Raw genomic sequence first — 99,422 nt, 5'->3', positions numbered from 1 at the left:
CAAGCGTGTTGTATTTTAGGTGCAGTAAGTAGGCACAAATAAACCTGACTGTGTAATATAGAATGTGCATTGCTGTCAGAATCTCTGCGATTGCTTCGCTAAGAGCTCGCAATGACATACATACATATTCGCTTATTTGGCATTGAGGCAGAGCCTCTGGATCTGCGTTACCAGGCTGTTCGTGGTAACGAGCCGAATCTCAACATCTTAATGACTTCCAGTATTTTTGAATCAGCGGATACCGAAATTGATATCTGCCATCTTTCTTATAAATATAGTAATCTTGCTCCATAAATCTTAAAACTTTCCGCGCCATTTCCTTATCCTGAGTTTCCGACTCTTGCTTAATACCAGCAAACAACTCATCAAAAGACAAAGAATCGCCCGCAGCCAAAACATCAAGCAAAATCAGGGCATAAGGACGCTGTTTTTCATCGTAGTAAGTATCAACTCGCTCCCGATAATGTTCCATTTTCCAAGGATTCAGCGGATCATCCAAACAATCAGCAATGACTTCCTCAATACCTGCCTTGTCCGCTGCACCACCGCGCAATTTTAGCTTAACAATTAAATGGTGAATGTAAAACGGAATATTACTTAATTCATCGGCGATTAAAACCGCACTTCCTTGAATATCTGGTGTAGCAATATTTTCGCCATCAAGCAATTTGCGAGCTAAATTAGTTGCATCTTTATCGGATAGCGGCGGCACGTCTTGGACGTACATATCATTAATCGGGTCGTTTGTATAACCCGCTTTTCTGAGAACATTCAGGACGTGATGCAAGCCAATTGAACCTGTATAAACCATTCTGACAGCCGGGTATGTCTGGCGGATGTATCGCAAAGTATCGAGCAAGTCCATCGCCGCTTTATCGCCGATATTACCGAGCATATACGGCATTTCATCCCAAAAGAAGATGACTGTACGGTCTTGATTCTCGACCAAATCTGCTATGGTTTGAGTCAGCAAATCTTGCCAATGGGTATTCGCAATGCTGGGTAACTTGACACCGCTAAATTCTGTACCTCCCAGTTGAGTTAGGAATGCGCGAGCCTTCTTAGCATTGCGATTCAAACCTGTTAAATATTTTTCGACATCCTCAAAGACTTTCTCGACAAATCCTAATGGCGATTTAATACCTTCCAAATCACGATAAATCGGCAATTTATCTGCGGTAGCTTCGGCTTGCATTTTCTTAATTACCGAAGTTTTCCCCATCCGGCGCTCAGCACTCAATATGACACTTTGCTGCTCTAAAATCCCCCACAAATCTACAATCAGCTTGTCTCTACCCATGACTTCTGCTGGGGCAATTGTTCCACCGGGATTTGCTTTCATATTCTCTCCTTAATTATATTCGTAAAATCTACGTTGTTTTCATTGTACGTCAATCTTAACGTATATTGCAACTCAACTTGACTGGTTCCCGGCTCTGCCTCACTTGTTGCGAATCGAGGCAGAGCCTCCGGATATACCTCCCCAGGCAGAGCCAGGGAACTAAAAAAAAGGATATAAAAATCTGCAAAATATTCGTGTAGTTTTGTTACAATACGCAAAACTTGATATTTTAAACTATACGGAATGACCTTCTTCAACCCCTGTGAACCCCCGATCCGCTGCAAACAAGAACATCTCGACGTACAAGACCTCGCAGGCCTCTTGCGCCTCCGCTGGAAAGTCGGAAATATTACTCTTTTCTCAGGATTTTATACCCGGATTGACCAAACTTTTCTGCTTTGGGGTTTGGTGACGGCGGGGATTTTTTTTACGGCTCAGTTTGTCCCCCTCAGTTGGAGCTTTCAGGCGATTCTTTGGTCAACTGTGACTCTAATTGGCACTGCGATCATGGCGGTTTTGACTTTGTTTTGGGTAAAAGTTGAGCGGGTTAGCTGGATTCTTTACTCTTGGGCGATTTTGATGATTTCTGGTTTGGTGCTGACTGATTGCAGCATTTTTGCTGGTTGGGGAGGTTTGTTGCTCCACCTTTGCGATTTGTGGTTGGGGTTGAGCGCGATCGGCTATTTTTGTACTGGACTCGGTTTGCGATCGCGTACTTTTATCGCGATCGGGCTAACTCATCTATTTGCGATCGGATTATTGCCCTTTGTCGCGCCTTGGCAGTATTTGACAACCGGAATTGTGATCGCAGGCTGTCTAATTTTACTGTCAGAATTGCAGTGGGATATGCGATCGCCGATCGACAATACCTTGCTCACAGAAGAAGAAAAAGAATTCAACCGAATTCAACAGCAACTGCGGCAAATCAGCGCCACAGTAGGTAAATAGCTCAATAAATTGTAAAGAATTCTGTACAACAGCTAACACTTTCTAGAAATCGCACAAAATAGAAAGATACAGCATAAGTAAAAAATAAACTTTAACCAGAACAGGTGTTTTGTTATTTGACCTGTGAATCGCCAACCTAAGGAGAACGGTGTCCGGGAGGCGACTGGCTAACAATGCTGTACTTGGGACAATAAAAGTTAATTCCGGTTGACAGTAGTTGTTAAAACAAAAAGTGGTGCAGGGTTTTTACCGTTTCCCCTGCTTTGCAGTCTCCGAGGAGAGGCTAAACCCTCTACTAGAACAGCCTGAGGAGATTGGCACAGCATTTGACAGTTGCTCGGGCGGATGTTTGACTCAGCTTGTTTAATAAAATTGAGGCAATGCTCGCTTAGCAGCCTCGCAGGACTTAGGATTAAATAAGTCCTGCTTTATCATGGGAAATAGGTTCGTAGTAAGGACTTCAGTCCTCGGTTTCGAGTTGAGCAAGAAAGGACTGAAGTCCTGACTACAAACTTGTAAGTTCTGTTTTACTCGGGCGTGCCTTTTCGCAAAATATCTCGCACTTCCATTAAAATCTGTCCCAACATATTTTTGCCGCTGCCATCTTTTCCGCAACCCCAATAATAATCAGTAGGGGAATTTTCGACTATTTCCTCATCGCCAGTAGCGAGTAAAATTTCGCGGATATCGGCATGAGTTTCAAATTTGCGGAGTACGGCTTTTCGCATGATATCATCTTTGACTTGTTCCCAATCTTGGCGCAGGGGACGAGAGCGATCGCGCCCCATGTTTGCTGCATCTTTCGGCGTTTTTGCTTGGCGAATTTGGTCGCAGTGCTCTGTTTGGGGAAACTTTTGTGCTTGAAAATAATGTTCGGTAGTCGGCCAGTATTCTCCGTCTAACTCGAATCCATGACGGGAAAAATTAGAGAAACTGCCGTATTCACTGCGAGTGCTGTAAAAGTAAATTGGCATGATATTTCGTTGCTAATTTAGATCGAAATGTACACCTCCCTTACCTATAATTATGGCATAGTTTACAATTAGCACTTGGCTTTATTACAGATGTTTAGTAAAATATTAAAACAAAGATTATGCTTTTAAACCCTGCAATCCATAGGTTATAACTAATCATGCAGCTTCAAATAGAAACCTTCACTGTCCGCAAGCGGTTTGCGCTTACCATCAGCCGCGGTACAACAGCCAAAACTACGAATTTGTGGGTAAAATTAACCGACGAAGGCATCGAAGGCTGGGGAGAAGCATCGCCCTTTTCCACAGGTTCGAGTCCCCAAACTACCGAGAGTCTGCTAGCAGCATTGCAGGAAGTTGTACCCCTGTTAGAAAAGTTTACTCCGTGCGATCGCCAAAAAGTCGAACAAATCTTCGCAGAAGTCGAGTTACCCTCCGCCGCCCGCGCCGGCATCGACATGGCAATGCACGACTGGCTGGGCAAAAAAGTAGGCTTGCCGCTGTGGAAAATGTGGGGATTAGATCGATCGCGCATTGTCCCCACATCCGTCACCATCGGCATAAATTCGCCGAGGAGTGCCAGAGACAGAGTGCGCGATTGGTTTGGCAAAGATGCGACAGATCCCGCAAGCATCAAATACCGCGCTGTCAAAATCAAGTTGGGAAATCCCGAAGGAATTGAAGCCGACAAAGCTATGTTAATCGCAGTGATGGAGGAAGCACCAGCTAATATTCAAATCAGTGTTGATGCTAACGGCGGTTGGAGTTTAAAAGATGCAGCAGAGATGTGTCACTGGCTGGAAAAATATAACATAAATTATGTCGAACAGCCGCTTTCACCAGTCGCGGATCTAGCTGAATTCTCTGAACTGTACCGTCAATCGCCGCTGCCAATTTTTGCTGATGAAAGTTGCTTTAATAGTTCGGATATACCCAAGTTAGCACAGTGCGTCCACGGCATCAATATCAAAATGATGAAGTCAGGCGGATTGAGCGAAGCTATGCGGATGATTCACATCGCAAAAGCCTGCAATTTGCAAGTGATGTTCGGCTGCTATTCCGATAGTGCGATCGCCAATACCGCAGCCGCCCAGCTTTCGCCCCTAGCTGACTATTTGGATTTGGACAGTCACTTAAATTTAATCGACGATCCTTTCACAGGTGCGATCGTCGAAAATGGGTGTTTGCTGCCAAATGGGCGATCGGGATTGGGAGTGCGGCGAATTGACATTGTAGAATAGAAGTATCGCTCAAAACTAATCTGGAGATGCCATGATGCCAGTGCAATCAATTGCAGAGGAAACTGATAGAGAAGCAGAGATTTTCTTTGAAGCACACAAGCCGCCGACTGATTTAATTTTTGATGATGGTGCAGAAATGGAAAGCAACCGCCACCGCATAGCCATGAACGTTTTAATTCGTTCCGTAGAACAAGGTTTAGCTAACCGAAACGATTTTTTTGTCGGTGGCAATATGTTTATTTATTACAGCGCTAAACAGATTCGCAATCAGGATTTCCGAGGCCCGGATTTTTTCGCTGTGTTGGGTGTTGACAGCAATACTTCCCGACAAGGTTGGGTAGTTTGGAATGAAGACGGACGTTACCCAGATATCATTGTGGAACTGCTGTCGCCCTCAACTGGTAATGAGGATACAGGCAAAAAAAAGGATATTTACGAGCAGGTTTTTAGAACGCCTGATTACTTTGTTTTCGATCCTTTCGAGCCGAATTCTTTGCGGGGATGGCGTTTAGATAACAATCAACGCTATCAGCCGTTAGTACCCAACGAGCAGGGTTGGCTGTGGAGTCAAACTTTAGGCTTTTGGTTGGGGACTTGGGACGGAATTGTCGATCGAGAAACAGCAGTCTGGGCGCGTTTCTACGATGAGTCTGGCAATCTAATTCTGTTACCTGAGGAAGCTGCTCAACAGCAAGCGGAAGCTGCTCAACAGCAAGCGGAAGTTGCTCAACAGCAAGCGGAAGTTGCTCAACAGCAAGCAGAAGTTGCTCAACAGCAAGCGGAACAGGAACGCCAGCGAGCCTCGCGACTAGAGGCCAGATTGCGAGAATTGGGAGAAGATCCGAACGATCTTACCCTGAACCCAAATCACAGCTAACAGCCCATCGATTTTAGATTTTAGCTCCAATCTAAAATCTAAAATCGCCAATCTAAAAAGTGAACCAATGACTAAAAACTATCCCATCAAAACTGGCAAATTTGCTATCTTGCTGCACGAGGGAATTCTCGGTACTTCCGGCAAAACTGGCTTAGCGTTTTTACGCTACAGCGAAGCACAAATTGTAGCAGTAATTGACCGCCAATGTACAGGAAAATCTTTGGCTGAATTAACGGGCATTCCTCAACAAGTACCGATAGTTGCTTCGGTTGCAGAAGCGCTGCAATTTGCGCCGGATATTCTGCTAATTGGCATCGCTCCTTCGGGCGGTGTTTTGCCCCCGGAATGGCTGCCAGAAATTAATCAAGCGGTAGCAGCAGGTTTGTCGGTTGTCAATGGTTTGCACGCGAAACTTGCACCTTTGATAACGGTTCCGTTAACCGAAAATCAATGGATTTGGGATGTGCGTCAGGAACCGAAATCTGTCGGGGCGATCGCCTCTGCCGCCGCCGCTAAATTAAGCTGTCGCCGCGTGTTAACCGTCGGCACAGATATGAGTATCGGCAAAATGTCAACCAGTTTGGAACTCAATCGCACTTGCTTGCAGCGGGGTTTGCGTTCCAAATTTTTAGCAACCGGACAAACGGGTTTAATGATTGGAAATGAAGGCATTGCTTTAGATGCAGTGCGTGTTGATTTTGCCGCTGGTGCTGTCGAACAAGCGGTGCTAAAAATGGGTGCTGAATGCGATATTCTGCACGTAGAAGGGCAAGGTTCGCTATTGCATCCGGGTTCGACAGCAACTTTGCCACTGTTGCGGGGCGCGCAGCCAACTCACTTAATTTTAGCGCACAGAGCCGGACAAACTTGCATTCGCAATCACCCGCACGTAGCAATTCCCAGTTTGTCGAAAGTAGTTGAATTGTACGAAATGGTGGCTGCTGCTGCGGGTGCTTTTGTCGGGGGGAAAGTGAGCGCGATCGCTCTCAATACTCATCACTTAAATGAAGCAGAAGCGCTGTTAGCAATAGCTGAAGTTCAAGCAGAGACGGGATTGCCTTGTACCGATTCGGTACGGTTTGGCGCGGATGTGTTGTTAAGGGCGATCGACAATTGATCTGCTACAATAAATTACAACTAGCTAAGAGCTACAGAAAATTATGACACAAAGCATTCAAGCAAAAACACTGACACTGCGCGATGTCAAAACAAAATTTAATCTACAGTTGTCTGAAGACGAGCAATTTTTCCGAGAATGGATTGACGATTTACCAGAAATTACTGATGAAGAAAAGCGATATCTAGATAAAGTAAAATCGGGCTATACTAACAGTGCCGAGTACCCCATGATAGAAGATACCGTAAAAATGGTGGTACTTGCTCCTTTGCTATTTTTAGCAGATTTTTTCCTAACTCCGTTTCACATAGAGTCCGAAAAATCGGTGGAACTTGTTACAGTTGATGAAGGTATACTTGTCAGAGGAAGTATTGATATTCTGCTTTTAATTGAATCTTTTTGGGTTGTGGCGATCGAAGCCAAGCGAGCTCAATATTCCCTTGAAGCAGGACTTCCACAGCTACTCTTTTATATGCTGAGTAACCCCAATCCTGACAGACCAACTTTTGGGCTTCTGACAAATGGCAGCAACTTCAGATTCATTAAATTGGTTAAACAAGACACTCCACAGTACGCTTTATCTTATGAGTTCGTAATCGACCGCGCCCAGGATTTTTACGAAGTTTTTCGCATTTTCAAACGAATTGCTGCTGTAGTTTCCAACTATAACTAATGACTGAAAGTTCTTTTTCCTTGCCCCCAGAATGCGTTTTACGCCCCGCCTCAGCTCAAGATCTCAAATCAATTAGAAAGTTAGTTTGGAGCGCTAAACTCGATCCGACTCAGTTGCGCTGGGAGCAATTTTGGGTGATTGAATGCGGTGGAAAGTTGGCGGCTTGCGGACAGTTGCGGAACTTTACGGGCGCGCAAGAGTTGGGTAGTTTGGTGGTGGCGAAGGATTGGCGCGATCGCGGTTTGGGCATTTATCTCACAAAACATTTAATTCAACAGGCTACAGAACCGCTATACTTAGAATGTTTGGGAAAGCGACTCGCATCATTTTATACTCGCTTTGGCTTCGTAGAAGTTTCCGTGCAAGAATTGCCGCAGTCGCTTAAATTCAAGTTCGGTTTGTCTAAGTTAGCTAAAATTTTATTTAGAGTTCCTGTAACAATTATGCAGTATCGAGAAAGTTTTTGATAAGTATGACTTTTATGAATTTAAGATTGTGAATTTATGAATTGATTTTAAGTTCGACTTGTTGAATAATTGTGATTACAGGGCTAAGGCCAAACAGTGGTTTTACACGCTACCGATAGGGTTCGCGGTGCGGTGTGCATCGCCCTACATATAGAGATTATGCGTCTCAGACTCGATTGCAGGGTGCGATCGACCTGCATTCATCAAAAACTTCTACCTCATCAGACTCGATCGCACTTGCATTCCGAACGATCGAACCTATAACGGGTATTTTACCGGAGATGGTGTAAGTCACTGACTGGATATATAAGGATATTCCGGATTGGGCTAGAGACACTGCGTAAGCTCAGAATTCACAGCCTGCGGTAGTCCACTTTGCTAAATTGGCACAGCTAACAGCCCGATTTTTAGGCTGAAACTATTGATAAATCGTTGATTGCAGGTGTGCAAGTGTCCTGTGCCAGTACCAGGGTGGGAAAGTGGACTGGCGATCGCACCAAAGACATTCGACTTCTGGCAAATTAGTAAGTGTCAAGCAAACGAGTCACAACCCAATCAAAAAATCAAACCCAAACATCACCACCCAAAAATAAAACATTTTTACAGTAGCAGTAATGCGGAATCAATCAATCTCTAATGTAGCTGACAACATCTACCCTTGAGGCAAAACCCACCAACGGCTCAACCACTAAATCCTTAATTCAATACCTCGGAATTACCGAATTTAGACCGCCCGCAACCGCTGCTCAAATCCCTTCAATATTTCAAAAATTCTTTACCTTTAATCCGGGTAGAGCCAGACAAGACAAGAACAATGAAATATCAGGGGAATCAATCTCAAAGAAAGGAAATGCAGCCTCTCAAATAGCACAAACAGACAATTACACATCCATATATTTTAACACAACAGGAGTAAATATCATGTTCAACGTAGTAAAAGCTTTCGGTTCTATTTTTTCCTCTCAAACCTACAGCACACAAAAGAATATGTTAATCGACAACTATATCAACACCAACTTTAACTATTTCAACGAAGAAGCCGTCGTCGATGAATCGATTTACCCGAATCAAACAGGTCGCGTCCGCTTCCAAGGTAGCTGGTGGCCCGCACGGTGCGATCGCCAAATCACTCTCACACCCGGAGACACCGTTTATGTGATCGGCGTTGACAGCATCACTCTGTTAGTTTCCCTCACTCCCGCAGACTAAATCAGCAGAGGATGAACAACCAGGAAATGCGACCTTTCAAATAGCATAAATAGGCGATTAAACTTCCATATATATTAACACAACAGGAGTCAGGGAAATGTTCAACTTAGCAAAAGCTTTCGGTTCTATTTTTTCTATTCACACCTACAGCACAGAAAACAATATGTTAATAGACAACTACATCAACACCAATTTTCACTATTTCAACGAAGAAGCCGTCGTCGATGAATCGATTTACCCGAATCAAACAGGTCGCGTCCGCTTCCAAGGTAGCTGGTGGCCCGCACGGTGCGATCGCCAAATGACTCTCACACCCGGAGACACCGTTTATGTGATCGGCGTTGACAACATCACTCTGTTAGTTTCCCTCACTCCGGCAGACTAAACGAGAACTCGATCCAAACTGCCTAATTTTTCACACCACACATGATTTCGGCAGGGTTTATGCAAATAAACCCTGCCTTTTTTATGCTTAAATAAGTTGAGACACATCCTAGCCATATTTAAACCAGTGAACTTTCAATCAGTCATTGCAACACTGAATCAATTCTGGAGCGATCGAGGCTGCCTGATCGCCCAATCCTACGACACAGAAAAAGGTGCAGGAACCATGAATCCTCACACCTTTCTCAGAGCAATTGGCCCCGAACCTTGGTCTGTCGCCTACGTCGAACCCTGTCGCCGCCCCACCGACGGACGCTACGGCGAAAATCCTAACCGCTTCCAACATTACTATCAATATCAAGTCCTGATTAAACCATCTCCTCCCAATATCCAAGAAGTTTATTTGGACTCCCTCAGAGCATTAGGAATTCGCCCAGAAGACCATGACATTCGCTTCGTAGAAGACAACTGGGAATCGCCCACCCTCGGAGCTTGGGGTGTTGGTTGGGAAGTTTGGCTTGATGGGATGGAAATTACCCAATTTACCTACTTTCAACAGTGTGGCAGCATTGATTGCCGCCCCGTTTCGATTGAGATTACCTACGGGCTAGAACGCCTCGCAATGTATCTCCAAGAAGTCGATGCGATGACGAAAATTCAGTGGAAAGATGGCATAACTTACGGCGATGTTTTCCTGCAAGGGGAAATAGAACAGTGTACTTATAACTTTGAAGCTTCTAATCCTGAATTGCTGTTTACTTTGTTTGGATTGTACGAGCAAGAAGCGGAACAATTGACACAAAAAGGTTTGGTTTTGCCGAGTCTTGATTATGTCTTAAAATGTTCTCACACTTTTAATTTGCTGGATGCTAGAGGTGTGATTTCGGTAACGGAAAGAACTCGCTACATTACTAAGATTCGGAACTTGGCGCGGCGTGTGGCTCAGCTTTATTTGGAACAGCGCGAACATCTGGGTTTTCCTTTGGACAAAGCTGTCAAGGTTTGAGGAAGAAGTTCGGCAACGAGCAATGTACGGGATTTAACGGATGTAATGGATGCAGTTCGGCAACGAGCAATGTACGGGATTTAACGGATGTAATGGATGCAGTTCGGCAACGAGCAATGTACGGGATTTAACGGATGTAATGGATGTCAGGAAGCATGAAAAAGGAATAAGTAAGTCAGCCTAGTTAAATGTAAAATTCTCTTCTGTTAGATAGCTGACTTCTTTAAGAAGTTGGCTATCTGGGTATTATGTTTTTTGAGGTTTTCTGACTTATTCGCTAATACCATATTTTAAATTAATTCAATGCCTAATTTTTCAGAAAATAATACAGATACAATTGCTCAATTGCGAGTTGAGGGTGTCAGTTTGAAAGCACCGATCGCCTCCAGCTACTTATTGGACAATATCTCGTTTCAGGTGCACAAGGGCGATCGCGTGGCAATTGTGGGCCCTTCGGGGGCTGGGAAGACTACGCTGTTGCGGTTGTTAAACCGACTCAGCAGCCCCACCAGTGGCTCGATTTATCTTGAAAATACGGAATATCGGCAAATTCCGGCGATCGAACTTCGGCGACAAATCACCCTGATCATGCAGGAATCTAAGCTTTTGGGGATGTCGGTGCGGGAAGCGTTGGCTTATCCTTTGAAGCTGCGGGGTGTGACTTCTTCACACATTGCTGAGAGAATTAGCGGGGCGATCGCACAACTGCACATACCCCAAGAATTACTCGATCGCACGGAATTGCAACTTTCCACGGGCCAAAAGCAGTTAGTGGCGATCGCCCGCGGCATCATCCTCCAACCAAAAATCTTGCTTTTAGACGAACCAACATCCGCCCTAGATGCCGGAAAATCCGCCCACCTGTTGCAAGTATTGACACAGCTAACTAACGGCGAAACCACCATTTTAATGGTCAACCACCAATTAGAATTATCCGAACAATTTAGCACCAGAATTCTGCATTTACAGCGCGGAAAACTCATCGAAGACTTGCCCTCTGAGCAAATAGATTGGGTGCAACTGCGGCAAAATTTAATTCGAGCCGAAGCAGAAGCCCAACAAGAATGGTGAATCAGCTAGAAAACATTAGACCTCTTCCAAAAATAATTCGGACGGGCTAGAAGCCCATCCCACAATTTTTTTTTCTTGTGGGATGGGCTTCTAGCCCGTCCGAAAATTTGACTAACAAAACTTTTGCAAGATATCTATTTAATTTGCATTTTACAAACTTTTATAACTCTTTTGGGGTGGGTCGGAGATCCCGCCCAAAACAAACTCAATGAGCTCCCCCACCACCAGCACCAGCTTTCACCTTTTTAAAACCCAAAATAGCAAGACCACTTAACAGCAAAGCAATTCCCACAAAGTAAAAACAATCATTAAAAGCCATCACATAAGCTTCCCGGCGCACAAGATTATCAATTGCCTTAATTGCCTGTTCTTGCGCCACACTCAAATCAGCACCGCGACTCACAAAATACTGAGTCATTTGATTAAGTCGCTCCTGCGTTGCCGGATTGTACAAAGAAACAGATTCCCCCAATCGATTCGAGTGAAATTGCTCCCGCTGCGTCACCAAAGTTGCTAGCGCCGCAATCCCCATCGAACCTCCCAGATTTCGCATCATATTAAACAAACCCGAAGCAGAACCAGCCTCGTGTCTCTCCATACCAGCAGTGGCAATAGTTGACAGTGGCACCATAATTAAAGGTTGTCCCATTGCTCGCACTAATTGCGACCAACGCAACTGATCGATACCTGTCTCATGAGTCATACTAGCATTCATAAAACAACTCACCGCAAACAAACTCACACCTATGCCGATGAGCAGCCGCATATCGATACGCTGCATCAATTTCGGCACCATCGGCACGATGAATAACTGCGGTACGCCAGCCCACATAATCACCTCGCCAATTTGCATGGCATTGTACTGCTGGATCTGACCTAAATACAGGGGCAGAATGAACACCGAACCGTACAATCCCACTCCCAACGAAACATTCACAATAGTTGCTAAGCCAAAATTGCGGCGAGTCAGCAATCGCAGGTTAATAAACGGGTTTTTTCGAGTTAGTTCAATCCAGAAAAAAGCGCTGAGAAATATGACAGCAATTATGCTTAAACGCAAAACAAAATCAGAACTAAACCAGTCTTTGCGACTGCCTTCTTCTAACACAACTTGCAGGGAACCCAAGCCGATCGCCATTGAGAGAATTCCCCACCAGTCGCCCCCTTTCAGGAGTCCAAGCTGCATCGGCGCAGGGGCGACTGCGTACCACACAGCAGCTAGCAGCAGCAGCCCCGGAACCAAATTTAAATAAAAGACATATTGCCAGCCGTAATTCTCAGTCAGCCAACCTCCCACTGTGGGGCCGATGGATGGTGCAAAAGTAGCTGTCAGTGCAAACATCGCCATGCCAATCGGCTGCTTTTTGGGTGGCAAATTTGTCAGCAAAAACGTAAAAGCCATCGGAATTAAAATCCCACCACTCAATCCCTGCAAAGCTCGAAAAACAATCATTGAATTCAAATTCCACGCCCAAGCGCAGCACATGGAAAAGAATACAAAGAAAGCGGCATTTACCAAGATATAGCGGCGGACTGAAAACACCTGCGACAGCCAACCCGTCAGCGGAATTACTACAATTTCTGCGACTAGATAAGAGGTGGAAATCCAAGAACCTTCTTCTAAAGTTGCGCCTAAAGCTGCTTGAATATCCTTGAGAGAAGCGTTGGTGATTTGGATGTCCAAAACTGCCATGAAAGCGCCGAGAATTGTTCCCATGACGCCGATCCAGGTTTTTAAGGGAACGCGATCGTCGCTCTGCTGCTGGGGTATTGCACTGGTATTTGCCATTGGTTTAACCTCTGGTGTAATTAATTTGGATTTTTTCACCGCAGAGGGCGCAGAGAACACAGAGAAAGAGCAGAGAAAGAGGTTAACAAATTGTTGAAAATTGCTAAAAACCAGTTATATTTTAGCTTTAGCAATCTTGTTTAATTTTGGTGTTTGTGCTTCGGTACTAAATCACTACTGCGGAATTAAACCCATTTTTTGATAAATTGGTCTGACTAAGTTTTTTAAAGCGGGAAGCTGTTTGGTAAAAAACATTGAACCTAAAATACAAATTATACCACCAATTATGACTGTATTGGGAGCGCCGATATAATTTGCCAAGCCGCCTCCTACTAAGTTCCCAAACGGTGTGACTCCAAAAAATGCCATTGTGTAGATGCTCATCACTCTGCCGCGTTTGTCGTCTTCCACAATTGTTTGCAAAAATGTGTTTCCTCCGGCAAATTGGATAATGAAACCAAATCCCACAAACAGCATCATGATTAATGACAACCACAAGACTTGGGATAAACCAAAACCGATCAGTCCAAATCCCATGATGGCCGGGGAAATCGCAATCAATTTGCCGAGGCCAACGACACTTTTGCGTCCAATCAAATAAATCGCGCCGGCAAAGGCTCCGACTCCTGAAGCTGCCATCAAAAATCCGAGGGTTTGCGCGCCGCCGTGCAGGATTTGGGTGGCAAAAATGGGAACTAATACTGTGTGCGACATTCCGGCGAAGCTGACTAATGCTAATAGCAGTAAGATTGCTCTAATCGGGGGAAATCCGAAGGCATAAACGAATCCTTCTTTTAATCTTTGTAAGGGCTTTGTATTGGTTGCTGCAATTTTCCTAGGCTTGATTTGCATTGCTAATAAGCCTGCAATTACAGCAATATAGCTGATTCCGTCAATAAGAAAGCAATAACTTGGGCCGACTGTAGCTATCAGCAAACCTGCAATTGCTGGGCCGATTAGTCGGGCTCCGTTGAACATGGAAGCGTTGAGGGCGATCGCATTTGCTAAGTCTTCTCTCTTTTCTACGAGCTCGGGCACAAATGCTTGTCGTGCGGGCGCGTCAAAGGCGTTAATTGCCCCTTGACAAAAACTCAGGATCAGGATCTGCCAAATATTGATGACTCCTGTTAGAGCTAAAAATGCTAGGGCTAAGGATTGAACCATCGCTAATATTTGAGTGACAACTATCACTCGGTGCCGATTCCAGCGATCGATTAAAACTCCGGCAAAAGGCAGTAAAATTAATGTGGGGATTTGACTGGTAAATCCCACTACGCCCAGCATCCAAGGTGAATCGCTTAAATTGTAGACAAGCCAAATAGTAGCGACTTGCGTCATCCAACTGCCAATGAGTGAGATGCCTTGTCCTGCAAAAAATAGGCGATAATTTTGCGATCGCAGTGCTGGAGGAAGTTTGATTGTTTTAATTTTTGCTAGTAGATTCATGCGAGAGTATGGCTTGAGCAATCCGATGTGATTGGTAAACATTTTTTAGGTAGCGCCCTAAGCTTACGCCTAATTAGCGAGGGGCAAACATCGGGGGATTACACCTAGATTAATTTTACGAATTATTTAAAATTAGGATATAAGCCGGAGGTTCTATTTTTGGACTTCCGAACTCCAAAATTTGAGTATTCAGGGTTTATGCACTGCAAGCAAAGAAACCGGGTTTTTTGCGTATTCTAGGGCTGCAACCGAGTATTTTGGAGCAAAAACCCGGTTTCTGGCCACCCGTGCGTAAATCCTATTTGTTACATTTTTGCCCAACAGCAAAACGATCGCCACAGTGATATCTTTCTGTCGCGATCGCTTGAATGACGAAAAATTCTTTCCTCAAACTTTACTCAATGCTCAACAGCCAAGTACCTAAATAACGCAGCAAGGGAACATCCCCTGGGGTGCGGATGCGGACGTTGAAATGGTACATTCCCCCGGGACTTGGATTTCTGACGTTGGAGAGTACAACCTCAACGTTGTTACCGGCAGGAATTGGATCTTTGGGATAAATTTCTATGAATCGATTTTCTTTGTCCCAGATGACTTCTTGCAATTCTATTGTTTTGTTTTTGACGCGGACTTTAATGTCTTTTTGGTCGAATTCGCCTTTGTAGTAGTCTGGATAGGAGATGTTGAGTTGCGCGATCGCCAAACTTACTTTTTTGGAAGGAATTCGCAGCCGGTATCTGTCGCCACTCATCCCGGCTTTGCCGTAATCCAAGCGGTAGTTTAATTGATTCGCGCGATCGGGGCCGCCGAAAATCGTGAATCCAGGCATTCCTTGGGCTAAACTGATGGCGGGTAACGCAGCAACCAAGCAACCTGTAACTGCTAGTGCTGAAAATAATCGTCTCATAATCACTCCTCTAATCAAAATGCTGGTGAAGCTTAAATATCGATCGCCCTAAATTTGCGATCGTGCCTACAATATACCGAATGTCTCAAGAATTCTATCAGCCGGATCGATCGCGCTCAGTCAATTATTTTTTGCGTAATACTGACAACTGACATTTAAACTACAGAATTAGGCAGCGCTTTATTGTATCATGCTCGGCTGCAAATTTAACAGTTTAGCGAAATTGAATCTATAAGACAAGTTAAAGAAGCGAGTGTAATTTTGGCGATCGGCTTTACTATCAACGTGAGAAGCCAGCCAGCGATTGAAATCGCGCCTACACAAACGATGTCCGCCTCCGCGGATGAGGAAAGCCAGCGATTGAAATCGCGCCTACACAAACGATGTCCGCCGGACGCCGACTGGGAAATTTGAATTTCAACCTGCGGAGGCAGGTTTTGTCTGTGTAGACGCGGTTTCAACCGCCCTGTCTGTGTCTTCAGCGGAGGCAGGTTTTGTCTGTGTAGACGCGGTTTCAACCGCCCTGTCTGTGTCTAGAGTATAAGGAGAGTCCATGAAATTAGCGATCGCCAAAGAATTTGAAGCAGAGGAACGCCGGGTAGCCTTAGTACCCGACGCTGTAGCCCGATTAGTCAAACAAGGCGTCGAAGTTTGGGTTGAGGCCGGTGCCGGCGCAAAATCCTTTTTCTCGGATATTGCTTACGAAGAAGCCGGAGCTCGTGTTGTCGCCGATACCGCTACGCTGTGGGGCGAAGCCGATGTCGTCGTCAAAATCGGGGAGCTCAAAGAATCAGAAGTTCATCAACTTCGCGAAGGTGGAGTTTTCATCGGATTTTTGAATCCTTTGGGAAATCCGGCTTTAGTGCAGCGGTTGGCCGATCGCAAAGTAACAGCATTCAGCATGGAAATGATTCCGCGTACCAGCAGGGCTCAAAGCATGGATGCACTGTCATCCCAGGCCAACGTCGCCGGTTATAAAGCCGTACTGATCGCAGCAGCGGCTTTACCGAAGTATTTCCCAATGCTGACAACGGCGGCGGGTACGATTCGCCCCGCGAAAGTGTTGGTAATGGGTGTGGGCGTTGCGGGCTTACAGGCGATCGCCACAGCACGCCGTTTAGGCGCAGTAGTCGAAGCCTTCGACATTCGCCCGGAAACAAAAGAACAAGTGCAAAGTTTGGGTGCTAAATTTATTGATGTTGAACTCAAGGAAGAAACTGTAGCAGCAGGCGGCTATGCTAAAGAATTATCAGAAGCAGCTAAAGAACACACCCGCCAAGTGCTCACCCAGCACGTCGGCGCTTCCGATGCGGTAATTACAACCGCTCAAGTTCCTGGTAGAAAAGCCCCGATTTTAGTTACTAGAGAAATGGTGGCTCAAATGAAACCGGGAGCAGTAATTGTTGACCTCGCGGCCGAACAAGGCGGCAATTGCGAGTGCACGGAAGCGGGTAAAGATGTTGAATGGAATGGTGTTAATGTGATTGGGCCGATTAATTTGCCTGGTTCAATGCCTGTTCATGCTAGCGAAACTTACTCGAAGAATGTCTCGTCTTTACTTCAGTTAATGCTGAAAGATCAGGAACTAATTTTGAATTTTGAAGATGATATCATCGCTGGTTCCTGTGTGGCTCGCGATGGCGAAATTAGTAACCAGCGCGTGCGAGATGCTTTGACGGCTCAAGCTTCAGTAGTCAATTAACAGGTTTGTAGTAAGGACTTCAGTCCTCTCTCGTTACAATGCTCTACAACGAGTCATTACTGATTACCCATTGGTGTCAACAAACACGTCAAATGTGGTCAGATACTGTTGTTTGGCGACCAGGCCCAGATCCCCCCTAGCCCCCCTTAAGAAGGGGGGGACAAGAAGCATTCAAAGTCCCCCTTTTTAAAGGGGATTTAGGGGGATAGAGACTAGGCAAGAAACGAGAGATAAAAAGGACTTTAGCGTTAAATTGACACCAATTACCCATTACCAAATTACAAATTGTCATGGCAGAAGGATTGATTGCAGGTTTAGTAGTGTTTACGCTAGCGTCGTTTGTGGGATTTGAAGTAATCAATAAAGTCCCGCCGACGCTGCACACACCTTTGATGTCGGGTTCCAATGCGATTTCAGGAATTGCGGTTTTAGGTGCAATTCTGATTTCTGGCCAAGGTAATGTGACTGTTACTTCGATTTTGGGGACGATCGCGATCGCCCTAGCCACAATTAACGTAGTCGCCGGTTTCTTAGTAACCGATCGAATGCTGCAAATGTTCAAGAAAAAAGAGGTTAAAGCGTGAGCGATTTTCTGCCCAGTGGCATTCAGCTAGGCTATCTAGTGGCCGCATCTTTATTTATCGTCGGTTTGAAACAATTGGGTTCCCCGGCTACTGCGCGTCAAGGAAACGTGTTAGCTGCGATCGGGATGTTTATTGCGATCGTCGGTACTTTACTCGAAAAGCAAGTAGTCAGCTACGAGCTCATTACAGTGGGAATTATCATCGGTTCCATTTTGGGAACAATTATGGCGAAAACCGTCGCGATGACGGATATGCCGCAGATGGTGGGTTTGCTTAACGGTTTCGGGGGCGCGGCTTCTGCACTCGTTGCTGTGGGTGAATTCTGGCGCTATCTCAGCATCCCGCAATCGCCAACTCCCGACGCGACGATTACAATCCTTTTGGGCGTTTTAATCGGCGGAATTACCTTTACTGGTAGCCTTGTGGCGTTTGCAAAACTGCAAGAATTGCTGCCGGGTGCTCCGATTTCGTTTCCGCTACAACAGCCGTTTAATGCTTTACTGGCGATCGCGCTTTTAGTCGGTAGCGGTTATATGCTGTTTCACCCGGAGGATGTACCGGTATTCCTGGCTTTGGTGGCGATTTCTAATATTTTGGGCATCATGTTTGTGCTGCCGATTGGCGGTGGTGATATGCCGGTGGTGGTGTCGCTGCTTAACTCCTATTCGGGGATTGCGGCGAGTGTGGCTGGGTTCATTTTGATGAACAATATGCTAATCATTGCTGGGGCACTTGTGGGCGCGTCGGGAATCATTTTGACGCAGATCATGTGTAAGGCGATGAATCGATCGATCTCTAGTGTGCTGTTTGGCGCATTTGGAGGCGGTGGCGGTAGTGCGGCTGCTGCGGGTGCGGTTGCGGGCGCTACTGACAAAACTGTTCGCAGCATCAATCTGGAAGAAAGTGCGATGATGTTAGGCTATGCGCGATCGGTGGTAATTATTCCCGGTTACGGGATGGCTGTAGCGCAAGCGCAGCACGCGGTACGCGAGTTAGCCGACGGTTTGGAAAAAATGGGTGTTGACGTGAAATACGCGATTCACCCGGTGGCTGGGCGGATGCCTGGGCACATGAATGTGTTGCTGGCGGAAGCAAACGTGCCTTATCCGCAGTTGTACGATATGGACGATATCAACCCGCAATTTGAGGAAACCGATGTTGCTTTGGTAATTGGGGCGAATGATGTGGTGAATCCGGCGGCGCGTCACGATACGGCGAGCCCGATTTATGGGATGCCGATTTTGGAGGTTGATAAGGCCAAGCATACGATCGTGATTAAGCGCGGGATGAGTGCTGGTTTTTCTGGTGTTGACAATGAGTTGTTTTATAAGGATAAGACGATGATGTTGTTTGGTAGCGCTAAGGATGTGGTTGCAAAATTGGTTGCTGAGGTGAAGCAGTTGTAGGATTTTTGCGATCGTACATTAACGGGAATTAACGCAGATAATTAAACCCGGTTTATCCAATAAACCGGGTTTTTGTTGCGATTTAGTTTTGATATCAATACTCTTCAGTCGGCGGAGGCCGACTTCGTTTGTGTAGTCGCGATTTCAATCGCCGAGTCTTTCTGTGAGATAAATTACATCAGTGGGATAAATTCAATCCGATCTTGATACTCATTTTCAAAAGATGCGCCGGCAATTTCAATTAACTCATCAATCACTTTGCCCATATCTGCATTCAATCGGATTGTGAGAATTCCTAGAACGTGACGACCTTGGGCTGTATGATCTGACAAATGAACTGGCATTGAACGTCGGTTATTAGTAACGAGGATAAAGTTATTCTCCTCGCACCAACACAAGATTTCTGGATCTTTCGTTCCTTTCGGCGGCACACCTTCATCGCCAACCATCAAAACGACGATATCGGATTGATGATACAAAAGCTGCACCCGATAGTCAGGGTCTATATTTTCGTCTAGCAGGTATTTGACAGTCATTAATGAACTCGATCCAGTTGTTTAGATGTATTTTTTTGTTCCTTAATTTTACGCATTTTTAAGACAAAAGGTGATGGATTGCGATCGTATTCAGCTTCAGCTTTGAGGCAGTATTCTAACCAATCTCCTACATATTTACCTACAGTTTCTTGATTTTCCAGATAGTAGAGAATTGTGGCATAAACTTGAGCCATAGTCACTGTCCGAAATTTTTGAGCTATGGCTTCTGGAGTTTTGCCGCAGTGGATGTATTCGTAGAGAACGTGTTCGATACCTACGCGGGTTCCTTTGATGCGGATATCTTCAAGGGTTAAAAAGTCAAAGTAATCTTCTAATTGCATGATTTTTTATCATTTTTCCTAAATTCACTATGCAGCCGATTCTGGACTTCAGAAGGATCTGCTGTCTCAAAAAATAGTTCTAGCGCCTCGATCAGATTCCGTCGAGCTTCTTCTATATTGTCACCTTGGCTGGCAATATCAAGTTCTGGGCAAAGGGATACATATCCGTCGCCTTCTCGTTCAATGATTGCTGTAAACTGTTGTGTTGACTTCATAATTTGAAGTGGCGGACTGCCAAGCTCAAACAATTATAGTTTTACTTGATATTATATCGCATCTTTTGCTCTTTTGTGCAGATGGGCGATCGTTTTATGCGATGATAGCTTGGTTCAAGTAGTCGCTGGAGATTGGTGTATGTGGAAAGCCTTGTTCTCTGGCTTTTTGAAACCAGTGATCTGCTTGAGTGCGATCGGCTGCTACGCCGTCTGCACCGCACAGATAAATTCCTGCTAAGTTGTTGGAAGCAACACCATAGCCTTGTTCAGCGGATTTGATGTACCATTGAATAGCTTTAATGGTACTTGTTTCTACACCTAATCCTAAATGGTACATACTGGCAATGATGCACTGGGATTCAGCATTTCCCTGTTCTGCTAGCGGTTTTAACAAGCTAAACGCTTGGGTGTAATTTTGAGTATTAAAAGCGGCTAGACCTTTTGCTAAATCAGACATTTTCTTAAGACAATAATTCTTCACAATACTCGCATCTTTTGCGCGGCGGTTCGGGGGTAGATTCACTGCTATCGCAGTTATTGGGTTGCATTGTCGCAAATGGCGATCGCTGACAAGCTGGAGTTGCTATCATAGTAGCATTAAACCAATTCATGAAGCATACCCATGAACCGACAAAAAATCCTCCTAGATCCGGTTTTTCCGACAGAGGAAGAAACAAAAGTTATTAAATTGTTAGATCAAGTGCTAGAGAACGAGATAGAAAATGGTGATTCTGAGAGATTAAAAGTAAAATTTGTGCAAGTTGGCGGCGAGCAGATCGCACTTCCTGAATCCCTCCATCAATTGCTGCGTCAAGCTGCACATTTAATGGCTGCTGGTCAAGCCGTGTCTTTAGTGCCTATCGAGCAAGATATGACTGTTGAAGAAGCTGCTATTTTGCTGAATGTATCGCAACCATTTTTGATAAAACTCTTAGCAGAAGGGGCAATTAAGTATGTGAAGGTAGGGTCTGAGCGGCGGATTTGTTTAGCAGATTTAATGGCATATAAAAAGCAGCGCACTGTTAAACGCCGCGAGATTTTGAGAGAATTAGCTGAGTTTAGCCAAGAAGAGGAACTCAATGAGAATAGAGTATACAGCTAGCAGGCTGACTCCCTATCCTGTTGTCTTGGATTCCTGTGTGATTTTTCCTATGTACTTGCGCGACACGCTATTTCGCGCTGCCGAAGATGGGCTGTACGATCTATATTGGTCACAAGAAATTTTAGCTGGTGCAACTCGCAATCTTGTTAATACTGGAAGGATGACGATTCAGAAGGCGGCGCGTTTTGAGGCTGCACTTAAGGAAGCTTTTCCCAATGCAATGGTTGAAGTCCCGGAGGATTTGATTCAGCAGATGACTAACGATCCGGGCGATCGCCATGTGGCGGCGGCTGCGGTAATTGCGAAAGCTCAAGTTATTGTTACGTCTAACCTCCGAGATTTTCCCCCGGATTCTCTCAATGCTTGGGGTATTGTGGCGCTGCACCCTGATGTTTTTCTGAATCGACTTTATGAGGTTGCGCCGGATTTGATGGCTAATTTGGTTTCGCAGCAAGCTGAGGATTTGAAAAATCCACCCCTGACTGTTGATGAATTACTTGTCAGGTTGAGGGAGGAAGTTCCGGTTTTTGCTGATAGGATTCAACGTTATTATGAGAATATTTTGTAGATGGATGATGAAAGGGCGATCGGCTAATTATCCCATTTCTTAAAACCCGTAGATTCGGGTAAGGACACGGCAGTGCCGTTTCCCTACGGATGTAGATCCGGGCAAAGACACGGCAGTGCCGTTTCCCTACGAATGTAGATCCGGGCAAGGACACGGCAGTGCCGTTTCCCTACGAATATCGCGTACAATCTATATCTAGCATTGATTTTCGGAATTGGTATGAGTACCATTCAAAAACACGTAAGTTTTTCGGGAATGTGTTACTTTGCTGATGTAGAATTTCTGAAGCTATTATCGCTTGTTTTTTTAGTCTATCCTAACTTTTTGGAGGATTATGTACCGTGACTAATGGGGGAAAGTTTTGGAACGTCACAAACCTGACTGTGGGTCTACTATCTTTGTTTGCGGGTATTGCCGGTGCAGCAATTGCTTATGCTCAAGGTTGGCAACCCTTGCTGTTTGAAAAAAACGCCAATTTTTTCTGCGAACTTCGCCCAGATACTCAGCGGGGAGGTGATGTTTGGACTGTGATGTATCGTCACGAGAAAGGATCGCAACCTTGGCTAAAAATGGTGACAACTTTAGGCGGTGATTATACACCGGCAAAACGCTGCGACAAAATTGCTGAACGCTTGGAAACTTATCGCAAAGATGGTTTGAGTAACTTAGCTTATCGAGACGATCCTAATACGCCGAATCAATATGTTATCTGCGCTAAAACTAAGTTGAGTGGCGATAATTGTCCGCTGGTGGTGACGTTGAAGCCCGGTAGCGAAACGGAGGCTTATAAAGCAGTGCAAGATATGACTGAAAATTTGTGGAAAGGTACTGGTGTTTATCAAAATAGCGAGGGTAAGTTGGCAAAGTCTAATTTTTCTGATAAGTCGCCAGTGATTGATTTAACTCCTTTTTTGACAGAGGCGGATCGGCTTGCTGGATCTAATTCTGCTAAGTGATATTAAACTTATAGGAATTACCCATGGGGTTCAGAAACCGGGTTTTTTGCGAAAATACTTCGTTACATCCCGCAGATTCGGAAAAAAACCCGGTTTCTTTGGTGGGAGTGCGTAAGTCCTGATTCACTGAAAAGTTTATTTTGGCTATAGGTTACAATTTATAATTCTCGGCATTATAGCAGCCGAGGAAGACGTCAACCAAAAATACCAGGGGAGGTGACCTTCGGGTGCATTGATATTATAAGTAGCCTTTATTTCATTAGCAGTCACGAAGCTGGTCTTATCGATGTAAGCTAACCATACCTCTCGATTATACTCTTTAGTGCCGCCAAGACTTTGGTAAATGCGCTTCTGCACAGAAAAGCCAAAGCGCCCATTACTGTATTTTACCCAAAGTCGATCCATCGCCCGCAAATCAGGACACGAAAAATTTTCCATATCTTCCTGGGTTAGCATACGTTCTTTTTGCCTCACCGCCACCTCTACCATTTTACTAGCAGTTTCCTCATCTGCTGCTTTCCACTGGCCAGCCGCCAATAACTGTTCTAGTTTAGAATACTCTGCTTTAGCAATCGGTTGATTCACCCAATTAGACTGATTTGCCAGATAAGTTTTAATAGGAATTCCCCACCGAAAACCATTAATAGAGACCCCGTGAACTGCTACTACTTTACCGTTAACATCTAAAACGGGACTGCCACTCATACCGGAAAAAGTAGAAGCGTCATAGGAAATCCCATAACCCTCTGACCTCACATCCAACTTGGATACAAAACCGATAACAGATTGTTGCTCTAATTTGCCACCTTCAGCCCCCCCTAGAAACCCAGAAATATAAATTTTATCATAGACTTTTACGCTATCTGAATCGCCTAATTTTAAACTTGGATAAGGACAAGTTTCCCCTACTGACGGAAACGTTACCACCGCTAAATCCAGATTAGGACTTGTTTGGATGCTGTCAGTTTTATGAAGTTTTTGGTCGTCAGTTTGCAGGTTCAAACTACGCCCTTCAACCACATGACGTGCCGTGAGAACCGTGCAAACTCCTTTTGGGCCAGGTACAATAAAGCCCGTACCGTGTCCGCCTTCATTTTGGGAGGAAATCAGCACGATACTATTTTTAACTGTTTCGGCAATTTCTTGAGATGACTTCTGCTGTCCGCAGCTTGTTAAGGAGAGTGCGAGAAGGGTAAGAATTAGCAAGCAAAGCCGAGATTTCATTGCTTTTACTGGTAGTTTTAGGGAGAAATGGAATCAAGGACACATTTTTATACAACAGTGATGTGTTGCTTTCCAGGTAGGAGATGAACACGACATTGCTTGAAAAAATTATACTTTAATTTGAAACTGTAGTGCTGTATTGGCATCGAGAAACACGATCGCGCTAGCCGCAAGCATCGCACTTCCATACCGCAGGCGAAAAAGCAATGGTTTTTGATTTGGTGCAGCCCGACTGCTACCCCAGATGAAAGTCAGCCCCCGACTCCTGACATCCGGCGCGACAAGCATCTAGCCAAGATTGAAACGATCGCGAAATTGAGGCAGTTTGGCTTGAGTGACGAGCAAATTGCAGAGTCGCTAGGGCTAACATTGGAGGAGGTTAAGCAGGTGGACTCGAAGGGGTGAGTTTGCTAGAATATGATGGAGAACACAAATATTACTTCGATCAAAATGGAATAGTAAACAATGACACTGAAAGAATTAGAAAAACAACTACTCGCCTTAACTCCCACTGAAAAAACTCAGGCAATACAGCTATTAGTCCAAAGTTTAAGCAATAGTTCCCTAGGAATTGAAAAAACTCCGGGCGTGTGTGGCGGTGATGCTTGTGTTGGCAATACTCGGATACAAGTTTGGGTACTTGTCGGGTATCGCCGTCTCGGATGCAGTGATGCTGAACTCTTTAAGTGTTATCCCCATTTAACTGCGACTGACTTAGTAAATGCTTGGGCTTATGCTGATGCTTACCCAGAAGAAATTGAAACAGCAATCAGAGAAAATGAAGAAGCATAAAACATGGCACGAATTTGCTATAATCTAACTAATATCAGAGCCAAACGATCGCACTTATGACTATACAAGAATTAGAAACTCAAGTCTTAACCTTAAATCCGGTTGATAAAGCTAAACTCATCAGCATCCTAACTCAAACTTTAACCAACGGTTCCCTCGGAATTAAAAAAACTCCCGGCGTGTGCGGCGGTGATGCTTGTGTTGGCAATACTCGCATACCCGTTTGGTCGCTGGTGTGCGATCGCCGTTTAGGTGCTTCCGATGGTATCATCCTAGAATCATTTCCCGATTTAACCGCCGCTGACTTGGTAAATGCGTGGGCTTATGCTGATGCTTACCCAGAAGAAATTGAACAAGCAATCAAAGAAAATGATGAAGTTATGGAAGAAAGTGAGGTTTATTAAAATTTGGCACGTTTTTACACAGATGAAAACTTTCCGCTAGCAGTGGTGGAATTACTGCGGGCTTTGGGTCATGATGTATTAACAGCAAGGGAAGCGGGGAATGCAAATCTTCAAATTCCTGACGAAGATGTGTTAGCTTTTGCTGCGAGCAATTACCGAACAGTTTTGACGCGCAATCGCCGTCATTTTATGCGATTGCATATTCAAAACTCTGATCATAGTGGTATTGTTGTTTGCACGGAAGACCCAAATTTTGAGAGGTTAGCGACGCGAATTAATGATGCTATTTCCGCCGCAGAAACATTGACTGGTAAATTAATTCGAGTCAACCGCCCGTCACAGTGAAAAAAAGCTGGTCGCCCAAACCATCCTAAAATCTTACTAAATGCACCAAAATTAGGTAGAATCATCTGGGTGTCTGAGGATTAACTATATGCGCTGGGTTCGATATGTGGCGATCGCGATCGTCAATGCTTTCGGTGTCGTCATCGGTATAATTTGGGTTGCAATCCCCGCAACAGTGGCTCAACCTTCCCTAAACTACCAACTCGCACTCTCCCCGCGACAACCCGACGGCGACACTCCCCAATCGCTGCCGGAACTCTACAAATTGCGCGATCGCCTCAAAGTACAATTAGATAACGTCCCGCCAACTCCCGATACCAGTCTGTTTTCCCCAGAACATTGGAAACCGGAAACCAACCGCCAGCAATCCCAAAATCTGACGCAGCAACTCCAAAACCTTCAAAGTCAGATTGAACTCGAAGAAAGAGCCAAAAATAACTGGGACTATGCTGCTAAAATAGCCTCCGAAGCCGTCGTCATTGGACGCACTTCTAAAGCCGATCCCGCTACTTGGGAACAGTCACAACGCCTGTGGCAGATTGCTATCAATAGCCTGCGGCTCATTCCCCACGGTTCTTTGTTGGCTGAACGGGCGATCGACAAAACCATCGAATATCAAGGAAACCTCACTGTCGCTACCTACGAATGGCAAGTAGCACGGTCTACACAGAAAATTAGAGCCGAGGAAGAACAGGTAAGAGAAATCGCCCGAAAAGAGCAAGAGAAAATAGAATTTGCTCGCCGCGAAATAGAGAGACAAGAACAAGAGAAAAAAGAACAAGCCCGCAGAGAAATAGAAAAACAAGAATTTGCAAGGCAAGAATTAGTCCGCAAAGAACAAGAAAAACAAGAACTCGCCCGCCAAGCAAAAGAAAGGCAAGAATTAGCACTAAAAGAATTCACCAGACAAGAATTAGAAAAGCAAGAACTAGCCCTAAAAGAACAACAAAGACAACAATTAGAACTAAATCAACCAGCAAGTCCTCAACCAACTCCCGAATCAACCGCAACACCAACTCCCGCCCCAGTAACGCCCGCTGCCTCGCCGACCAACTTCTTCTTTGCGGGAGATACTAACAGAGACGGCGAAATTAATCAGCAAGACGAAGCCGGAAAAGAACAATGGTCATTGTCTAGCGGCGCACTCGTTCTATTTAGCGATCGCAATAACGATCGCCGCAGCAAAATACCGACTTGGCAAGAAACCAAAGTCAGCGTCCCCCGCCGCGCAGCCATGCTTTCTCAAGTTAACTTAATCCTGTCTGAAAACTTCAAAACCTCTCAATTATTCATCACTGCTGATAGCATTGCCAGCCCTCACATCAGCGTTTTTCAGAAAACTGCCGACGGCTGGAAACCCGTCGATATATCCGGTGCTAAACCCCTGGTTTTCAGCACGAATATTGTATTAGGTGTGGAAGCAAAACAATTTGCCGATCGCAATTGGAACGGCACTGTGAATCTCAAAGCAACGGCCCAAAACAACGGTCAACAAATCGCCGCCACAACCATCCAAATGGGCGTTAGTCCTTGGATGATAGCGTCAAATACCGCACCAGTTACAGAAGTTCAGGTCAGCGACAGAGGCGCGGCAAACAGTGAATTTATCTCCCAACTCAAACAAGCTGTAGAGTCCACGGGCGCTCAAGTTAAAATTATCCAGGGCGATAATGCTTGGATGCAAGACAGTCAGAAAAATGGCTACGTTCAACTTCCAGGAAAATCAGATTTGCGTCAAGTTAATGTCGCCATTAAAAGCAATCGCGAATCCGATAAAAAGCCGCCTGCTAAATCAACTCAAGAGCGAGATTTGAGAGTATTTGAAATTGGCAAGCCTCGCTCTTTAGACCCAGTAAATCAGTGGTCTGATGGCTACGGAAATTTGCAGGTGACGCCACCGATTCCCGGACATCCAATGGGTCGAGTTTATTACGGGAATTCGGGGAATGCTGGTTTTAATCCAGAGGTACTTGATTTTATTCAAGCTCAGAGAATTCAAGGGCCGGCGGTGGATATTGATACTTCTTGGCTTTTGACTCGCCAAGTCGATGAAATTATCAATTTTATTCCCAGTCAAACTCCCGGAAAATATATAATGGCGATCGCCAGTCCAGAAGCCGGAGTTAAGTTATTGGAAGAATTGGCGGAAAAAGGGTACGGCGATGTTACAATCAATCGCGGCTTGAGCACTGAAACTACAGTCAGGGCTGCTTTGACAAATCCAGCTTTAATTCAACACAATCTCAATTTGCAACAGCAAAAACTTAATCCGATTTTAGAGAAGTTGAAAAGAGAGTTTTCCCTCGCCGACGACCAAATTATTCAAGTTCCGGTGATGTTTGGCTACAGCGGTTATGCTTGGTGGCCGAATATGGTAAACTCGGTGCCAGTTAACGGCAAGTTGTTAGTTTCAAATCCGCGCGGGGCAATGGTTGATGGTCTAGATTACACTCAAGAAAGATTGCGCCAATTGCTGCTTCCTGCTGGCGTTAGCGTGAGTTTTCTGGATGATAGGTATTATCAAGAATTGAAAGGAAACGTGCAGTCGGCGACGAATACTGTGAGGAAGCCAGAACCTATTCCTTTTTGGCAGTCTTTGCCTAATAATTGAGGTCTGTAGAAAGTTGCGATCGCAATTTGTGCTCAATATTTACCAGGTTTGTAGTAAGGACTTTAGTCCTCAGTGCGAGCCTCCCGCTCTCACCCTCAGTATCATTGGCCCATCACCGGATTTGATATAACTAGGACTTACGCACGGGTGGTCAGAAACCGGGTTTTTTACCTAATCTCTGCACTATAACGAAGGATTTTCGTGAAAAACCCGGTTTCTTTGCCCTGAATGCGCAAGTCCTGATAACGTAAAATATTTAAAAGCAGTATTTGTACAAGAAATTTAGCCCTATGAGTAACGAACAGGAAAAAAATCAAATTTTGACTCAGCAACCGGAAACAATTTCCCCTGCCAGCGATGAGTTCGCGAACACTGCAATTGCCAGTGTCGATTCAACTTCCGAACCAGCAGAAACTCCTACAGAAAATCCCCAGAGTGAAGCTGCTTTAACAGCAACTTCCGAAGCCGCAGAAACTCCCGCTCTACTTGCGCCGACTGAAAATATTTCAACAGCAATTGACGAAGCAGAAACACTCCCCCTGACCGCCGAAAATGCGCCGGAAACCAGTCACATCGTCGGTTATTCTCAACCCACAACTTACACCGCCAATCCCGATCCGAAACAACCTAGAATCTGGCAAATATTGGCAGTTTTTCTCAGCGGAATGTTAGTCGGTTCCGTGCTCAGTCTGGGCGCTTTGCTGGGGTGGAGAATGTATCAAGAAAGAGCAAACATTCAAATCAAACTGCACTCCGACGTACCCCTGCCGGAAAGCCCTCCGCCTGTCCCAGCAGCGCCCGCCAACCGCCGGCCAGGACTCCCCCCAGCACCCCAGCAGGCACTGCCCCCCACAATTGCTCCGTCGCCGGGCCAGACTCAAATACCATCCCTGTCTGGCGTTCCGCAACTTGCGCCGTCGCCGTCGCCGGAGCCTGCTGCTTCTGGCGCTGCGATTGAAACCCCTGTAACCGAACGAGTTAGCTTTGGGGCCGGTGCTACGGGAACTACTCTCAGCAATAGTTTGCGGGCCAACAAATCCAAACGCTACTTGCTCGACTGCAATAGCGGCCAAAGCATGACAGTCAAGGTTCAAGAAGGTCAAGTTAGTGCCGACATTATTGCTCCTAACGGTGAAAAAGTAGGTACTGTTGATAGCACAGGTCAGTGGCAAGGTCAACTAGCCAGCAGCGGCGATTATATTATTGAAATTTCGGGCGATCGCCAAGCAAACTACGGTGTTAAAATTGAAGTCAAATAGCAAGTATAATCGTATCAGGGGGTAGTTGCAAAATACATCAACCCGCCCTGGTTGCCAATTACCAATTACCAATTACTAATTACCAATGGTCGCACAAATATCTCCAAGCATCTACGAAGCCAAGACTCAGGAAATAGCTAAAGAAATCCTGAAGGCAACTCAAGACAAAAAGCGATCGTTTTTCGGCCAACTGCAAGACCAAATGCGCTGGGACGACAAACTGATGGATTGGGCAATGGCCAGTCCCGGACTGCGGGTGCAATTGTTTCGATTTATTGACTGTTTGCCCGCCCTCCGCAGCAAGCCGGAAATTGCCCGCCACTTGCAAGAATACCTGACTGTGGAAGAGGTAGAATTGCCGGAAGCATTGAAGAGATTGCTCAACTTTGCTAATGCTGATTCTGTCCCCGGCCAATTGGCTGCGACTACGGTGGCGCCTGCGGTGGAAACTTTGGCGCACAAGTATATTTCTGGGGAAAATATCAAGCAGGTAATTAAAACCTTAGAACGACTTCGCAAAGATAAAATGGGTTTTACAGTTGACCTTTTGGGGGAAGCTGTGATTACTGAAACTGAGGCGGAAGTTTATCTGAACCGCTATTTGGAATTGATGACGGAATTGAGCAATGCAGCTAAGAATTGGTCGCAGGTAGATGCCATTGACAAAGCTGACGGCGAAACTCTGCCGCGAGTGCAAGTATCTGTGAAGTTAACGGCTTTTTATTCTCAGTTTGATCCGCTGGATGCTAAAGGCAGCGAGGAGAAAGTCAGCGAGAGAATTCGCCTGTTATTGCGCCGCGCCAAAGAGTTGGGGGCTGCCGTTCACTTTGACATGGAACAGTACGCCTACAAGAGTTTAACTCTCAGCATTCTCAAAGACTTATTGTTAGAGGAAGAGTTCCGCAGCCGCACGGATGTCGGAATTACAATGCAGGCATATTTGCGGGACAGCAAACAAGATTTGCAAGGCATTATTGCTTGGGCGAAAAAACGCGGGAATCCGCTAACAGTGCGTCTGGTGAAAGGCGCTTACTGGGATCAGGAAACTATCAAGGCGATGCAGAAAGATTGGCCGCAGCCTGTCTACAACGATAAAGTTGCTACGGATGCAAATTTTGAAGCAATGACTCAGTTGTTGCTGGAAAATCACGAATATTTGTATGCTGCGATCGCAAGTCACAACGTCCGATCGCAAGCCAGGGCGATCGCGATTGCCGAAACTCTCAATATACCGCGCCGCCGCTTTGAAATGCAAGTGCTGTATGGCATGGGCGACAAATTGGCTAAGCTTTTGGTCGATCGCGGTTATCGCGTCCGAGTCTACTGTCCCTACGGCGATTTGCTGCCAGGAATGGCCTATTTGATCCGCCGCTTGCTGGAAAATACCGCCAACAGTTCGTTTATTCGGCAAAGTTCCGAAGAAATGCCGATCGAACAATTATTAGCCGCCCCAGTAGCCAATGGCAACGACCAGATAGCTTACAGCAAAGTATTTCCCAACGTCGCCGATACCGACTACGCCAATACCAAATTGCGGCAACAAGCAGAAGCAGCCATCAAATCAGTGCGGGCTAGCTTAGGTAAAACGTATTTGCCGCTAATCGACGGCGAGTACCAAAACACCGAAACAACAGTTAACTCTCTCAACCCTTCCAATCCCGCAGAAGTAGTCGGCAAAATCGGATTAATGTCCGAAGCACAAGCCAAACAAGCCCTAGAAGCAGCCAAAGCAGCCTCCACCAGTTGGCGGAAAACCCCCGTCCGCCAGCGCGCCGGAGTCCTCCGCAAAGCAGCAGAATTGATGGAACAACGGCGCCACGAACTATCAGCTTGGATGGTATTTGAAGTCGGTAAACCAGTCAGAGAATGCGATGCCGAAGTCTCCGAAGCCATTGATTTCTGTCGCTACTACGCCGACGAAATGGAACGGTTAGAACAAGGAAAAAATTACGATATAGCTGGAGAAAACAACCGCTATACTTATCAGCCACGCGGCATTTCTCTGATTATTTCTCCTTGGAATTTTCCCCTAGCAATTCCCGTCGGGATGACAGTTGCATCGCTGGTTGCAGGTAACTGTACTTTGCTGAAGCCTGCGGAATTCTCCACAGTAATTGCTGCCAAGATAGCTGAAATTTTGTTAGAAGCCGGGATTCCTAAAGGCGTATTTCAATACGTGCCTTGCAAAGGTTCAACCGTCGGCGCTTACATGGTGAAACATCCCGATGTTCACATGATTACTTTCACCGGTTCTCAGGAAGTTGGCTGTCAAATTTATGCCGAAGCTGCGATTTTGCAGCCTGGACAAAAACACCTGAAGCGAGTAATTGCGGAAATGGGCGGCAAGAATGCAATTATTGTCGATGAAAGTGCGGATTTAGACCAAGCAGTTGCAGGCGTAGTTTATTCGGCCTTTGGATACAGCGGCCAAAAATGTTCCGCTTGTTCGCGAGTAATTGTGGTCGAATCGGTGTACGATGCTTTTGTGGAAAGATTGGTAGAAGCCACGCGATCGCTCAATGTCGGCCCTGCTGAAAATCCCGGTACTCAAGTCGGCCCTGTGATTGATGCCACCGCCCAGTCGCGCATCCGCGAATACATCGAAACAGGTCGCGCTGAAGCTAAGATAGCCTTAGAAATGTCCGCACCGGAAACAGGTTATTTCGTCGGCCCAGTCATTGTTACGGAAGTATCGCCGACTGCAACTCTCGCCCAAGAAGAAATTTTTGGCCCGGTATTGTCGGTGATTCGGGCAAAGAATTTTAGTGAAGCGATTACGATTGCTAACGGCACGAATTTTGCTTTAACTGGCGGATTGTATTCTCGCACGCCTTCGCATATCGATCGCGCCCAAGCCGATTTTGAAGTCGGAAACCTGTACATCAATCGCGGAATTACTGGCGCAGTGGTATCGCGCCAACCCTTCGGAGGATTCAAACTTTCGGGTGTTGGTTCCAAAGCTGGCGGCCCGGATTATTTGCTGCAATTCCTCGAACCGCGCACCATCACGGAAAATATTCAGCGGCAAGGTTTTGCGCCGATTGAAGGAGTAGACGATTAGTCATTGGTGTCAACTTAACGTCAAACGTAGTCAGAGACTGCTGTTTACCGCCGAGGCCAGATCCCCCCTAGCCCCCCTTCACAAGGGGGGGACAAGATTCTTCTCAAAGTCCCCCTTGCTTTCGGGGGATTTAGGGGGATCTCGCAAGAGGATAAAAGCGAGATTTTTCAATGGTTTCAGTTTTTTTAGGGTGCTCTTCGGCGCACCTTACGGCTAGGGTGATATCAAAAAACTTCTGCGAGATTAGCTAGTTATAAAATGGAATCTACTAAAAATCGCGATCGACTAAATTCTCACAACCCTCCACTTGAGAAGTGGTTGCGATTTTTAATTATAGCCGTATTAGCGATCGGCATTTTATTTCGATTTGTCAATCTCGATCGCAAATTTTACTGGATCGACGAAACATATACTTCTTTGAGAGTTTCCGGCTACACCGAAGCCGAAATTATCAAAAAAACTTCGTACCAAAAAATAACCTCACCCTCGGATTTACAAAAATACCAGCAAATTAATTCGGAAAAAACTTTAAGCGACACCCTGAATTCATTAGCAACCGAAGACCCCCAACACCCGCCGCTGTATTACGTACTAGCCAGATTTTGGGCGCAGTTGTTCGGCACTTCCGTTGCAGCAATGAGAAGCTTGGCAGCAGTGATTAGCTTGCTAGTATTTCCGGCCGTTTATTGGCTGGCTTGGGAGTTATTTGAATCTGCCGCTGTGCCGTGGATGGCGATCGCAATTTTCGCAATTTCTCCCTACCACATCTTGTTTGCCCAAGAAGCAAGGCAGTACAGTTTGTGGACATTAACTACTATTTTATCCAGTGCAGCATTGCTGCGAGCAATGCGCCCTGAGTCTACTCAAAATAATCTCGCCCTGATTCTTTCCTGGGCGCTTTACGCAGGCACAGCAACACTAGGATTGTACACCCACTTGTTATTTGTCTGGGTAGCCGCAGCCCATGCAATCTACGTCGCAGTTATTGCCAACTGGCGGGATGTTAAAACATTTATTGCCTATTATGCAGCAGGAATGTTCGCCTTAATCGGCTTCATGCCTTCCCTCATAAATACTGTAGAAAACTTCAATCAAATTAAAAGTACAACAGCATGGGCAGAACAGACAAGTCTTTTAAGATTAGTTAGCAGGTGGGTGGGCGCCGTCAGCATAGCATTTTTTGATATTGGCATTGATGGCAGTGCCAGCGCCACAGAATTAGCCTTGGTAATTCCTGTTGGCATCATGATTCTAGCTTTAGTCGGCATAGCCCTTTATTTTCTGTGCCGGCAAACACCAAAACGGGTTTGGTTGTTGATATTGTTATTAATTGCCACAACCGCTTTATTTTTGGCAGTGCCCGATATACTTAAAGGTGGCAGGCGATCGGCCAATCCGCGATATTTAGTTCCTTGTTATGTGGGAATTAAGCTAGCAGTTGCTTACCTGCTGTCTGCGAAAATCAGCAACAATTTCGAGAAATTAAAACAGCAAAAATTGTGGAAAATATTAATAGTTACACTGTTTTGTGCAGGCATCATCTCCGGTGGAGTTAGTTCTCAAGCCGATAGTTGGTGGAATAAAGGCAGCGGTTGGTTGCGCGCGGAATTAGAAGTCGCTGCGACTGTCAATCAAGCCCGCAATCCCCTAATCGTCAGCGATGCGAATATAGCATACATTATGCCTTTAAGTTATCGCCTGCAACCACAAGTCAAACTGCTAATCGAACCACGCTGTTATACTTCTTGTTACAAAAATCGAGAGTTGGTACGGAAAAAACCACAACCCCCGAAAATTCCCGGCGGTTTCGGCGAGTTGTTTTTATACAGACCGTCCTCAACTTTGCGATCGGCAATTGAACAGCAAAACTATCAAATAGATCCGGCGGTTGGTAATGTCGAGCTCAATCTGTGGAAAATTACCAAAAAATAACCAGACAGGATTAAGGCAAAAAACTGGTTAATTTCCAAAAATGTCTGGTTCACCGCGACAGACTGCCAAGAAACTGAATTTTTGGAAGTATGTCTAGAGTAGAGTTCAATATGGCTGCGTTTAGCGGTAAGCTAGAAATTAAGAATAACAAAAATAACATCAAAAATCTCAAATGACAGTCACTGAAACCTCCAATATTCGCAGACTGCTGTGCGATCCCGACTTAGGGCTGATTCCTCATCTAGAAAAGTCCCTGAAAGACTTGCACTCGTCTGCGATCGCCAACGGAGAGAAATTTAAGGTAGAACCTTACGATATCGAACTCAAAAGCTGCCACACTCAGAAGCATCCCAACGACCAAAAACCCCTTGTCACTCAGTCAGTGTTAATGAAAATTCCCCTGACTGGGAAAGTTCAAGATAAGATGCACTTATATCTGATCGCAACTGAGTTGCAGAATCAAATCGACATCAAAATTATCGACTGGAGTGCCTTAGAACGCCGCCAATACGACATTCAGGGCATCCCCTTAAAACAGCCGATTACCAAAATTGAGGGCGAGATGAATTACGAGTTAGTATTCGATCGACCAAATTACTGCTGCATCACCCTGTGCCGCCAATTTGACTTGACTTACGCCGCCAATTATTAAGAGCGGAGTCGGTGGTTGATGCCGCAACTACAGAAGATGAGGACTTTAGTCCTCACTACGAACCGATGATAAAGTTTAAACCTCTTGCAAAAATAGCTAGGAACGGGCTCTTCGGCCCGTTCCACAAAAATAATTTTTTCTCTGGAACGGGCCGAAGAGCCCGTTCCCAAATTTAATTAAAAGGACTTTTGTAAGAGATATTTTGATCGTTCGGACTTTAGTCCTTCCTCATAAAACTGTAAGGAAGGACTGAAGTCCGAATGATCGAACCGGATCGAATTTAAACCGACCGATTTGCTGTTTCCGCAAGAATCTGCTTAATTTGAGCCGGAGTCAGACTCGGATTGGCCTGCAACATCAAAGCAATCACCCCAGATACGTGCGGCACTCCCATGGAAGTACCCGCAAAATATCGATAGGGAGTCCCCGGTTGAGAAAGCGGTACAGTTGAATAAACGTCCCCAGCATCCGCCCTCCCGCCGTCGCCGCCCGGAGCAACAAAATAACTAATCGCCTCAGCTCCCGCCCGGTTAGAATAATCGGCAAACAAGCCGTTGCGGTTAACACCACCGACAGCAATTCCTACCTCATTCGCAAACTTAGCCGGATAATCCACATCCGGGCGAGCATCATTTCCTGCCGCCGAAATCACCACCACGCCCTTAGCTTCGGCGGCTCGAATTGCATTCAATTCCCGATCGTTGATCTGTTGACCACCAAAACTCACATTAATGATTTTTGCACCATTTGCCACCGCGTAATTGATCGCGTTAATTTCATCTGTAATTTTGCCTACTCCTGTGCTATTGAGTATTTTCAAAGGCATAATCTTCGCAGTCGGAGCCGTTCCAGTGATGCCCACTCCATCTCTTTTTGCAGCAAGTAAACCAGAGATATGAGTACCGTGGCTGTTATCATCCATCGGATCGTTATCATTGTTGGCAAAATCCCATCCCCGGAAATCATCAACAAAGCCATTGCCATCATCATCTACGCCGTTGCTAGCTTTATTTCTACCAGTCGTATCTACGCCATTTTCCCCCGCATTGCTCCAAATATTCCCCGTTAAATCTGGGTGATTGTAGTCAACTCCGCTGTCGATAACTGCTACGACAATGCCATCTCCAGTTAAGCCCTTTGCCCAAACTTCTGGAGCCTTAATTAAGTCTCTGCCCCACTCGTCGCCGCCCAAGTCGGGAACATCAGGAAAAGTTGCAACACCTTGAGCTTTAGCAACTGCCGCCGCCGCATTCACCAAACCGAACCCAAAACGAGAGTCAAAACCCGGTGAGTTGCTGGGATTTTCAGGAACAATATTGGCAGGAGTTGCAGATAAATTTAGGGTAAAATTTGTATTACCTTGGTTTTGATAAACTCGGACAAAGTATGTTCCGGGTGCCAAATTTTTGAGATCGATCGACTCTGGCGATAAACCCGATTCTTTAGCAGAAGCAATAATATCGGTAAAGTCAATAGAATTGTCGCCATTAATATCTTTAATCACAGCCACGTCAACATCGGCACTAAAACCGCTGACAGTTAATTTAAAGTCGTTAGTTGCAGGCAAAGTAAAGCGGTAAAGGTTGTCTGGGCGAGCATTGCTAACCGAGTCGGCGATGGTTTGAGTGCTGCTCAAAACGCCTAAATCGCGGGCTTGACTGAGTTGGTTGCTCAATACGGTAGTTGCAGAGATGAATTTACCGCTGAGGTTTTGTGGAGATGTGTTGGCGACTTCGCCTAAAATAGCACCGGATTGACGAATTTTAATTACTGTATTGGGAGTGTCGGCAACTGCTTCCAAAGTGAGGTCTGCTTCGGTAAGATTGTCGGTTAGCCCGATCGCATCCTCAAAACTGTTAAAGTCAGTAATTATGTCAGCAACCGCCGGATTGGAAACAGCAGAGTTGCTGCGCAGGACAAAGGTATCTGCGCCCAAACCCCCCGTGAGCGTATCTTTGCCACCATCGCCCACTAAAACGTCGCTACCGCTGCCGCCGTTGAGGCTATCATCTCCCCTACCTCCCTCCAAGGTATCGCTGCCCTTGCCGCCAAACAGGAAGTCGTTGCCGGCACCGCCGTTAAGCAAGTCATTCCCGGCACCGCCGAAGAGTGTATCGGAATTGCCGCCGCCGAGGAGTCTGTCGTTACCATTATCACCGCTGAGGCGATCGGCATCCGAGGAACCGACAATAAAATCGTTACCACCGAGGGCAAAAAGTCCGTTAGGATAGGGAGTCAAAAAGCCCGGAGTCAAGGCGAAACTGTTGGCGCTATCATCTAAAAGATAGGAAAATCCGTCAGGGCTCGGGCCGGCCATAGAAATGTACTCCTTAAGTGCGATCGATCTAAATTTTAAATAAAAAACATGAAATTCAGGTTAAGAAATCTACCATCCCAAATTCACTAATCAGGATCGGAAAATGGGAAAACCACACTTGCATCGAATTCAGAATTTTTTCAACCTCGCAAAATCGCGTTTAAAGCCTTATTTGCGCTACGTGATTTTGGGCGGGACGTTTTTATTTATTGCCCAAGCTTTTTTAACTCACTGGCGAGAAGTCGCGAATATCCAAATTAGAGCCGAAAGTTTTCCGTTGCTGGCGATCGCCCTCGGCGTCACTTTACTGTCTCTAATTTTTGTCGGCTGGGTGTGGATGTTAATTTTGCGGGAATTCCGCCAACCTGTAAATGCCGCGTGGGCGATTCAAGTTTTTCTCAAGACTAATATTGCCAAGTATTTACCGGGGAATATTTGGCATTTTTGGGGTCGAATCTTGGAAGCCAAAAAAGCCGGGATTTTCCCCAAAGCTGCTACTCTCAGCGTGCTGCTAGAACCCTTGCTGATGGCTTCTGCGGGCGTGCTGATTGGGTTGATTTGTTTTGACAAAATCAATTGGTTGTTGCGGATTTTCGGTTTGGCTGCTATTTTGACGGCGATTCATCCCCGAATTTTAAATCCGATCGTCCTTTTTGTAGAGCGGTTGAAGTTATCCAAGAACAAGGGGGAAAATTCAGAGGTTGGGGAGGCTGCGGGCGATCGACTGATTTCGCGTTTAGGGTCTAGCTCCAGTATAGCGAAAAAAACATCGAGTGTCAAGTCTAATCGCCAAATTAATTTACCAATTAAACGCTATCCTTTAGTGCCGTTAATCGGACAAATGTGTTTTATCGGATTGCGGGGCTGCGGATTTTTGCTAACGGTAATGGCTTTAACTCCGGTGAATCTTAACGATATTCCTAACTTGTTCGGTGCTTTTTGTTTTGCGTTTGTGGTGGGTTTAGTTGTACCGGGTGCGCCGGGGGGAATGGGAGTATTTGAAGCAACGGCGATCGCCCTGCTGTCCGATCGCTTTTCTACGGGTATAATTCTGAGTGCGGTGGCTTTGTATCGGATAATTAGTATTCTGGCGGATGTTGCGGGTGCTGGTTTGGCAAAGATCGATCGCCAGCGCGGGCACAGTTAAAAAAAGAAGACCGGGCGGTTGAAACCGCGTCTATACAGACAAAACCCGAGCTCAGAGGGGTTGAAGATTACGTTGTTTTCTTAAGTCCGCGGAGGCGGACATCGTTTGTTTAGACGCGGTTTCAACCGTACGTCCCATCTACAAACCTGTTTATTTGCGGATACGATATGGGATTAAAGCATTTTTTCGAGAAATTGCTTGGCCCGATCGCATTTCGGGTTACTAAAAAACTCCTGCGGCGGCACATCTTCCGCCACCTTTCCGCCATCGAGAAACAAAATCCGGTGGGCGACTTCCCGCGCAAAACCCATCTCGTGAGTCACAATTGCCATCGTAATCCCCGTCTGCGTCAAAGCTTTCATCACCTCTAACACTTCTTTAACCATTTCAGGATCGAGTGCAGAAGTCGGTTCATCCATCAGCAAAATTTCCGGTTCCATCGCCAAGCAGCGGGCGATCGCCACCCGCTGTTTTTGACCCCCCGAAAGCTTAGAAGGATAAACATCTGCCTTATCCGACAAACCGACTTTTTCCAGCAATTCTAAGCCCTTCAGACGCGCTTCATCCTTAGCAACGTGCTTCACCTTGAGAGGCGCATAGGTAACATTTTGCAGCACAGTCATGTGCGGGAACAAGTTAAATTGCTGAAACACCATCCCCACTTTCTGCCGTATTTTCATAATATCCGCCTTCGGCAAAGTGATATCTACGCCGTCAATGTAAATCTGTCCTGAAGTCGGAACTTCCAGGAGATTCAAACAGCGTAAAAAAGTAGACTTACCGCACCCCGAAGGGCCGATAATCGCGATCACTTCTCCTTTCTGAATCTCCGTGGTGATCTCGCGCAAAACCTTAAGATTGCCAAAAGATTTATAAAGGCGATCGACCTTAACTGCTAGTTTGGAGTCTGCGTTCGAGTACATTGGCCCCCCAAGTTAAACTAAGCACCATCAAATAATAAATTGCGCCGACAAATATCAAAGGTTCAAAGTAAATATACTTTTCTGCTCCCACAATTGTAGCGCGGCGCAGCAAATCTTCTACGCCGATTACCGAAACCAAAGCTGAATCCTTCAACAAAGCAATACTTTCATTCACCAATGCAGGCAAGATATTTTTCAATGCTTGCGGCAAGATAATATCGCCCATCATCTGTTTGTAGGGAACCCCAAGGGATTCTGCGGCTTCTTTTTGACCTTTATCTACGGCTTGAATTCCCGCGCGGATGGTTTCGGAAATATAAGCCCCAGAATTCAGCGAAAAAGTAATCACGCCAGCTTGCAGCGCAGATATATTATAGCCCGTAAGCTGCGCCGTTGCAAAATAAACTAAAGTCAATTGCAAAATTAGCGGCGTTCCTCTAAAAATTGAGGTGTAAGCAGTGCCGAACCAAGCCAGCGGTTTAATGCTAGAAATCTTAAACAGAGACAGCACGATTCCCCAGAGAAATCCCAGAAAAGCCGACAGCAAGGTAAAGGTGAGCGTTACCCAAATGCCGGACAAAATATAAGGCAAACTCGGCACGATTTTGCCAAAATCTAACTTGAATTTTGGCGCTACCGCCGGCTGATTTGCTGGAGTCGGTTCTGCTTGCGCGATCGGGCGAGAGAACCATTTAGTAGCTAGTTCCTTAATTTGACCGCTGGCTTTCATTTGCTGGAGGACTCGGTTGAATTCGGGAACTAATGTCGAACCTTTGGGAAAGGCGATCGCCGAACCGCTTTCTTCAGTATTCGGAATTGTATTAAATTCCAAGTCAGGGTTGGCTGCTGCATAACCTGTAGCGACAGTATCTTCAATTACTCCCGCCGCGAGTCGGTTCGCTTTAATTTCTTGGATGATGTCAGGAATCTTGTTCAGAGGAGCGAGTTGCACCCCTGCCATTTTTTTCACAGCTTCTTGCTGAATGCTTCCGAGTTGAACCCCTACTTTTTTCCCAGTTAAATCTTCAGGTTTGGTCAAATTGCTGCCTTTTTTGGCGACAATTGTATTTTGAGCTTCGTAGTAAAGGTCAGAAAAATCTACATTTTTTTTCCTTTCGGCTGTGGGAGTCATTCCCGCCATGACTAAATCGGCTCTTTTTGCCTGCAAAGCCGGAATTAAGCCGTTAAAATCCATGCCAATTACTTTCAGCTCGTAGCCCAATTCTTTAGTAATATATTTGGCAATATCGATGTCAAAACCGATGATTTCGTTGCCGCTAACCGCTGTATCTTTAAATTCATAGGGCGGGTAGTCTGGGGAAGTCGCTAGGGTTAAAGTTTTGTTGGCTTGGGCGTAACTGGCGATCGCAATTAAGCTAAAGGCGATCGCGATCGCGATCGCCACCATCGATCGCAATTTAAAACGTTTCATATCCAGCATTTTCCTCACAAATCCCCTTGCAAATAAAATATTCTAAAAGTTGCAATGAAGTCACCATTCTAAAGATAGAGAATTGCACAGCAAACCTACCTAAAAAATGTTCGCAGCGCACAGTTATTAATATTATACCTCTACTAAAAGTCCTTTTAATCAAATTTTTGGACGGGCAAGATGCCCGTTCCACACAAGAAAAAAAATTTGTGTGGGACGGGCATCTTGCCCGTCCTAGCTATTTTCGGACGGGCAAGATGCCCATTCCACACAAGAAAAAAATTTGTGTGGGACGGGCATCTTGCCCGTCCTAGCTATTTTTGCAACAGCTCTATTTTAGAAATTAAAGCTAGTGCGTAAAACTCCCACCCATGTTGTACCGTTGTCCTTATTGTGATCCGTATTTGTAATCAGATAAACTCCGGGCGTAACGCTGATAAAATCGCTGACTTGGATGCGGTAAAGAGCTTCTACGTGGACAGAAGTAGCATTGTCTTTGTTATATTTAATATCGTTGCGAGTCACCTTGGGCGGGACACCAACAATCAAGCCGCCGACATTACCTTCTCCGAACAAATCTGGGAAGGCAAAAGTTACCCCACTGTTCCAAATTCCCGCCTTCGCATCGCCGTCAGACAACTGTTGAGCGTCTACGTATCCCGCCCAGCCGGAAAGCGTAAATCGAGACGAAGGCCGCCAGCTTGCTTGAAGGCCGAAATGGTTCCCTCTGGTAGCACTTTGATTGAATGGTTGATTGGCGTTATTGCTGCCGGTACCGAGGGAAAGATCGACATCATTTTTGCGGGAGTAACTTCGCACGTAACTTAGGGCTAAATCGAGATTGGAACTTGGGGAATATGTTAATTGAGCGATCGCCCCGTAGCTGCTATTAAAAATTCCGTTACCCTGTGTAGAGTCAGCCGCGTTATTTGCCAGATAGCTCAAAGTTAGATTCAGCCGATCGCTCAATTGGTGATTGATGGCAATTCCCGTTTCTCCGGGAGTGTTGTAAATAGCGGGGTTGAAGGCTGCGAACCGAGAAAGGGCGCCTTGAGCCGCACTATCAAAATAAGGGTTGATTAACGGAGCAACGTCATCCGAAGTAAGTCCAGTTGCTCCTATTTCGACAGTGGTGCGGCTCCCGATGAGGAACTGATAGCTGAGTTTATCGAGGACGATTTGAGAGCCGCGATCCCCGTCGAAGTTGGTGCGAGTCATGGGAGTGCCGGTAGTGCGATCGTACCGAGCATTATTTCTCGCTTGCAACCGCGTTCTCAAACGGTCAGTTCCCGTAAAGCTAGTATCGAAATTCAAGCGCACCCGGTAGCCAAGATTTGCAGTAGTTTTGTCATCACCCACAGCACCTTTTCCGAAGGTATCGCTCACCGCAAAAATGGTTTCTGCATTCAATTTAGTAGTTGTCGAAAACTGATTTGCTTCGAGTTCGCTAGTCCGCGCTTCTAAGGCATCAACTCGACCGCGCAAGCTAGCTAATTCGGCGGCAAATTCTTCTTGCAAGCGTTGAAGTATTGCCAAATCTTCTTTGGTGACAAAATTAGCGGTTGACGAGCCAATTAGTTTGGTAACTTGGTCTAAACAAGCGTTTACACCTGCGGCAAATTCGTATCGAGTTAAAGCTCGGTTGCCGCGATAGGTTCCGTCTGGATATCCCGCGATGCAGCCGTAGCGTTCCACCAGGGATTGTAGGGCTTGGAAAGCCCAATCTGTGGGTCGCACGTCGGACAGTTGAGATACTGATGTCACTTGCTCCATCGAGGTGGAATCGGGCGATCGAGCGGCAGGTTTTTCTTGCTCAACCGCTGGGGTTTCAGATTGCTTTAACTCGCTGGCAATGACTGGCGCAGTCGAGGGATTTGATGTTGCGGTTAATTCGCTTTCTGAGGTGTCTGCTGTCTCGCTAGAGGCCTCTGTTTCTGTGGACGCGGGAAGTTTTGCGGCTGGATTCGGCGCACCTGTTTCTGCGGCAAACTGCTGCGGGTTTTCCCCAAGGGCGATCGGCTCTTGTGCATCAGGAATTTGCAGCGGTGCGGCAGTTGTTTCTGCTGCAAAGACTGTGTTTTCTACCAACAACAGGTTACTAAAGAAAGCTAGGCAAAACCATAAACTTTTCCCAAAAAGTTTTGACATTGTGGCTCCTGCTATATAAATAGTGAAAAATCTTGTTTCTTGTCACCGCAGCGAGAACGGGTTTTACTTAACGCAAACCCTGGCTCGGCAACAATTATTTCACAACCCAACTTTTGAATATAATTGAGCTGGCGTTGAAATTACTAAAATCCACAATCCGCACTCTTCAGGATGGGCGGATATCTGTGTTTTGCTCTTTTCTCGTTCCTGGGCGCCCTCTGAACCCTAGAAGAGTTGGTTGAGAATAATTTTCAACCGCAGAGGGAGGCAGGTAGATATTTTATCTTAGTGCAGAAAATCGATCGCTGTCAAGTCTGTGCGATCGCCGATCGCAGTAAACCATGACAATTGATAGCTGTGCCAGTACAAACGATATTTAGCTACTACCAATTATTAATTCTGATTACCGTCACTCAATGAGACTCCAATTGCATTCAGGCGATCGCTCTGCTTAAAATTATCTGCGTCTATCTGTGTTCATCTGCCTGAAATCTGCGATCGCTCTATCAATCAAAAATTTATCTGGTGAAATCAACAAAGTTTCTTCCAATTTTGTTGAAAAATTTGTCAGAAAAAAGAGCTATTACCTATTGACTTTCCTAGGATTCTTGTGGTATATTTTAGATAATGGGAGTGGTGACTACGATTTTAAAATTGCCACCACTCCCATTATTTAATAATACATTATTGAATGGTCAAAGTCAAGCGTTTGACCCGAAAAAAAAAGGCGATTTTTTTTAATTTACTTAAAAAAAATCAATCGAAGCTCATTACCAATTCGCCGTTACCTTCAATCACTTCGCCGATCGCGAAGGCACCAATTCCCTGAGACTGAAACCACTTCACAGCCTGTTCAACTTCCCGGCGATCGAGCAACAGGACAAATCCAATCCCCATATTAAAAGTATGGAACATATCGGCAGTCGCAACTGAACCAGCTTCAGCAATCCAGTCAAAGATCGGCAAACTCGGCCAGCTATTACCATCAATTTTCACAGATTGATTTTCTCCCAAACAGCGCGGCAAATTTTCCGGCAAACCGCCGCCAGTAATGTGAGCCATACCGTGAATTTCCAAACCGCTCTTAATTGCTTCGAGGACTGGTTTCACATAAATTGTAGTCGGAGTCAGCAGCACTTCTCCTAAAGTTTGACCGCCCAATTTTTCCGGTTGGGAATGCCAATCAAAACCTAAATCGCCCGCAATTTTTCTCACCAAACTAAAACCGTTGCTGTGCACGCCGGAACTAGCCAGCCCGACAGCCACATCTCCCACCCGTACCTGGGAAGCGTCCAATAATTTGCTCTTTTCGACAATTCCCACGCAAAACCCAGCCAAATCGTACTCGCCCGCTTGGTAAAAACCGGGCATTTCTGCCGTTTCCCCTCCGAGCAAAGCACAGCCCGCTTGCTTGCAACCCTCAGCAATCCCCGTCACCACCGCAGCTAATTGTTCTGGATTTAACTTTCCCGTCGCTAAATAATCGAGAAAAAAGAGCGGTTCCGCCCCGGATGTCAGCACGTCGTTGACGCACATCGCCACCAAGTCGATACCTACCGTGTCGTGGCGATCGAGATCGTGGGCCAATCTCAACTTAGTCCCAACGCCGTCAGTGCCCGAAACCATCACCGGCTCTTTTAAACCCTCCGGGACGCTGAAAAACCCGCTAAATCCACCGAATCCACCCAAAACTCCCGATCGGTGGGTACTTTTGACTGTATTCTTGATGCGATCGACAAAAGCTCTGCCCGCCTCAACATCTACACCTGCTGCTCGATAATCCATAAGTCCGCCACATCGATTTGTAAGTTTTAGTTTATTCCCATAGTGGTTAACAGATGAATCAAACGAGCCGGAACTCCGGTCAAAAATTTGGGGCGGCCCGCGACGAGTGTCGCAAAATTGTATCAATTTTGGGAGCGGGGTCAACCGTCAACACTTGACAAACAACTTTTTTTAGGCTAGCGATTCGGCAGTCCACAAAATACCCAAAAAGATTGTAAATTTTTGTAAAGTTTTCAGGAATTGTGAAAACGGCTGTAAGCACTGCAATTAAAGGATTTTATGAGACCGAGTTCCGAGAAGATTTGATGCAGATTCGGTGCAATGTGCCGGCACAGCGATCCCCAAGCGCAAAAGTATGTGGTAGTCTGTTGCAGTTCGTGAACAACACACAAATTGCGGATCGAGTATGAGTTGTCAAATATCAGGGAAGTTTCAGCCAAATTTTTTTGGGGCTGAAGCATTAAAGCCAAAACGCACCCCGATACTTTGCTTTGACTCACGGGGGAATGGCGAAGGAATCAAGAAAAATTCTTGACGCCTGCCGCCAAATGGCCAATCCTCCAATCTCGGTTGGCAATGGCTATTCACAAAAATGGACGTATGAAGGAAAAATTTGTTGGTGGTTTACTCGCTGTCCTGTTAGTTCCTGTGGTAGGAACGGCATCGTCTTGTCACGCACAAGCAACAGATGTCGTCAAGCACAACTCTCAAGGTTCCAAGCAAGTAATTGCCACCCAACCGTCCCCGCCGTTAAACGCGACTCGGGTCGAAGCACAGAAAGTGGGACAGTATCAGTACCAAGCAAGAGCTGACATTGACCGAGACTCGATCGCCAAAATTCAGCCCCACGACTTGGGCGGGCGACAAGCAGCGACAGTCTACGTGCGAAACATTCCAGTCATCACCTTTCTCAACACCAGTCCGGAAACAAATACCAAAATCGGAGAAACTGGGGACAGCCAAGCCGGTACTCGCAGTCAGTTGAAAGTAGCGGCCCAGAAAGACAATTCCAAAGTCGGAAACATTGCCAGCAACGAAAGCAACCAAGAACCAGATCCAGTGTGGCGGGCATCCAGCCTAGCAGCAAGACTCAACCAGCTAGCCCGCAACAACATCGATCCGAACAGCATTACCGTTAAGTGGGAAAAAGGCGATCGCTACCTGATCCAGGCAAACGGCGAGGACTTGGTAAACATCAACGCCGAAACCATCCTCCCCGACACCACCAGCGACTTTAGCCGAGACGCCCTGCAAGTAACCAATCGCCTCCGCCGACTGCTGGGCAACGCCCCACCCCTGCAAGCAGTCGCAGACCAACCGCAACCAGAAGCCCCCGTGCTGTCTCTGGGCCCAGTTCAAGTGCGGCTCAGCGGCTGGGCTTCCTGGTACGGCCCGGGATTTGACGGCAACCTCAGCGCCAGCGGCGAGCGTTTCAACCAAAATGATTTGACAGCAGCCCACCGCCAATTGCCCTTCGGCACTAGAGTCATGGTGCGAAATCTCGACAACGGCCGCTCCGTCATCGTCCGGATTAACGATCGCGGCCCCTACGTGGGCGATCGGCTGATTGACTTGTCGGCCGGCGCAGCCAACGTGCTGGGAATGATGAGCAGCGGCGTTGCGAGAGTGGAAATCGAAGTAATCGAACCCAAGCAACAAACAACTGTGGGACGTTGACAGTTGACAGTTGACAGTTGACAGTTGACAGTTGGCAGTTGACAGTTGACAGTTGACAGTTGGCAGTTGACAGTTGACAGTTGGCAGTTGACAGTTGACAGTTGACAGTTGACAGTTGATAGTTGGCAGTTGACAGTTGACAGTTGGCAGTTGACAGTTGACAGTTGACAGTTGACAGTTGACAGTTGATAGTTGGCAGTTGACAGTTGACAGTTGGCGGTTGACAGTTGACAGTTGGCAGTTGACAGTTTGCCCGAAAAGCCGCTCGTTGGGTTGACAGCAATTGACAAAAGAAGGCCGAGGATTGGAGTAATGAATAGTCTTGTTTTAATTTCTCCCTACAAGGGTTCCGGCTTTAAACCAATTCTTTCTGGTAAGGCAGAATAAATAAGTTATCCGAAGTGTAGAAGGCAGAAAGTAGAATAAAAATGACATCTTGGACTCGTCGAGTCCCGATGCGGGCGGGCGAGTTTGTTGCTAACATCGCCACAAGATGTCAGATTGAAAAAATTCTCAATCAAAAATTCTGCATTCTGCCGAATGCCTTCAGGAGATTCTACCGGTGCGCCTGTTTACGACAATTGCAGCACTTCGCTGCTACTTAAATTTACAAAAGTCTGCTGTACCTGATTTGACAGTCGGTTTAGTGCCGACAATGGGAGCTTTGCACAGCGGACATCTCAGCTTGATCCAGCGAGCAAGACAAGAAAATGCGATCGCCCTGGTCAGCATTTTTGTCAACCCGCTGCAATTTGGGCCAACAGAAGATTTTCAAGATTATCCTCGGAATTTGGAGCGAGACCGGCTGCTGTGCGAACAAGCTGGGGTTGATGCAGTTTTTGCTCCCCCAGCAACAGAAATGTTCGGCAACCAAAAGGTCGATTCCCTAGGGGATAGCTTCGCTTCACGTACAGAAACACCCAAAACCGCCCAAACACAAATTCACCTTTCATCCTTAACTCAAGTAGTGCCGCCGCCGGCGATGACATCAGTGTTGTGCGGCAAGTCGAGGCCCGGTCATTTTCAGGGCGTGGCGGCAATTGTGACCAAACTTTTGAGTTTAGTGCAGCCGACAAAAGCTTATTTCGGGCAGAAAGACGCGCAGCAACTAGCAATTATTCGCAAGCTGGCTGTAGATTTTAACTTGCCTGTAGAGATTGTTGCTTGCCCGATCGCCCGCGAAGAATCTGGACTGGCAATGAGTTCTCGAAATCAGTATTTAACAACAGAGCAAAAACAGCAAGCCTGCGTACTCTACCGCGCGCTGCAACAAGCCTCAAAAACTTTTGCCTCAGGCGACCGCACCTCCACCGCTGCACTTGCTGCTGCGCGCGCAGAAGTCGCAGCAGAACCCGCAGTCAAGCTGGAATACGCCGAACTCGTCGATCCCGACACTTTGATGCCGTTGCAGGTTGTGGAAACAGCGGGACTTTTGGCAGTAGCAGCCAGAGTCGGTTCTACTCGGTTGATTGACAATATAATTCTCAGGAACCGGCGACCAATTGTGGCGATCGACGGCCCGGCGGGCGCTGGGAAATCCACCGTAACTCGCCAAGTAGCCACAACTCTGTCGCTGTTTTATCTGGATACTGGGGCGATGTATCGGGCGCTGACTTGGCTGGCTTTGAAAACAGACACGCCGATTTCTGACGAATGTGCGATCGCCGAATTAATCAGTTGCAGCTATTTAGAATACAACCTCGATCCCGGATCTTTGAGGCTGAAGATTAACGGCGAAGACGTAACCGAGGCAATTCGCAGTTTGGAAGTGACATCCCGCGTCTCAGAAATGGCGGCGATTCGGGCCGTGCGGGAGTTTCTGGTGGAGGAACAGCGGCGCTGCGGCAAATCCGGCGGAATTGTGGCAGAAGGCCGGGATATCGGCACTAACGTGTTTCCCGATGCGGAATTGAAGATTTTTTTGACGGCTTCGGTACAAGAGCGAGCGCGCAGGCGGTTGTTACAACTTAAAGAGACCGATCGGGCTAGTATTAGCTTGGCACAGTTGGAACAAGACATCGCTCTGCGGGACGAAAAGGACAGCACTCGCAAGATTGCACCTTTGCTCCAAGCAGCCGATGCTGTAGAAATTCAAACAGATAATCTGACTGTTGACGAAGCGATCGATCGGATTGTCGGCTTGTACCAAGAGAGAATCGGCCCGAAAAGTTAATTTTAGGGCTGGTGGGGCGGGCGATCGATCGCCCACTGTCTCAAATCCGGTGCAATCAACTTATAGTGTCAGGTAGGGACGCTGGCGCCAGTCTGAGTCTCTAGGAATATAGCGTGTGATTAACAGGATTTGAGCAGCATCCCCGTTGGAAAAAGTTTACTCATTCCCGGTTTTCATGGGGAGACGAGGGTTTCTTGTACACAAGTCTTAAATTTTTTTATCCTGATGGACTTCCCTGCGATCGGTTATTTGCAGTAGCATTTTTAGGAGCCATCCGATTTAAGATTATCGTCTTAACTGGATTAACTTAATATCAACATAAAATCTACAATTAACTTTGCAAGGTGTGAAAGGAGAGAATGACGTGACAAAAATTAAACGGCTGTTGAGGCGGCGAAAAAAATTAATCGTTGCTTTTATAGCCGCAGTAGGCAGTTTTTTGCTGGGTGTGACGTTGCCGATGAACTTGCGGGCAAGTGCACCAGCGACACCAATGCAGCCCCAGGTATTGGCTGTATCCCAGTCACAAAAACCAAAGCCGATCGCCAATGTTAATGGTATCAGAGGGGCGATCGCCCATCGAGTTGAATTTTCCCAACAGGCTCTAGCCTCTTTGGAGGAAACCCGCTTTAAAACAGACCTACCGTCCCAGTTTAAAGGTACAATGCTCCGTCAGGCGAAACTCGACTCGCAGCACAAGGCGATCGCCCTGACATTTGACGATGGCCCCTGGCCGACAACAACTAGACAAATCCTAGATATTCTCAAGAAAAACAATATTAAGGGTACATTTTTTTGGGTAGGAAGATACCTGCAAACATATCCCGAACTTGGCAAACAAGTGGCGGCGGCTGGTCACGCGATCGGCAACCACACTTGGAATCACCAATACATTAAATATAACGAAGACGGTGCCGCTCGGGAGATCGATCGCACCTCAGCCTTAATCGAAGAAGTAACAGGGGTAAAAACATCAATGTTCCGCCCGCCGGGAGGAATTTTAAACAATGGATTGGCAGCTTACGCACAGAAAAAAAATTATGCAGTTATCATGTGGTCTGCGGATTCTTTAGATTGGCGGACTGCGACGCAATCGTTGATGGATAACGTGATGCGGCAAGCAAATTCCGGCGGCATTGTGCTGATGCACGACGGCGGAGGCAATCGAGCGAGGACTGTACAAGCTTTGCCGGATATTATTGCTAAATTGAGAAAGGAGGGGTACAAATTCGTAACAGTTCCAGAGTTGTTGCAAATGCAAGAACAAGATTTGAAAAAGCAGGAAACAGCACAAAAATAAAAAAATGGGAGAGTGGAATTAATCGCCATTTTCCCATTTTTTTTAGGGAGTTCGATAGATTCTGAGAACTAGAGCTGAAGGAATAAGGAAGAAGTGGCAACCGCAGTCGGTTCCACCGGAAGTTCTTAATTGCGGAAATGATTGCTTTAATTGCATTTCCCTTCTTCCTTCTTCCTTCTTCTTTCTTCCTGGTTCCTTCTTCCTGGTTCCTTCTTCCTGTGCACAAATTGATCGACAATCGCTAAGCTGTCGCGCATTTAAATTGTATACTCAGGGCGGACTACAAGAGCCCACCCCACTCATTGTTTGATTGTTTTCTGATCTACAATTTAAATGCAGAACAGCTTATGCTGTTGTAAGAGAGCATCAGTCCGATCGCTAGGTCGATCGCGTACCAGCCATGACCCAAAGTCTCAGTGCGACAGGCTTGCCCCCAGCCTTCCCAGATCACACGCAACTCCCAGAATCCGACGGTACTTTTGTGAAAAATTTCCAAGAGCATCCCCAGAGCATCCTGCTCACAGACTCCCTAGAAAGCACGCTGCAAACGCTTCACCCCGACGGACAATATGCGATCGGGCAAGATAGTGGCATCTACTGGCGCGAAACCGACCCTCCAGAAAAGGGAGCCGAAGCCCCTGACTGGTTCTACGTCCCCAACGTTCCGCCCATGTTAGACGGCGAAATTCGTCGCTCTTACGTGATTTGGCGCGAGTATATGGTGCCAATAATTGCGATCGAGTTTGCCAGTGGGAATGGTTCCGAAGAGCGAGACAACACGCCTTTATCTCGTTTACCAGAAGGTACTACTCAGAAACCAGGGAAGTTTTGGGTATACGAACAGATTATCCGCATTCCCTACTACGCCATATATGTAATTAAAACCAGCCAACTGGAAGTCTACAACTGGGTGAATGCTTGCTATTGCCGATTGGAACCGAACGATCGCGGACATTACCCGATAGACCGCATGGGCATAGAATTGGGCGTATGGGAAGGCAGCTATCAAAATCAGACACAGCGGTGGTTGCGCTGGTGGGATAACGAAGGAAATTTGTTGCTGACCGGAAGCGAGCAAGCTCGACTCGAATGCCTCTACGCCGAACAGGAACGACAGCGAGCTGAAGCTGAGAGTCAGCGAGCCGATCGCGCAGAGCAAACACAAAAAGATGCGATTCCGCAACTCCTGGCAATGGGTTTGACTGTCGAACAAGTCGCTCAGGCGCTTTCGCTGTCGGTGGAAGAGGTGCAGCGCTTGGGATAAAGGGCGATCGAGCTAACCACTGGAGACATCTGAATAATCCAGACAAATCCTTTAAATTCAGCAACTTGACAGGGTTATCACCGCATCAATTGAATATTTGAAGTTGTGAAGGATTTTTAGGATTTACGCAAAAAACCCGGTTTATCCGAAAAATTGTGCATCGAACCGAGAGGTATTGATGCAGAAACTGGTTTTTTCCCCGCGTGCGTAAGTCCTGTTTTCATAAAGATAGAGTATATCATGTTTTTTGTGTAAGCTCAACTTCTTGCCTGAAAAATGCAGAATGCTTCGTGGCAAATTGATTATCTTCTTTTTACAAATCTGCTCTCAATATTGCCAGGAGTTGTTCTTTTGTAAGTTCTGAATCAATTCTATACATCTTTCTAGCTTTTGCAAGTATCTTGCGCATATCTTGCGATCCTGCTGCAATACCAAACTCTGACATAATATCATCCGACATTAATGGCATTAACTTTTCCTGATCATCTAAGAGTGTATCAAGAATAAGCTTCTTAAGTTCAAATGTAAAATTTGCATCTATTGATAAGTTTTTTAAGAACTTATTCCATTTAGTTTGATATCTATTCCTGAGTTGTACTACATCTTTTGTCACACCAATATCACCCATTACCTCTCGAATTAAATTGTCATAATCCCAAGGTGAGAAGTAGCGTTTTCGGCGCATATTCCACTGATAGATAAGTTCATCCTTTGACTCATTGCTTTCTATTAATTGTATGCACTTTAGAATCGCTTCTAGAAAGCTCTGAGATTCATCAATTAGCTTAAGCAAACACTTTTCCCAATGAAAATCATTTTCTGGTTGAGAAACTTCACAAATAGATTCAAACCACTCTGAGCAATTTCTCTGAATCTTACTATTGTGAGCATCTTCATTAGCAATGTTATGCTGAAGAAGAGTACGCAATGATTGCACAAGATAAAAGTGGCTACTTAAATTTCTACCTGCGTCTAGACTAAACTTATCGAATAGTTCTACTAAAAATTTAATATCAGACTTTTTACCTGCTTCCCAATATAAGGTATATAACCAAGATGTTACTCGCTGAAAGCGGCACTCAGGTATGCCATCAGAAGTGAACTGAATACTAATTGAACCAAATAATTGATCACCTTCAATAATTTGAGAAACTATGGAATCGATCTCTTGTTTACAGGCTGAAAGCTTATCAAAAGATTTCAGCACTTCTTCCGAGGAATTCATAGTTATTTCTTCTTTTGCGATGGTTGAGAGTAATATGTTATCGGATCTGCAATAGGACCAAGAAAATTGAAAGCTATGTGAAACTCATTTAGAGACTCACCTTTAAGGATGTCCGGGTTGCCAAATAGCTGTGGAACAAAAGGAATGTGCTTACGTTCCAATTGTGACACGTATACAGCTCCGCGTTCATTAGGTTTTTCAGACCTCCACGCTACTTCTCCCGTAAATTTTTTTGGGCTTCCATCAGGATTACTCGCAAGATAGCTACGGAGAATTCGTTTACGTCCTATTGATGAACTTTCATTTTCAAGCTCTTTGAATATATCTAAAGAAATCTGAATTCTATCTAGATGGAAGTTGGCCAAGCCTTTCAAATAAGTTAGAGATAGATTCTCGTAAAACTCTCGTGTCTTCATTAAAGCTTCTACAATTTGTAGGCAATATTGCCAATCTCTTTGATTAAATGAAACAGTTCTCCTCTCTCCAGAAAATAGATATTCTTTGGCTTTACTTAACCACCAAACTTTAAGAAGTAAATACAGTGAGTGTGAATCTTGATTTATTTTATCCCAATGTTCCTTCAAGTAATGAACTGCTCTTTCACAAGCATGAATATTATCATCTGTTAAGGAAGATTTGAATGGTATATTCTTAACAATGGCATAGGCTCTTAGATAATAACCATCACTAGATCCCATAGCTTCAAGAGCCTGAAATGCTTCTTCAGAAATATCATTTCTTCCCACTAATTCACCTATCTCCTGACGACGTGATTGCAAACGTTCTTCCTGTTCAGGAGGATACTCTTCAGATTCTGATAAAGTCAATACATGAAATACGTTTGCTTCTATTTCAGCACGAATTGTTGGAGCAATACTTTCATCCGAAAGAATGTCTCTACTTGTCCAAAGTAAAACATCTATCGGATAGTAGTTTTCTGAATTTAATGAGAGTGCATCAAAAGCTGCTTCTTGTGCTTGCTTAAGAAAAAACAGTGATTTTTCATGATTTTGATTTCCTTTTAGTATATTAAATTTTGTTCCTAAAACAGAAGCTTTCTCGACTAACAAACGACCACGCAATCCCCTATTTCTCTTGTCAAAACCCACTTGATCAAGAGCAATACAAAGCACTTCTTCTGCTCTATTTAAAAGCTCAATACGCTCCTGTTCAGATAATACTAAACTCGAAGGATATCGTTGTCTTTGAACTGTTTCTGTTAAAAGAGTAGCTTCTTGTAGCATTAATCTAGAATTTTTGACGTTATAATCTTCTCGTAACTGACGAAGAATTTCAGCAATTTCTGAAAAATGGGGTGCAAAATAATTTGCATCAAGTCCTTTAGGACCCATACTTCTAATTAAGGAAACTGCAAATGAAATCTCAGTTTCACCGTTGAAGTTACCTTTTTCACGAACACTTAATAAAATATCCTTAGCACAATCAACTTCTGCTTTTGCACAACCCAAAAGAGATCGGGAGATTAGTTCAGCTTCAATTCGATGTCGAGCACCAATTTCAAAATTACCACGATCATCTTCGTACCACTGCACAACATCAGTTTTAAGTTTTTTAATTAAACTGACAAAATCTGTAATTGCTCCTGCATTAATTGCTCGAATCAGAATTTCCAATGGAAGATTAATTCCCAAACGTCCAGGAACCATTACTAATCGAATTAATTTCTGAAGTAATGTTACCTCCTCTCCATCTATCACCAAATCTTCTGAGGATAAAAGTTGGTTTTCAGTGATCAAACCCGCTTGTAAAAAAGCAGTTGCAAATGTAGTTTTTGAGACTAAAATTTGCTCAGAATGTTTAGATGAGTCTTGTTCCGCATATTGTACTTCTTTCGCCAATCCTGAGCGAATTTGACTTTTAGTAGGTGGTAAAAGCCTATACAGGGCGACTAAGAACCTATCACCACCTTTTTCACTGAGCTTTCTAAGGTTTTCACTAGATGATGGTGCAAAATTTTCAACAAAATCTATAAATCCAGTCATTTCGTCTATTCCTTCTCTTTTTGGAGGAACCTTACTGAGACACGCAGGAGCCTCGACAAAATTATTTTTTTGTGCAGCAGCCTTACTATAGCAACTACCAACAACAACAACTTTACGCCCTCGACTAGAAAGCCTTTTAGTCAGTTCATAGTATTGCTCTTGCTCAACCATTCCATCCCAAATAATTAGAACCGCAGATGCACCCAAATCTTCAGCCCATTTACAAAAAGTATCTAAATCATTTGAAAGAGGGAGTTTAGAGCGATGCTCAATAAATAAAACAGGATACTTTTTCTCCTTACGAATTGAATATGCGAGATGACCAAGAGCAATACTTTTACCCGTGCCTGACTGTCCACAAAGAATTACTGGCTCATCCTGCAACTCATTAGATTTCAATCTTTTAGTAACAATTTCTTGAAGATGACTCTCAAAATTACGCTTAAATGCAAATCCCCGTGCATATCCTGACCAGATAGGTCTATTGCTGGATTCTGCTAGGAAAGCTCTGAACTCACTATATAGTCTATTTTCTCCAATGTGTGGTGGTTCTATAAGAATTGTGTCATCTATAATAGTTGCCGATCTCGAAACTAAATTCCAAATATCTAGGGTAACATTTAAAGACTTGTGCTCTACAGTAATGCGGTGACCATATTCATCATTGTCAGGTGGTTCACCAAGTATCAAATATCCTGCTTCTTGAGCACGTAAAAGATATATTGCCAAGTTTTCGTCATGGAGGATAACTTTACCTTCTTGTACTCGTCTAGCAATACGTGGATTTTGTTTGATTGCTTCATTTACACTAAAAATATGAACCTGAGCTTTGTTAAGTCCTTCAATAACAGGTGTTAGTTTCTGTGGAGAGAACCAGTCTAAATCACCTGCATAGCCTTCTATCACCAGTGTTCCGAGAGGAGTGATAAGTTCTGGCAATCTACGAGCTAGAGCATTTGCTACGGAATCTCGAACGTCTAGCTCATCTTCATTCAAAGGAGGTCTTTTATCCTTATCGGCTTGACTGACACACCCAAACAAAAATGTGCAGTGTAGACGATGACGATTTCTAGGATCGCTTGGATTAAGAGTTTCCGAATTATATATTGGCTGTAATTGTCGCCAACTCGTTCTGAAGGCTTCGAGGCAAATTGTATCAATTGCAGAAGTGTAAACCCCACTCCAGGAGAAACTAGCAACAGTCTCTAGCCATTCTGGATGAAGAAAACAATTACAGCGTCCTTGCATCCAAGTTAATGCTGCCTCGGATGCTTCAGAAGCCTTTCCAGCTAAAATTTGACCGTAATCATCTCCTGTCCCACCATATTTACGTAGGATCTCGGATAGAAAAGGATCTCTCCCCGACTCTAGCTTTAGATAATTTTGACCTAATAGTAGAAAGGCAGGGCCAGACTTGAGTCGCTCAGACAGTTCTCTAGTTAACTGAGTCATATAATTAGACTGACTTTTTTGTCAATTATACCAGATAGGTGAACAAGTTGCAAGCAATACCAGATTTCAGATGACTGTATCGATACCTTGATTACAGCCATATTACCAATTTAGGTTGGAATCTAACGGCAAATCCTGCAATTGAGAATTCACCCAACTAGCCGCAGCAACTCCCGATCGCAAAGCAGCTTCAATTTGACCTTCGCCGCACAAATCCCCCGCACAAACCAGGGGCAAAGTCCCCTCAGCGGGCAAACAAGAAACAGGCAAAGGATTTCGACAAAAAGCATAGCGCCAGCGGTGAACCTGCAACCATTCTGGCTGATTCAGCCAAGGGATTAAATATTCAGAAGTGCGATCGAGCAATTCCCGGCCAACAGTATCCAAATCAGTAGATTCTAAATAGCGATCGGCAAAATTAGCGTTGCTGTGAACCACAAACACAGGCTGCTGCGGATCGAGCCTCTTGCTGCTGTCCAGGCCAATCCAAGCTAAATCAGAATCATCGGGAAAAGAAACAGATTTCCACTGCGGATTGAGATTGCTCAAATCAGAATTTCGTGCCGCAGAATAGCCAGCCATAACTGTAATGCAAGGGTCATATTCTACAGAACGCAATTTGTCAATAAAATCAGGCGACAAACCAATTTCTGAATCCAAAAACATTAAAGCTTGAGGAGCAGGAATTGCCACAACCACAGCCTTAGCAATCAATTCTTGAGGTAGCTCAAAATTGTCGTCGGTAACTTCCAGAGAAAGACGCCACATTTGATTGTCGGTACGAGAAATCGCCTTGACTCGGCGGCCGTACCAAATGTCTAAACCTTCTGCGATATATTTACCGACAGCATTCATCCCAGCAGGGGCGACATAACAAGAACTAGGAATAGAAGATATTTCTCCTTGTCGGAATTCTCCCACGCTATCCGTCCAGAGTTTGAGGATCTGGCGATCGACCAAAACATCAATTAACGCCTGCACCGCATCTCCCTGCGGCTCCAGATAGCGAGCTCCGTGGTCTGCCCTAGTACCGTGTACGCGGCGAGTAGCGACTCGTCCGCCGGGGCCGCGAGATTTCTCAACAACCGCCACAGAATAGCCAGCCAGACGCAACTGCCGAGCACAAATCAGCCCCGCCATCCCCGCACCGATCGCCACAACATCGAACATAGTTAAACTGTCAGCTATTTTGGATTTAGTTATTAGCTTAAAGGCTGCGGGGCAAAAGATGCTCTGCGCCAAGAGTATAAAAGCCCAGAGTCGTAGCGTAGCGGGGCTCCATCCATCGCCCGGCGCCAGGTAGTAGAATAGGGGACAGTACGAATTGACAGGTAAGACCAGTAAAAAAAATGTAGCGCTCGGTAAGTTGCAAAGGGCGATCGTTAAAATAGGGCAAAATCTAAAATCTAAAATCTAAAATAACATTAGTGGAGGGCAAAATCTTGGACGAACTCAGAGCAGCACTAGAATTGACAACAGAAGAAGAATTGCAGCAACTAACAGAACTTTTGTTCAGCCGCAAGTTTAACCCTTTAGATTACGTGCAAACCCCCGCACCCATAGACGTACAAAGTCGCGATCGCGAAGCATGGCTAGATGCAGTAGAACAGCGGTTTCGCTACCTTGCAGCCGACGGGTTGACGGTACTCAGGGGGCGAACCGAACAAGTAACTTACAGACAAGCGCTAATTCAAGTTTGCCGCTATCTGAAAATCCCTTATCCCAAACAGTTGTCAACCACCGACTTAGAGGCCGAAGTATTTCTGCATTTAATGGGCCGCGCGTGGAAGCGTTTACCGGCAGACGAACAGCAAGCGCTGACAGTGCGTGTACAGCGAGCAATTGTTGATTCTAAACTCTCTGAGCCCCTGCCAATTTCTGCTGAAAAAGACCCTATCGGTTTGCTGTTCAAAGGTGGAAGCGCTTTAGCAGTTAGTTCCATTTTAAAACCAATGTTGCTGAAATTGATGGCCCATCAATTTGCGCTGCATTTTGCTACTTATGAAATGGCAAAACAAGTAGTGATTGCAGGTAGTGCAACCGCAGCAACTCAGTTTCAAAATTATGTGGCAATTCAGACGGCGCGGCGCGGTATGGCCGTGAGTGCTGCTCGTTACGGTGCGACGCGGAGCGTGTTTTCGTTGCTTGGCCCGGTGATGTGGACTTGGTTTGTAGCGGATTTGGGTTGGCGATCGATTTCTACGAACTACGGGCGCATTATCCCGACCATTTTTGCTTTGGCTCAAATTCGATTAACGCGATCGGAATGCGTTTGGGAACTAGCATAATAGTTTGAGATTTTGGATTGAAGAATTGAACAATTGGGAGTGTGGGTGAATATTAAAAAATGTTGGAAATTAGCTGCAAAACTGACAGCCAAAAATCTCAAGTCTCGCCTGCAAAAACATCCCGATCGCCGCCTGCAAATCCCTTGGAATTTTGCTCAAATCGGCATCCTCATTTTTCCGATAATTCCGATTTTGGGAGCGATCGGAATATTCCTGGGATTGGCCGGCACTCTTGGGCTAAAAATCCGCGAAATTAGCCGCCGCCCGCTGAATCGAGGATTTGCAATTCTGAGCGCGCTGCTAGTCATCACGGCGGTTTTTGCCCACAACCGCATCGAGGCTGTTTTAGGATTGTGCAATTTCTTGCCATTCTTTATATTGTTTGCCGCTTTCAGCAGTTTAATTCAAACTCCGGCTCAATTGCGACAATTGTCTTGGGCGATCGCAATTAGTGCAATTCCCGTGATAATTTTGGGTTTGGGACAGCAATTTTTAGGTTGGAGCGGCATCGATTTATTGCAGCCGATTTTTGGCTGGGTACTAGAACCGAAAGGCAATCCCCCAGGCCGCATGGCTTCTGTGTTTATGTACGCTAATATTTTGGCTTGCTATCTGACAATTGCTTTTATTTTGACACTCGGATTGTGGATGGAAGAGCGAGGAAGATTAGCAACGGATTATGTAACGGATTTAACGGATAGAGGAAAGAATGAAGAAGGAAATAGGAGGATTAGCAACGGATTGTGTAACGGATTTAACGGATTGATTTCGGAGGTGCGAGGGAAGAAGGAAACAATTAATCAATTACCAATTATCGATTCCCAATTACCAGTTATCGATTCCAAATTACCAATGCCCAATGCCCAATGCCCAATGCCCAATGCCCGATTCTTATTTCTAAGTTTTGCAGTAGTAGGAAATGCTGTTGCTTTGATTTTTACTAATTCTCGGAATGCGTGGGGATTGGCAGTTTTAGCAGTTTTGGCTTTTGCGTTTTATGCGGGTTATAAAAAATTATTAGCAGCGGTGTTTAGTGCGGTTGGTGCAGTTTTTTTGTCGGCGTTTGGCCCGGAACCACTGCGGCAATATTTGCGAAGAATTATCCCGGCTTTTTTCTGGGCGAGACTGACGGATGAAATGTTTCCAAATCGGCCGACTGCTACTTTGAGAACTACTCAGTGGGAATTTGCTTGGTCGATGGCTCAGCAGCGTCCTTGGACTGGTTGGGGATTGCGAAATTTTACGCCTCTCTATCAAGCTAAAACGCAAGAATGGCTGGGTCATCCTCACAGTTTGATGCTGATGTTGACTGCGGAAACGGGACTGCCGGCAACGCTTTTGTTGTTTGGTTTAGTTGGTTGGGTTTTGGCTAGGGGTGTTTTCTTGTTGGCGAATTGGCCGCTTTTTCCTGCGGATATTAAACAGGAGGAAATAGCAACAGAGGAAGTAGCGGAAAATGCTTTAGTGTTCAATCAAAATTCAATATTTGGCAGCACAAATCAGGTGGTTTGTCAAGATGTCGGAAAAGCCGATCGCCTAATTTTCTTCAGTTATTTATTAGCCTTCGCCGCTTGTACGCTGTTTAACACTGTAGATGTGACACTGTTTGATTTTCGACTCAATACTACAAGCTGGTTGCTATTAGCCGCAATTTGCGGAGTCAGCCAGAGGGAATAGACGATCGCACATTGGAGGCAGAGCTTGGAAAGTTATTAATAACTAATAACCAATAACCAATAACAACTGCTAACAGTCAACAGTCAACAGTCAACAGTCAACAGTCAACTGCCAACTGCCAACTGCCAACTGACTTCCTTTATTCCACCGTCACCGACTTCGCCAAATTCCGCGGCTGATCCACATCCAAACCCCGACGCGCCGCAATGTGATAGGCCAACAATTGCAGCGGAATTACTGTCACAATCGGCGACAACAATTCATCCACCAAAGGCACCGGCAAAATGTGGTCAAAAATATCGGCTTCCGCCTCGCCGTGCTTCGGTGTGACACCAATTAAACGTGCGTCGCGCGCCTTGGCTTCCTGAGCGTTGGAAAGCACTTTTTCGTAGACGCTTCCGGGCATGGCGATCGCCACTACAGGCACTTTAGCATCCAAAAGGGCGATCGGGCCGTGTTTCATCTCTCCAGCGGGATATCCTTCAGCGTGAATGTAGCTGATTTCCTTCAGTTTCAGCGCCCCTTCCAAAGCAATCGGAAAGTTAATTCCCCGGCCCAAAAAGATAAAATCTTGAGTTTCCGTGAACTGGTGGGACAATTCCTCGACATACTGTTCTTGAATCTCCAAAAACTTCTCAATTTCCGCTGGTAACTGGCGCAAACCAGCAATAACTTCTGCCAATCTCTCGGGGCTGATTGTTTGTCGCTGGTGCGCCAAATCCAAAGCTAAGAAATAGAAAGCCATCAACTGAGAGACAAAAGTCTTAGTTGCAGCCACGCCGATTTCTATACCAGCGTGGGTATTTATGACGTGCGGCATCATGTGGGCGATCGAGCTTTCTGTTCTGTTAGTAATGCCCAACATTCGCGATCGAAATTTATCGGTAAAACCCGCGCGGCGCTGCTGTTCCATCCCCAAAGCAGCCAGGGTATCCGCCGTTTCTCCCGACTGTGTTACCCCAATAATTAAAGTATTTGCTGTCAGCGGTGCGGGCGCGTAGCGGTATTCAGAAGCGTACTGCACCGCAGTTGGAATATTAGCTAACTGTTCCAACAAATATTTGCCAATTAGCGAGGCGTGCCAGCTCGTTCCGCAGGCGAGAATTGAAATTTGTTCGACATCGGCACAAAGTTCTTTGGGCAAGTTGAGATTGATGGGAGAGCGCGGATTTCCCGGCTGCCAATCGCTGTCTAAATAAGCCTCCAAACACGCTCTGACTACGGCCGGCTGTTCGTATATTTCCTTGTGCATGAAATGTTTAAAGCCCTGTTTCTCCACAGAAACCGGACTCCAACCGAGGAGGCGCGGAGTTTTTTTCAGCCTTTCCCCTGCAAAGCTGTAAACTTCAACTCCCATCGGAGTTAGCCTTGCCAATTCGCCATTTTCTAGAGACAAAACAGCGCGAGTTTGAGAGATTAGGGCTGGCGTGTCGGAAGCGCAGAAAAATTCGCCGGCACCAAAACCAATCACCAAAGGAGCTTGCTGTCTGGCGACAATTAGTTCATCAGGAAAATCTGCACAGATAACGGCGATCGCAAAAGCTCCTTCTAACCGATTCACCGCCTTTAAAACCACTTCCAAAAACGACAACTCACGATTTTTTTTTGTGGTTTTATTTCTATCCGCTACATCCGCTACATCCGTTACAAAATCCGCTGCCGAACTTCCTTCGGCAAAAAATTCAGCGATTAAGTGAGGAATAACTTCTGTATCCGTATCCGAGACAAATTTATGTCCCTTCGCTTTCAATTCTTCCCGCAACTCGCGATAATTTTCGACAATTCCATTTTGAACTACGGCAATTCGCCCGCTATTATCCATGTGAGGATGAGCGTTATATTCCTCTGGTTTGCCGTGAGTTGCCCAGCGGGTGTGCCCGATGCCGATGGGAGCGGGCGAGTCTATCTCTGCTAGCTTTTCCCGGAGGTTATGCAATTTGCCCTTTGCTCGGATGCAGGTAATTTCTCCTTCGGAGATGGTAGCGAGGCCCGCTGAATCGTAGCCCCGGTATTCTAGTTTCTCCAATCCTGCTAGCAAAATCTCGCTTGCTGCTTGCGTGCCGATATAGCCAACGATTCCGCACATTTAAGGTACTGCTCCTGCTTAGCTCACGAAATAAAACTCAAGTTTTATCATTTTTACCTTCTTCGGGCCGCAGAATGCAGATTCCGCGACAAAAAGAGAGGGGGCAATTTAATCGCTCCCTCTCTTGTGCCCGTAATTCGATCGACAGTTCGATCGATATTTAGTAAGCTAGACCCATACTGCGAGTGGTTTCTGCGCCCAGGTAAACCCGGATGCTCAGAAAATCGGTAGGACAAGCAGTTTCGCAACGTTTGCAACCTACACAGTCTTCTGTGCGGGGAGACGAGGCAATCTGAGCCGCTTTGCAGCCATCCCAGGGCACCATCTCCAAAACGTCAGTCGGACAAGCGCGGACGCATTGAGTGCAGCCGATGCAGGTATCGTAAATTTTTACTGAATGAGACATTGAATAAAGGCTCCCAACGAGTCACTAAAAATTTGCTGGCTCTGCGAGTTAAAAGATTTGACGGCTTGATGCCACCGCTATAACCTGCACAGAGAATTAAAGGCTAGTCTACCGCAGTGCCTGGAAGCACTTCGCCAAAAAGCGACAAAACTTCACAGTTATTCACGCTGGAAGTCTTATCAAAGTAGGTTCGATCGTTCGGACTTCAGTCCTTAGAACCCCAACTCTAAGGACTGAAGTCCGAACGATCAAACCTGTTAGCACTCAGGACTTCTGTTTTTAGAGCCGCGCGAGAAAGCAGCATAAGTTCGATCGTTCGGACTTTAGTCCTTGAAGCCGAGTCAGAAAGGACTAAAGTCCTTACTACAAACAGGTGCAAATCGATCGACTAAAACCCTAATTTTTCTAACACGGGCTTAGTTGAAACAATATGTCTGTCCAACCCCAGTTTTTTCGGCTCCACGCCCAAGGCCAAAGCCACCAATTGCGGCAAATGTAATACCGGCAAACCCAATTTTCGCCCGATCGCTTTTTCCACTTCCGGCTGCCGCGAATCCAAATTTAAATGACAAAGCGGACAAGGAGTTACCATACAATCAGCTCCATTGTCAAGAGCATCTTGAATATGTTTGCCCGCCATCTGAAAAGATTGATTAGTGGCATAACTCGCTAGCGGCCAACCGCAGCACTGCGTCCGTCCTCGATAGTAAACCGGAGTTGCGCCGATCGCCCGAAACACATTTTCCATCGATTCCGGTTGATGCGGGTCATCGTAAAGCAGCTTATCCTGAGCTCGCAGCAAGTAACACCCGTAAAAAGACGCGCACTTCAAACCCGAAAGCTTGCGGGTGACTCGCTTCTGCACTTCCTCCAGGCCGTAATCGGCAACGATCGCCCACAGGAGATGTTTTACCTCGGTACTGCCTTGATAAGGTGAACAGCCTTGTTTTTCGAGCAAACCATTGACTTTTTCGAGGTAAGGTCGATCGGTCTTTTGGGATTCTTTGAGGCGATCGTCCACATGACCGATTACACCTTGACAAGTGCTGCAATGCGTCAGCAAAGGCAGATTTAGTTGCTCAGCCAAGGCAATATTGCGGGCGTTAACAGTATCTTCCAGCAACTGCGAATCTTCCTTAAAAGTGCCAGAACCACAGCAGGAAGCTTTTTTGAGTTCCACCAGTTCAATGCCCAAGGCTTGAGTCAGTGCTTGGGTAGACAGGTAAAGTTCGCGGGCGGCTCCTTGGGCGACACAACCTGGAAAGTAAGCATATTTGAGATTTTGGGATGGCATAATTGTTTCTGCTGGGGAGACAAGGTTCAGGACAATGGATAAGAGCGATCCTCTTCGAGGGCTGCGCTAACGAATTTCTTCTTCATGATTACCGTATCACCGCCTAGGTAGGGGCTAATTGTCAGCTTTTCTCAAGGATTTTCAGTTGAGACGATCGCCCGCGCGTCAATTTCCCTAGCCCCGTGTCACTTAGAAAAGTGGCAAGCCTTCCTTTTGCAGATCCCCCTTTCGGATAAGATTAGATACGCAGCAACCAATGAGGAGACAATGTTATGAGTCAAGACGACATTTTTGCTAGAGTCAAGAAAATTGTGGCAGATCAACTCGAAGTTGATCCAACCGAAGTCAAGCCCGAAGCCAACTTTGCCAACGATTTAGGAGCAGACTCCTTAGATACAGTAGAGCTGGTCATGGCCTTGGAAGAAGAGTTTGATATTGAAATTCCCGACGAAGCAGCCGAAGCAATTACTACGGTTCAAGCTTCTGTAGATTTCATCAGCAGCAAACTTGCAGCTCCAAAAGCATAAAATACCTGTCTTTTCCCCTAAGAGGAGAGAAGTTAAAAAACGAAAAACTCCTCTTTTGTTCTGCGTTCTGGGTGTTTAATTTTTTGAAACTGAAATCATGACAAATTTTGAGCGTAAGCGCGTTGTTATCACGGGTCTCGGCGCGATTACACCGATCGGCAATACATTGTCTGAATATTGGGACGGGTTGCTTGCTGGGAAGAATGGCATCGGCCCGATCACCTTATTCGATGCGTCGCGGCACGACTGTCGCATTGCCGCAGAGGTTAAGGGTTATGACCCTCACGACTATTTAGAGCGCAAAGAAGCAAAGCGGATGGATCGTTTTGCTCAATTTGGGGTGTCAGCCAGCAAACAGGCTCTGGCTGATGCCAAGTTCGAGATTAACGACCTGAACGCAGAACAGGTGGGTGTCATTCTTGGCACTGGCATTGGCGGGCTGAAGGTGTTGGAAGACCAGCAAGAGATTTATCTGACTCGCGGCCCCGATCGATGCAGCCCGTTTATGATTCCCATGATGATTGCGAATATGGCCGCAGGCCTGACGGCGATTCAAACGGGTGCTAAGGGGCCAAATTCCTGCACGGTGACGGCCTGCGCGGCCGGGTCAAATGCCGTGGGAGATGCGTTTCGCATGGTTCAGGGCGGTTACGCGCAAGCCATGATTTGCGGTGGTACGGAAGCGGCGGTAACTCCTTTGTGTGTGGCGGGTTTTGCAGCGGCGAGGGCGCTTTCGACTCGCAATGATGACCCGACTCATGCTTGCCGTCCGTTCGATCGCGATCGGGATGGTTTTGTGGTTGGCGAAGGTGCTGGCATTCTGATCCTAGAAGAAATGGAACACGCGATCGCCCGTGGCGCGAAGATTTACGCAGAAATCGTCGGCTACGGTTTAACCTGCGATGCGTACCATATGACATCCCCAGTACCGGGGGGCGAAGGTGCATCGCGGGCGATGGCTTTAGCGCTCAAGGATGCGGGTTTGAAGCCGGATCAAGTGAGCTATATCAATGCTCACGGCACGAGCACGCTTCCCAACGATTCTACGGAAACGAAGGCGATTAAGAAGGTTTTGGGCGAAAGTGCTTACAAAGTAGCAATTAGTTCTACCAAGTCGATGACTGGCCATTTGTTGGGCGGTTCTGGGGGAATTGAGGCGGTGGCGGCGGTAATGGCGATCGCCAACGACAAAATCCCACCGACAATTAATCTGGAAAATCCCGATCCAGAGTGCGATTTGGACTATGTTCCGCATACAAGTCGCGATCTAAAAGTTGATGTGGCGCTGTCAAATTCCTTTGGATTTGGCGGCCACAACGTGACTCTGGCATTCAAGAAGTTTGTTCAGTAACTGAAAATCGGAAATTTTTAGGTTAGAAGGTAAAAAATTAGTTTTTACCTTCTGATTTTTTTTAGGTCAATTTTAAATTGGGCGCACTGCGACGAAGAAACCGGGTTTTTTACCCAATCTGCGGGCTACAGCGAATGCTTTTCGTAAAAACCCGGTTTCTGGCCACCCCGTGCGTCCAGGACTAAATTTCTAGGCATTGGCGGGATATGATTGAGATTACTGCTGAGCAAATACTGCAAATCAAGGCTATTGTCGATCGTTATGAAAACTTTAAATGTGTTGAGTGCGCCAGCAACATCAAAGATTACTTGATAAGTCAAGGAATTCATGGAAAGCGCATCAAACTGTACACAGGATACGGAAGAGGTCGGAACAGTGGCATTTATGATGATAGCGTACCGGGAGAGGCTATTTCAGTAAATGGTCGTCACGAAGGAATCGCTATTGTTATCAACAGCATAGAAACTATTTTTGACAACCATCACCCGGACGGGCTAAACAAAGAGCAATGGATGACAAACCTGCTATTTCACGGTAAACTATTGAATGGTTTACAGTTTATAGTAATAGAAGAAGACTTTTAATAGGAGACTATTTTTATGTTAGCCGAAGTTAATGTTAATAAACTCGATGTTAAAAATGAATACTTCTTTGATTTACTCCAAAGAATCAAACAGAGACCTGGTATGTACTTGGGCAAATGTTCAATTACCCGCCTGCGTGCATTTTTAGATGGATATGAGACGGCTAGAGCGGAACTTGGGTTTCCCGACACAGAAGAGCAACAACAACTTGATGGATTTCAAGAGTGGATACAGGAAAGATATCAAATTACGTCAACTCACGGATGGGATAGTATCATTCTCTTCTTTTCTGTTGATGAAAAAGACGCCCTCGATAAGTTCTTTAAACTATTGGAAGAATTTCTGAATCAGGCTAAAATTGCTGAAGATAAGCACAATTAGTATAGATTTATTGAATCTCAGTTCACAATCCCTAGAGCTGTATTTCACCTTATTTCTCGGAAGTAATTGCCGAAATCGAATATTGATTACCCGCTGAGCTTGGATATTTAACAGAAAATGCTTGCACATTTTCCTGATTAAAATTAGGGGCATAATACTGCTTGATTTTGTCAAATGTCAGTTCGCCTCCTCCTGTAATATAAGTTGTATCACCTGTGTCAAGTTCGTTCATATACCCCAAAGCTGCTTCAAAGCCTTCGGGATCTTGCTCTGCCTCAATTTGAACAGATAAAGGACTTCCAAAATCGTTTTCGTAAACTAAGCCGATTACTCCTTCCCTTTTCCATTCAGAAATACTGATTTTATCCTTATTAATTTGAATAAAATTCTCGCCGTTTCTGACAATTAAATAGTTTTCTACATCAAAAAGTATGGGTGGATCGGAAACTATAGTAAGTTCTCCCCATTCCCCTCTTAAATAGTATTTGTCATCCACCATAAAAAATTCATCTATGTTCCCGTAATCAATGCTGCCATCGGGATCTGCAATTGGGCTGATGTTGTTCAGAACCAAATCGTAGGTTTGAGGGTGGGGGAAATTTACCGTCATCCGCCGATAACAATACTGTTCCCCTGGTAAAGGTTGAGTGTATAGAGAGTGATTCTCAGTGAGGACAGCTTCTAAGAGGATTTTTATAGATGTTTTAGCATTAATGCTGAGTACATAGCTATCCTCTAGATAAATATTTTCAAATCCCGGAAACTGCCAGTAGTTTAAGCGTTCCATTGTTAAATGTCCCAATCGATAGGAGTATGATTAGCTATACTTTTTCTGTTGACGGGCTTTCCTTGTAGATCGATTCTACTGCCTTTAGCATTTTTTAGCTCTACATGAGGGTGATTACTTCCCGGAGCTCTTGGAGTTCCCTGTTTTAGCGTTAGCCTAGCTACTCCGTTTTTATCAATATATTTTAACGGGCCATTAGGTGTTTTATTCGGATGCCAGCCCTGTTGTGACTCAGCCCACATTTGAAAGTCGCTTGCTTTTGGATTAATGCCAGTTGAGATAGCTTGTATGATTCGTCCCCATGCCATTCGCCCCGCTAGAGTTGCCATACTAATAATTCACCATGAATTAACTTATTCTGCCGGTGACAACTCCAACCGATATCGGTACAAAGCCACAGGATGCCCCCCAGCAGCAAAATAATCCGGGTCTTGCGGTGACAAATAAATCGCTGTCACCTGATTAGCCTCAATTCTTTTACTCGCAGAATCGCCATTTTCCCCGCCTCCAACGACTCGATAAGCCGTGGTTGTTTCCACCTCGTTTAAATAAATATCAGTCTCTCCCCGAAACACCTGCTGAGAAATCTCTGTAGATACAAATTCATCGGGATTCGGCGTTTCAGTACCGCGACTGGTGACAATCGAGATTAGTTGGCGATCGCCTTTGAGTATGGTAATCTGGCGGTTGGGATTATTCGGATCGACTTTCACCGAAAGTACGCCACCGTCGCCTAAATAAGCTTTGGCAATGTTCAAAGCGTTAAAAGTGCGATCGCCCACAATCTTCCTAGCTAGCTTAGATCTATAATTAGAAAAAATACCAGTATTTATTTCCGGTTGAAATCGCACTTGAAATAATACGGGCTGTTGCAAATACTGGCGATTTTTTTCAAATCCAGGCGTGACAATATTTGGCGCTAAAGGAGCAGCTAAATCTACCAAAGTGCTAGCAACATTCCAATTTCCTCCCATCCAGTCTGGATAGACTAAATCTCCCTTGGCTACACCGATAGGAGGCTTGCTATCCCAATTGGGAAAACTGGAAATGCGATCGACCAAAACCCCTCCCCTGGCAGCCCCACCCCACAGCATCACCGCTAAAACCAGACAAAAACTCCAAATTACCTTCATAACAAATTAGATTTAAACAGCTAACTTTCTCTTTCTCTCGAATTGGTTTGTAGTGAGAACTTTAGTCATTCTAAAAATTCAGAGGACTTTAGTCCTCACTACGAACCTTTTTTATTGTTTGTTAGCTTTAAATCGCCTCAACAGGTGCGGGTTCCCAAACCTCCCCGTATTTTTCCTTCAATTCGTGCCACTTTTCGACCTGTCCCGGTTCATATTCCCCCGGCTTTCCCCACTGCAAAAACGCGCTCAAAGCAGCCTCATTTTGCTCATCGAGGAAACGAATTGCGTAAGTAGTAAAATTGCCTCTTTTCGCCTCGCCCGTCTCGAACTTAACCTGTTTGATTTTGTCCATATTTAAATGAAATTCAAATATTTCGGCGTGCATATTTGCATATTTCCCCTTCGGCAACTCCGCATAAAACAGCTTGTGAATTGAACCGCGCACTTCCAGTACAGCCGCGCTGCTAGTCACAATTAAACGCAGCGTTCCCAATTGTTCGCAAGCTTCTAAGAATTCTTTCAGATTAGGCATGATTTGGGAATTGGGAATTGATAATTGGGAATTGGGAATTGGGAATGGGTAATTGGTAATTGGTAATTGGTAATTGGTAATTGGTAATTGGTAATTGGTAATAACAACCCAAAACACCAAATAACTAATAATACCCCATGACAACTGACAACTGACAACTGACAACTGACAACTGTCAACTGTCAACTGACAACTGTCAACTGTCAACTGTCAACTGACTAATGACTATTTTTCGTGCAGTTCGTAAGCAGCAACAATCCGCTGCACTAGCGGGTGTCTCACCACATCCGCCTGATTGAATTCGCAGAAAGCAATGCCCTCAACGTTTCCCAGTATTTTTTGGGCAACTGACAATCCTGACTGTTGGTGTGGTGGCAAATCTGTTTGAGTAATATCGCCCGTCACTACCATTTTCGATCGAAATCCCAGACGAGTCAACACCATTTTCATCTGAGCAGGCGTTGTATTTTGAGCTTCGTCCAAAATTACGAAAGCATTGCTGAGTGTGCGCCCCCGCATATAAGCTAAGGGAGCTACTTCGATCAAGCCTCTTTCCATTAAATCGGCCATTTTTTCGGGGTCGATTATTTCTTGGAGGGCGTCGTAAAGCGGGCGCAAATAGGGATCGACTTTTTGCTGCAAATCTCCCGGCAAAAATCCTAATTTTTCTCCAGCTTCGACGGCCGGCCTGGTTAAAATTAGCCGTTCGTACTGCTTGCTTAACAAAGCTTGCACGGCGAGAATAGCTGCTAGAAATGTTTTGCCAGTACCCGCTGGGCCGATGCAAAATGTCAAGTCGTGGGTGCGTACTGCTTGGACGTACTGGCGCTGTTTGAAGGTTTTAGCTCGAATTTCTTCGCCGCGGCGGGTTTTGGCAAGTACGTCTCGCTGCAAGTCTTGCAAGTCGCCTTGGCGGTTGGTATCCAATGCGTAGCGCGCTGTCTGGATTTCTACTCCGGTAATGGTTTTGCCGGCTTTCCAATAGTCGGAGAGCGATCGCACTAATTTATGGCACAATTCTACTTGAGTTTTTGTGCCGGAAATCAGTAGTTCCTGGCCTCGCATTACCAGGTTAGCTCCGGTTTGCTTAGAGATAATTTTCAGGTTTTCTTCTTGATTGCCGGCTAGCGACATGGCGCTTTGAGTGCTCGGTAACTCTATTGTTAGTTTTTCAGTCATGCCAGCATGAGCTCCTCCAAATAAGCAATTAAAAGTTAACAATTAACCGTTAAATCAGCTTTGTTTTGCGAACAAAAAGACGCCAGATACTAGGTAAAACCTAGTATCTAAGGCGTCTTTTCTCTTTAACTAGCAAATGAGTTTGGTGCTGTTCGCACAAATCAAATCTCCCTTCTATGAAGTCAGGCAACTTTAGATGTTAGATGTTAGATGTTAGATTTGAGATTTACCCGAGCCCACATTTGATTTGAGACTTAAAATTTTACATTTTTGTCCGATCGAACGGGGCTTGCAGTACAAAGTTTACAACGGGCAATCTAAAATCTAAAATCGTTGCTCATCCGCTCTTGAGTTAATAACCAGGAGTATTTCTACTCGTTCTAAACGTAGGTGTGTTAGTACGGCGAGGTTGTTCTCTCGGAGTTCTGCTCGCTAAGGGCTGCGGCGACGGAGGTGGCGTCCGGGGTCGGAAGTCCCCCCGATCTGGGCGGTCGCGATCTGGGCGATCGCGATCTGGGCGATCGCGATCTGGGCGATCGCGATCTGGGCGGTCGCGATCCGGGCGGTCGCCCCTAGGCGGGCCGGAGCCGCGATCGCCTGCTTCGCCATCGTATATATCTAAGTACAGGGACTGACCCGCCGTCTGCGCCACCGCTTCGAGGGTAGTTCTAATTGCCTGAATATTGCGTCCGCCCCTACCGTAAACCCGTCCTTTGTCGGGATCTTCAAAAGCGAGCCTAACCCAGACCCGCGATTGGCGCGGGTGGAGTTCGCAATCCACCCGCAAAGAACTTGGGGTCTCTAAAAAAGGCCCAATTAAAAACTTAACCAGTCCAGAATAGTTGGGACTAGCTGACTGCTGCTGTGCTGGATTCAACGTTGGCTCCGGCTCCGACTTGTTCAAATACATTGGCTTTTCTGAGGATGTCACGCACGGTGTCAGTTGGCTGAGCGCCTTGTTGTAGGCGCTTGACAATCGCTGGAACATCCAGCCTGGTTTCGTTATTTCTCGGGTTGTAGAAGCCGAGTTCTTCTAGGGGACGGCCGTCGCGGCGGGTAGAGCTGTTCATCGCTACAATCCGGTAGCTGGTCTCGCGTTTTTTCCCGTATCTCTTCAATCGCAGTTTGATCATCTTCTTGCAGAATAGTCCTGTTTCAATTCTAGGCTATTTTGTCAGTGCTCTTTACCAGAACCCCAACTCAATCGGTATTTCTTAACCTCCCAGCAAAATATCGCTGCGATTTGCGGCCCCCAAAGCCGGTCTAGCGCCGTCAATGTGGGGTGTAATTGCTAGCGGTAAAGTCGATGCAGTTCCCCACTGCTGCACCAATTTTTGCAAAAAGATATCTTGCTGCGCTCTCAAAGAGTCCCAATCGGTGCCGCGATTGATAATTGCAAACCAAACTAAACCCCGATCGCGCGTGGGTATGGCTCCAGCCAAAGCAATCACCGTGTCCAAAGTACCGGTTTTCACCACAGCCGATCGCGGAATGTGCCGGTGTTCCACAGTTCCTTTGTCGCGCCCGGACACTGGAAACAAGTCAGCAATCGTCAGTGGAGTAGTCTGAAGGTTGCGGGCGATCGCCTGCATCATCCCGCAAGCAGCCCTCGGAGACATCCGATTTTCTACTCCCAATCCCGAACCGTTAATTAATTGAAGTTCCGCCGCCGGCACCCCCGCCGCCCAAGTCGCTTGCTGCTGGACTATTTTGTGCCCGCCCAAATTGTCGGCCAATATTTGGGCTATGTCATTGTCGCTGTGGACGTTCATCTGCTTGAGAATTTCGGCTAAAGGCAGCGATCGGCGCTTCAGCAGCAAATGTCCCGAACTCGCAAATTTGTCGGCGATCGCGCTCCCGGCGATCGTGACTTGTGGCTTTTTCGTTCCCGGAGCCATCTTAGAATACATTGCCTGCACGTCCCGAGGCCAACTGCGACTGTCGAGAGCCTGTCGCAGACCCTCCCCCGCAGCCACAGGATCGGACTGGTAATTCATGCGGAAATTGCCTGTCACCACCAAATTTCCCGCCACGCGATCGATACCCATTTGATTGAGAGCATTACCGACGGCGATCGCCTCCTCCCACACAAACAGCGGATCGCCCCCGCCGCTGACCACCAAATCCCCCTGCAACACGCCATTCCTAATCGGCCCCGTTCCCCGGAACCGCGTTTCAAACTGATAATCTGCGCCCCAAGTTTCCAGCGACGCTAGAGAAGTCGCAATCTTAGTCAGCGAAGCCCCAGGCATCAGCACCGTTCCCTGCTGACTTACCAGCGGCTGCATTCCCGCTTGCACCCAAATTCCCTGATTCCCATCTATCAGATGCTTCGCCTTCAAATCCTTTAAATATTCCCGCACCGCCGCTTCAGCGGGCAAGTCTGGATTTGCCGCATCTATTCCCCCAAAAGCCAAATCTTCGGCCACCACTAACCCGGGTATCCCCCCCCGCCAAGCAAGCACCGACACAGCGTTGGGCGCGGCACTGCGTACCCCAGCCATGTCCAGCCATAGAGACATGATCCCTGAGCTAAATAAATCCAGCATTTTATACTCCTAAAGTCAGTCGATTTTAGATTTTAGATTTTAGATTTTAGATTTACTCGACAGATGCAATCTGGGAGATTGAACTTTGGTCTAAATTTTTGGGCTCTCCACCACTTAAGTCGAGGGCTTGTATCCGTTTTTGGGCGGGGTCATTTAAACTATTCCATTGACTTTTTCGATTTGCCGTCAAAAATAGTAAAGTAGGGACAAACTCTATCAGAGTAGTCCGAAATAGCAATCGTCCGATCGGGCGCGAGCAGATTTTAGTTATTTATTTGTACTTCTGGGTTCAGGCTCCTGAGTTCCTGGTAGAATTTTTAGTGTTTCTCAAACATTGGTCAATGGGATCGACACGCGCAAGAATTGCAATAGACGCTATGGGTGGGGATCATGCCCCCGCCGAGGTTGTAGCTGGAGCGCTTAAGGCACAAGAAGAATTAGGCGTAGAGATTTTGCTGGTGGGCGACCCGCAGCAAATAGAAGACTCGCTCCGCCAACAAGACGCGATCGGCCGCGTCTGCAAAGGTCAGCTAGAAATCGTTCCTTCTGAAGGAACGGTGGAAATGCACGAAGAACCTTTGAGTGCCCTGAAACGCAAGCCCAACGCTTCGATTAATGTAGCGATGAACTTGGTCAAGCAGCAGCAAGCTGATGGTGTAGTGTCCGCCGGTCACTCCGGCGCGGCAATGGCTGCGGCTCTGCTGAGGTTGGGGCGGCTGCCCGGAATCGATCGCCCTGCGATCGGTGCAGTTTTGCCAACAATGATCGCGGGCACCTCTGTACTCATTCTCGATGTCGGCGCTAACGTGGACTGCCGCCCCAAATTTTTGGAGCAGTTCGCCTTGATGGGAACGATTTACAGCCAGTGCGTGCTGGGCGTCGCCGAACCTAAAATCGGCCTGCTCAACATTGGCGAAGAACCTTGTAAAGGCAACGATGCGGCGGTGCGAACTCACCAGTTATTGGTGGACAATCCCAACATTCCTTTTGTGGGCAATGCCGAAGGCCGCGACGTATTGTCGGGGAAATTCGACGTGATTGTCTGCGACGGGTTTGTCGGCAACGTGTTGCTGAAGTTTGCCGAAGCGGTGGGCGAAGTCGTGGTGCAAGTGCTCAAGGAAGAATTAGTCAAAGGACTCCAACATCAAATTAACGATCCTCTGCTGCAAAAAAGCTTGCAAGGATTTAAGCAGCGGGTAGACCACGTTGAACACGGCGGCGGTTTGCTGTTGGGCGTTGCTGGAGTTTGCATTATCAGCCACGGTTCGTCTCAATCTGCCTCGATTTTTAATGCCATTCGTTTGGCGAAAGGGGCTATTGACAACCAAGTGCTGGAGCGAATTAGATCGTCGAATCGCGAAAGCGCTGTGGAACAAGAAGCTGTGAATTAAGTAGGTAAGCACACAAAAACATAGTATCTGGTAGGGGCGGGTTGAGCCTATAAGCTCTGATACAAGCGAGTATATGAGTGCAAAACCCGCCATCCCCTCACATATAATGTTTATTTGTAACCACCTACTTAGAGAGTAAGTAGGAATTAAAAATTAAAAATGTCAAATTAAAAATGTCAGCTTAAACTAACTGTTTTGCTTAAAAAAAGTAATTTCAGCAGTTTAAAAAGAAAATTAATTAGTAGTTTTTGATTTTTAATTTCTAGACCGAAAAGCGAGTAAATGGAGAGGAATGTTGCAGCAATCAGGGTTCGGCATTGCCGTCACAGGGAGCGGGTCTTGTACACCGCAGGTTTCGCTTGAGAATCACGGTTTGAGTCAAATAGTAGAAACTTCTGACGAGTGGATAGGGGCGCGGACGGGCATTCGATCGCGCAGGCTGGCGGACGATCGCACTTCTTTGTGCGATTTAGCATCGGAGGCATCCCGAAGGGCGATCGCAATGGCAGAAATTTCGCCAACAGATATCGATTTGATTATTTTGGCCACATCCAGCCCTGACGATTTATTTGGCAGTGCCAGCAAAATTCAATATCAGTTAGGCGCAACAAAAGCTGTAGCTTTCGATTTGACAGCAGCTTGTTCGGGCTTTGTTTTTGGTTTAGTTACAGCCTCCCAGTTCATTCGGACAGGGGTTTATCAAAATGTTTTGCTGATCGGAGCAGATATTTTATCTCGCTGGGTGAATTGGTCGGATCGGGGTACTTGCATTCTATTTGGAGACGGTGCAGGTGCGGTGGTATTGCAAGCTTCAGAAGTCGATCGCTTTTTGGGATTTGAAATTCGCAGCGACGGCACGCAAAACTCGTCTCTAAATTTGGCTTACAAAGCCGAGTCAAAAGAATTAATTGAGGGCGTGAATATCGGACAAGGTGGATTTGAACCTATCACCATGAACGGTCAAGAAATCTATCGCTTTGCCGTGAGAAAAGTGCCGGAAGTCATAGAAAAAGCTATGTTTCGGGCAAATATCAGCGTCGCAGAAATTGACTGGCTGCTGTTGCACCAAGCCAATCAGCGGATTCTCGATGCAGTTGCCCAAAGGCTCAAAATTCCCCCGGAAAAAGTAATCAGCAATTTGGCAAATTACGGCAATACCTCAGCAGCTTCAATTCCCCTGGCGTTAGACGAAGCCGTGCGTCTGGGCAAAGTTAAACCGGGCGATACTATTGCTGCGGCTGGTTTTGGTGCTGGTTTGACTTGGGGGGCGGCGATTTTTCAATGGGGAAGGTGATACTATTTTCGATTTTCGCATTGGAGATTTTCGATTGGGGAATCACCGATTAACTGTGGGTTTGGATCACAGGCCAGCAGTTTCATTTTTTTGGGTAACAGAGATAATATTTCCCGGCTGTAGACTTTGCCCTGGTGACTGTCGGGAATGCGGCTCTTGAAAAACAAAAATCATTTAACACGCCATACATAGGGTAAAGTACGCACGGAGGGGTGCACCTGGAGGACAGCAGTTATTGACAGGCTCATCCTGAGATGGAAAATCCTCTATTGTTCGATCGACTTTCCCCAGCTTGAAGGTTGAATATTGTGCTAGGACGATCGCTCTGATTAAAGTAGCAACAAAAAAAAACACCTCGTAAAAAGCGCAGCTATATGTTATAATAGTGAGTCGCCAGTAGAGAGTTCGTTAACCGAAAGATAGCGGATACCAGCCAGCGAACCCAGAAGCGGGAAACAAAGAATTTTTGCAATCACTTTCTTAGCAACCACCAATTAGCAGATTACCGGAAAAATGACTAAAACAGCATGGGTATTTCCCGGACAAGGTTCCCAGGCGATCGGGATGGGTGCAGACTTATTAAACTTGCCAACAGCCAAAGCTAAATTTGAACTAGCCAAAGAAATTTTAGGCTGGTCTGTCGCGGAAGTTTGCCAAAAAGAAGAAGCAAAACTATCTCGGACTCTCTACACTCAGCCTTGCTTGTTCGTAGTAGAAAGCATTTTGGCAGACTTAATGCGAGAAAAGAGCGATCGACCCGCAATAGTTGCAGGTCACAGTTTAGGAGAATACGTTGCCCTCTACGCAGCAGGCGTCTTTGACTTTGAAACGGGATTGCGGTTAGTAAAACGCCGCGCCGAACTCATGGACACTGCCTCCGGCGGGCAAATGGTGGCTTTGATCGGATTCGACAGGCAGGAACTAGAACTGCAAATTCAATACAGCCGAGACGTGGTATTGGCAAACGACAACAGCGAAGCACAAGTCGTGATTTCTGGAACACCGCAAGCAGTAGAAGATTTGCTTGCCAAAATTAAAGTCAAACGCGGCGTTAAATTGAATGTTTCCGGCGCGTTTCACTCTCCCCTGATGGCATCAGTGGCGGCAGAGTTTCAACTAGCGTTAAAGTCGGCAAGGTTTTCCGATGCTAAAATGCTGGTACTCTCAAACTCAGAACCGACAGCAACTACTAGCGCAGCGACTTTAAAACAGCGGTTGAATTATCAAATGACTAAGGGCGTGCGCTGGCGAGAAATTTCCCTGCAATTGCCGCAACAAGGAATCGATCGCGTCGTGGAAATTGGCCCCGGCAAAGTTCTCACAGGCTTGATCAAACGGACTTGTCCCAATTTAACCCTGGTAAATGTGAGCAGTTTGGCAGATTTGCCCGCTTAATCTATTGTTAATCTGCTATTCAATGGCAGGCGATCGAATTTAAAGTTAATTAGCCCGAAGAATGCCGAAAAATCAAGAGCACAACAGGCAAATTTTACTACTGCCTGTTGTGCAAATTGGGGATAGACGAGCCAGACGGCTCGAACATCTCGATCGAAAATGTACAAGACTTACCCCTCAAGACCAAAGAAACCGGGTTTTTTACTGTAATTAAAGGTTGAGATGCAGTATTTTCGTAAAAAACCCGGTTTCTAGCCACTCGTGCGTTTAGGACTAATGTAGATATCGATCGACCGTAGGGGCGATCGCGAAACTTTTGATGTACACTGGGCGTAAAAACCAAGCTTATCTAGTATTTTGTATGAAAAAAGTCCTTTACTGGCTGATGGGCGAAAAAGCTGGCAGAACCATAGTAGGCGCGTGGAACTGGATGTGGGGAATGCCTGTCGAATCGGGCGGGCAAGTGTCAGTCGCTGTCGCGGAAGAGTCATTGCGATCGATGCAAGAATCCGTGCAAAAACTGGCCGCGGCAGTCTCCACCCAAGTTGCAGCCTACCAGCGCGCCAAAACAAAATATGAAGAAAAAGTTAGGGAAATGCAAAACGTAGAGCGCCAAGCCATCACAGCCCAGCGCAACGGCAACGAAGAAGCAGCCCGCTTAGCAATGTCGAAAGTAATTCAGACAGAACAAATTCTGCCGCAGTTAGAAACCCAAGTAAAACAAGCCGAACAGTACGTCAACGCTTCCAAAGACAAGCTAAATCGAGAGCGCACGAAGCTGGAAGCCTACAAAACAGATATGCAAAACATGAAAGATATGGCAGAGATTAACGAAGCTCTCGGCGCCATATCCAAAGTCAATAACGACCTCAGCATCGATTCAGCTCGATCGCAATTCGAGCAAGCCAAAAACGCCGTCGGGCGCCGCAACCTCGAACAGCAAGCCTTAGCAGAACTCTCTGAAAACCCGCAAGAAAGACTTCAGGCCGAGTTAGAAAACATGACCCTAGACGATGAAGTTAATCGCAGACTGCAAATGTTAGACGACTCCAACAACAAAGAACTTCCCAACTAAGGAGAATTTTATGGCTAAGAGTAGCGGGCCTCCACCCATAGTTTTTATTTTGTTATTTCTCTTCCTCGCAGGCGGTGGCTGGTTCTTTTTTATGAACAAACCAGCGGCACAGGATGCTAACAATTCTCCCGCTTCCCCAACACCCTCCGCAGGTGGTGGCAGTTCCAGCCCGCTTCCCGTCGCACCCGCAGGAGGAGCAGCATCGCCTGTTGCCGCTAGTTCCTTTGCGCTGCCGGCTTCCGTACCTGCGGGTACTACTGTGAGGGTTGATGGTTCTACCAGCATGGTGACAATCAATCTCAACCTCAAGAACGGCTTTCAAGCCAAGTTTCCTGGCACTACAGTCAATACCAAAGCAAATGGTTCTGCAAAGGGAATTCAGGATTTGGTGGCGGGAACAGCCGATATTGCTGCGATATCGACCGCTTTGAAGCCGGAAGATCAAGCTAAGGGTTTGGCAGCAGTGCCGATCGCCCTAGACAGGATCGCCGTCGTAGTCGGCACTAACAACCCGTTTCAAGGAGGCTTAACTTCCGCTCAAGTTCAAGATATCTTCAAGGGAACTGCTCAAGACTGGTCGAAAGTCGGCGGCCCGACAGGCCCGATTAAGGTAATTAACAGACCCGAAGTTAGCGGTACTCACCAGACTTTTAAAGAACAAGTTCTCGGAGGCGGTAGTTTTGGGACTGGGCCAAATGTTACTACGCTCGATCGAGATGCGACAACTCCCCTGCTACAAGCTTTAGGAAATAACGGCATTGGCTATGCCACTTTCGCTCAAGTTGTAAATCAGAAAACGGTGCGGGTTGTCCCCGTAGAGGGTGCGACGCCGGATGCCCCGAATTATCGCTATCAGCGGCAGTTGTACTACGCTTACAAAAATCCTCCCAGCCAAGCGGTTAAGGATTTCTTGGGCTACGCAACTTCCCCGGATGGGCAAAAAGCGATGCTTGCCGGAAATTAACAGGACTTAGTTAGCCCTAAACTCGCCCGGGTGTGTCGCTGCGATAATTTTCGCCACTATTTGAAGTTATGCGATCGCGACGCACCCTACATCATTACATTCTGCGTTTTTTTTGCAATTCCTAGTTAATGTTTAAGAGCTGAACTGATAGAGTAATATTCGGTATAATTTAAAATTCAAGGTTTTTCCGTGAGCAAAAGTCGCGAACCAGTCGAGAGTTTACTTCTCTATTATTTATTCAAGTGGTCAATTGTCAGCCCCATGCTGCACCTTTACTTTCGGGGCCGCATCTACGGTGCCGAAAATGTTCCAGCAGAAGGGCCGCTGGTGGTAGTCAGCAATCACGCCAGCGATTTTGACCCGCCGATTTTGTCTAATTGCATGAGGCGGCCGGTGGCATTTATGGCGAAGGAAGAGTTATTTAAAGTTCCTATTTTGAAGCAGGCAATTACGCTTTACGGCGCTTATCCAGTGAAGCGGGAAAGTGCCGATCGCAGTGCAATCCGATCGGCTATCAAATCTTTGGAAAACGGATGGGCGACTGGTGTATTTTTGCAGGGAACTCGCACGCCCGACGGCCGAATTACTGAACCGAAATTAGGTGCTGCGCTGATAGCTGCTAAGGCAAAAGCACCGCTGTTACCTGTTAGTTTGTGGGGAACTCATGCGATTAGTATCAAAGGTTTGCTAGTGCCGCAACCGGTGCCGTTAACTATACGAATTGGTAAAGTAATTGAGGCGCCGACTTCCTCTGATCGCGAGGAGTTGGAAGCGCTGACTCAAAGATGTGCAACGGAGATTAATGCGATGCACGATTTGGGGCGTTAAATTGCGGTAATATCATGTCCGGTTAATTAGTTATCATAAGAGTGCGAGCGTCTCGCTCGCGAGCTAGAAGCTCGCACTAAACAATAAATATAAGCGATCGCTCGGAGTTGATATAATCAGACGCTCAGATTTCTGCTTTAGCAGCGGTTACAAAAGCAACAGCCAAGGGCGAAATTTTTTCTGTAACTGCTGCGATAACTTGGCGATCGAAGTCAGTCCAAACTCTGGGGCGATCGAAAATACAAGGCTGCAAAACCCCCCACAATAAGCCGTCAGCACAAAGATGAGCGTGAATCAAAGCACGATGTCCGAACTCTTTTGCCTCAAAATCTTTGTTAACAACTTCAGGATTTGCTGTTTCAACATCCTCCACAAAAATCGACGGTTCAGTTCGCAAAGCTGCCGCAAACAAAGGGTCTTCTTCCCCTAAAGATTCCGGTTCTTTTTTCCACTGGACACCGCTAACATCGGGATAGTTCGAGTTGCGACACCAGCAGTAAGGTGTTCTGCCCGTTTGGGTTTCAGGATTGCGGAGGTAGAGAAAGACGCGATCGCAATTTAACACCTCGCCTAACGCCGGCACCAAAGCCGAAAAAACAGCATCCGCAGTCTTGCTGTCACTCAAAATTTGCTCCAAAACTTGCGGGAGAATTTGGTTGCTCATTAACTTTCGGTCTTGAAGTTCACCTACAGATTTTAAACTACTAATCTTCTTATCTGACGGATTTGTCATCAGCATCTTCGCGGTTTGTGAAATCGCTATAAAAGACAAGTTTTAAAAGCTTGGGGAAGGGAAAAGGATTTTATCGCAACCGCACCCGACCTTTAGGGCGTTCTTAATTGCACAAATATGAGATTTTCTTCCTGTTGCTTCCTTCTTCATGTTGCTTCCTTGTCCTGATGACTAATGACTACTGACTAATGACTACTGACTACTGACTTCTTCCCTTTGTTTATTCAATTCTGGCTTGACTGAAGTTAGCACCCGTATAACCGGTTGTCAGCCAAAGAATAGCTCTAGCGCCGTCGCGCACAGCTTTTTGCACCGGTTCAGGGGTTCGCCCAGACGGAACTGCTACAGGCTTAAAACTAATGCCTCTACTGCCGAGTACGATTTCGCCGATAATCTGAGCTCGCCGCATATGATCGTCAGAAGTGATCAGATACACGCTCTCAATTCCTCTAGCTTTCAATTCATCTACCAGCGTGGTAAAATTTGTTACCGTATCCACCGCTCTGTAGTCTAGGTGCAGGCGATCGGACTGAATTCCCGCTTGTGAAAAAACCCATTCTGCAAACTCTGGATTGCTGCCAGAAGACACCCAAATCGGCAATTCAGGATGCTTGCGAGCAAATTTGGCGGCAAACACCTCTCGCTCCGTAGCCCCGCCTAGAACTAACAAAGCTTGGGGTCTCTGAAGTTCGCTCTTAAGCTGCTGATAGCCAAACCAAGAGGCCATCAAAAGTCCGACTAGGAACCAGAAACTGCGTGAAGTCCTCAAACGCTTGTAACGCCGCGTGTTTGAATTGATTCTTAACCACATCTAAACCTATAAAAACTTTGTATAGCTGACAAAGGAACCATAACAAAAAATACCGCACGTACAACCCACTAACAGGAATTAAAAATTTTAAAAGGGTGAATTGGTTAGCGGATATGCAAAACAAAAGGGCAAAGCCTAAGTTTTGCCCCTCTGATGTTATTGGTTCTCGATTTTTAACGGGACTGGCCGGGTTCGAACCGGCGACCTAGCGCTTCAGATTTGTGTGAGTTTCCCCACTCTCTGGACTATTCCTTCACCGTGGGCTTTGCAGCCTTTAGGTGGCGGCCGTATGTTTAGGAGGTTTTATTGTGTTTACTTCCTAAAGCCAGTCTCTGCACCTTCCTTACCTAAACAAAATTTAGATAAAGCTTGGCTCAAGATTACCGTATCTGTCGTCAGACTTAGGCTTCCTTGAGTTTGACCACATTCACTCCCAGAGTTTCCTCGCAGGGTGCCCGATTCTTCAGGAGGCGCTTGCTCTATCCATCTGAGCCACAGCCCCAGTTGCTGAACCGTTTTGATTATAGCAGCTCGCGGTCGATTTTGAATTTTTTATTTGGGATTAGCGATCGCCCGTAGCAACTCTCCCGACAATGCGGGCAAAGTTTTCGGCTGCGGTGAGTTTACCGCTACCGTAACAGGCGCGCTGTCTCCAGGCGGTGACGGGGAGGTGTCCGGGGGGAGCATTTTCGCTGAAGGAGAGTTCGCTGTAATATTTCCAATTTGCCTTAACTCGCCAGCCGACTCGATCGCACAATTGTGTATAATTGCCTGCGGTACTGTCCCAAATCTGCTGCTGTACGCTCAACCCGAACCGCCCGCTGCTGTGTTGTTGCCAAAGTTGGTCGATCGTGCGAAGGTCTGTAAGAGGAAAACTGTCAATATCGGCTGCACTCAGCCAGCCTTCATCTTCGCGGACAGCGATTTGCAGCAAAATTTCCCAAGTGTGTTCGTCAGCTTTGCGCCATTTTCCGGTTTCTAACAGCTTTGTGAGTTGCCGATAGTCCATCCCCACTTCCGAGATAGCCGGAGTTTTGTCAGGTAAGGCGCCGATTTTCTCTTCGAGTCGCAGTAAAGTGGTGGCAATGGATTCGGGGTTTAGTTGTTCGAGGCGGTACAGAACCCATTCTAACTGAGATTGCAGGTACGTGCGGGCGATCGCGCCTTGCTGCAATTCCTGTTGCAACTCGTCAAATCTTGCTGACCAATTTTGTTGATTGCGGGCCGATTCCCACATTTGTTTTGCCCATTGCAATCTAACTTGTTCTTGTTTTAAATAAGTTTTGGAAGGCTTAGCGCGCGGCGGGTAGGGAGTCAAATCCCAGCCGCAAATCGAGCATAACTCTGCTTTTTCTTCTATGTATTGGGCACCGCACACTGGACAGTTAGACATATTGCCATAAATTCGGTTGCCCAGCAATTATATAATGCAATATGCTCCTAGGATAATAGACGAGCAATTGCATAAATCTTTGATGAATACCAAAACCGCAGATTTAAGACAGATTAACGCAGACAAACGCAGATAAATTTAAGACACAAAAGCGATTTTTGTAATCATGTTCTCATAAGTCAGGGGTAGGGTGCGTCAGTTTAGTGTTTTTCAATAATCGCCGATAGTCTAATTCTGACGCACCATTGATTCCGGGAGTGCTTCATTTTTGAGATGGCAAATTTTCCCCGACAATCTCTTAATCTGATGCACCCTACTTTTACTTCCTGCATTTTTTCGCAAATCATCTTTAATTATCTGCGTCTATCTGTGTTTATCTGCTTTACATCTGCGGTTGCTCTCCATCAAACATTTATCAAATAAGTCGTCTACAGTTAATTAAATCGCTCTAACAAGGCAAGCGAATAGTAAACAAACTGCCTTTACCCAACTCGGATTTTGCCTCAATGGTGCCGCGGTGAGCTTCGACTATTTGGCGGCAGAGGTGCAGTCCCAAACCTGTGCTAGATTTCTTGTGAGTTCCCGAGCCAAACCTTTCAAATAACTTGGCTTGTTCTGTGGGAGAAATGCCGGCGCCGGTGTCTTGGACTTCCATAATTACCCAAGCCAGCGGTTGGTTTTTGAAGCTGGTATAAGCAGGTGAATTGGCAGCTTTTAAGTGGACATCTATTGAGCCGCTGTCGGTGAATTTGATCGCATTCCCGATTAAGTTTGTCAGCAAGCGGTGCAGCTCCAAACGATCGCCCGGATATTTGGCAATCGGAGCACTTTCTGCACTTTCTGTCAAGTCTAGATTCAGCGATAAATTTTTAGCATCGGCTAGGGGAGCTAGTTCTTCAGCTACCTCATTAATAAGCTGGCGCAAGTCAACGGGAGCGAAACTTAGGGATTTGCGGCCTGCTTCGTAGCGGTAGACTTCCAGCAGCATATTCACCATCGCGATCAGGTTTTTGTTGCTGCGAACCATTGTTCCGAAAGCGTCGCCCATCTGAGGCGAGATTTCTCCCAAAGCTCCCTGCTGCATTAAGGTGAGCATTCGATCGGCTGCTACCAGGGGCGTCCGCAAGTCGTGAGCGAGTCGCGAGACAAAATCTTCGCGCTGGAGGGCGATCGAATTTCGTTCGTCTACGCTGTGTTTTAGGCGCAGGAGCGATCGCACCCTCGCCAGCAGTTCGTCCATTTCCACGGGTTTGCGGATGAAGTCGTCTGCTCCCATGTCCAGTCCCTGGACTACGCTGGCGCTGTCGTGAGCTGTGATCAGCAAAATCGGGATAAAGGGCAATTCCTTGTTTTGTCGCATTCGCTGGGTGACTTCGTAACCGTCCATTCCCGGCATCATTACGTCTAGCAGTACCAAATCGGGGGCTGACTTGTCAATTTGGCTTAAGGCCGAAAAGCCGTTCTCGGCCGTGCTAATTTCGTAACCTTCCTCTTCCAGGATTGTCTGCACCAACAAAACATTATCTGGTGCGTCATCTACAACCAGAATGCGATCGGCTTTTGTGGCATTGGGAACAGATAAATAGTTCATCTAATTGTTGGCCTGGAAATAAATACTAACTTTAACTTGGCATCCGATTTATGTTTTCACATTTTTCTACTTCTTAACTCTGTCATAAGGAAGATCTCAAAACTTTATCCAATCTTTTTACATTTGAGCACTCGGATGTGATATAATCTACTACTTTGTTGTCATAGTATGAACGCCGTCCCAATCGTCAGGCGGGGATATTTCCAAATAGCTGAGGGAGCGCTGCAAGTGAACTTCCACAGGTCGATCGCTCGGTCGCATTGCTAAAGCCGCCTCAAACCAATTAATAGCTTGTTGAAAATTTCTCTTCATATAAGCATGGCGGCCGTTGTTGTAAAGTTCCAAAAACCTTTCGGTTTCGCCGTCCAGGGGATCGGAACTAATTTGCAGCAACTCGTAAATGCCAACCGGCTGATTTTTGCCCTTCACCCGCACCTTGTCCAACTCTCGCACCCAAATCCGTTCGCGGCACAAATTGTAAGTAAATTCGCTCAAAATGATATCGCAGCCGTACTCCTTTGTAAGCTGTTCCAAGCGGGAACTCAAATTTACCGCGTCCCCGATTACCGTGTAATCCATCCGCTTTTCCGAACCGATATTTCCCGAAACCACCTCTCCAGAACTAATCCCAATTCCGAAGCGAAACGGATCTTCGCCGGGGCGAGAATCATTAAACTCTTTCAAACGCCGGCGCATATCTAAAGCCGACTGAACGGCCATCCAACCGTGACTTTCCGGCGGATTGAGCGGCAGGGGCGCGCCGAACACGGCCATTAAAGCATCGCCGATAAACTTGTCTAAAGTGCCTTCGTAGTGGAAAACTGCCTCCACCATCGTCTCAAAATACTGGTTCAGTAGGGCCACAACTTCCGACGCTCCCAGATTTTCGGTCAGGGTGGTGTAGCCGCGAATGTCGGAAAATAAAATAGTAACTTCTTTGCGTTCGCCGACCATCAGGGAGCCTTCGCCCAAGGCCATGACTTTATCTACGACTCCGGGAGTCATGTAGCGAGACATCGTTGTTTTCATCCGCTTTTCGCGGCTGATGTCTTCGAGCACCACTAAACCGCCGCGCACGCCGCCTTCTGGATTGATCAGCGGGTTGACTGTTAAATTCAAACTGCGTTCAATTACTTTAATTTGTGAGGCGGGGATGGGCAGGGGACAATAAGGATGATACAGGGCAGCATTCGGCAGCGAAAATAGAGATTGGGAATTAGCTAATTCTGCCAGCGCTACTTCCTCAGTCCAGGCGTGGTTTTCCCCCCAAGCGTAGTATAAATTCGGGTCATTGCGATCGGGCACGGCCAAAATGTAACTTTCTGCTTCGGTTTCTGCTGCGGTTTCTGCTGCTGAACCAAACAGTTTTTCCACCAACAGTCCCAAATTTAAACTTTGTTCGGGAACGTAATGTCTGGCAGCATTTAGGAGACTGTCTTCGAGTCGAAATTGCAAATTGTCGATCGGCACAACTTCCCAAACATAGCGATCGATCAGTTTATTTTCCCAAATCAGGAGATGGTGTTTGCTTTTATCTTGATTTACCGGACAGCCCAACAATTCTAGCGCCGCTTCGTTAATCGTGACCACTCGCCCCTGCAAATCGGTGGAAATCACTGCGTCTGAAAGACTTTGCAGCATATCTTTTTGATACTGCTTTTCCACCATCACGTTTTGAAACAGTTGAGAATTTTGCAGCGCCATTCCGGCTTGGGAATTAAACGCTCGCAAAAACTCTTCGTCGGAAGTAGTGAAAGTGCCTTGAGTCTTATTAATTAGCTGAGTTACCCCGATCAGCTCACCTTTAGCGTTGTGTACCGGCATACACAAGACAGTGCGAGTGCGGTATCCGGTTTTCTGGTCTGTAGAGGGATCGAAGCGGGGATCGTCGTAAGCATCTGTAATATTTAGAGGTTGACCGGTCGAAGCCACGTAGCCCGCAATTCCTTTATTAGCAGGAATGCGGATTTCGACCATCGTTTTGTCGTCGGCTGTGGCGACTTTTGTCCAGAGTTCGTTTGCTTCCCGATTTAACAAAAATAGCGTGCTGCGATCGGCTTGCATCAAGTCGCGAGCTTGATCCATGACAGAGCGCAAAGTTGTTTCCAAGTCAAGGCTTTGACCCAAAGTCGTGGTCGCTCTCAAAAGTGCGGCAACCCCTCGCTGGTTGCGGGCCACCACGTAGAAAGACTGACAGCTTTCGAGAATAATCCCGATCGAATCTGCAAAAGTTTGAAACTGCTGTTCGTCTTCCTCGGTAAAGGCGACATTGCCAGCTTTATTTAACAGCCTCACCACAGCTACGGGTTCGTTTTGGCTTTTGCTGCTAAAAATCGGCATACAGAGAATTGTCTCGATCGCGTAGCCCGGGGGCTCGTCTACTTCGGAATTAAAATGCTCGTTTTCTCTAGCCGAGGTCACATTTATCGATGTTCCGGTAGTTGCTACATAGCCCAAAATGCCTGCATCCATCGGCAAGCGAACTTCTACATCTTCGCCCGTGAGCGCGTGGGCTGTTTTGTGCCAAATTTGATTTTTGCTAGAGTCAACCAAAAAAATTGTTGTCCGGTCTGCTTGCAGAATCTGACCAATTTTGACAGTGAAGGCATCTAAGAGTTGCTGTAAGAGAGTTTCGAGTGCTTCATTGTTGATCAGGTCGATCGCCCGGATAAATTGCTGAAATTCAGCCGTGATAAAGTCCAGCAGGCACACTAATTCAGGAACTGGCAGGCTCTTAACACGGGAGGTTAATGCCCCCATAAAATTGACTTGAGTCAGTGTAGCCAGAACGCTACCAGTATTGGAGAATGTCATGATTAACTGCTTGCTCAGAGGGTAGACTGACCCGCAGGTCGATCGGCACTAGATGCTGCGGCGGTGCAAACTCTTGTTTGTGGTTTGCTAGCGTGTCGGCACTCGCTTGTCGCTTTGGTGAATCGCGAGTTGCAAGGTGGTGCGCGCTACTTCAGTTTACTGGTTAGATATGCTCGAAGGTTTTTTTACAACCTCGATACTGTGAATGGCGCTATCGCTGTTGGGCGCGAGGCATTGCGACAAAGCTACTCATTAGTTTAATCGTAAACGCCACAGCATGATACCTGCGGCCAGTCTCAGCAGCAAGAAATTTCATCGGTTTTGCAGGGCATCCGTCCCGGCTGCAAACCGACATCGGGCGATCGAAGCCGATCTATAGTTGCATTCCTTTGGAAACTGTAGATCAATTGAAAACCGCGTGAAGCGGAGCTATCCCTCTTCGTGAATCGCCATCAGTGATTCCCATCTCAAATCGAAAAGCTAAAACGACCTAAGCTGTCGGTGCCCTTTAAAGGCGTGACAGCTTGCCATTTAGGCAGCAGAGGGCATGGACTGGGCAAATACCACCGATTGATAGTAGCGCCGCAGTTGTGCGGTGGCGGCGGCCCAACCCCAGCGTTCGGCTTCAGAGCGAGCGTTTTGGCGCAGGCTTTCCCGTTCTTCGGGATTCGCAAACAGACGTTGTGTGGCCGCCAAAGCACCTGTTTCGTCGGTGGGGTCAAATAAATATCCGTTAACGCCGTCAGTGACGATATCGGGAATTCCGCCACTGCGCGCCGCCACTACGGGCGTCCCCGCAGCCATAGCTTCCAGGAGCACTAACCCCAAGGTTTCGGTGCGGGAGGGAAAAATGAAGGCGTCGGCAGATGCGTAAGCAGAACCCAATTCTTGCCCCTTGAGGTAGCCAACAAAATTTGTGGGGGTGCCGGCAAAATATTGTTCGAGGGTTTGGCGGTGCGGGCCGTCTCCCACGAGGGCGAGGCGGGCGTTGGGAATCGCGCTGAGGACTGGTTTGATCGACTCGATTTCTTTTTCGGCACCGAGGCGGCCGACGTAGAGCAGCAGAGGACTATCGGGGTTATTTTCAGAAAGGCGCGATCGCATTTCTCGACTCGCCAATTCGGGAACAAACATTTCAGTATCCACGCCCCGCTGCCACAAGTCTACCCGCTCAATGCCGTGAGTTCTCAACTCCTCCACCATGGCTGTGGAAGTGCACAGATTCAATTCGGCTTGATTGTGAGCGCCTTTGAGCAATTCCCACAGCAAAGGTTCGAGCATTCCAAAACCGTAATGGTGCAAATATTTGGGCAAATGCGTGTGGTAAGAGGCGAGAATCGGTATGTTGAGTTTTTTGCCGTAATATATGCCACCCAATCCCAAAATAGCAGGATTGACAACATGAATAATATCCGGTTTAAACTGCTGTAATTGTTGGCCAATCGCCGGACTGGGAAGTGCCATTTTCAGTTCCGGGTACATCGGCAAAGGCAAACCCTCCACACCGTAAACTCGGGCGCCTTTGTATTCTGTAATCCCGTAATCTGGAGAAAATATCAGAACTTGTTCGCCCGATCGCTGCAAGTGCTCTACAGTGTGAATCAAGCGCGTCACAATCCCGTCTATTTTCGGCCAAAATGTTTCAGTGAACAGAGCAATTTTCATAATAAGTTAATTAGGGAACTGATAATCTTAGCCGCTGACAAACCTCAGAGTCGATCGCAGGATACACTCTTACTTGAATTGCCTAAATCTTTGATCGATCGGTCAACCGCAGATCTAAGGCAGATCAACACAGATAAACGCAGATAATTTCAAGAATTGAGAGCGCCTGAATGCAATTGCTCGTCTACTGTCTCGCGGGGAGTAAGTCATTGCGGGCGATCCTGCGGTTTCACCGCCACTAAAGTAGGTGGGTACAAATAAACATTAGATCTGTCGGGCAGGTTTTGCCTTAATCAACTGGCTTGTTTCATAGATCCTACGCTAAACCTGCCCCTACCAGATACTATTGTTTTTTGGCAATGACTACTTAATTGCGATCGAGAGGTTTCTGGGGTAAAATGCAAATCCCCTGAATACCAATTGATACAATTATCCCACCTAAAAGCAATCCCACACCTTCAGCAAAGCAGTTAATTCGGTGAATTTCCTGTGCAGTTCTGGCAATTAAGATTTCTTTTTCAGTAGCATTCGGCGATTCGCTAACTCGACGGTAATTTTGATAACTCGCCGTTAGTGAAGCCCATTCAGGTACCAAATAATAAGCACAAACTGCACTTGCTGAAAATCCGGGCAAAATAACTAAAAGTAACAAGATGAGAATTCGACTTTTCACAGTATTTATTCGGAAACAAGCTAGCAGAAAAAACTTTAATGCAATTTTTCAATTAACCGCAGAGGAAGCAGAGGACACAAAGAAAAAAAGAAAAAAGATAGAGCATCTTTAGAGCTGAAAAAAGTAATATATAGCCAACTCCCTTCAGAATTAGCGAACCTTTCCCTTCTCTTCCCTTCTCCTCTCTTACTTCGCGCCCTAGTGCTTACGCACCGCTTCGCGTACTGCGCCTTCGCGGTTCGTTAAAAAAACTCTCTCCCGCAGCTAAATGCCCGAACTTACCTGCGCCAAGAAACCTTCGGCAAAATCTGGTTTTTATCGACGCGGTGCTGATATTTTGTAGCAAAATTCAACAAAGAATCGAGCAGGGAATCTGAGAGATAGTGCGGCTGCAAACCGAGGTCTAGCAAACTGGTGTTTTTGGCATTGAAATAATGTTCTTCTTTCTCGACTCTGGGATTTTCGAGATGGTTTATTTCTACTTTTAATCCCATTGCCGTGCCTGCTTTTTGCACCAATGAGGCTAAATCGCCGACGCTGAATTGTTCGGTGAATTGGTTGAAGACGCGGAATTCTCCGGCGGCGGCGGGGTTGGCGATTGCTAATTCCACGCACCGCACGGTGTCCCGAATGTCTAAGAAGGTGCGGGTCTGCCCGCCAGTGCCGTAAACTGTCAAAGGATGACCGATCGCAGCTTGGATGCAAAATCTGTTTAATGCCGTACCGAATACTCCGTCGTAGTCCAAACGGTTGATTAACAGTTCGTCCATGCCGGTTTCTTCTGTGAGCACGCCGTAGACTACGCCCTGATTTAAGTCTGTGGCTCTTAAACCCCAGATTTTGCAGGCAAAATGGATGTTGTGGGAGTCGTGGACTTTGGAAAGGTGGTAGAAACTGCCTGGTTGTTTGGGATAGGGTAGTGTATCTTTCCGGCCGTTGTGTTCGATCGTAATATAGCCTTCTTCAATGTCAATATTCGGCGTGCCGTATTCGCCCATTGTCCCGAGTTTCACTAGGTGACAGTCGGGGAAGTCTTCGCGGATGGCGTACAGCAGGTTGAGTGTCCCGACGACGTTATTGACTTGGGTGAGGACTGCGTGTTCGCGATCGATCATTGAGAAGGGTGCCGAACGCTGTTCGCCGAAATGGACGATCGCCTCTGGTGCAAATTTTCTCATACTTTTGCTGAGAAAATCGTAGTTGGTGATGTCACCGACGAACAAGTCGATCGACTTACCCGTTAAATCTTGCCATCGCTGGAGTCGTTGCTGAATCGGTGCAATGGGAGTGAGGGTGTCGCTGCACAGTTCCAGATCCCAGTGCCGCCGCACGAAGCTGTCGAGGATGCCAACTTCGTGACCTTTGTTAGAAAGGTAGAGTGCGGTTGCCCAACCGCAATAGCCATCGCCACCAATAACCAGGACTTTCATAAATCAACGGTGAATCTTGCTTGCCAATACTGGGTTAATGTACCAGGTAATGGTGCATTGTGAACCTTTAATCGAGCGTGTTCGCCAAGTTGAGACTCGGTTTTTCGGCCTCAAACCTGAATTTCGTCGGCGAAGCTGGCGCGGCGGGTGAATTCAAAGGGGCCGGCGAGGGCTCCCCAGACGTGGGCGTCGGTTTCTGGGTCGCGTCCGCGATCATGACTGATAAACTTGTTGCCATCAATCTCAAATTCGCTGTCTAGATAGGTTTTTTTGCCCTTTCTGACCACGGAACAGCCTTTTCCGGGTTCGACAGACCCTTTGAAGCTGTTGCCCGTCCAGTGCGTAAAAAAGGTGCATCCCGGGAGCAGTGTCAGTTGTGCTTTTGTGATTTCTTGCAGCCGTTGCGGGTCGCGGGATGCGCCGTAGAATTGTTCTTCGTTTTCTATGGCATAATTTTCGATGTCGATGCGATCGCCCGCCGGGACTAATTTCAAAACTCGCACTCGGTACGGGACGTGCAGTTCGATATCATAGGCTTGTTCTAAGTACAAGCTAATCCCGTCCAGAACTTCCACGGGCAAAGGTCTCATGCAGACGCGGATGTGGGCGAAAAATGGCGGATTTTCAAAAGCTTGGGCTTGATTGCTGAAGTCGGAGGCCATCCAGCGGGCGAGGGTGACGATATCGGTGGAATGGGTCATTTCGATTTTAGATTTTGGATTTGAGATTTGAGATTGGGGCTAGTAAAAGTTATTTTAGGGGAAAGAGGGATTTTGTCGCGCGAGTGAGGATCTGCGATTTTAAATTAAATATTTGGAATTGGCGATTTTGCCAAAGTACAATTTTTTTTTTACGGGAAATGGGAGGCTGAGCGGGATAATGATGAGCTGCGATTTTTTGGTGATGGTCGATCGCATTTGGGCCGTAAATCTACAGGTAAACTTAGAGCTTTTTTGCACAAATGCGATCGCCCGCCCCGGTACTTTTTCCCGAGGTTTCATCCTTTACGAACCGCGTCGAATTTCGGGCGCTAGATGAGTTTGACAGCCCGCAGACCAAACATCAGCACTGTCGCCAAGCCGACCATGCCGCCGAAAATCCCAAAATAAGTTATTGCTCCGGTAAGACTCATTGCAATTTCTCCAAAATAATCAATAAAAAGACCTATAAGAACTATAATCGAAAATCTAATATCTAAATTAGATAAATATGCAATCGATAATTAAAGTTGACTTGGGGCCACAATCTTACAATGTTTGCGTGCGATCCCCTACGGGGGCTACGCCAACGGGCGGATTAGACGAGCTCGGCACTATGATGGGCGATCTAAGTTTGGGCAAAAAAGTGCTGCTGGTCTCGAATCAGTCGATTTTTCGGCAATATGGCGAAAGAGCAACAGCAGCCCTCGAATCCGCCGGGTTTGAAGTCAGTACCTGCATCCTACCACCGGGAGAACAGTACAAAACTTTGAATTCGGTGCAGAAAATTTATAATGAGGCTTTGGCAAACCGCTTAGAACGTTCCTCGACAATGGTGGCTTTGGGCGGCGGGGTGGTTGGCGATATCACCGGTTTTGCGGCGGCGACTTGGCTGCGCGGAATTAATGTCGTGCAGGTTCCGACTTCGCTGCTGGCGATGGTTGATGCTTCTATTGGCGGGAAAACGGGGGTAAATCATCCTTCTGGGAAGAATTTAATCGGGGCTTTTCATCAGCCACGTTTGGTTTTGATTGACCCGGATGTTCTCAAAACTCTGCCGGCGCGAGAGTTTCGTTCGGCGATGGCGGAAGTCATCAAGTATGGCGTGATTTGGGATGCTGAACTTTTCGGAAAGTTGGAGAATTGCAAGCGTTTGGATCAAATGCGCTACGTGAAGGCGGATTTGTTGGCTGAAATTTTGATCAGGTCTGGCCAAGCTAAGGCTGAGGTGGTTAGCAAGGATGAGAAGGAATCGGGTTTGCGGGCGATTTTGAATTATGGACACACGATCGGTCATGCTGTAGAAAGTTTGACTAATTACAAGGTGATCAATCACGGGGAAGGTGTGGCAATCGGTATGGCTGCATCCAGTCGGTTGGCTGTGGAGTTGGGAATGTGGGATGCTGAGTGCGATCGCCGCCAGTCTGCTTTAATTGAAAAAGCGGGTTTGCCTGCTAAATTACCTGCTGGTGTCGATGTTGAGGAAATTTTGAATACTCTGCAACTCGACAAGAAGGTGCAGGATGGCAAGGTGCGGTTTGTGCTGCCGGTGCGCTTGGGCGAGGCTGCTGTGAGCGATCGGGTGGATGGAGATGTGATTTTACAAGTTTTGAAGGAAATGCTTTAAAGTCGGGTTTTTGGGCGTGTTTAACCGCAGATGAAGGCTGATTAATGCCGATCGCCAATCATGTTTTTTCTGTGAACCTTGGCTCGACTCTTGATCTCGTGTCCGTTCGGATGACCGTAATTAAGATTGGTTTGATCGTGAGGACTTTAGTCCTCTGATGATGCGGACTAAAGTCCTCACGATCAAACCTTTTCGGACATTGTTTAAATTTAAGACCCCCTCGACTGCGAATTGATTTCCTCCAAAATTCGATCAACCCTAGTAGCCGATTGAGTTCTACCCTGCTTGAGAAATAACTCCTTAGCTTTTTTGAGGCTGTCTACTGCCTCTGCTTGATTTTCCTTGGTTCCTTGCTGGTACAAACCGACTCCCAAATTGTTTAAAGCATCGGGATATTGGCTGTTAATTTTAATGGCTTGTCTCCACTCAACAATCGCCTCGGGCAACTTTCCTTGACTTGCCATCGCCACGCCCAAATCGTTGTGAGCTTTGGCGTGCTGCGGGTTGACTTCAATTGCTTTTTGGAATTGAGCGATCGCATCGCTCATTTTACCTTGCCCCGACAGCATAGTTCCCAACTTATAATAAGCATCCGCTTGTTTCGGATAGCGAGCGATTAGTTGTCGGTACAAAGCTTCGGCATTGACAGCATTTCCTTGACCGTAAAGGTCGTTGGCAGTTCTCAAACCCACCGTGTAGCCTTTCCCTACAACTTCGCACTTTTTCTCGGAGTTGCCTTGCTGCTTGCAAATCCTGAGTTCGTCTCCCTTCATCTCGTAGGATAGAACTTCGGGAACTGCCGGCTGTCGGCGCGGTGGCCGCAAGTTCTGCGACTGCAAGTTTTGCGAGAGTTGCAGGGCGATTGGTTCAGCTTGTACCGGTTGGGCCGCTGCGGCATGGCAGATTCCTGCACCCACCAAAATGCTTGGGGCGATCCACCTCAAAGGTTTGAACAAGCGAAACTCTCGATCGTTTTTCATGTCTTTTGTGGAAACGTGTTGTTGATATCCTGGGTTTCACTGCTTCGCCGTGAGAGTCCGATCGCATGGCGGCCTACTATTGAACTCGTTATTAACAGTCGAGATATTTTAGCACTCTACGGCAGATTTTGAGTTAAATTAGAGTATATTCCCGATCAATTCTCAGTCAACCTTAGCAGGAAAGTAGAAATGGGGCAGTCTATTCTCACCATGCTCTTTGCGCTCATCCTCGGCTACGCTGTTAACTCAAGCGTCAAAATAGTCAGCGGTGGCGATGAAGCTTTAGTCGAACGTTTGGGTCAATACAAGCGCACCTTAAAGCCCGGATTCCACTTTATCAGTCCCCTGGTCGAAAAAGTCGTCTGCGTGGACACAAGCCGTGAAAGAGTTTTAGATATTAAACCTCAATCAGCAATCACGGGAGATAATGTGGCTCTAGAAGTCGATGCCGTTGTGTATTGGCGGGTTGTGAATTTACAGAAAGCTTATTATGGAATCGATCAAATTGAAAATGCGATCGCCAACTTAGTTTTAACGACGTTTCGCGCTGAAATTGGTCGATTGCCCATGCAAGACATCTTGGGTTCCCGAGATGACATGAATAAAAAGTTACTCAAGAAGTTGGACGAAGCTACCGAAACTTGGGGCGTCAAAGTAATTCGCGTAGAAATTCAAAGCATTACACCTCCGAAAAGGGTGCAAGAAGCTATGGAAGAAGAGCGGGCTACCAAGAGCGAGTGGCAAGCAATGGTCAATAAGGCGATCGGCACTAAGGAGTACATGAGGCTCTTAGTTGAAGCTTTAGACTCCAATCCGAATAGCAAGCAAGTTTTGAATTACTTAGTAACCGAAAAATACTTAGACGCTCAACAAAAATTGGGCGAAAGCGACAATGCCAAAATTCTGTTTATGGACCCGAAGAACATGACAGAAGCCCTCAACAATTTGATGGGTTCTATACCTGATGTGATACCTCATTCTGAGGGCGGAGAAATGAAAGTTATCGATACTAACACTTCTCAAGACTGATTTCTGAAGATAGCGTCGGCAACCAGACAAACATCGCGCATTTCTTTGACATCGTGAACTCGCAAAATATCGGCAGAATTCGCGATCGCACCTGTACAAGCCGCCGCTGTCCCCCAAATTCTTTGTTTCGCTTCTGGCTGATTCAAAATCTGACCGATAAAGCTTTTCCGGGATACTCCGACTAAAATCGGACAGTCCAAACCACGGAACTTTGGCAACTGCCGTAGAATTTCCAAGTTTTGACTGTAAGTCTTAGCAAAGCCAATACCAGGGTCGATAATTATCTGAGATTTGTCAATCCCCGCAGCCACAGCCGCCGCAATTCGACTCTCGAAAAATTCCCCAATTTCTCCAATTAAATCCCGATAATCTGTGAGTTGTTGCATCGTCTGGGGAGTTCCCCGAATGTGCATCAAAATTATTGGCACTTTCAACTGAGCAACCGCTGACAGCATTTCCGAGTCAAAAGTTGCTCCCGAAATATCGTTAACAATATCAGCTCCCGCCTCAACCGCAGCTTTCGCAACCTGCGCTCTGGTAGTATCGACAGAAATAGGAACTGAGCCAAAAATATCGGCTTTTTGTCGCAGTATGTGTACCACAGGTATAACGCGATCGATCTCCTCTGAAGAGGATATTTCCGCTGCTCCGGGCCGCGTAGATTGACCGCCAATATCAATAATATCTACCCCGGATTTTACCATATTTTCAGCTTGCGCTAAAGCAGATTCTATGGTATTGAAATCGCCGCCGTCGCTAAAACTATCCGGGGTAACATTCAAAACGCCCATTAAATAAGTGCGTTTCCCCCACTCGAAAGATTGATTTCTAATGGTTAATTTGCGATCGGTCATTAGTTATTTTAAATCTATAGAAACCGCCAAGGAGATTAGCACAAATTTTATACTCGTTACCAGGCTCCAGCCTGGTAATGCAGATCCGGAGGCTCTGCCTCCATTCCATTTTCCCAAGCGAGGCTCTGCCTCGCTTATATCGGTTCCCAGGCTCTTGGCCTGGGAACCAATTACCAATTATCAATTACCAATTATTTATAATTGACAATTCTATCGAAACTCTCCGCTTCCAAACTCGCACCGCCTACCAGAACCCCGTCAATCTCAGGCATCGCCATAACTTCATCAATATTCTCCGGTTTAACAGAGCCACCGTACTGAATTGGCACATCAGGATTAGTCAATTTACTGCGAATCAAACCAATAACTCGGTTAGCTTCCTTCGTTTCGCAAGTGTCGCCAGTTCCGATCGCCCAAATCGGTTCGTAAGCTATTACTAAGTTATCTTGGTCAACACCAACCAAATCTTTTTCTAACTGAGATAAGATATGAGATTCCGTTTCTCCTGCATCCCGCTGCTGCTTTGTCTCTCCCACGCACAGAATCGGAATTAAACCGGATTTCTGAGCTGCTTTCAGCCGCCAATTCACCGTTTCGTCAGTTTCCCCAAAATATTGTCGGCGCTCGCTGTGGCCCACGATGACGTAGCGCACCCCAAGTTCTGCAAGCATCTGCCCGGAAATTTCGCCCGTATAAGCTCCAGACTCTTGCCAGTGCAAGTTCTGAGCACCGAGTCTGATCCGGCTGCCGTGCAGGTTTTTCGAGAGGACACTCAAATCAGTGAAGGGAACGCAAAGCACGACTTCCCGTTCGTCTGGGGTTTCCGTCAGGCAGGACATGAATCCTTGAAGAAACTCTAGGGATTCTGCCCTAGTTTTGTACATTTTCCAGTTGCCAGCTATAACTATTTTGCGCACTATTTTTTTAAATCCTTGTCCTTACAACGCATTTTATAGTCTAGAGCTTTAGGGTACATTTCGATCCCTTATTGCCCAAACTCGATGCGAGCTTGCTCAACTAACTCAACGGTGACGACTTCGGTTTCGGCTTCGCGGGCTAGCTGCTCAATGCGGACGCGGGCTTGTCCCCGGACAAAATAGGGAATGTTTTTGAGCTTGGCCTTGGCTTCGGGCGTCCATTTTAAATCGTTTGAGAATTCGGAATCTGGCATGGCGTATCGGGCGATCGACTGCAAGCGCTCAGTTTTCTATTTTGACAAAAGTCTGTATGACTGAATTTACCATGTTGAGGCGCGATCGGCGCGATCGAACTCTCTGGAGACTCGGCGGTTGATACCGCGACGACATTAACTAAGCTAACCGTATTGGTGCCGGGGGGGAATTCTTGAGTAGGCTTGCGCCACATTCAGCCCCAAATGAACCCTTTTTTCCAGGTATTTTTGCAAAAAAAAGCTCCCGCCGTTAAGCAGGAGCCTTTTTCGATCAGACAATCAAATCAACATTAAATGCGATCGATTAGTCCAAATCAGGCATAGAAAGTACCGCTTCATTTTCGCGATTGATACCTCTCTCAAAACCAGCGACAGCCGCGCGAGCGCGACCAGCGTGCCACAAGTGGCCGATCAAGAAGAAGAAACCCATCACAAAGTGGAAACAAGACAGCCAAGAACGAGGAGACGTGAAGTTAAACGAGTTAACTTCAGTTGCCACGCCGCCCACAGAGTTCAAAGAACCCAGAGGAGCGTGAGTCATGTATTCAGCAGCGCGGCGAGCTTGCCAAGGCTGAATATCGTTCTTGATTTTGTTCAAGTCCAAACCGTTAGTACCGCGCAAAGGTTCCAACCAAGGGCCTTGGAAATCCCAGAAACGCATCGTTTCACCGCCGAAAATGATTTCGCCAGTAGGAGAGCGCATCAGGTATTTACCCAGACCGGTAGGGCCTTGTGCAGAACCGACGTTAGCACCCAAGCGTTGGTCGCGGATCAGGAAGGTCAAAGCTTGCGCTTGAGAAGCTTCCGGGCCCGTCGGGCCGTAGAATTCGCTAGGGTAAGCAGTGTTGTTGAACCAGACAAAGCAGCAAGCGATGAAGCCCATGAGGGACAAAGCGCCCAAGCTGTAAGACAGGTAAGCTTCGCCAGACCAGATTAAGGCGCGACGAGCCCAGCCGAAAGGCTTGGTCAAAATGTGCCAAACACCGCCAGCGATACAAATCAGGCCGAGCCAGATGTGACCGCCGATGATGTCTTCCATGTTGTTGACGCTGACAATCCAGCCTTCGCCGCCGAAAGGAGAGCGAACCAAATAGCCAAAAATCACAGCCGGGTTGAGAGTGGGGTTCGTGATAATACGCACGTCGCCGCCGCCCGGAGCCCAAGTGTCGTAGACACCGCCGAAGAACATGGCTTTAGCAACCAGCAGCAAGCAGCCGCCACCCAATAAAATCAGGTGATAGCCGATGATGTTGGTCATCTGGTTCTTGTCTTTCCAGTCGTAGCCGAAGAACGAAGAGTATTCTTCGAGAACTTCTGGGCCGCGAACGGCGTGATAAATGCCGCCCAAACCGAGAACAGCAGATGAAATCAAGTGCAGAACGCCGACTACGAAGAACGGGAAGATATCAGTGACTTCACCGCCGGGGCCGACGCCCCAACCCAAAGTAGCGACGTGGGGCATCAAGATTAAGCCCTGTTCGTACATGGGTTTTTCTGGGATAAAGTGAGCGACTTCAAACAAAGTCATTGCTCCAGCCCAGAACACGATCAAACCAGAGTGAGCGACGTGTGCGCCCAGCAGTTTGCCAGAGAGATTGATTAAACGAGCGTTGCCAGACCACCAAGCGAACCCGGAGGATTCTTGGTCGCGACCGCTTGCATAGGAATTAGAGAGCGTTACCACGCGGTAGAACCTCCAACGATTTTAGGTTTAGGTTTTGGATTTCGGTTTTTTTGTTCCCTAGTAGGGCACGGGAGTACCGCGCCTGCGCCGGGGAATTGGGATTTGGATTTCAATTTAAATTTCAATTTAAAAAATTTAAATTAATCTGAAATCCAAATCCTGATTTTTTTAAAGTGCGTTACCGCGAGGCAGAACTTCTTCTGGGAAGATGAAGTTTTCGTGGGGTTGGTCGGTCGGAGCCATCCAAGCACGAATGCCTTCGTTAAGCAGAATGTTCTTAGTGTAGAACGTTTCAAACTCAGGATCTTCAGCAGCGCGCAATTCTTGGGAAACGAAGTCGTAGGCGCGCAGGTTTAATGCTAAACCGACGATACCCAAGGAGCTCATCCACAAGCCTGTGACGGGGACGAACAGCATGAAGAAGTGCAACCAACGCTTGTTAGAGAAGGCAATTCCGAAGATTTGGCTCCAGAAGCGGTTGGCTGTCACCATCGAGTAGGTTTCTTCAGACTGAGTTGGGTTAAAAGCTGGGAAAGTGTTTGCACCTTCGCCATCTTCAAACAG

Annotated in this window: 92 protein-coding genes and 1 pseudogene; 44 read left to right on the top strand and 49 right to left on the bottom strand. The window is 46.4% G+C overall.

Features of this window, described 5'->3' with window-relative positions; genetic code table 11:
* Nucleotides 1-199 precede the first annotated feature (199 nt).
* Nucleotides 200-1,342, bottom strand: a complete 1,143-nt coding sequence (locus tag QUB68_RS18960) for a hypothetical protein (protein WP_332995353.1) — start codon at nt 1,340-1,342, stop codon at nt 200-202.
* Nucleotides 1,343-1,585: 243 nt separating this feature from the next.
* Between QUB68_RS18960 and QUB68_RS18955 the strand changes: the two genes are divergently transcribed.
* On the top strand, nt 1,586-2,290 hold the full coding sequence (locus tag QUB68_RS18955; protein WP_332995351.1) for a hypothetical protein: 705 nt from the start codon (nt 1,586-1,588) through the stop codon (nt 2,288-2,290).
* Nucleotides 2,291-2,817: 527 nt separating this feature from the next.
* Here the strand turns inward: QUB68_RS18955 and QUB68_RS18950 are convergent.
* The gene (locus QUB68_RS18950; RefSeq protein WP_332995349.1) at nt 2,818-3,264 is read right to left on the bottom strand and encodes an NADAR family protein; all 447 of its coding nucleotides are present in this window, start codon (nt 3,262-3,264) and stop codon (nt 2,818-2,820) included.
* A 158-nt stretch (nt 3,265-3,422) separates the two neighbouring features.
* Between QUB68_RS18950 and QUB68_RS18945 the strand changes: the two genes are divergently transcribed.
* The 5 genes from QUB68_RS18945 (at nt 3,423) to QUB68_RS18925 (ending at nt 7,636) form a co-directional block, all read left to right on the top strand.
* Nucleotides 3,423-4,502 carry a dipeptide epimerase gene (locus tag QUB68_RS18945; RefSeq protein ID WP_332995347.1) on the top strand — a complete coding sequence of 360 codons (1,080 nt, stop codon included), beginning with the start codon at nt 3,423-3,425 and terminating at the stop codon, nt 4,500-4,502.
* A 31-nt stretch (nt 4,503-4,533) separates the two neighbouring features.
* On the top strand, nt 4,534-5,379 hold the full coding sequence (locus QUB68_RS18940; protein WP_442923103.1) for a Uma2 family endonuclease: 846 nt from the start codon (nt 4,534-4,536) through the stop codon (nt 5,377-5,379).
* Nucleotides 5,380-5,446: 67 nt separating this feature from the next.
* Entirely contained in the window at nt 5,447-6,496 is a 1,050-nt protein-coding gene (locus QUB68_RS18935; RefSeq protein ID WP_332995346.1) for a DUF1611 domain-containing protein, read from the top strand.
* A 43-nt stretch (nt 6,497-6,539) separates the two neighbouring features.
* Nucleotides 6,540-7,169: a type I restriction endonuclease gene (locus QUB68_RS18930; protein WP_332995344.1), complete on the top strand. Its 630-nt coding sequence runs from the start codon at nt 6,540-6,542 to the stop codon at nt 7,167-7,169.
* Entirely contained in the window at nt 7,169-7,636 is a 468-nt protein-coding gene (locus QUB68_RS18925) for a GNAT family N-acetyltransferase (RefSeq protein WP_332995342.1), read from the top strand. Before QUB68_RS18930 ends, QUB68_RS18925 begins: the two co-directional genes overlap by 1 nt.
* 166 nt (nt 7,637-7,802) lie before the next feature.
* Here the strand turns inward: QUB68_RS18925 and QUB68_RS18920 are convergent, their stop codons facing one another.
* Nucleotides 7,803-7,931 (bottom strand): hypothetical protein, encoded by a 129-nt coding sequence (locus QUB68_RS18920; protein ID WP_332995340.1) that lies wholly within the window; start codon nt 7,929-7,931, stop codon nt 7,803-7,805.
* A gap of 626 nt (nt 7,932-8,557) precedes the next feature.
* On the opposite strand from QUB68_RS18920, the gene QUB68_RS18915 reads away from it, so the two are divergent.
* The 4 genes from QUB68_RS18915 (at nt 8,558) to QUB68_RS18900 (ending at nt 11,306) form a co-directional block, all read left to right on the top strand.
* The gene (locus QUB68_RS18915) at nt 8,558-8,845 is read left to right on the top strand and encodes an NfeD family protein (protein ID WP_332995338.1); all 288 of its coding nucleotides are present in this window, start codon (nt 8,558-8,560) and stop codon (nt 8,843-8,845) included.
* A gap of 97 nt (nt 8,846-8,942) precedes the next feature.
* Complete coding sequence (locus tag QUB68_RS18910; protein WP_332995336.1) at nt 8,943-9,230, top strand: NfeD family protein; 288 nt, start codon at nt 8,943-8,945, stop codon at nt 9,228-9,230.
* 126 nt (nt 9,231-9,356) lie between these two features.
* A complete protein-coding gene (gene glyQ, locus QUB68_RS18905) occupies nt 9,357-10,235 on the top strand; it encodes a glycine--tRNA ligase subunit alpha (protein WP_332995334.1) in 879 nt (292 codons plus the stop codon).
* Between the two features lie 303 nt (nt 10,236-10,538).
* A complete protein-coding gene (locus tag QUB68_RS18900) occupies nt 10,539-11,306 on the top strand; it encodes an ABC transporter ATP-binding protein (RefSeq protein WP_332995332.1) in 768 nt (255 codons plus the stop codon).
* 205 nt (nt 11,307-11,511) lie between these two features.
* On the opposite strand, the gene QUB68_RS18895 is transcribed toward QUB68_RS18900, so the two are convergent.
* The 3 genes from QUB68_RS18895 to QUB68_RS18885 form a co-directional block, all read right to left on the bottom strand.
* Nucleotides 11,512-13,095, bottom strand: a complete 1,584-nt coding sequence (locus tag QUB68_RS18895; protein WP_332995330.1) for a DHA2 family efflux MFS transporter permease subunit — start codon at nt 13,093-13,095, stop codon at nt 11,512-11,514.
* A gap of 174 nt (nt 13,096-13,269) precedes the next feature.
* Nucleotides 13,270-14,583, bottom strand: coding sequence for an MFS transporter (locus tag QUB68_RS18890; RefSeq protein WP_332995328.1), 1,314 nt, complete (start codon nt 14,581-14,583; stop codon nt 13,270-13,272).
* A 352-nt stretch (nt 14,584-14,935) separates the two neighbouring features.
* Entirely contained in the window at nt 14,936-15,448 is a 513-nt protein-coding gene (locus QUB68_RS18885; protein WP_332995326.1) for a DUF2808 domain-containing protein, read from the bottom strand.
* Between the two features lie 553 nt (nt 15,449-16,001).
* Between QUB68_RS18885 and QUB68_RS18880 the strand changes: the two genes are divergently transcribed.
* The 3 genes from QUB68_RS18880 (at nt 16,002) to QUB68_RS18870 (ending at nt 19,140) form a co-directional block, all read left to right on the top strand.
* A complete protein-coding gene (locus QUB68_RS18880; protein WP_332995323.1) occupies nt 16,002-17,150 on the top strand; it encodes a Re/Si-specific NAD(P)(+) transhydrogenase subunit alpha in 1,149 nt (382 codons plus the stop codon).
* 290 nt (nt 17,151-17,440) lie between these two features.
* A complete protein-coding gene (locus QUB68_RS18875; protein ID WP_106150865.1) occupies nt 17,441-17,734 on the top strand; it encodes an NAD(P) transhydrogenase subunit alpha in 294 nt (97 codons plus the stop codon).
* On the top strand, nt 17,731-19,140 hold the full coding sequence (locus QUB68_RS18870; protein WP_332995321.1) for an NAD(P)(+) transhydrogenase (Re/Si-specific) subunit beta: 1,410 nt from the start codon (nt 17,731-17,733) through the stop codon (nt 19,138-19,140). Before QUB68_RS18875 ends, QUB68_RS18870 begins: the two co-directional genes overlap by 4 nt.
* A gap of 173 nt (nt 19,141-19,313) precedes the next feature.
* Here the strand turns inward: QUB68_RS18870 and QUB68_RS18865 are convergent, their stop codons facing one another.
* The 5 genes from QUB68_RS18865 to QUB68_RS18845 form a co-directional block, all read right to left on the bottom strand.
* A complete protein-coding gene (locus QUB68_RS18865) occupies nt 19,314-19,676 on the bottom strand; it encodes a DUF5615 family PIN-like protein (protein ID WP_332995320.1) in 363 nt (120 codons plus the stop codon).
* Nucleotides 19,676-20,017, bottom strand: a complete 342-nt coding sequence (locus QUB68_RS18860; protein WP_332995318.1) for a DUF433 domain-containing protein — start codon at nt 20,015-20,017, stop codon at nt 19,676-19,678. Before QUB68_RS18860 ends, QUB68_RS18865 begins: the two co-directional genes overlap by 1 nt.
* Nucleotides 20,008-20,232 (bottom strand): type II toxin-antitoxin system HicB family antitoxin, encoded by a 225-nt coding sequence (locus tag QUB68_RS18855; protein WP_332995316.1) that lies wholly within the window; start codon nt 20,230-20,232, stop codon nt 20,008-20,010. The genes QUB68_RS18860 and QUB68_RS18855 overlap by 10 nt, the downstream gene beginning before the upstream one ends.
* A 94-nt stretch (nt 20,233-20,326) precedes the next feature.
* Nucleotides 20,327-20,689, bottom strand: a complete 363-nt coding sequence (locus QUB68_RS18850; RefSeq protein ID WP_332995315.1) for a tetratricopeptide repeat protein — start codon at nt 20,687-20,689, stop codon at nt 20,327-20,329.
* 4 nt (nt 20,690-20,693) lie between these two features.
* Nucleotides 20,694-20,822: a hypothetical protein gene (locus QUB68_RS18845; protein WP_332995314.1), complete on the bottom strand. Its 129-nt coding sequence runs from the start codon at nt 20,820-20,822 to the stop codon at nt 20,694-20,696.
* Nucleotides 20,823-20,854: 32 nt separating this feature from the next.
* Between QUB68_RS18845 and QUB68_RS18840 the strand changes: the two genes are divergently transcribed.
* From QUB68_RS18840 to QUB68_RS18830, 3 genes are all read left to right on the top strand, one after another.
* The gene (locus tag QUB68_RS18840) at nt 20,855-21,334 is read left to right on the top strand and encodes an excisionase family DNA-binding protein (RefSeq protein ID WP_332995313.1); all 480 of its coding nucleotides are present in this window, start codon (nt 20,855-20,857) and stop codon (nt 21,332-21,334) included.
* On the top strand, nt 21,312-21,902 hold the full coding sequence (locus QUB68_RS18835; protein ID WP_332995312.1) for a PIN domain-containing protein: 591 nt from the start codon (nt 21,312-21,314) through the stop codon (nt 21,900-21,902). The genes QUB68_RS18840 and QUB68_RS18835 overlap by 23 nt, the downstream gene beginning before the upstream one ends.
* Nucleotides 21,903-22,243: 341 nt before the next feature.
* Nucleotides 22,244-22,858: a COP23 domain-containing protein gene (locus QUB68_RS18830; protein ID WP_332995310.1), complete on the top strand. Its 615-nt coding sequence runs from the start codon at nt 22,244-22,246 to the stop codon at nt 22,856-22,858.
* Nucleotides 22,859-23,002: 144 nt separating this feature from the next.
* On the opposite strand, the gene QUB68_RS18825 is transcribed toward QUB68_RS18830, so the two are convergent.
* Together QUB68_RS18825 and QUB68_RS18820 are read right to left on the bottom strand one after the other, a co-directional pair.
* Complete coding sequence (locus tag QUB68_RS18825) at nt 23,003-24,082, bottom strand: GUN4 domain-containing protein (RefSeq protein WP_332995308.1); 1,080 nt, start codon at nt 24,080-24,082, stop codon at nt 23,003-23,005.
* 108 nt (nt 24,083-24,190) lie between these two features.
* Entirely contained in the window at nt 24,191-24,370 is a 180-nt protein-coding gene (locus QUB68_RS18820) for a hypothetical protein (protein WP_332995305.1), read from the bottom strand.
* Nucleotides 24,371-24,547: 177 nt separating this feature from the next.
* On the opposite strand from QUB68_RS18820, the gene QUB68_RS18815 reads away from it, so the two are divergent.
* The 8 genes from QUB68_RS18815 (at nt 24,548) to QUB68_RS18780 (ending at nt 35,138) form a co-directional block, all read left to right on the top strand.
* Nucleotides 24,548-24,874 carry a DUF433 domain-containing protein gene (locus tag QUB68_RS18815; RefSeq protein WP_332995303.1) on the top strand — a complete coding sequence of 109 codons (327 nt, stop codon included), beginning with the start codon at nt 24,548-24,550 and terminating at the stop codon, nt 24,872-24,874.
* A 56-nt stretch (nt 24,875-24,930) separates the two neighbouring features.
* Nucleotides 24,931-25,278 carry a DUF433 domain-containing protein gene (locus QUB68_RS18810; RefSeq protein ID WP_332995301.1) on the top strand — a complete coding sequence of 116 codons (348 nt, stop codon included), beginning with the start codon at nt 24,931-24,933 and terminating at the stop codon, nt 25,276-25,278.
* Nucleotides 25,279-25,281: 3 nt separating this feature from the next.
* Nucleotides 25,282-25,623 (top strand): DUF5615 family PIN-like protein, encoded by a 342-nt coding sequence (locus QUB68_RS18805; protein WP_332995300.1) that lies wholly within the window; start codon nt 25,282-25,284, stop codon nt 25,621-25,623.
* Nucleotides 25,624-25,711: 88 nt separating this feature from the next.
* Entirely contained in the window at nt 25,712-28,234 is a 2,523-nt protein-coding gene (locus QUB68_RS18800; protein WP_332995298.1) for a protein-arginine deiminase family protein, read from the top strand.
* A 290-nt stretch (nt 28,235-28,524) separates the two neighbouring features.
* Entirely contained in the window at nt 28,525-29,493 is a 969-nt protein-coding gene (locus tag QUB68_RS18795) for a hypothetical protein (RefSeq protein ID WP_332995296.1), read from the top strand.
* Nucleotides 29,494-29,578: 85 nt separating this feature from the next.
* Nucleotides 29,579-32,554 (top strand): L-glutamate gamma-semialdehyde dehydrogenase, encoded by a 2,976-nt coding sequence (gene pruA / locus QUB68_RS18790; protein ID WP_332995294.1) that lies wholly within the window; start codon nt 29,579-29,581, stop codon nt 32,552-32,554.
* A gap of 258 nt (nt 32,555-32,812) precedes the next feature.
* Nucleotides 32,813-34,486 carry a glycosyltransferase family 39 protein gene (locus tag QUB68_RS18785; protein WP_332995292.1) on the top strand — a complete coding sequence of 558 codons (1,674 nt, stop codon included), beginning with the start codon at nt 32,813-32,815 and terminating at the stop codon, nt 34,484-34,486.
* A gap of 172 nt (nt 34,487-34,658) precedes the next feature.
* A complete protein-coding gene (locus tag QUB68_RS18780) occupies nt 34,659-35,138 on the top strand; it encodes a hypothetical protein (RefSeq protein ID WP_332995290.1) in 480 nt (159 codons plus the stop codon).
* Nucleotides 35,139-35,418: 280 nt separating this feature from the next.
* On the opposite strand, the gene QUB68_RS18775 is transcribed toward QUB68_RS18780, so the two are convergent.
* Nucleotides 35,419-37,455 carry a S8 family serine peptidase gene (locus QUB68_RS18775; RefSeq protein ID WP_332995288.1) on the bottom strand — a complete coding sequence of 679 codons (2,037 nt, stop codon included), beginning with the start codon at nt 37,453-37,455 and terminating at the stop codon, nt 35,419-35,421.
* 103 nt (nt 37,456-37,558) lie between these two features.
* Between QUB68_RS18775 and QUB68_RS18770 the strand changes: the two genes are divergently transcribed.
* Nucleotides 37,559-38,602, top strand: a complete 1,044-nt coding sequence (locus QUB68_RS18770; protein ID WP_332995286.1) for a lysylphosphatidylglycerol synthase domain-containing protein — start codon at nt 37,559-37,561, stop codon at nt 38,600-38,602.
* A 173-nt stretch (nt 38,603-38,775) separates the two neighbouring features.
* Here QUB68_RS18770 and QUB68_RS18765 read toward each other — a convergent pair whose 3' ends face one another.
* From QUB68_RS18765 to purM, 4 genes are all read right to left on the bottom strand, one after another.
* Nucleotides 38,776-39,525 (bottom strand): amino acid ABC transporter ATP-binding protein, encoded by a 750-nt coding sequence (locus QUB68_RS18765; protein ID WP_332995285.1) that lies wholly within the window; start codon nt 39,523-39,525, stop codon nt 38,776-38,778.
* Nucleotides 39,491-40,957: an ABC transporter substrate-binding protein/permease gene (locus QUB68_RS18760; RefSeq protein ID WP_332995284.1), complete on the bottom strand. Its 1,467-nt coding sequence runs from the start codon at nt 40,955-40,957 to the stop codon at nt 39,491-39,493. Before QUB68_RS18760 ends, QUB68_RS18765 begins: the two co-directional genes overlap by 35 nt.
* Before the next feature lie 336 nt (nt 40,958-41,293).
* Nucleotides 41,294-43,105 carry an iron uptake porin gene (locus QUB68_RS18755; protein ID WP_332995283.1) on the bottom strand — a complete coding sequence of 604 codons (1,812 nt, stop codon included), beginning with the start codon at nt 43,103-43,105 and terminating at the stop codon, nt 41,294-41,296.
* Nucleotides 43,106-43,861: 756 nt separating this feature from the next.
* Nucleotides 43,862-44,890 (bottom strand): phosphoribosylformylglycinamidine cyclo-ligase, encoded by a 1,029-nt coding sequence (purM, locus tag QUB68_RS18750; RefSeq protein ID WP_332995280.1) that lies wholly within the window; start codon nt 44,888-44,890, stop codon nt 43,862-43,864.
* A 576-nt stretch (nt 44,891-45,466) separates the two neighbouring features.
* Between purM and QUB68_RS18745 the strand changes: the two genes are divergently transcribed.
* The 4 genes from QUB68_RS18745 to QUB68_RS18730 all read left to right on the top strand — a co-directional run bounded on the left by QUB68_RS18745 (nt 45,467) and on the right by QUB68_RS18730 (nt 51,304).
* On the top strand, nt 45,467-46,567 hold the full coding sequence (locus QUB68_RS18745; protein WP_332995278.1) for a septal ring lytic transglycosylase RlpA family protein: 1,101 nt from the start codon (nt 45,467-45,469) through the stop codon (nt 46,565-46,567).
* Nucleotides 46,568-47,129: 562 nt separating this feature from the next.
* Entirely contained in the window at nt 47,130-48,740 is a 1,611-nt protein-coding gene (locus QUB68_RS18740; RefSeq protein WP_332995276.1) for a bifunctional pantoate--beta-alanine ligase/(d)CMP kinase, read from the top strand.
* A gap of 364 nt (nt 48,741-49,104) precedes the next feature.
* Nucleotides 49,105-50,040 (top strand): polysaccharide deacetylase family protein, encoded by a 936-nt coding sequence (locus QUB68_RS18735; RefSeq protein WP_332995274.1) that lies wholly within the window; start codon nt 49,105-49,107, stop codon nt 50,038-50,040.
* Nucleotides 50,041-50,440: 400 nt separating this feature from the next.
* The gene (locus tag QUB68_RS18730) at nt 50,441-51,304 is read left to right on the top strand and encodes a Uma2 family endonuclease (protein WP_332995273.1); all 864 of its coding nucleotides are present in this window, start codon (nt 50,441-50,443) and stop codon (nt 51,302-51,304) included.
* A gap of 313 nt (nt 51,305-51,617) precedes the next feature.
* On the opposite strand, the gene QUB68_RS18725 is transcribed toward QUB68_RS18730, so the two are convergent.
* From QUB68_RS18725 to QUB68_RS18715, 3 genes are all read right to left on the bottom strand, one after another.
* Nucleotides 51,618-52,529 (bottom strand): hypothetical protein, encoded by a 912-nt coding sequence (locus QUB68_RS18725; RefSeq protein ID WP_332995272.1) that lies wholly within the window; start codon nt 52,527-52,529, stop codon nt 51,618-51,620.
* A gap of 2 nt (nt 52,530-52,531) precedes the next feature.
* Complete coding sequence (locus QUB68_RS18720) at nt 52,532-55,984, bottom strand: P-loop NTPase (protein ID WP_332995271.1); 3,453 nt, start codon at nt 55,982-55,984, stop codon at nt 52,532-52,534.
* A gap of 102 nt (nt 55,985-56,086) precedes the next feature.
* Nucleotides 56,087-57,154 carry an NAD(P)/FAD-dependent oxidoreductase gene (locus QUB68_RS18715; RefSeq protein WP_332995270.1) on the bottom strand — a complete coding sequence of 356 codons (1,068 nt, stop codon included), beginning with the start codon at nt 57,152-57,154 and terminating at the stop codon, nt 56,087-56,089.
* A 272-nt stretch (nt 57,155-57,426) separates the two neighbouring features.
* Here QUB68_RS18715 and QUB68_RS18710 point away from each other — a divergent pair, with 272 nt between their 5' ends.
* Nucleotides 57,427-58,272 carry a YaaW family protein gene (locus QUB68_RS18710; protein ID WP_332995573.1) on the top strand — a complete coding sequence of 282 codons (846 nt, stop codon included), beginning with the start codon at nt 57,427-57,429 and terminating at the stop codon, nt 58,270-58,272.
* 45 nt (nt 58,273-58,317) lie between these two features.
* Complete coding sequence (locus tag QUB68_RS18705; RefSeq protein WP_332995269.1) at nt 58,318-59,949, top strand: O-antigen ligase family protein; 1,632 nt, start codon at nt 58,318-58,320, stop codon at nt 59,947-59,949.
* Between the two features lie 139 nt (nt 59,950-60,088).
* Here QUB68_RS18705 and glmS read toward each other — a convergent pair whose 3' ends face one another.
* From glmS to QUB68_RS18690, 3 genes are all read right to left on the bottom strand, one after another.
* Nucleotides 60,089-62,035 (bottom strand): glutamine--fructose-6-phosphate transaminase (isomerizing), encoded by a 1,947-nt coding sequence (gene glmS, locus QUB68_RS18700; RefSeq protein ID WP_332995268.1) that lies wholly within the window; start codon nt 62,033-62,035, stop codon nt 60,089-60,091.
* Between the two features lie 160 nt (nt 62,036-62,195).
* Entirely contained in the window at nt 62,196-62,441 is a 246-nt protein-coding gene (gene psaC, locus QUB68_RS18695) for a photosystem I iron-sulfur center protein PsaC (protein WP_015175986.1), read from the bottom strand.
* A 388-nt stretch (nt 62,442-62,829) separates the two neighbouring features.
* Nucleotides 62,830-63,735 (bottom strand): CoB--CoM heterodisulfide reductase iron-sulfur subunit B family protein, encoded by a 906-nt coding sequence (locus QUB68_RS18690; protein ID WP_332995267.1) that lies wholly within the window; start codon nt 63,733-63,735, stop codon nt 62,830-62,832.
* A gap of 272 nt (nt 63,736-64,007) precedes the next feature.
* On the opposite strand from QUB68_RS18690, the gene acpP reads away from it, so the two are divergent.
* From acpP to QUB68_RS18670, 4 genes are all read left to right on the top strand, one after another.
* Nucleotides 64,008-64,262, top strand: a complete 255-nt coding sequence (gene acpP, locus QUB68_RS18685; RefSeq protein ID WP_293185403.1) for an acyl carrier protein — start codon at nt 64,008-64,010, stop codon at nt 64,260-64,262.
* 97 nt (nt 64,263-64,359) lie between these two features.
* Entirely contained in the window at nt 64,360-65,613 is a 1,254-nt protein-coding gene (gene fabF / locus QUB68_RS18680; RefSeq protein ID WP_332995253.1) for a beta-ketoacyl-ACP synthase II, read from the top strand.
* Nucleotides 65,614-65,819: 206 nt separating this feature from the next.
* Nucleotides 65,820-66,197 (top strand): papain fold toxin domain-containing protein, encoded by a 378-nt coding sequence (locus QUB68_RS18675; RefSeq protein WP_332995251.1) that lies wholly within the window; start codon nt 65,820-65,822, stop codon nt 66,195-66,197.
* A 15-nt stretch (nt 66,198-66,212) separates the two neighbouring features.
* Nucleotides 66,213-66,578: a hypothetical protein gene (locus tag QUB68_RS18670; protein ID WP_332995250.1), complete on the top strand. Its 366-nt coding sequence runs from the start codon at nt 66,213-66,215 to the stop codon at nt 66,576-66,578.
* Nucleotides 66,579-66,627: 49 nt separating this feature from the next.
* Here QUB68_RS18670 and QUB68_RS18665 read toward each other — a convergent pair whose 3' ends face one another.
* The 8 genes from QUB68_RS18665 to QUB68_RS18630 all read right to left on the bottom strand — a co-directional run bounded on the left by QUB68_RS18665 (nt 66,628) and on the right by QUB68_RS18630 (nt 72,758).
* Nucleotides 66,628-67,365, bottom strand: coding sequence for a hypothetical protein (locus tag QUB68_RS18665; protein ID WP_332995249.1), 738 nt, complete (start codon nt 67,363-67,365; stop codon nt 66,628-66,630).
* A gap of 2 nt (nt 67,366-67,367) precedes the next feature.
* Complete coding sequence (locus QUB68_RS18660; RefSeq protein ID WP_332995247.1) at nt 67,368-67,694, bottom strand: hypothetical protein; 327 nt, start codon at nt 67,692-67,694, stop codon at nt 67,368-67,370.
* Nucleotides 67,695-67,718: 24 nt separating this feature from the next.
* A complete protein-coding gene (locus QUB68_RS18655) occupies nt 67,719-68,498 on the bottom strand; it encodes a DUF6816 family protein (RefSeq protein ID WP_332995245.1) in 780 nt (259 codons plus the stop codon).
* Nucleotides 68,499-68,625: 127 nt separating this feature from the next.
* Nucleotides 68,626-69,030: a ChuX/HutX family heme-like substrate-binding protein gene (locus QUB68_RS18650; RefSeq protein ID WP_332995244.1), complete on the bottom strand. Its 405-nt coding sequence runs from the start codon at nt 69,028-69,030 to the stop codon at nt 68,626-68,628.
* 225 nt (nt 69,031-69,255) lie between these two features.
* Complete coding sequence (locus QUB68_RS18645; RefSeq protein WP_332995242.1) at nt 69,256-70,209, bottom strand: PhoH family protein; 954 nt, start codon at nt 70,207-70,209, stop codon at nt 69,256-69,258.
* 352 nt (nt 70,210-70,561) lie between these two features.
* Nucleotides 70,562-71,086 carry a KH domain-containing protein gene (locus QUB68_RS18640; protein WP_332995241.1) on the bottom strand — a complete coding sequence of 175 codons (525 nt, stop codon included), beginning with the start codon at nt 71,084-71,086 and terminating at the stop codon, nt 70,562-70,564.
* Entirely contained in the window at nt 71,058-71,342 is a 285-nt protein-coding gene (gene rpsP / locus QUB68_RS18635; RefSeq protein WP_332995240.1) for a 30S ribosomal protein S16, read from the bottom strand. The genes QUB68_RS18640 and rpsP overlap by 29 nt, the downstream gene beginning before the upstream one ends.
* An 81-nt stretch (nt 71,343-71,423) precedes the next feature.
* Nucleotides 71,424-72,758, bottom strand: coding sequence for a D-alanyl-D-alanine carboxypeptidase (locus tag QUB68_RS18630; protein WP_332995238.1), 1,335 nt, complete (start codon nt 72,756-72,758; stop codon nt 71,424-71,426).
* A gap of 341 nt (nt 72,759-73,099) precedes the next feature.
* On the opposite strand from QUB68_RS18630, the gene plsX reads away from it, so the two are divergent.
* From plsX to QUB68_RS18600, 6 genes are all read left to right on the top strand, one after another.
* Complete coding sequence (gene plsX, locus QUB68_RS18625; RefSeq protein WP_332995236.1) at nt 73,100-74,149, top strand: phosphate acyltransferase PlsX; 1,050 nt, start codon at nt 73,100-73,102, stop codon at nt 74,147-74,149.
* A 292-nt stretch (nt 74,150-74,441) separates the two neighbouring features.
* Nucleotides 74,442-75,443: a beta-ketoacyl-ACP synthase III gene (locus QUB68_RS18620; RefSeq protein ID WP_332995234.1), complete on the top strand. Its 1,002-nt coding sequence runs from the start codon at nt 74,442-74,444 to the stop codon at nt 75,441-75,443.
* A gap of 513 nt (nt 75,444-75,956) precedes the next feature.
* Nucleotides 75,957-76,838: an ACP S-malonyltransferase gene (fabD, locus tag QUB68_RS18615; RefSeq protein WP_332995232.1), complete on the top strand. Its 882-nt coding sequence runs from the start codon at nt 75,957-75,959 to the stop codon at nt 76,836-76,838.
* 361 nt (nt 76,839-77,199) lie between these two features.
* Nucleotides 77,200-77,913 (top strand): PspA/IM30 family protein, encoded by a 714-nt coding sequence (locus QUB68_RS18610; RefSeq protein ID WP_332995230.1) that lies wholly within the window; start codon nt 77,200-77,202, stop codon nt 77,911-77,913.
* Between the two features lie 10 nt (nt 77,914-77,923).
* Entirely contained in the window at nt 77,924-78,877 is a 954-nt protein-coding gene (locus QUB68_RS18605) for a phosphate ABC transporter substrate-binding protein (protein WP_332995228.1), read from the top strand.
* Nucleotides 78,878-79,066: 189 nt separating this feature from the next.
* Entirely contained in the window at nt 79,067-79,705 is a 639-nt protein-coding gene (locus tag QUB68_RS18600; protein WP_332995226.1) for a lysophospholipid acyltransferase family protein, read from the top strand.
* A 124-nt stretch (nt 79,706-79,829) separates the two neighbouring features.
* On the opposite strand, the gene QUB68_RS18595 is transcribed toward QUB68_RS18600, so the two are convergent.
* The 9 genes from QUB68_RS18595 to QUB68_RS18555 all read right to left on the bottom strand — a co-directional run bounded on the left by QUB68_RS18595 (nt 79,830) and on the right by QUB68_RS18555 (nt 91,516).
* A complete protein-coding gene (locus QUB68_RS18595) occupies nt 79,830-80,369 on the bottom strand; it encodes a GAF domain-containing protein (RefSeq protein ID WP_332995225.1) in 540 nt (179 codons plus the stop codon).
* A gap of 289 nt (nt 80,370-80,658) precedes the next feature.
* A complete protein-coding gene (locus QUB68_RS18590) occupies nt 80,659-81,249 on the bottom strand; it encodes a YdcF family protein (protein ID WP_332995223.1) in 591 nt (196 codons plus the stop codon).
* Between the two features lie 562 nt (nt 81,250-81,811).
* Nucleotides 81,812-82,642, bottom strand: coding sequence for a GUN4 domain-containing protein (locus QUB68_RS18585; RefSeq protein WP_332995222.1), 831 nt, complete (start codon nt 82,640-82,642; stop codon nt 81,812-81,814).
* A gap of 448 nt (nt 82,643-83,090) precedes the next feature.
* The gene (locus QUB68_RS18580) at nt 83,091-84,233 is read right to left on the bottom strand and encodes a sensor histidine kinase (protein WP_332995220.1); all 1,143 of its coding nucleotides are present in this window, start codon (nt 84,231-84,233) and stop codon (nt 83,091-83,093) included.
* A gap of 150 nt (nt 84,234-84,383) precedes the next feature.
* Nucleotides 84,384-87,047, bottom strand: coding sequence for a GAF domain-containing protein (locus QUB68_RS18575; protein WP_332995217.1), 2,664 nt, complete (start codon nt 87,045-87,047; stop codon nt 84,384-84,386).
* A gap of 531 nt (nt 87,048-87,578) precedes the next feature.
* Complete coding sequence (locus QUB68_RS18570; protein ID WP_332995215.1) at nt 87,579-88,712, bottom strand: glycosyltransferase; 1,134 nt, start codon at nt 88,710-88,712, stop codon at nt 87,579-87,581.
* Nucleotides 88,713-89,079: 367 nt separating this feature from the next.
* Nucleotides 89,080-89,385, bottom strand: a complete 306-nt coding sequence (locus QUB68_RS18565) for a hypothetical protein (protein ID WP_332995214.1) — start codon at nt 89,383-89,385, stop codon at nt 89,080-89,082.
* Nucleotides 89,386-89,663: 278 nt separating this feature from the next.
* Complete coding sequence (locus tag QUB68_RS18560) at nt 89,664-90,815, bottom strand: NAD-dependent epimerase/dehydratase family protein (protein ID WP_332995213.1); 1,152 nt, start codon at nt 90,813-90,815, stop codon at nt 89,664-89,666.
* A gap of 110 nt (nt 90,816-90,925) precedes the next feature.
* On the bottom strand, nt 90,926-91,516 hold the full coding sequence (locus QUB68_RS18555) for a chromophore lyase CpcT/CpeT (RefSeq protein WP_332995211.1): 591 nt from the start codon (nt 91,514-91,516) through the stop codon (nt 90,926-90,928).
* A 178-nt stretch (nt 91,517-91,694) separates the two neighbouring features.
* Between QUB68_RS18555 and QUB68_RS18550 the strand changes: the two genes are divergently transcribed.
* Entirely contained in the window at nt 91,695-91,853 is a 159-nt protein-coding gene (locus tag QUB68_RS18550; RefSeq protein ID WP_332995209.1) for a hypothetical protein, read from the top strand.
* Here QUB68_RS18550 and petL read toward each other — a convergent pair.
* A complete protein-coding gene (gene petL, locus QUB68_RS18545) occupies nt 91,846-91,947 on the bottom strand; it encodes a cytochrome b6-f complex subunit PetL (protein ID WP_332995208.1) in 102 nt (33 codons plus the stop codon). The two genes, QUB68_RS18550 and petL, sit on opposite strands and share 8 nt — an antisense overlap.
* A gap of 77 nt (nt 91,948-92,024) precedes the next feature.
* Between petL and aroB the strand changes: the two genes are divergently transcribed.
* Nucleotides 92,025-93,140: a 3-dehydroquinate synthase gene (gene aroB, locus QUB68_RS18540; protein WP_332995207.1), complete on the top strand. Its 1,116-nt coding sequence runs from the start codon at nt 92,025-92,027 to the stop codon at nt 93,138-93,140.
* A gap of 209 nt (nt 93,141-93,349) precedes the next feature.
* Here the strand turns inward: aroB and QUB68_RS18535 are convergent, their stop codons facing one another.
* Complete coding sequence (locus QUB68_RS18535; RefSeq protein WP_332995206.1) at nt 93,350-94,120, bottom strand: tetratricopeptide repeat protein; 771 nt, start codon at nt 94,118-94,120, stop codon at nt 93,350-93,352.
* Between the two features lie 189 nt (nt 94,121-94,309).
* Here QUB68_RS18535 and QUB68_RS18530 point away from each other — a divergent pair, with 189 nt between their 5' ends.
* A complete protein-coding gene (locus QUB68_RS18530; RefSeq protein WP_332995205.1) occupies nt 94,310-95,149 on the top strand; it encodes an SPFH domain-containing protein in 840 nt (279 codons plus the stop codon).
* Here the strand turns inward: QUB68_RS18530 and folP are convergent.
* The 6 genes and pseudogenes from folP to QUB68_RS18500 all read right to left on the bottom strand — a co-directional run.
* Nucleotides 95,140-96,003 (bottom strand): dihydropteroate synthase, encoded by an 864-nt coding sequence (folP, locus tag QUB68_RS18525; RefSeq protein ID WP_332995204.1) that lies wholly within the window; start codon nt 96,001-96,003, stop codon nt 95,140-95,142. The two genes, QUB68_RS18530 and folP, sit on opposite strands and share 10 nt — an antisense overlap.
* 191 nt (nt 96,004-96,194) lie before the next feature.
* Nucleotides 96,195-96,920 carry a triose-phosphate isomerase gene (gene tpiA, locus QUB68_RS18520; protein ID WP_332995203.1) on the bottom strand — a complete coding sequence of 242 codons (726 nt, stop codon included), beginning with the start codon at nt 96,918-96,920 and terminating at the stop codon, nt 96,195-96,197.
* 68 nt (nt 96,921-96,988) lie between these two features.
* Complete coding sequence (locus QUB68_RS18515; protein ID WP_332995202.1) at nt 96,989-97,174, bottom strand: PCP reductase family protein; 186 nt, start codon at nt 97,172-97,174, stop codon at nt 96,989-96,991.
* Nucleotides 97,144-97,368 (bottom strand): hypothetical protein, encoded by a 225-nt coding sequence (locus tag QUB68_RS18510; protein ID WP_332995201.1) that lies wholly within the window; start codon nt 97,366-97,368, stop codon nt 97,144-97,146. Before QUB68_RS18510 ends, QUB68_RS18515 begins: the two co-directional genes overlap by 31 nt.
* A 110-nt stretch (nt 97,369-97,478) precedes the next feature.
* Nucleotides 97,479-98,858, bottom strand: a complete 1,380-nt coding sequence (gene psbC, locus QUB68_RS18505; RefSeq protein WP_332995199.1) for a photosystem II reaction center protein CP43 — start codon at nt 98,856-98,858, stop codon at nt 97,479-97,481.
* 168 nt (nt 98,859-99,026) lie between these two features.
* Nucleotides 99,027-99,422: pseudogene (locus tag QUB68_RS18500) on the bottom strand (photosystem II D2 protein (photosystem q(a) protein)); the annotation flags it as partial.

It is taken from the genome of Microcoleus sp. A006_D1 (assembly GCF_036702805.1).
Taxonomy (GTDB): Bacteria; Cyanobacteriota; Cyanobacteriia; order Cyanobacteriales; family Microcoleaceae; genus Microcoleus.
The sequence above is the reverse complement of the archived record's forward strand: the minus strand, read 5'-3'. Positions and strand labels throughout refer to the sequence as shown.

Bases quoted from the DNA above. Each gene is read 5' to 3' on its own strand.
- QUB68_RS18960 (WP_332995353.1), bottom strand. From the start codon at position 1,342: ATGAAAGCAAATCCCGGTGGAACAATTGCCCCAGCAGAAGTCATGGGT.
- QUB68_RS18955 (WP_332995351.1), top strand. From the start codon at position 1,586: ATGACCTTCTTCAACCCCTGTGAACCCCCGATCCGCTGCAAACAAGAA.
- QUB68_RS18950 (WP_332995349.1), bottom strand. From the start codon at position 3,264: ATGCCAATTTACTTTTACAGCACTCGCAGTGAATACGGCAGTTTCTCT.
- QUB68_RS18945 (WP_332995347.1), top strand. From the start codon at position 3,423: ATGCAGCTTCAAATAGAAACCTTCACTGTCCGCAAGCGGTTTGCGCTT.
- QUB68_RS18940 (WP_442923103.1), top strand. From the start codon at position 4,534: ATGATGCCAGTGCAATCAATTGCAGAGGAAACTGATAGAGAAGCAGAG.
- QUB68_RS18935 (WP_332995346.1), top strand. From the start codon at position 5,447: ATGACTAAAAACTATCCCATCAAAACTGGCAAATTTGCTATCTTGCTG.
- QUB68_RS18930 (WP_332995344.1), top strand. From the start codon at position 6,540: ATGACACAAAGCATTCAAGCAAAAACACTGACACTGCGCGATGTCAAA.
- QUB68_RS18925 (WP_332995342.1), top strand. From the start codon at position 7,169: ATGACTGAAAGTTCTTTTTCCTTGCCCCCAGAATGCGTTTTACGCCCC.
- QUB68_RS18915 (WP_332995338.1), top strand. From the start codon at position 8,558: ATGTTCAACGTAGTAAAAGCTTTCGGTTCTATTTTTTCCTCTCAAACC.
- QUB68_RS18910 (WP_332995336.1), top strand. From the start codon at position 8,943: ATGTTCAACTTAGCAAAAGCTTTCGGTTCTATTTTTTCTATTCACACC.
- QUB68_RS18900 (WP_332995332.1), top strand. From the start codon at position 10,539: ATGCCTAATTTTTCAGAAAATAATACAGATACAATTGCTCAATTGCGA.
- QUB68_RS18895 (WP_332995330.1), bottom strand. From the start codon at position 13,095: ATGGCAAATACCAGTGCAATACCCCAGCAGCAGAGCGACGATCGCGTT.
- QUB68_RS18890 (WP_332995328.1), bottom strand. From the start codon at position 14,583: ATGTTTACCAATCACATCGGATTGCTCAAGCCATACTCTCGCATGAAT.
- QUB68_RS18885 (WP_332995326.1), bottom strand. From the start codon at position 15,448: ATGAGACGATTATTTTCAGCACTAGCAGTTACAGGTTGCTTGGTTGCT.
- QUB68_RS18880 (WP_332995323.1), top strand. From the start codon at position 16,002: ATGAAATTAGCGATCGCCAAAGAATTTGAAGCAGAGGAACGCCGGGTA.
- QUB68_RS18875 (WP_106150865.1), top strand. From the start codon at position 17,441: ATGGCAGAAGGATTGATTGCAGGTTTAGTAGTGTTTACGCTAGCGTCG.
- QUB68_RS18865 (WP_332995320.1), bottom strand. From the start codon at position 19,676: ATGACTGTCAAATACCTGCTAGACGAAAATATAGACCCTGACTATCGG.
- QUB68_RS18860 (WP_332995318.1), bottom strand. From the start codon at position 20,017: ATGCAATTAGAAGATTACTTTGACTTTTTAACCCTTGAAGATATCCGC.
- QUB68_RS18855 (WP_332995316.1), bottom strand. From the start codon at position 20,232: ATGAAGTCAACACAACAGTTTACAGCAATCATTGAACGAGAAGGCGAC.
- QUB68_RS18850 (WP_332995315.1), bottom strand. From the start codon at position 20,689: ATGTCTGATTTAGCAAAAGGTCTAGCCGCTTTTAATACTCAAAATTAC.
- QUB68_RS18845 (WP_332995314.1), bottom strand. From the start codon at position 20,822: ATGATAGCAACTCCAGCTTGTCAGCGATCGCCATTTGCGACAATGCAA.
- QUB68_RS18840 (WP_332995313.1), top strand. From the start codon at position 20,855: ATGAACCGACAAAAAATCCTCCTAGATCCGGTTTTTCCGACAGAGGAA.
- QUB68_RS18835 (WP_332995312.1), top strand. From the start codon at position 21,312: ATGAGAATAGAGTATACAGCTAGCAGGCTGACTCCCTATCCTGTTGTC.
- QUB68_RS18825 (WP_332995308.1), bottom strand. From the start codon at position 24,082: ATGAAATCTCGGCTTTGCTTGCTAATTCTTACCCTTCTCGCACTCTCC.
- QUB68_RS18820 (WP_332995305.1), bottom strand. From the start codon at position 24,370: ATGCTTGTCGCGCCGGATGTCAGGAGTCGGGGGCTGACTTTCATCTGG.
- QUB68_RS18815 (WP_332995303.1), top strand. From the start codon at position 24,548: ATGACACTGAAAGAATTAGAAAAACAACTACTCGCCTTAACTCCCACT.
- QUB68_RS18810 (WP_332995301.1), top strand. From the start codon at position 24,931: ATGACTATACAAGAATTAGAAACTCAAGTCTTAACCTTAAATCCGGTT.
- QUB68_RS18800 (WP_332995298.1), top strand. From the start codon at position 25,712: ATGCGCTGGGTTCGATATGTGGCGATCGCGATCGTCAATGCTTTCGGT.
- QUB68_RS18795 (WP_332995296.1), top strand. From the start codon at position 28,525: ATGAGTAACGAACAGGAAAAAAATCAAATTTTGACTCAGCAACCGGAA.
- pruA (WP_332995294.1), top strand. From the start codon at position 29,579: ATGGTCGCACAAATATCTCCAAGCATCTACGAAGCCAAGACTCAGGAA.
- QUB68_RS18785 (WP_332995292.1), top strand. From the start codon at position 32,813: ATGGAATCTACTAAAAATCGCGATCGACTAAATTCTCACAACCCTCCA.
- QUB68_RS18780 (WP_332995290.1), top strand. From the start codon at position 34,659: ATGACAGTCACTGAAACCTCCAATATTCGCAGACTGCTGTGCGATCCC.
- QUB68_RS18775 (WP_332995288.1), bottom strand. From the start codon at position 37,455: ATGGCCGGCCCGAGCCCTGACGGATTTTCCTATCTTTTAGATGATAGC.
- QUB68_RS18770 (WP_332995286.1), top strand. From the start codon at position 37,559: ATGGGAAAACCACACTTGCATCGAATTCAGAATTTTTTCAACCTCGCA.
- QUB68_RS18765 (WP_332995285.1), bottom strand. From the start codon at position 39,525: ATGTACTCGAACGCAGACTCCAAACTAGCAGTTAAGGTCGATCGCCTT.
- QUB68_RS18760 (WP_332995284.1), bottom strand. From the start codon at position 40,957: ATGAAACGTTTTAAATTGCGATCGATGGTGGCGATCGCGATCGCGATC.
- QUB68_RS18755 (WP_332995283.1), bottom strand. From the start codon at position 43,105: ATGTCAAAACTTTTTGGGAAAAGTTTATGGTTTTGCCTAGCTTTCTTT.
- purM (WP_332995280.1), bottom strand. From the start codon at position 44,890: ATGGATTATCGAGCAGCAGGTGTAGATGTTGAGGCGGGCAGAGCTTTT.
- QUB68_RS18745 (WP_332995278.1), top strand. From the start codon at position 45,467: ATGGCTATTCACAAAAATGGACGTATGAAGGAAAAATTTGTTGGTGGT.
- QUB68_RS18730 (WP_332995273.1), top strand. From the start codon at position 50,441: ATGACCCAAAGTCTCAGTGCGACAGGCTTGCCCCCAGCCTTCCCAGAT.
- QUB68_RS18725 (WP_332995272.1), bottom strand. From the start codon at position 52,529: ATGAATTCCTCGGAAGAAGTGCTGAAATCTTTTGATAAGCTTTCAGCC.
- QUB68_RS18720 (WP_332995271.1), bottom strand. From the start codon at position 55,984: ATGACTCAGTTAACTAGAGAACTGTCTGAGCGACTCAAGTCTGGCCCT.
- QUB68_RS18715 (WP_332995270.1), bottom strand. From the start codon at position 57,154: ATGTTCGATGTTGTGGCGATCGGTGCGGGGATGGCGGGGCTGATTTGT.
- glmS (WP_332995268.1), bottom strand. From the start codon at position 62,035: ATGTGCGGAATCGTTGGCTATATCGGCACGCAAGCAGCAAGCGAGATT.
- psaC (WP_015175986.1), bottom strand. From the start codon at position 62,441: ATGTCTCATTCAGTAAAAATTTACGATACCTGCATCGGCTGCACTCAA.
- QUB68_RS18690 (WP_332995267.1), bottom strand. From the start codon at position 63,735: ATGCCATCCCAAAATCTCAAATATGCTTACTTTCCAGGTTGTGTCGCC.
- acpP (WP_293185403.1), top strand. From the start codon at position 64,008: ATGAGTCAAGACGACATTTTTGCTAGAGTCAAGAAAATTGTGGCAGAT.
- fabF (WP_332995253.1), top strand. From the start codon at position 64,360: ATGACAAATTTTGAGCGTAAGCGCGTTGTTATCACGGGTCTCGGCGCG.
- QUB68_RS18675 (WP_332995251.1), top strand. From the start codon at position 65,820: ATGATTGAGATTACTGCTGAGCAAATACTGCAAATCAAGGCTATTGTC.
- QUB68_RS18670 (WP_332995250.1), top strand. From the start codon at position 66,213: ATGTTAGCCGAAGTTAATGTTAATAAACTCGATGTTAAAAATGAATAC.
- QUB68_RS18665 (WP_332995249.1), bottom strand. From the start codon at position 67,365: ATGGAACGCTTAAACTACTGGCAGTTTCCGGGATTTGAAAATATTTAT.
- QUB68_RS18660 (WP_332995247.1), bottom strand. From the start codon at position 67,694: ATGGCAACTCTAGCGGGGCGAATGGCATGGGGACGAATCATACAAGCT.
- QUB68_RS18655 (WP_332995245.1), bottom strand. From the start codon at position 68,498: ATGAAGGTAATTTGGAGTTTTTGTCTGGTTTTAGCGGTGATGCTGTGG.
- QUB68_RS18650 (WP_332995244.1), bottom strand. From the start codon at position 69,030: ATGCCTAATCTGAAAGAATTCTTAGAAGCTTGCGAACAATTGGGAACG.
- QUB68_RS18645 (WP_332995242.1), bottom strand. From the start codon at position 70,209: ATGACTGAAAAACTAACAATAGAGTTACCGAGCACTCAAAGCGCCATG.
- rpsP (WP_332995240.1), bottom strand. From the start codon at position 71,342: ATGATCAAACTGCGATTGAAGAGATACGGGAAAAAACGCGAGACCAGC.
- QUB68_RS18630 (WP_332995238.1), bottom strand. From the start codon at position 72,758: ATGCTGGATTTATTTAGCTCAGGGATCATGTCTCTATGGCTGGACATG.
- plsX (WP_332995236.1), top strand. From the start codon at position 73,100: ATGGGATCGACACGCGCAAGAATTGCAATAGACGCTATGGGTGGGGAT.
- QUB68_RS18620 (WP_332995234.1), top strand. From the start codon at position 74,442: ATGTTGCAGCAATCAGGGTTCGGCATTGCCGTCACAGGGAGCGGGTCT.
- fabD (WP_332995232.1), top strand. From the start codon at position 75,957: ATGACTAAAACAGCATGGGTATTTCCCGGACAAGGTTCCCAGGCGATC.
- QUB68_RS18610 (WP_332995230.1), top strand. From the start codon at position 77,200: ATGAAAAAAGTCCTTTACTGGCTGATGGGCGAAAAAGCTGGCAGAACC.
- QUB68_RS18605 (WP_332995228.1), top strand. From the start codon at position 77,924: ATGGCTAAGAGTAGCGGGCCTCCACCCATAGTTTTTATTTTGTTATTT.
- QUB68_RS18595 (WP_332995225.1), bottom strand. From the start codon at position 80,369: ATGAGCAACCAAATTCTCCCGCAAGTTTTGGAGCAAATTTTGAGTGAC.
- QUB68_RS18590 (WP_332995223.1), bottom strand. From the start codon at position 81,249: ATGTGGTTAAGAATCAATTCAAACACGCGGCGTTACAAGCGTTTGAGG.
- QUB68_RS18585 (WP_332995222.1), bottom strand. From the start codon at position 82,642: ATGTCTAACTGTCCAGTGTGCGGTGCCCAATACATAGAAGAAAAAGCA.
- QUB68_RS18580 (WP_332995220.1), bottom strand. From the start codon at position 84,233: ATGAACTATTTATCTGTTCCCAATGCCACAAAAGCCGATCGCATTCTG.
- QUB68_RS18575 (WP_332995217.1), bottom strand. From the start codon at position 87,047: ATGACATTCTCCAATACTGGTAGCGTTCTGGCTACACTGACTCAAGTC.
- QUB68_RS18570 (WP_332995215.1), bottom strand. From the start codon at position 88,712: ATGAAAATTGCTCTGTTCACTGAAACATTTTGGCCGAAAATAGACGGG.
- QUB68_RS18560 (WP_332995213.1), bottom strand. From the start codon at position 90,815: ATGAAAGTCCTGGTTATTGGTGGCGATGGCTATTGCGGTTGGGCAACC.
- QUB68_RS18555 (WP_332995211.1), bottom strand. From the start codon at position 91,516: ATGACCCATTCCACCGATATCGTCACCCTCGCCCGCTGGATGGCCTCC.
- QUB68_RS18550 (WP_332995209.1), top strand. From the start codon at position 91,695: ATGATGAGCTGCGATTTTTTGGTGATGGTCGATCGCATTTGGGCCGTA.
- petL (WP_332995208.1), bottom strand. From the start codon at position 91,947: ATGAGTCTTACCGGAGCAATAACTTATTTTGGGATTTTCGGCGGCATG.
- aroB (WP_332995207.1), top strand. From the start codon at position 92,025: ATGCAATCGATAATTAAAGTTGACTTGGGGCCACAATCTTACAATGTT.
- QUB68_RS18535 (WP_332995206.1), bottom strand. From the start codon at position 94,120: ATGAAAAACGATCGAGAGTTTCGCTTGTTCAAACCTTTGAGGTGGATC.
- QUB68_RS18530 (WP_332995205.1), top strand. From the start codon at position 94,310: ATGGGGCAGTCTATTCTCACCATGCTCTTTGCGCTCATCCTCGGCTAC.
- folP (WP_332995204.1), bottom strand. From the start codon at position 96,003: ATGACCGATCGCAAATTAACCATTAGAAATCAATCTTTCGAGTGGGGG.
- QUB68_RS18515 (WP_332995202.1), bottom strand. From the start codon at position 97,174: ATGCCAGATTCCGAATTCTCAAACGATTTAAAATGGACGCCCGAAGCC.
- QUB68_RS18510 (WP_332995201.1), bottom strand. From the start codon at position 97,368: ATGTGGCGCAAGCCTACTCAAGAATTCCCCCCCGGCACCAATACGGTT.